The 106,585-nt window shown below is 51.7% G+C and carries 113 protein-coding genes, 7 tRNA genes and 1 pseudogene; 51 read left to right on the top strand and 70 right to left on the bottom strand.

The genetic code is table 11. The features are described from left to right. The 11 genes from KQI26_RS08240 to KQI26_RS08190 all read right to left on the bottom strand — a co-directional run. The coding region (locus KQI26_RS08240; RefSeq protein WP_216504039.1) for a relaxase/mobilization nuclease domain-containing protein at positions 1-632 on the bottom strand (632 nt) is incomplete at its 3' end. Between the two features lie 27 nt (positions 633-659). Continuing rightward, complete coding sequence (mobC, locus tag KQI26_RS08235) at positions 660-965, bottom strand: plasmid mobilization relaxosome protein MobC (RefSeq protein ID WP_216504038.1); 306 nt, start codon at positions 963-965, stop codon at positions 660-662. Between the two features lie 159 nt (positions 966-1,124). Next, positions 1,125-1,922 carry a hypothetical protein gene (locus KQI26_RS08230; RefSeq protein ID WP_216504037.1) on the bottom strand — a complete coding sequence of 266 codons (798 nt, stop codon included), beginning with the start codon at positions 1,920-1,922 and terminating at the stop codon, positions 1,125-1,127. 2 nt (positions 1,923-1,924) lie between these two features. Further along, positions 1,925-2,275, bottom strand: a complete 351-nt coding sequence (locus tag KQI26_RS08225) for a single-stranded DNA-binding protein (RefSeq protein WP_216504036.1) — start codon at positions 2,273-2,275, stop codon at positions 1,925-1,927. Beyond that, positions 2,265-3,107, bottom strand: coding sequence for a 3'-5' exonuclease (locus KQI26_RS08220; protein WP_216504035.1), 843 nt, complete (start codon positions 3,105-3,107; stop codon positions 2,265-2,267). Before KQI26_RS08220 ends, KQI26_RS08225 begins: the two co-directional genes overlap by 11 nt. Then, positions 3,104-4,087, bottom strand: a complete 984-nt coding sequence (locus tag KQI26_RS08215) for a DUF3991 and toprim domain-containing protein (protein ID WP_216504034.1) — start codon at positions 4,085-4,087, stop codon at positions 3,104-3,106. Before KQI26_RS08215 ends, KQI26_RS08220 begins: the two co-directional genes overlap by 4 nt. A 163-nt stretch (positions 4,088-4,250) precedes the next feature. Continuing rightward, positions 4,251-5,258, bottom strand: a complete 1,008-nt coding sequence (locus KQI26_RS08210) for a ParB/RepB/Spo0J family partition protein (protein ID WP_216504033.1) — start codon at positions 5,256-5,258, stop codon at positions 4,251-4,253. Beyond that, complete coding sequence (locus KQI26_RS08205; RefSeq protein ID WP_216504032.1) at positions 5,251-6,021, bottom strand: ParA family protein; 771 nt, start codon at positions 6,019-6,021, stop codon at positions 5,251-5,253. Before KQI26_RS08205 ends, KQI26_RS08210 begins: the two co-directional genes overlap by 8 nt. 224 nt (positions 6,022-6,245) lie before the next feature. Then, positions 6,246-6,626 carry a replication initiator protein A gene (locus tag KQI26_RS08200; RefSeq protein ID WP_253292743.1) on the bottom strand — a complete coding sequence of 127 codons (381 nt, stop codon included), beginning with the start codon at positions 6,624-6,626 and terminating at the stop codon, positions 6,246-6,248. A 464-nt stretch (positions 6,627-7,090) separates the two neighbouring features. Further along, positions 7,091-7,312, bottom strand: a complete 222-nt coding sequence (locus KQI26_RS08195; protein ID WP_216504031.1) for a hypothetical protein — start codon at positions 7,310-7,312, stop codon at positions 7,091-7,093. 95 nt (positions 7,313-7,407) lie between these two features. Beyond that, the gene (locus KQI26_RS08190) at positions 7,408-7,620 is read right to left on the bottom strand and encodes a helix-turn-helix transcriptional regulator (protein ID WP_253292742.1); all 213 of its coding nucleotides are present in this window, start codon (positions 7,618-7,620) and stop codon (positions 7,408-7,410) included. A 155-nt stretch (positions 7,621-7,775) separates the two neighbouring features. Between KQI26_RS08190 and KQI26_RS08185 the strand changes: the two genes are divergently transcribed. The 4 genes and pseudogenes from KQI26_RS08185 (at position 7,776) to KQI26_RS08175 (ending at position 9,837) form a co-directional block, all read left to right on the top strand. After that, on the top strand, positions 7,776-8,132 hold the full coding sequence (locus tag KQI26_RS08185; RefSeq protein WP_216504029.1) for a helix-turn-helix domain-containing protein: 357 nt from the start codon (positions 7,776-7,778) through the stop codon (positions 8,130-8,132). Next, positions 8,129-8,548 (top strand): ImmA/IrrE family metallo-endopeptidase, encoded by a 420-nt coding sequence (locus KQI26_RS08180; RefSeq protein ID WP_216504028.1) that lies wholly within the window; start codon positions 8,129-8,131, stop codon positions 8,546-8,548. The genes KQI26_RS08185 and KQI26_RS08180 overlap by 4 nt, the downstream gene beginning before the upstream one ends. Before the next feature lie 158 nt (positions 8,549-8,706). Next, positions 8,707-8,766: pseudogene (locus tag KQI26_RS15755) on the top strand (zinc-ribbon domain-containing protein); the annotation flags it as partial. 93 nt (positions 8,767-8,859) lie between these two features. Continuing rightward, on the top strand, positions 8,860-9,837 hold the full coding sequence (locus tag KQI26_RS08175) for a tyrosine-type recombinase/integrase (protein ID WP_216504027.1): 978 nt from the start codon (positions 8,860-8,862) through the stop codon (positions 9,835-9,837). Between the two features lie 116 nt (positions 9,838-9,953). Here the strand turns inward: KQI26_RS08175 and KQI26_RS08170 are convergent. Continuing rightward, positions 9,954-10,030: transfer RNA gene (locus KQI26_RS08170), tRNA-Pro, on the bottom strand. A 74-nt stretch (positions 10,031-10,104) separates the two neighbouring features. After that, the gene (locus tag KQI26_RS08165) at positions 10,105-10,404 is read right to left on the bottom strand and encodes a helix-turn-helix domain-containing protein (RefSeq protein WP_216504026.1); all 300 of its coding nucleotides are present in this window, start codon (positions 10,402-10,404) and stop codon (positions 10,105-10,107) included. A 187-nt stretch (positions 10,405-10,591) separates the two neighbouring features. Here KQI26_RS08165 and KQI26_RS08160 point away from each other — a divergent pair, with 187 nt between their 5' ends. Together KQI26_RS08160 and KQI26_RS08155 are read left to right on the top strand one after the other, a co-directional pair. Continuing rightward, positions 10,592-11,269 carry a DUF421 domain-containing protein gene (locus tag KQI26_RS08160; protein WP_216504025.1) on the top strand — a complete coding sequence of 226 codons (678 nt, stop codon included), beginning with the start codon at positions 10,592-10,594 and terminating at the stop codon, positions 11,267-11,269. Positions 11,270-11,271: 2 nt separating this feature from the next. Further along, positions 11,272-11,631, top strand: a complete 360-nt coding sequence (locus KQI26_RS08155) for a DUF4363 family protein (RefSeq protein WP_216504024.1) — start codon at positions 11,272-11,274, stop codon at positions 11,629-11,631. 57 nt (positions 11,632-11,688) lie between these two features. On the opposite strand, the gene nrdR is transcribed toward KQI26_RS08155, so the two are convergent. The 7 genes from nrdR to KQI26_RS08120 all read right to left on the bottom strand — a co-directional run bounded on the left by nrdR (position 11,689) and on the right by KQI26_RS08120 (position 18,746). Then, positions 11,689-12,150 (bottom strand): transcriptional regulator NrdR, encoded by a 462-nt coding sequence (nrdR, locus tag KQI26_RS08150; RefSeq protein WP_216504023.1) that lies wholly within the window; start codon positions 12,148-12,150, stop codon positions 11,689-11,691. A 264-nt stretch (positions 12,151-12,414) separates the two neighbouring features. Beyond that, a complete protein-coding gene (gene secF / locus KQI26_RS08145; protein ID WP_216504022.1) occupies positions 12,415-13,314 on the bottom strand; it encodes a protein translocase subunit SecF in 900 nt (299 codons plus the stop codon). Beyond that, on the bottom strand, positions 13,314-14,624 hold the full coding sequence (gene secD / locus KQI26_RS08140; protein WP_216504021.1) for a protein translocase subunit SecD: 1,311 nt from the start codon (positions 14,622-14,624) through the stop codon (positions 13,314-13,316). The genes secF and secD overlap by 1 nt, the downstream gene beginning before the upstream one ends. Positions 14,625-14,901: 277 nt before the next feature. After that, the gene (locus KQI26_RS08135) at positions 14,902-16,179 is read right to left on the bottom strand and encodes an aminotransferase class I/II-fold pyridoxal phosphate-dependent enzyme (RefSeq protein WP_216504020.1); all 1,278 of its coding nucleotides are present in this window, start codon (positions 16,177-16,179) and stop codon (positions 14,902-14,904) included. A 45-nt stretch (positions 16,180-16,224) separates the two neighbouring features. Then, the gene (gene coaW / locus KQI26_RS08130) at positions 16,225-17,040 is read right to left on the bottom strand and encodes a type II pantothenate kinase (protein WP_118748337.1); all 816 of its coding nucleotides are present in this window, start codon (positions 17,038-17,040) and stop codon (positions 16,225-16,227) included. Between the two features lie 11 nt (positions 17,041-17,051). Beyond that, positions 17,052-18,443, bottom strand: a complete 1,392-nt coding sequence (asnS, locus tag KQI26_RS08125) for an asparagine--tRNA ligase (RefSeq protein ID WP_118748338.1) — start codon at positions 18,441-18,443, stop codon at positions 17,052-17,054. Positions 18,444-18,485: 42 nt separating this feature from the next. Beyond that, positions 18,486-18,746, bottom strand: coding sequence for a TIGR03905 family TSCPD domain-containing protein (locus KQI26_RS08120; RefSeq protein ID WP_118428165.1), 261 nt, complete (start codon positions 18,744-18,746; stop codon positions 18,486-18,488). A gap of 268 nt (positions 18,747-19,014) precedes the next feature. Here KQI26_RS08120 and KQI26_RS08115 point away from each other — a divergent pair, with 268 nt between their 5' ends. Continuing rightward, entirely contained in the window at positions 19,015-19,629 is a 615-nt protein-coding gene (locus KQI26_RS08115) for an AAA family ATPase (protein ID WP_216504019.1), read from the top strand. A 414-nt stretch (positions 19,630-20,043) separates the two neighbouring features. Here the strand turns inward: KQI26_RS08115 and KQI26_RS08110 are convergent, their stop codons facing one another. After that, a complete protein-coding gene (locus tag KQI26_RS08110) occupies positions 20,044-20,913 on the bottom strand; it encodes a chorismate mutase (protein ID WP_216504018.1) in 870 nt (289 codons plus the stop codon). A 217-nt stretch (positions 20,914-21,130) separates the two neighbouring features. Here KQI26_RS08110 and ltaE point away from each other — a divergent pair, with 217 nt between their 5' ends. Further along, on the top strand, positions 21,131-22,159 hold the full coding sequence (ltaE, locus tag KQI26_RS08105) for a low-specificity L-threonine aldolase (protein WP_371744110.1): 1,029 nt from the start codon (positions 21,131-21,133) through the stop codon (positions 22,157-22,159). A gap of 272 nt (positions 22,160-22,431) precedes the next feature. Here the strand turns inward: ltaE and KQI26_RS08100 are convergent, their stop codons facing one another. From KQI26_RS08100 to KQI26_RS08080, 5 genes are all read right to left on the bottom strand, one after another. After that, positions 22,432-22,764, bottom strand: a complete 333-nt coding sequence (locus KQI26_RS08100) for a CGGC domain-containing protein (protein WP_216504017.1) — start codon at positions 22,762-22,764, stop codon at positions 22,432-22,434. Between the two features lie 77 nt (positions 22,765-22,841). Beyond that, on the bottom strand, positions 22,842-23,138 hold the full coding sequence (locus KQI26_RS08095) for a hypothetical protein (protein WP_118748342.1): 297 nt from the start codon (positions 23,136-23,138) through the stop codon (positions 22,842-22,844). Between the two features lie 122 nt (positions 23,139-23,260). Beyond that, positions 23,261-24,133, bottom strand: coding sequence for an L-serine ammonia-lyase, iron-sulfur-dependent, subunit alpha (sdaAA, locus tag KQI26_RS08090; RefSeq protein WP_118426121.1), 873 nt, complete (start codon positions 24,131-24,133; stop codon positions 23,261-23,263). A gap of 55 nt (positions 24,134-24,188) precedes the next feature. Beyond that, the gene (sdaAB, locus tag KQI26_RS08085) at positions 24,189-24,851 is read right to left on the bottom strand and encodes an L-serine ammonia-lyase, iron-sulfur-dependent subunit beta (protein WP_216504016.1); all 663 of its coding nucleotides are present in this window, start codon (positions 24,849-24,851) and stop codon (positions 24,189-24,191) included. Positions 24,852-24,880: 29 nt separating this feature from the next. Next, positions 24,881-26,137: a Glu/Leu/Phe/Val dehydrogenase gene (locus tag KQI26_RS08080; protein WP_216504015.1), complete on the bottom strand. Its 1,257-nt coding sequence runs from the start codon at positions 26,135-26,137 to the stop codon at positions 24,881-24,883. 290 nt (positions 26,138-26,427) lie between these two features. Here KQI26_RS08080 and KQI26_RS08075 point away from each other — a divergent pair, with 290 nt between their 5' ends. The 3 genes from KQI26_RS08075 (at position 26,428) to KQI26_RS08065 (ending at position 28,492) form a co-directional block, all read left to right on the top strand. Then, positions 26,428-27,138, top strand: coding sequence for an MBL fold metallo-hydrolase (locus tag KQI26_RS08075; RefSeq protein ID WP_216504014.1), 711 nt, complete (start codon positions 26,428-26,430; stop codon positions 27,136-27,138). Between the two features lie 118 nt (positions 27,139-27,256). Beyond that, a tRNA-Ser gene (locus KQI26_RS08070) sits at positions 27,257-27,348 on the top strand. 199 nt (positions 27,349-27,547) lie between these two features. After that, entirely contained in the window at positions 27,548-28,492 is a 945-nt protein-coding gene (locus KQI26_RS08065) for a hypothetical protein (RefSeq protein WP_216504013.1), read from the top strand. 78 nt (positions 28,493-28,570) lie between these two features. On the opposite strand, the gene KQI26_RS08060 is transcribed toward KQI26_RS08065, so the two are convergent. Continuing rightward, positions 28,571-29,245 (bottom strand): hypothetical protein, encoded by a 675-nt coding sequence (locus KQI26_RS08060; RefSeq protein WP_216504012.1) that lies wholly within the window; start codon positions 29,243-29,245, stop codon positions 28,571-28,573. Positions 29,246-29,364: 119 nt separating this feature from the next. Between KQI26_RS08060 and KQI26_RS08055 the strand changes: the two genes are divergently transcribed. Further along, entirely contained in the window at positions 29,365-29,547 is a 183-nt protein-coding gene (locus KQI26_RS08055) for a hypothetical protein (protein ID WP_216504011.1), read from the top strand. Positions 29,548-29,891: 344 nt separating this feature from the next. Here KQI26_RS08055 and KQI26_RS08050 read toward each other — a convergent pair whose 3' ends face one another. Both KQI26_RS08050 and KQI26_RS08045 read right to left on the bottom strand, forming a co-directional pair. Next, positions 29,892-32,018: a DNA topoisomerase (ATP-hydrolyzing) subunit A gene (locus tag KQI26_RS08050; protein WP_216504043.1), complete on the bottom strand. Its 2,127-nt coding sequence runs from the start codon at positions 32,016-32,018 to the stop codon at positions 29,892-29,894. Positions 32,019-32,090: 72 nt separating this feature from the next. Continuing rightward, positions 32,091-34,109, bottom strand: coding sequence for a type IIA DNA topoisomerase subunit B (locus KQI26_RS08045; RefSeq protein WP_216504010.1), 2,019 nt, complete (start codon positions 34,107-34,109; stop codon positions 32,091-32,093). Positions 34,110-34,360: 251 nt separating this feature from the next. Between KQI26_RS08045 and KQI26_RS08040 the strand changes: the two genes are divergently transcribed. Further along, the gene (locus tag KQI26_RS08040) at positions 34,361-34,618 is read left to right on the top strand and encodes a YaaL family protein (protein ID WP_118426127.1); all 258 of its coding nucleotides are present in this window, start codon (positions 34,361-34,363) and stop codon (positions 34,616-34,618) included. Positions 34,619-34,649: 31 nt separating this feature from the next. Here KQI26_RS08040 and KQI26_RS08035 read toward each other — a convergent pair whose 3' ends face one another. Beyond that, the gene (locus KQI26_RS08035; RefSeq protein ID WP_216504009.1) at positions 34,650-35,381 is read right to left on the bottom strand and encodes an ATP-binding protein; all 732 of its coding nucleotides are present in this window, start codon (positions 35,379-35,381) and stop codon (positions 34,650-34,652) included. 241 nt (positions 35,382-35,622) lie between these two features. Here KQI26_RS08035 and rplM point away from each other — a divergent pair, with 241 nt between their 5' ends. Together rplM and rpsI are read left to right on the top strand one after the other, a co-directional pair. Beyond that, a complete protein-coding gene (rplM, locus tag KQI26_RS08030) occupies positions 35,623-36,054 on the top strand; it encodes a 50S ribosomal protein L13 (protein ID WP_118426129.1) in 432 nt (143 codons plus the stop codon). Between the two features lie 17 nt (positions 36,055-36,071). Then, on the top strand, positions 36,072-36,476 hold the full coding sequence (gene rpsI / locus KQI26_RS08025) for a 30S ribosomal protein S9 (protein WP_118426130.1): 405 nt from the start codon (positions 36,072-36,074) through the stop codon (positions 36,474-36,476). Positions 36,477-36,691: 215 nt separating this feature from the next. Here rpsI and KQI26_RS08020 read toward each other — a convergent pair whose 3' ends face one another. The 3 genes from KQI26_RS08020 to KQI26_RS08010 all read right to left on the bottom strand — a co-directional run bounded on the left by KQI26_RS08020 (position 36,692) and on the right by KQI26_RS08010 (position 38,713). Beyond that, positions 36,692-37,030 carry a hypothetical protein gene (locus tag KQI26_RS08020; RefSeq protein ID WP_216504008.1) on the bottom strand — a complete coding sequence of 113 codons (339 nt, stop codon included), beginning with the start codon at positions 37,028-37,030 and terminating at the stop codon, positions 36,692-36,694. A gap of 11 nt (positions 37,031-37,041) precedes the next feature. Then, on the bottom strand, positions 37,042-38,112 hold the full coding sequence (locus KQI26_RS08015; RefSeq protein ID WP_371744109.1) for a tyrosine-type recombinase/integrase: 1,071 nt from the start codon (positions 38,110-38,112) through the stop codon (positions 37,042-37,044). Between the two features lie 151 nt (positions 38,113-38,263). Further along, on the bottom strand, positions 38,264-38,713 hold the full coding sequence (locus KQI26_RS08010) for a helix-turn-helix domain-containing protein (protein ID WP_216504007.1): 450 nt from the start codon (positions 38,711-38,713) through the stop codon (positions 38,264-38,266). A 160-nt stretch (positions 38,714-38,873) separates the two neighbouring features. Here KQI26_RS08010 and KQI26_RS08005 point away from each other — a divergent pair, with 160 nt between their 5' ends. From KQI26_RS08005 to KQI26_RS07915, 19 genes are all read left to right on the top strand, one after another. Then, positions 38,874-39,107, top strand: coding sequence for a hypothetical protein (locus KQI26_RS08005; protein ID WP_216504006.1), 234 nt, complete (start codon positions 38,874-38,876; stop codon positions 39,105-39,107). 94 nt (positions 39,108-39,201) lie between these two features. After that, the gene (locus KQI26_RS08000; protein ID WP_216504005.1) at positions 39,202-39,402 is read left to right on the top strand and encodes a helix-turn-helix transcriptional regulator; all 201 of its coding nucleotides are present in this window, start codon (positions 39,202-39,204) and stop codon (positions 39,400-39,402) included. 208 nt (positions 39,403-39,610) lie between these two features. Next, entirely contained in the window at positions 39,611-41,623 is a 2,013-nt protein-coding gene (locus KQI26_RS15750; protein WP_216504004.1) for a DNA primase family protein, read from the top strand. 210 nt (positions 41,624-41,833) lie between these two features. Further along, positions 41,834-42,148 (top strand): hypothetical protein, encoded by a 315-nt coding sequence (locus tag KQI26_RS07990; protein ID WP_216504003.1) that lies wholly within the window; start codon positions 41,834-41,836, stop codon positions 42,146-42,148. Next, complete coding sequence (locus KQI26_RS07985; RefSeq protein ID WP_216504002.1) at positions 42,141-42,326, top strand: hypothetical protein; 186 nt, start codon at positions 42,141-42,143, stop codon at positions 42,324-42,326. Before KQI26_RS07990 ends, KQI26_RS07985 begins: the two co-directional genes overlap by 8 nt. A 291-nt stretch (positions 42,327-42,617) precedes the next feature. Next, the gene (locus KQI26_RS07980) at positions 42,618-42,866 is read left to right on the top strand and encodes a Mor transcription activator family protein (RefSeq protein ID WP_216504001.1); all 249 of its coding nucleotides are present in this window, start codon (positions 42,618-42,620) and stop codon (positions 42,864-42,866) included. Positions 42,867-42,969: 103 nt separating this feature from the next. Further along, entirely contained in the window at positions 42,970-43,395 is a 426-nt protein-coding gene (locus KQI26_RS07975) for a terminase small subunit (RefSeq protein ID WP_253292741.1), read from the top strand. Between the two features lie 20 nt (positions 43,396-43,415). Continuing rightward, entirely contained in the window at positions 43,416-43,610 is a 195-nt protein-coding gene (locus KQI26_RS07970; RefSeq protein WP_216504000.1) for a hypothetical protein, read from the top strand. Positions 43,611-43,628: 18 nt separating this feature from the next. After that, the gene (locus tag KQI26_RS07965) at positions 43,629-44,390 is read left to right on the top strand and encodes a hypothetical protein (protein ID WP_216503999.1); all 762 of its coding nucleotides are present in this window, start codon (positions 43,629-43,631) and stop codon (positions 44,388-44,390) included. A gap of 70 nt (positions 44,391-44,460) precedes the next feature. Beyond that, complete coding sequence (locus KQI26_RS07960; protein WP_216503998.1) at positions 44,461-44,649, top strand: hypothetical protein; 189 nt, start codon at positions 44,461-44,463, stop codon at positions 44,647-44,649. Then, the gene (locus tag KQI26_RS07955; RefSeq protein WP_216503997.1) at positions 44,639-45,607 is read left to right on the top strand and encodes a sigma-70 family RNA polymerase sigma factor; all 969 of its coding nucleotides are present in this window, start codon (positions 44,639-44,641) and stop codon (positions 45,605-45,607) included. The genes KQI26_RS07960 and KQI26_RS07955 overlap by 11 nt, the downstream gene beginning before the upstream one ends. Before the next feature lie 15 nt (positions 45,608-45,622). Further along, entirely contained in the window at positions 45,623-45,904 is a 282-nt protein-coding gene (locus KQI26_RS07950; protein WP_216503996.1) for a hypothetical protein, read from the top strand. Then, on the top strand, positions 45,901-46,335 hold the full coding sequence (locus KQI26_RS07945; protein WP_216503995.1) for a hypothetical protein: 435 nt from the start codon (positions 45,901-45,903) through the stop codon (positions 46,333-46,335). The genes KQI26_RS07950 and KQI26_RS07945 overlap by 4 nt, the downstream gene beginning before the upstream one ends. Continuing rightward, positions 46,310-48,910, top strand: a complete 2,601-nt coding sequence (locus KQI26_RS07940; RefSeq protein WP_253292740.1) for a tape measure protein — start codon at positions 46,310-46,312, stop codon at positions 48,908-48,910. The genes KQI26_RS07945 and KQI26_RS07940 overlap by 26 nt, the downstream gene beginning before the upstream one ends. 113 nt (positions 48,911-49,023) lie before the next feature. Beyond that, positions 49,024-49,587, top strand: coding sequence for an AbrB/MazE/SpoVT family DNA-binding domain-containing protein (locus tag KQI26_RS07935; protein ID WP_216503994.1), 564 nt, complete (start codon positions 49,024-49,026; stop codon positions 49,585-49,587). Between the two features lie 175 nt (positions 49,588-49,762). After that, positions 49,763-51,358 (top strand): right-handed parallel beta-helix repeat-containing protein, encoded by a 1,596-nt coding sequence (locus tag KQI26_RS07930; RefSeq protein ID WP_216503993.1) that lies wholly within the window; start codon positions 49,763-49,765, stop codon positions 51,356-51,358. 372 nt (positions 51,359-51,730) lie between these two features. After that, positions 51,731-52,582 (top strand): hypothetical protein, encoded by an 852-nt coding sequence (locus KQI26_RS07925; RefSeq protein WP_216503992.1) that lies wholly within the window; start codon positions 51,731-51,733, stop codon positions 52,580-52,582. A gap of 71 nt (positions 52,583-52,653) precedes the next feature. Then, positions 52,654-53,394: a metallophosphoesterase gene (locus tag KQI26_RS07920; protein ID WP_216503991.1), complete on the top strand. Its 741-nt coding sequence runs from the start codon at positions 52,654-52,656 to the stop codon at positions 53,392-53,394. A gap of 1,031 nt (positions 53,395-54,425) precedes the next feature. Continuing rightward, positions 54,426-54,977, top strand: a complete 552-nt coding sequence (locus KQI26_RS07915) for an ABC transporter permease (protein ID WP_371744108.1) — start codon at positions 54,426-54,428, stop codon at positions 54,975-54,977. Here KQI26_RS07915 and KQI26_RS07910 read toward each other — a convergent pair. Beyond that, positions 54,896-56,278: an MATE family efflux transporter gene (locus KQI26_RS07910; protein WP_216503989.1), complete on the bottom strand. Its 1,383-nt coding sequence runs from the start codon at positions 56,276-56,278 to the stop codon at positions 54,896-54,898. The two genes, KQI26_RS07915 and KQI26_RS07910, sit on opposite strands and share 82 nt — an antisense overlap. Before the next feature lie 253 nt (positions 56,279-56,531). Here KQI26_RS07910 and KQI26_RS07905 point away from each other — a divergent pair, with 253 nt between their 5' ends. From KQI26_RS07905 to KQI26_RS07885, 5 genes are all read left to right on the top strand, one after another. After that, positions 56,532-56,945, top strand: coding sequence for a hypothetical protein (locus tag KQI26_RS07905; RefSeq protein ID WP_216503988.1), 414 nt, complete (start codon positions 56,532-56,534; stop codon positions 56,943-56,945). Between the two features lie 58 nt (positions 56,946-57,003). Next, positions 57,004-57,492 carry a DUF1638 domain-containing protein gene (locus KQI26_RS07900; RefSeq protein WP_216503987.1) on the top strand — a complete coding sequence of 163 codons (489 nt, stop codon included), beginning with the start codon at positions 57,004-57,006 and terminating at the stop codon, positions 57,490-57,492. A 138-nt stretch (positions 57,493-57,630) separates the two neighbouring features. Beyond that, the gene (locus KQI26_RS07895; protein ID WP_118746940.1) at positions 57,631-57,999 is read left to right on the top strand and encodes a GntR family transcriptional regulator; all 369 of its coding nucleotides are present in this window, start codon (positions 57,631-57,633) and stop codon (positions 57,997-57,999) included. Continuing rightward, on the top strand, positions 57,999-58,697 hold the full coding sequence (locus KQI26_RS07890) for an ABC transporter ATP-binding protein (RefSeq protein WP_216503986.1): 699 nt from the start codon (positions 57,999-58,001) through the stop codon (positions 58,695-58,697). Before KQI26_RS07895 ends, KQI26_RS07890 begins: the two co-directional genes overlap by 1 nt. After that, positions 58,691-59,470: a hypothetical protein gene (locus KQI26_RS07885; protein ID WP_216503985.1), complete on the top strand. Its 780-nt coding sequence runs from the start codon at positions 58,691-58,693 to the stop codon at positions 59,468-59,470. The genes KQI26_RS07890 and KQI26_RS07885 overlap by 7 nt, the downstream gene beginning before the upstream one ends. On the opposite strand, the gene KQI26_RS07880 is transcribed toward KQI26_RS07885, so the two are convergent. Next, positions 59,457-59,762, bottom strand: a complete 306-nt coding sequence (locus KQI26_RS07880; protein WP_216503984.1) for a hypothetical protein — start codon at positions 59,760-59,762, stop codon at positions 59,457-59,459. The genes KQI26_RS07885 and KQI26_RS07880 overlap by 14 nt on opposite strands. A 19-nt stretch (positions 59,763-59,781) precedes the next feature. Here KQI26_RS07880 and KQI26_RS07875 point away from each other — a divergent pair, with 19 nt between their 5' ends. Next, a complete protein-coding gene (locus KQI26_RS07875) occupies positions 59,782-60,012 on the top strand; it encodes a hypothetical protein (protein ID WP_118746937.1) in 231 nt (76 codons plus the stop codon). A gap of 40 nt (positions 60,013-60,052) precedes the next feature. Here KQI26_RS07875 and gluQRS read toward each other — a convergent pair whose 3' ends face one another. Further along, the gene (gene gluQRS / locus KQI26_RS07870) at positions 60,053-61,006 is read right to left on the bottom strand and encodes a tRNA glutamyl-Q(34) synthetase GluQRS (protein WP_216503983.1); all 954 of its coding nucleotides are present in this window, start codon (positions 61,004-61,006) and stop codon (positions 60,053-60,055) included. A 147-nt stretch (positions 61,007-61,153) separates the two neighbouring features. Here gluQRS and KQI26_RS07865 point away from each other — a divergent pair, with 147 nt between their 5' ends. After that, positions 61,154-62,536 (top strand): MATE family efflux transporter, encoded by a 1,383-nt coding sequence (locus KQI26_RS07865; RefSeq protein ID WP_216503982.1) that lies wholly within the window; start codon positions 61,154-61,156, stop codon positions 62,534-62,536. Between the two features lie 31 nt (positions 62,537-62,567). Here KQI26_RS07865 and KQI26_RS07860 read toward each other — a convergent pair whose 3' ends face one another. The 3 genes from KQI26_RS07860 to KQI26_RS07850 all read right to left on the bottom strand — a co-directional run bounded on the left by KQI26_RS07860 (position 62,568) and on the right by KQI26_RS07850 (position 64,779). Beyond that, positions 62,568-63,047 (bottom strand): DUF6530 family protein, encoded by a 480-nt coding sequence (locus KQI26_RS07860; protein ID WP_118746934.1) that lies wholly within the window; start codon positions 63,045-63,047, stop codon positions 62,568-62,570. A gap of 111 nt (positions 63,048-63,158) precedes the next feature. Further along, positions 63,159-64,478 (bottom strand): replication-associated recombination protein A, encoded by a 1,320-nt coding sequence (locus KQI26_RS07855; protein WP_118746933.1) that lies wholly within the window; start codon positions 64,476-64,478, stop codon positions 63,159-63,161. A gap of 22 nt (positions 64,479-64,500) precedes the next feature. Then, positions 64,501-64,779 (bottom strand): helix-turn-helix domain-containing protein, encoded by a 279-nt coding sequence (locus tag KQI26_RS07850; protein WP_118746932.1) that lies wholly within the window; start codon positions 64,777-64,779, stop codon positions 64,501-64,503. 111 nt (positions 64,780-64,890) lie between these two features. Here KQI26_RS07850 and KQI26_RS07845 point away from each other — a divergent pair, with 111 nt between their 5' ends. Further along, positions 64,891-65,271, top strand: coding sequence for a hypothetical protein (locus tag KQI26_RS07845; protein ID WP_216503981.1), 381 nt, complete (start codon positions 64,891-64,893; stop codon positions 65,269-65,271). A gap of 45 nt (positions 65,272-65,316) precedes the next feature. Here the strand turns inward: KQI26_RS07845 and KQI26_RS07840 are convergent, their stop codons facing one another. The 21 genes from KQI26_RS07840 to ybeY all read right to left on the bottom strand — a co-directional run bounded on the left by KQI26_RS07840 (position 65,317) and on the right by ybeY (position 81,439). Continuing rightward, positions 65,317-66,975, bottom strand: coding sequence for a bacteriohemerythrin (locus KQI26_RS07840; protein ID WP_216503980.1), 1,659 nt, complete (start codon positions 66,973-66,975; stop codon positions 65,317-65,319). Continuing rightward, positions 66,968-67,522, bottom strand: coding sequence for a V4R domain-containing protein (locus KQI26_RS07835; RefSeq protein WP_118426308.1), 555 nt, complete (start codon positions 67,520-67,522; stop codon positions 66,968-66,970). Before KQI26_RS07835 ends, KQI26_RS07840 begins: the two co-directional genes overlap by 8 nt. A gap of 126 nt (positions 67,523-67,648) precedes the next feature. Further along, positions 67,649-67,939 (bottom strand): helix-turn-helix transcriptional regulator, encoded by a 291-nt coding sequence (locus KQI26_RS07830; RefSeq protein ID WP_216503979.1) that lies wholly within the window; start codon positions 67,937-67,939, stop codon positions 67,649-67,651. A gap of 475 nt (positions 67,940-68,414) precedes the next feature. After that, a tRNA-Cys gene (locus KQI26_RS07825) sits at positions 68,415-68,489 on the bottom strand. Positions 68,490-68,546: 57 nt separating this feature from the next. After that, a tRNA-Gly gene (locus KQI26_RS07820) sits at positions 68,547-68,622 on the bottom strand. 3 nt (positions 68,623-68,625) lie between these two features. Continuing rightward, positions 68,626-68,701: transfer RNA gene (locus KQI26_RS07815), tRNA-Phe, on the bottom strand. Positions 68,702-68,705: 4 nt separating this feature from the next. Then, positions 68,706-68,782: transfer RNA gene (locus KQI26_RS07810), tRNA-Asp, on the bottom strand. 6 nt (positions 68,783-68,788) lie between these two features. Then, a tRNA-Val gene (locus tag KQI26_RS07805) sits at positions 68,789-68,864 on the bottom strand. A 195-nt stretch (positions 68,865-69,059) separates the two neighbouring features. Further along, a complete protein-coding gene (gene hslO / locus KQI26_RS07800) occupies positions 69,060-69,947 on the bottom strand; it encodes an Hsp33 family molecular chaperone HslO (protein ID WP_216503978.1) in 888 nt (295 codons plus the stop codon). A gap of 36 nt (positions 69,948-69,983) precedes the next feature. Further along, positions 69,984-70,727, bottom strand: coding sequence for a class I SAM-dependent methyltransferase (locus tag KQI26_RS07795; RefSeq protein WP_216503977.1), 744 nt, complete (start codon positions 70,725-70,727; stop codon positions 69,984-69,986). Beyond that, complete coding sequence (locus tag KQI26_RS07790; protein ID WP_118426198.1) at positions 70,724-71,011, bottom strand: YerC/YecD family TrpR-related protein; 288 nt, start codon at positions 71,009-71,011, stop codon at positions 70,724-70,726. The genes KQI26_RS07795 and KQI26_RS07790 overlap by 4 nt, the downstream gene beginning before the upstream one ends. Positions 71,012-71,283: 272 nt before the next feature. Beyond that, a complete protein-coding gene (locus KQI26_RS07785; protein ID WP_118746927.1) occupies positions 71,284-71,781 on the bottom strand; it encodes a hypothetical protein in 498 nt (165 codons plus the stop codon). 18 nt (positions 71,782-71,799) lie between these two features. Beyond that, positions 71,800-72,300, bottom strand: coding sequence for a pantetheine-phosphate adenylyltransferase (gene coaD, locus KQI26_RS07780; RefSeq protein WP_216503976.1), 501 nt, complete (start codon positions 72,298-72,300; stop codon positions 71,800-71,802). Further along, positions 72,297-72,851: a 16S rRNA (guanine(966)-N(2))-methyltransferase RsmD gene (gene rsmD / locus KQI26_RS07775; protein WP_216503975.1), complete on the bottom strand. Its 555-nt coding sequence runs from the start codon at positions 72,849-72,851 to the stop codon at positions 72,297-72,299. The genes coaD and rsmD overlap by 4 nt, the downstream gene beginning before the upstream one ends. After that, positions 72,848-74,683 (bottom strand): excinuclease ABC subunit UvrC, encoded by a 1,836-nt coding sequence (gene uvrC, locus KQI26_RS07770; protein WP_216503974.1) that lies wholly within the window; start codon positions 74,681-74,683, stop codon positions 72,848-72,850. The genes rsmD and uvrC overlap by 4 nt, the downstream gene beginning before the upstream one ends. Before the next feature lie 114 nt (positions 74,684-74,797). Beyond that, positions 74,798-75,061, bottom strand: coding sequence for an HPr family phosphocarrier protein (locus KQI26_RS07765; RefSeq protein WP_118426203.1), 264 nt, complete (start codon positions 75,059-75,061; stop codon positions 74,798-74,800). A gap of 83 nt (positions 75,062-75,144) precedes the next feature. Next, entirely contained in the window at positions 75,145-75,885 is a 741-nt protein-coding gene (locus tag KQI26_RS07760; RefSeq protein WP_177613857.1) for a DUF554 domain-containing protein, read from the bottom strand. 39 nt (positions 75,886-75,924) lie between these two features. Further along, positions 75,925-78,309 carry an endonuclease MutS2 gene (locus KQI26_RS07755; protein ID WP_216503973.1) on the bottom strand — a complete coding sequence of 795 codons (2,385 nt, stop codon included), beginning with the start codon at positions 78,307-78,309 and terminating at the stop codon, positions 75,925-75,927. After that, positions 78,306-79,061, bottom strand: a complete 756-nt coding sequence (gene recO / locus KQI26_RS07750; RefSeq protein WP_216503972.1) for a DNA repair protein RecO — start codon at positions 79,059-79,061, stop codon at positions 78,306-78,308. The genes KQI26_RS07755 and recO overlap by 4 nt, the downstream gene beginning before the upstream one ends. Positions 79,062-80,039: 978 nt before the next feature. Then, positions 80,040-80,930: a GTPase Era gene (era, locus tag KQI26_RS07745; RefSeq protein WP_216503971.1), complete on the bottom strand. Its 891-nt coding sequence runs from the start codon at positions 80,928-80,930 to the stop codon at positions 80,040-80,042. Further along, the gene (gene ybeY, locus KQI26_RS07740) at positions 80,927-81,439 is read right to left on the bottom strand and encodes an rRNA maturation RNase YbeY (RefSeq protein WP_371744107.1); all 513 of its coding nucleotides are present in this window, start codon (positions 81,437-81,439) and stop codon (positions 80,927-80,929) included. The genes era and ybeY overlap by 4 nt, the downstream gene beginning before the upstream one ends. Before the next feature lie 150 nt (positions 81,440-81,589). Between ybeY and KQI26_RS07735 the strand changes: the two genes are divergently transcribed. Both KQI26_RS07735 and KQI26_RS07730 read left to right on the top strand, forming a co-directional pair. Further along, entirely contained in the window at positions 81,590-81,910 is a 321-nt protein-coding gene (locus KQI26_RS07735; protein WP_216503970.1) for a PadR family transcriptional regulator, read from the top strand. Further along, positions 81,907-83,115: a DUF2812 domain-containing protein gene (locus KQI26_RS07730; protein ID WP_216503969.1), complete on the top strand. Its 1,209-nt coding sequence runs from the start codon at positions 81,907-81,909 to the stop codon at positions 83,113-83,115. The genes KQI26_RS07735 and KQI26_RS07730 overlap by 4 nt, the downstream gene beginning before the upstream one ends. 43 nt (positions 83,116-83,158) lie before the next feature. Here the strand turns inward: KQI26_RS07730 and KQI26_RS07725 are convergent, their stop codons facing one another. From KQI26_RS07725 to KQI26_RS07715, 3 genes are read right to left on the bottom strand one after another with little or no spacing between them, the layout of a single operon-like run. Beyond that, on the bottom strand, positions 83,159-84,163 hold the full coding sequence (locus KQI26_RS07725) for a PhoH family protein (protein ID WP_118746917.1): 1,005 nt from the start codon (positions 84,161-84,163) through the stop codon (positions 83,159-83,161). Next, positions 84,156-85,370 carry a sporulation protein YqfD gene (yqfD, locus tag KQI26_RS07720; RefSeq protein ID WP_216503968.1) on the bottom strand — a complete coding sequence of 405 codons (1,215 nt, stop codon included), beginning with the start codon at positions 85,368-85,370 and terminating at the stop codon, positions 84,156-84,158. Before yqfD ends, KQI26_RS07725 begins: the two co-directional genes overlap by 8 nt. Positions 85,371-85,380: 10 nt before the next feature. Further along, positions 85,381-85,692, bottom strand: coding sequence for a YabP/YqfC family sporulation protein (locus KQI26_RS07715; protein WP_118426213.1), 312 nt, complete (start codon positions 85,690-85,692; stop codon positions 85,381-85,383). 99 nt (positions 85,693-85,791) lie between these two features. On the opposite strand from KQI26_RS07715, the gene KQI26_RS07710 reads away from it, so the two are divergent. Then, entirely contained in the window at positions 85,792-86,952 is a 1,161-nt protein-coding gene (locus KQI26_RS07710; RefSeq protein ID WP_216503967.1) for a nucleoside recognition domain-containing protein, read from the top strand. Positions 86,953-87,001: 49 nt separating this feature from the next. Next, the gene (locus tag KQI26_RS07705) at positions 87,002-87,211 is read left to right on the top strand and encodes a hypothetical protein (protein ID WP_118426215.1); all 210 of its coding nucleotides are present in this window, start codon (positions 87,002-87,004) and stop codon (positions 87,209-87,211) included. 42 nt (positions 87,212-87,253) lie between these two features. Here KQI26_RS07705 and KQI26_RS07700 read toward each other — a convergent pair whose 3' ends face one another. After that, a complete protein-coding gene (locus KQI26_RS07700) occupies positions 87,254-89,950 on the bottom strand; it encodes a translation factor GTPase family protein (RefSeq protein ID WP_216503966.1) in 2,697 nt (898 codons plus the stop codon). A gap of 260 nt (positions 89,951-90,210) precedes the next feature. Between KQI26_RS07700 and KQI26_RS07695 the strand changes: the two genes are divergently transcribed. Then, positions 90,211-93,072 (top strand): EAL domain-containing protein, encoded by a 2,862-nt coding sequence (locus KQI26_RS07695; RefSeq protein WP_216503965.1) that lies wholly within the window; start codon positions 90,211-90,213, stop codon positions 93,070-93,072. Between the two features lie 104 nt (positions 93,073-93,176). Here the strand turns inward: KQI26_RS07695 and KQI26_RS07690 are convergent, their stop codons facing one another. The 3 genes from KQI26_RS07690 to KQI26_RS07680 form a co-directional block, all read right to left on the bottom strand. Next, positions 93,177-95,468 carry an EAL domain-containing protein gene (locus KQI26_RS07690; protein WP_216503964.1) on the bottom strand — a complete coding sequence of 764 codons (2,292 nt, stop codon included), beginning with the start codon at positions 95,466-95,468 and terminating at the stop codon, positions 93,177-93,179. Between the two features lie 265 nt (positions 95,469-95,733). Continuing rightward, positions 95,734-97,086, bottom strand: coding sequence for a S41 family peptidase (locus tag KQI26_RS07685; protein ID WP_216503963.1), 1,353 nt, complete (start codon positions 97,084-97,086; stop codon positions 95,734-95,736). 238 nt (positions 97,087-97,324) lie between these two features. Further along, on the bottom strand, positions 97,325-97,720 hold the full coding sequence (locus KQI26_RS07680; RefSeq protein ID WP_118426220.1) for a BlaI/MecI/CopY family transcriptional regulator: 396 nt from the start codon (positions 97,718-97,720) through the stop codon (positions 97,325-97,327). 287 nt (positions 97,721-98,007) lie between these two features. Here KQI26_RS07680 and typA point away from each other — a divergent pair, with 287 nt between their 5' ends. Further along, positions 98,008-99,825: a translational GTPase TypA gene (typA, locus tag KQI26_RS07675; RefSeq protein WP_216503962.1), complete on the top strand. Its 1,818-nt coding sequence runs from the start codon at positions 98,008-98,010 to the stop codon at positions 99,823-99,825. A 54-nt stretch (positions 99,826-99,879) separates the two neighbouring features. Here the strand turns inward: typA and KQI26_RS07670 are convergent, their stop codons facing one another. After that, positions 99,880-100,410, bottom strand: a complete 531-nt coding sequence (locus tag KQI26_RS07670) for a GNAT family N-acetyltransferase (protein ID WP_216503961.1) — start codon at positions 100,408-100,410, stop codon at positions 99,880-99,882. A gap of 144 nt (positions 100,411-100,554) precedes the next feature. Beyond that, positions 100,555-102,837, bottom strand: a complete 2,283-nt coding sequence (locus KQI26_RS07665; protein WP_216503960.1) for a vitamin B12-dependent ribonucleotide reductase — start codon at positions 102,835-102,837, stop codon at positions 100,555-100,557. A gap of 622 nt (positions 102,838-103,459) precedes the next feature. Between KQI26_RS07665 and KQI26_RS07660 the strand changes: the two genes are divergently transcribed. From KQI26_RS07660 to KQI26_RS07650, 3 genes are all read left to right on the top strand, one after another. Beyond that, positions 103,460-104,380 (top strand): hypothetical protein, encoded by a 921-nt coding sequence (locus KQI26_RS07660; RefSeq protein WP_216503959.1) that lies wholly within the window; start codon positions 103,460-103,462, stop codon positions 104,378-104,380. Between the two features lie 311 nt (positions 104,381-104,691). Further along, positions 104,692-105,048, top strand: coding sequence for a BlaI/MecI/CopY family transcriptional regulator (locus KQI26_RS07655; protein WP_216503958.1), 357 nt, complete (start codon positions 104,692-104,694; stop codon positions 105,046-105,048). An 8-nt stretch (positions 105,049-105,056) separates the two neighbouring features. Further along, positions 105,057-106,307 carry a M56 family metallopeptidase gene (locus tag KQI26_RS07650; RefSeq protein ID WP_253292744.1) on the top strand — a complete coding sequence of 417 codons (1,251 nt, stop codon included), beginning with the start codon at positions 105,057-105,059 and terminating at the stop codon, positions 106,305-106,307. A gap of 74 nt (positions 106,308-106,381) precedes the next feature. Here the strand turns inward: KQI26_RS07650 and KQI26_RS07645 are convergent. Next, a partial coding sequence (locus KQI26_RS07645) for an IS3 family transposase (protein WP_216503868.1) occupies positions 106,382-106,585 on the bottom strand: 204 nt, incomplete at its 5' end.

Raw genomic sequence — 106,585 nt, 5'->3', positions numbered from 1 at the left:
CAGAAATCTTCCATGGTATAGGAATATCGGATCGCAGCGTCGATATCCTCCCGGATGGCACTGCGTAATGTGCCGGTTCCCTTTTGCTCGGCTTCCCACTCAGGATACTGTTTGCCTTTTGCCTTGGGCTTGATGACCGCTAAGCCATGTTCCTGGCACAACCGATCGGATTCTGCCCGCAGCATTTGAAAATAGCTTTTCTGGTTGGAGTGATACTTTTTCCCATCCACAAAAGACACAGAATTGATAACGATGTGATTATGATAATGATGCTTGTTCAGGTGGGTGGCCACCACTGCCTCATACCGATCCCCAAAGAGCTTTTGAGCAAATTCCATTCCGATGGTATGAGCCTGTTCTGGCGTTACCTCTCCCGGTTTGAAGGATTGGATGATGTGGTATCCCTGCACGCCATCTTCCTTTCCCCATTTCCTTTTTGTGGATACCATTACTTCATAAGCATTATCCACATTTTTGCAGTTGATACAACTTTCATACAACCGCATCTCGGTCTTTTCTGGATCGGCTGCATAATCCACCAGCTTGTCCAAACAGGTCTTTTCTTCGTTGGCCGCATAAGCCACTGTCTTATCCAGCCGTTGCCGGATGGCAAAGATCTTTGTATATCCCACAGCATCCCTCCTTCCAGTTGATTTTTCCTAAAGTTCTTTGATAGCCTGCCACAATTCATCCTGCATTTTTTGGATCGCTTCGATATCTTCCGATCGAATGAATTTGGAACTGTTGGCCACCTTGGCGATCTGGTTGATGTTGTTGCCCACGGCGGATATTTGCCGTAATAATTCGGCAAGATTTTCTGGTGGGCGAGGGCGAATCTCCTGTCCCCGAATCGCCGCTCGAAGCAATCCGGAAATCGTCATTCCAGACAATGACGCCTGTTTTTTTAAGTGCTCATATTCCTTCGGCGTCATCCAAAAAAGCACGGCCTTCTCCCGTTTCCGCATGGTTCGTTACTCTCCTTTCCGCCCTGCGGCGATTGGGGGTATTAGGGGGTATCCCCTTAACAAGCCGCATTTGTGTATATACAAATGCTATGCTTGCAAAGACACCGCAACACGCTGCGGTGTCTTTCGCCCTCCGGGCGTTTCCCCAATCTTTCTTCCTTATTCCTCCGTGATTTCTTCCTTTCTCCGGGGTTCTGAAAGGTTGCTTCGCTGATTGGAATCAACTCCGTCCGAAAAGAAAAATCCTTCATCTGCTTCCCACCTGGGCTCATCGTCAAAGGCAATGATCTTCTTCCCATAGTCGGCCAGACTATCCATATCCAGCCCGTTGTAAAACCACCCATGCCGGAAGATTCTCCACTCTCCTTTCCGAGCTTTCCCGTCCGGATCAAGCCAGGCCATAAAGACCAAAGAGGGCTTTCTTAAAAAGGTCATTTCTTCCAGTTTCTCTCTGCTGATAGGGCGTTGGGAAAATGATCTTTTTCCGCTTTCCAAATATCCATTTCCACCCATTTCCCCCAGAAGTTGATCTTGCGATTTTTGCCATTGGTAGACTCGCTCAATTTCTCGATCCAGGTCTAATTTTTGGCCACCGCATTCCAGAAAATCAGAAATGTAATACCGCCACTCCTCTTCCAGTTCTTCCCTCCATTCTTCATCTTCGATCTCCGTTTGAAGTTCTCTCCAAACAGCCAAAAACCGATCAGCAGATATTCCATTTTCTGTTAGATACTTCAACAGCGAATCTGACCAATACAAAGTACTCCGCTCTATCCAATCTTCTGCCTTCATCCGCTCATCGCTTCCGTTGCTATACGGCCCATGGGTCAGATCATTGATGAAGGATTCGATCAGCTCACCAGCCGTCATGCTTTTTTGTCCGGCCAGCTCTCCCAGCCGTTGAATGGATTCCTGATCCAAGCGAAGGGTTAGTTGCCCTGCTATTCTCCGATCCATCTCTATTCACCTTCTTCTATCGGGAGAGAATCTTCCAACCCCTTTTTCCGATCGGCAAAGTATACCTCATTGGCGACTACTTCCACCGATTTACGCTTGTTGCCCTGCTTATCCTCCCAGGTACGGGTCTGGATTCTGCCGCAAACGGCCATTTGCATTCCTTTACAAAACCACTTGCACACGAGCTCTGCGGTGTTCCTCCAGGCCACAATGTCAATAAAATCAGCTTGCTGATCCTGTCCAAATGTGCGATTTACGGCCAAGGTGAAGGATGTAACCGGAGTGTTTTCCGGCGTATGTTTCAACTCGGGATCGGCAGTAAGCCGCCCCATCAGAATCGCTTTATTCAGCATTTTCTTCCCCTCTTTCCATGATTTTTTCATAGCAATACAGCGTGGCCATAACATCACCCAGGCTGTTGTGGTACTCCACCGTGGGGATATAGCCAAAGTAGTCGGCACAGGTAGACAGCTTTTGAAACTTGTAAGTCTCATTTTTGCTGTCCCACTGCCCAAAGATAGGGGCAAACACCAGCATCACATCATAGATTCTTGAGACCGGCGGCTCTCTTTTCAGAGCTGGCCACAGAAAATCCAGATCAAAGCTGGTATTGTAGCCAATCACCAGCTCAGCCGCCCGGAAGATGCCCCTAAGCCGAGGGGCCACCTCATGCAGATAAGGAGCATCCTGCACCATCTCCGGAGTAATGTGGTTGATCCTTTGGGCATCGGGCCATTGAGTTTTCAAATAGGGCCGAATATAGCTATTGAACAGAAGATTGCCATCCAGATCCACAATGGACACTTGCAAAATTTCATCGTTCTCACAATCCAGTCCTGTTGTTTCCGTATCGATCACGATCCCTTTCAACGGAGGACAAACGCTCCATTGCCCTCGGACAGATTCCCAGCCCTTTTCCATTTGCTTTTCCATCTGTTTCTTCTGACGCCAGCGCTGCTGCTGTTCCCTTCTACGCCTTTTCTCCGGCGCAAAAAATTCCTGAAGAGCTTCTTCCGATGCCTTTTCCACATCATCCGGCCCATAATACCTACTCTTTCCCTGATGAAAATTGTTTGTCCAGAGAAGAATACCTTCGGCATCCTGGATAGGCAAATAGCCCAATTTTGCCCATTGCCGCACCGTTTTCAGCTTTTCATAGGCTATCAAATCCGTTCTACTTCTCATCGTTCCATACCCTTTCCTGGCTGTCCGCGGGTCTTCACCTTACCACGCAGCCCCTTTATTTTTTGCAGCAGCTCATTGTAATCCTTCCCATCTCTGGGCGGATTGTCTACTACTTCATACCGTCTCTCATACCGCTCTTCCAGCTGATGGCGGATCTCCTGAGCAGCAGCCCGGCCTGGTCCGTCGTTATCAAGGCACAGTATGATTTTTCTGATTTGGTCGTTGGTTTTCAGATAGTGCTCCAAAGCCACGGGGAATTTTGTCATCTTTTCCTTTTCTCCCACATGGATTCCACCCAGTGATAAAGTGCTGGCCTGACGCCAATCTTTTTCCTCGCCTTTGATAAGGGTGAGATACGAGAGCGCGTCGATGGCACTTTCAAAGACGCACACTGTACTGCGTTCTTGCCCCTGTCGGGGCACTATGAATCCAAACCGCTTATCACTTCCTGGAGCTTCCCCTACAAAGGCGCTGCTGGTGAGTGTGCCACGGAGCATGGCATATTTGGGCGTTTTACCATCAAACCCTACAAATACGCAGTTATGGTGTTTGGCATCCTCATACAACTGCCCGGCCTTGATGCAGTGGTTGATAATTTCTGGGTCAATTCCCCGGCTGCCGCTGAGATAAGCAAAGACACGCCGGTTATTGGCGTGTCTTGGGGGAAGCTGTATCAACTTGATAGCTTCTTCTTTTTGCTTTGCAATCTTTTCATGGACAGAGGGCCTGGGCGCTCCGGCCAGGATCTCCACCGCCTGGCGAAGCTCCACCCCCTTAACCTTTGTCAGATAATCCAGAGCGCTGCGCCCTCCGATCCCTTGGCTCCACCAGTACCATTTGCCATTGGAGATCTTCAAACTGTCATGGGTGCGGGTGCAGTATGTATTGCCACTGAAATGCACCAGCTCATCTGGCTCATACCGGCGCAAATAAGTCAGCAGATCCATCTCCCGTGCTTTTGCAACTTCGTCCTTCGTCATTGCGCTCCCCCTTTCTTTTCTGGCATAGAAAAAGCCTGTCTCCAAAAGGGAAACAGGCTTATTTTTTATCGCTCTTGTTCTTTTTTCGGCTTCAGCTGGATATGAAACAGGCGGCGATAATCACGCTGGGCTTCCACGAAAACAGCCAGGTTTCATTCTTTTCTTATTCCTGCCTCGCTTTCCAATCTTTCAGCAGATGCAGAATCACATCCTCCATCTGCTTAGGGGTATAATCTTGCGGAAAATACTCTCCCAGGCTGGTTTCTTTGAGAACCACTTTCTTCTCCTTGGCCTTTTTGGCCATGATCTGCCGGAGCACAGCTTCTGTAAGCTCCCCGGCTTCACTCAGCCGTTTCAGCTGCTGCGCCTGATCCACACTGGGGGACACCTGCTCTTGTGCCATCACCATCTCCAGCATCACTTGTTCCTTCTCGGTAAGTTTGTGCAAATAATCCGCCGCTGGAATAAATCCCAGCTTCTTTTCATCCACACGATCCAGCAGCGCCGGGATCAGATGTGTCAGGCGAATATAGCGTTGGACGGTGCTCACATTTTCCTGCACCTGCTCCGCCAAAAGTTCCACGGACAGCTTACCCATCAAATTCTCTTCAATTTGAAGAGAATTTTCTGACGAGCCGTTTCTGAAATTCTCTTCAATTTGAAGAGAATTTTCTGACGAGCCGTTTCTGAAATTCTCTTCATTTTGAAGAGAATTTTTAGAAGGTCTTCCAGCAGTACGCCGCATGCCATCCATCCAAAGGGCGTAGGCTCTGGCCCGCTCGCTGGGAAGAAGATCTTCTCGGGTGATGTTGTAATCGCTGATAAGCACATCTGCCGTGGCATCGTCATACTCTCGCACAATTACCGGGCGATCCGGAAGTCCCAGCTTCCTCGCACAGTAATCCCGCCGGTGTCCGGCTATGATCTCGTATCCTCCCTCTGTGCGAGGACGAACGATCATCGGCTCTGCAATACCCACCCTCTGGATGCTGTCCATCAGCTGCACCAGATCAGCGGTCGCCCGATCCACCTGATAAGGCTCCCGGGGATAGGGGTGTACCTGATCCGCCGGAACGATCTGCACCTTCTCCAGCTTGTCTGTCTGGCGCTCCTCATCCGTCTTGAAAAGGTCTTCCACGCTGGTCAGCCGAATATTCGGCATTTTACTCATGGAGCAGCACCTCCCTGGCCAACTGCTGATAGGCTGCCGCCGCCTTGCTTTGCGGATCATATCGATAGATGCTCTGGCTGGATGCGCTCATTTCTGCCAGCCGGGTAGCAAACGGGATCTCCGTGGTCAACACCAGATTTTTGTATGTATCCCGCAGCACTCCGCTCATGTCCTTGCACAACCGGGTGCGCCGATCCACCATGGTCACCAGGATTCCCAGCACATCCAGGCCAGGATTGAGCTGGCGCTTTACCCGGAACACACTGCGCAGCAGCTGTTCCAACCCTTTGGCCGGAAGGTACTGTGCCTGTACCGGGATAATCACACGATCTGCTGCGGCCAATGCGTTGATTGTCATCATCCCCAAGGAGGGCATACAGTCGATCAAGATGTAATCATAGGCATCAGCCAATGTCTCCAAATAACGCCGCAGCAAGGTCTCCCGGCTCAGCTGATTCATCATCGACACTTCCGCCGCCGACAGGTCAATGTTGGCAGGCATCAGTTCCACTCCTTCTTCGTGGAGCAGCACTCCCTCCTTGAAGGCGATGGGTGTGTCGGTCATCACCTTTTCCAGCATGGTGGACAAGGTGGTCTCCAGCTCGTCCGGCTGCCAGCCCAGCATCTGGGTCAAATTTCCCTGGGCGTCGGCATCCACCAGCAGCACCTTCTTGCCCTCTCTTACCAGCCCGATTCCCAGGTTGGCCGCCGTGGTGCTTTTGCCAACTCCACCTTTCTGATTTGCCAATGCGATGATCTTCATCTCTCTTTTCCTCCTTGCCGAAAAGAAGAAGGGGGCCCGCCTTTGGGGGCGGCCCCACTCTCCTTTACTTAGTCTCTTTTAATTTACCTGTTAGTATATTTCTTTTTCGGGTAGTATATATATTATATTTTAATAATATACTCAGTCTTATTCTATCAGTCTTATTAGGGTTCGATTTTCGGACTTCTAGAGGTCTGAAATTCCGACCTCTGGGTTATCTAATTTTAAGAACTAGATTGCTTTTCGTAGAACCGCTTCACATAAATTCGAATAGGTTTCCCTTGCCCTTGCCGTTTTCGTTCAATCAGGCCAACTCCGGTCTTCTCATCCAGTTTGGCAAAAAGTTTTAGTGCTTTTTCTTTTCGGCATCCCAGCATTTTCATAGCATCTTCTACGGTAAAGTACACATACACTCTGTTTTCTTCATCGACCCATCCATTTTCTAATGAGAGCTGCATACGATCAAGCAGCAAGCCATACAGCACTTTGCTCTCAGCATCTAAGTCTTGAAAACGGCTGCTGGAAAAAAGAAGCTTTGGAATACGATAAAAGGTGTACTGTATCGCTTCCTGCCCGTAGTAATACGGAAAATCCATAGGATTCATAAGTTTTCCCTCCTTTCAATGTGTTTTTTTACAGCGGGATGGATGGCCGGTGGCACGGCTCCACGGGTCTCTCCCCCTCCGGCATCCGCCGGAGCCTTGCCCATGGCCTGTGACGGCTGTTAGCGCGCTCGGACTATGGCTGCAAGGGAGTATCATTGTCCTGGCTGGAGGTCATGGCCGATCAGGTGCCGCCCTGATCCTGCGGCCTGGTGGTGCTCGCTCCTCCTTCTTTTTTCGGAAGGTCTCCTGGCGCACCAGCCGCCGGGCTTGTCCCAGACAGAATGTATCCATCCCGCTTTATTCAATTCTCAAGGTGCTTGGCATATCAGCCAGCAAAACCTCCTACATGAGGGGGCTTTGCTCGGTGATATCGGGTGGCCAAGTGCCCCAATTTCCTGTATTTTGGGCGCACTTGACCAAGCGACCCGTCCCCGGCCCGCTTTTGAACTAAAATAGGTGTCTATTTACCTGGATCTATTTGGCTCCGCTTTTCCTTCCATCCAGCGGATAAATGCTCTGCGAGGGATTCTCGTGCGAGTACCTTGCACATTTACCGGGAAGCCCAAAGCGGCAGGATTCTGTCTGGCTTGCAGGCGTATGTAATGAGGATCGCAGCCAATCACCTGAGCCACAATTGCAGGAGAGAGACACTCTTTCTCCATAACTTTAATATCATTGAGCGTCATGCTTCACACTCCTTCCTTTCTGTCCTGTTTATTGGGCTATCGTTGATGTAGAGTTATATTTAGGCTAATCCGATATAGTCCTATAGCCGATTTTCTTAGTTTTTCCACTGTTCTTCATATGTCACAATGCTCAAAACAGAAATTTCGAAAATAGTTGCCAATCCAGATGCAATCATCATATCCATTTTCTTTTGCCGATCTCCATTTTCGATAGCACAATAATAACTTTCCGAAATGCCAAGTTTCTCCCCCATATCCTTCATGGTGAGCCCTTTCTCATTTCTCAACTTTCGAAGCCACTCTCGCATTATCTCACCTCCCAAACTTGTCATTTTGTGAAGTACAAGAGGATAATATCACCATTTTCACGATTTGTCAAGTTATTCTTCACGATTTGAAAAGTTCTATTTACTTTTCAAATCGTAAAGTTTAAAATGATCACAAACAAAATGGAGGGAAAGTCATGGGAAATCGTCTACGCGAATTAAGGAAGTCTCGCCATTTGACAATGAAACAACTTGGTGCCGAATTTGGAATAGCTGAAAGCACCATTTCTCAATACGAAACTGGGAAACGGCAACCCGACAATGAAACGCTTCTTCGCTTTGGAGAATTTTTTGATGTAAGCGTGGATTATATTCTGGGAAGAGACGACAAAACGCCCGCCCCAATGGGCGAGCGTTCTGTCAACGATGATGATATTAAATTTGCCCTTTTCGGTGGTGATGGGGAAATCACTGATGCTATGTTTGATGAGGTAAAACGCTTTGCTAAAATGGTAAAACTGCGAGAGGAGGCGGAAAAGGAGAAAAAGCAATGAATACCACCGAGCTTTTTGATGTTGCGCAAAATTCCAATATCCCGGTCATTCTTCTTGACATTCCGGAAAATGGATCTATGTGTATTCAGAGCGATAGAAAATATTATATCGGAATGGACTATGGTGTTCTTGAAAGCGAAGCTGATAAACGGGTGCATCTAGCCCATGAACTAGGCCATTGTGCCACTGGAAGTTTTTATAATCGCTGGGTCGCTCAGGATATTCGACAACGCCATGAAAATCGAGCAGATAAATGGGCCATCAGTAGACTTATTCCCAGAAATGAATTTGATCGAGCACTTTCCATTGGTCTTACCTCACCGTGGGAACTAGCAGAACATTTTGGAGTAACGGAAACATTTGCAATGAAGGCAATGTGTTTGTATTTACATGGAAATTTAAATATATCGCTATAAATGAAAACAAATAGATTGTGTAAAACATCTAGGCTAAATTATAAAAAAGCAAATAAAAATCCCCGCCCAGTGTCGGAAGCACTGAACGGGGAGCAGGGGCAGAATCCTTGAGCGAGGTCTCTGCCCCTTTATTCTAAACGAATAGGGGGAAAGTGTCAATGAAATGTCGAAAATGCCACGCAGAAATACCGGACGAATCGAATTTTTGTCTGGTGTGTGGAGTAAAGCAAAAAGTGACACAAAACACCAAAAGCCGAGGAAACGGCACTGGGTCAGTTTACAAACGGGGCCGCACCTGGACAGCGGTGCGTGTGCTGGGATACATGACTGATGAAAACGGAAAAATACACAAAACCACCCGTAGTAAAAGTGGCTTTAAAACCAAAAAAGAAGCCTTGGAATACCTGCCCCAGCTAACCAGCAAAGCCCGAAAAAAGATGCTTAACTGGGCAGCCATGTACGATGCCTGGAAGCCTACTCACCGGGCCGGAAAGAGCACCATGGACTGCTATGCTGCGGCAGAAAAGTATTTCCGCCCAATCTGGCCCATGGCGTTCGACCAGATCGACATTGATGATCTGCAGGAATGTATCGATGACTGTCCCAAAGGCAAGCGTACCCGAGAGAATATGAAGGCCCTGGCCGGGCTGCTCTACAAATATGCTATCCCCCGCCACATGGCATCTCTGAATCTTGGGCAATATCTGATTGTCGGCGGCGGTGAAACAGCAGACAGAGCCGCTCTGCCGGATGATGCCGTCGAAGCGATCCGTACAGCTGTAGGCTCCGTTCCTTTTGCAGATTATGTTCTTTGCCAGTGCTACCTGGGCTTCCGTCCCTCCGAGCTGCTGGCCCTGGATGCGAAAAATTACAATCGACAAGAGCGAGCTTTTGTAGGTGGTTCCAAGACGGACGCTGGCCGGGATCGGGTGGTGACGGTATCTCCACGGATACAGCCTATCGTCGATCGACTGGTTCAAGATAAAACCAGCGGCCCTGTGTTTTGCGGGCCCGATAGCAGCCCTATGTCGCTAGTACAATACCGGGATGAATTTTATCGCGTGTTGGACGCTTGCGGCGTAGAAAACCCCATGGAGGGGCCGGAAGGGGCACAACGGCACAGATATACGCCGCATTCCTGCCGCCACACTTTTGCTACCCTGATGAAAAGAGCACCGGGGGCTGACAAAGACAAGCTGGAGCTAATCGGACATACCAGCAATGAAATGCTGCGGCATTATCAAGATGTTTCCTTCGAAGATCTTCGCAAAATCACGGATGCGCTATAAAAAACGATTGCAGTCTATTGCTTACAAATTGCTTTATCGGGCATCACGAAAAAAATCTTACAACGAGAAAAAGGGCTTGAAATTTTTAGTTTCAAGCCCTTTTTCTTTCATTCACTTGGTCCGAGTGAGAGGAGTCGAACCTCCGGCCTCTTGAACCCCATTCAAGCGCGCTACCAAACTGCGCCACACCCGGGTGCAAGAAAGATACTACCACAGTGTCCCCCATTTGGCAAGTGTTTTTTTCAAATTTTTTAAAAAAATTTGATTTTAACCATTTTCTTCCTCTCCCGATTGTGTACCTGTACCCTCCAGCAGCTTTTCCACCGAAGTATGCAGGCCGCCGGCAATCTTGGCCAGAGTGGAGATGGTGGGGTTGTTTTTATCGCTTCCCCTTTCGATGTTTCCCAAATGGGCGGCGCCCATGCCCGACAGAAAGGCCAGCTTTTCCTGACTGTATCCCAACGCCTCCCGACGAGCTTTGATATTCTGCCCCAGACGCTGCTTTGTCCGTTCCAGCTCTTCTTCCTGCCGTTTCAGCACTTCGGCCAGTTCCTTGGTCTGTCCCATTCTATCCTTTCCTCTCTGTCTCTACGAAAATTGCCAGCTGTGTATCCACCATTATTATAAAATGTCCCCCGTTCCTGCGCCAGAATATCTATGACCGGTTAAAAACAACAGGCCTTTTTTCGCCTGTCACAAAGTCCGGGGAATATTTTCCCATTCCATCGGCACACTAACACAGGGTGATATCACGATGTTGGTTCCTTTTTTCCGCACCATTCTTCTTTACATCTTCATCATTGCAGCCTTTCGGCTGATGGGCAAACGGCAGGTGGCCGAAATGCAGGCCACCGAGTTTGTCATAACCATTCTGATCTCTGCCGTGGCCTCGGTGCCCATGCAGGATCTGAACATTCCTCTGCTCCATGGCCTGGTGCCCATTCTGACCCTGATCGCCGCCGAGATCTTCCTGTCGGTGCTGTCCATGCGCAGTCAGAAACTGCGGCGGCTGCTCAGCGGACGGCCGGTGCAGATCATCCGTAACGGCGTTCCGGACCAGCAGGCCCTGCGCAAAGTGCGCATGACCCTAGACGATGTGTTCGAGACCCTGCGGCTCAAAGATGTATTCGATCTGCGTTCCATCCAATTTGCTCAGGTGGAGACAAACGGCCAGGTGAGCCTGCTGCTCTTTCCAGGCGCACAGGCGGTGACTCTGGACACTTTGGGAAAATCCCCCAAACCTTCCCCACCCATGGAACTGATCGTCTCGGACGGCGTTCTCTACCGGGAAAACCTGCAGGCCATCGGCCGGGATGAGGCCTGGCTGGATTCCATCCTAAAAGCCAATCTGCTCTCCAGCCTGAAGCAGGTGTTTCTCCTGTGCGCCGATCGCAGCGGCAACATCCTTCTTTTCCGAAAGGAGGGAAAATAGCCATGACCCGCACCTATATTGCCGCATTCCTGCTGCTGATCACTCTCACCGGTGCTTTTTTCGCCCACAGATACACCAGGAGCCTCTCTTCCTCCTTGGCGGAAGAAGTACCCCTGTGGGCCGAAGAGGCCCGCAGCGGCGCTCTGGACGCCCTGGAAAGCCGATATCAGCGCCTGTCCCCTCTCCTGTCCACCTTTTATGTTCATTCCTCCATCGAGGAAATCGGCCAGGTGCTGGAGGAATGTCAGGGCTGCCTGGAAGTGGAGAAGGATCGAGAGTACCATCAAAAGGCCCGGCTGCTTCGGTATCTGCTGCTGCGCCTGCCCTCCAGTGACGACCCCACCTGGGAAAACATCCTGTGACCCATGTCAGCAAAAAGCCGCCCAAACACCATGTTGTGTCAGGCGGCTTTTTTGTTGTCATTGAGGCTTGGTATGGATCAGCTTGCTCAGCTCCTCCATAAAGGTGCCGATGTCCTTGAACTGCCGGTATACCGAAGCAAAGCGCACATAGGCCACTTCGTCCACCTGCTTCAGCTGTTCCATCACCAGTTCACCGATCTGTTCGGATTTGATCTCCCTCTCCAGGGAATTGGAGAGCTTCTGCTCGATCTCATCGCAGATTTCTTCCAAAGCGGACATGGTCACCGGCCGTTTCTCACAGGCCTTCACCAAACCGCTAAGCATTTTGCTGCGGCTGAAAGCCTGACGGGAACCGTCTTTCTTGATGACCACCAGCGGTACGCTCTCCACCGTTTCATAGGTGGTGAACCGCCGGCCGCAGGACAAACACTCCCGCCTGCGGCGGATGCAGCTGCCCTCATCGGTGGGCCGGGAATCCACCACTTTACTCTCCAAATATCCGCAATACAGGCACTTCATGCCATTTCCTCCCCCGCAGTTTTCCTTCCGGTCATTTTGGTTTGGGGCTATTGTACCACAAAGAAACCAGGGGGAGCAAGAGTTTCCCGGCGGCCGCCTGGCGCCGGGGTATCTTTTCTCCTTTTTCATTGTCCCACAGTTTTTCGACAAATTAAACCCCTTTTTCGTCGCAACTTTCGACATCATTCGACAAAATATGAAATTTCTGGAATATGCAACCATAAAGATCCCCGTCTTGTGAAAAGACGGGGATCTGAAACAGGCTTATTTCGCTTTTTTCTGATGCTTCTTCAGCAGGGCCCACAGAGGAGCGGCCACGAAGATGGAAGAATAAGCGCCGCTGACAATGCCAACGGTGATGGGAATGGCGAAATTCACCAGAGAGGAAACACCGGTAAAGATGATGAGCACGATGGTAAACAGCGTGGTCAGTGTGGTGTTGATATTCCGGGTAAAGCTCTGGCGCACACTCTTGTCCACAATGGCGTCATAGCTTTCCCGACGGGACAGCTTCTGATTTTCGCGAATGCGGTCAAAGGTGATGATACTGGCGTTGATGGAATAGCCGAAGATGGTAAGGGCTGCGGCGATGAAGTTCATATTCACCGGCAGCTGGAAGATCACATAGGCGCTGATCATCACCAGCACATCGTGAATCAGGCAGATCACAGCGGCAAAACCGGACTTGAAGTCAAAACGGATGGTGATATACAGCAGCATCAGCAGAGCAGCCACCAGAGAGGACTTGACGGCCGCGGCCTGCATATCCTTGCCCACGGCCGGGCTGACATTCTGCACATCCTGCCGGGCATCGTCCTCCAGAGAGAAGGTGGTCTTCATGGCCTCATGGAGCTTTTCCCGATCCTCGGAAGAAAGGTTCTTGGTTTTGATGAGCACCTGGGTGCCGTCGCCAGTGGGCACGGCGGAAACCGTCTTGCCCGCCACATCGGCCACAGAGTCCTCCACCTTGTCGATCACATCGGGAGTAACCGCTTCGTTCAGCTGATAGGTGAAGGATGTACCGCCGGCAAAATCGATATCCAGATTAAACAGATTGACGCCAAAGGGAGCCGCCAGCAAAGCCACAAGACCTGCGGCAACGAGCAGCACCGAAAGGATGGCGCAATATTTGAAGTTTTTTGTAGCACTGAATGTCTTCAGCATTACGCATCCCTCCCTTCACGAGCACCGTACAGCCGGATGTTGGTCACTTTCATACCTACCAGGCTGTTGAGCAGCATCCGTGTCACAGTCAGAGCAGTGAACATGGACAGGATAATGCCCAGGCCCAGGGTGATGGCAAAGCCCACGATGGTGCCCTTGCCGAAGAAATAGAGCACGGCCGCAGCGATAAAGGTGGTGATATTACTGTCCAAAATGGCGGAGAACGCCCGATGGAAACCGGAATCGATGGCCGAACGGATGGTCTTGCCCGCCCGCAGTTCTTCCTTGATTCTTTCAAAGATAACCACATTGGCGTCCACGGCCATGCCGATGGACAGGATGATACCGGCGATGCCGGGCAGAGACAGGTTGACCTTGAAGATCACCAGCGCCAGTCCCTCCAGCACGCAGTAGAACAGCAGAGCCACACAGGAGACGACGCCGGGCAGACGATACACCGCGATCATGAAGATCATCACAAGCAGCACGCCGATGACGCCGGCCTTGATGCTGCTGGTCAGAGCAGTCATACCCAGCTGAGCGCCCACGCTGCGCATCTCCACCTGCTCCAGGCCAAAGGGCAGCTGGCCCAGGGCGATGTTATTGGCCAGGAGGCCTGCTTCCTCTGCGGTGAAGCCGCCGGTGATCATCACTTCCTTGCTGGTGATGCCGGTTTCTGCATACTGGCTGCTCACAGCAGGGCTGCTGATGGTCTGGCCGTCCATGACGATATTGATGTGGTTCTTGCCTTCCGACTCAGCCGCGGCCGCTTTCTTTGTGGCCTCGGTAAAGATCTCCAGACCTTCGTCGGTGAGCTCCAGAGAGACATAATTCTGCTTGACACCGGTGCTGTCGATGGCGCCGTATTCGGCGGTGGCATCGGCCACCTGGTTGCCTTCCAGGATCACATTGCCGTCGTCATCCAGGAACTGCAGCTGAGCGGTAGAGCCCAGAGTCTGCACAGCTTCTTCGGGATCGCTGATGGAGGGGATCTCCACTGTGACCCGCCGGTCACCGGCCTGGTATACCTGAGCTTCGGTGAGGCCCTGGAAGTCCAGACGCTGACGAAGCATATCCACAACGATTTCCATGTTGCGGCTAAGCTCCTCGGCAGGCATATCCTCGTCGGCCGTGCCCTCAAAGGTGATGATGGAACCGCCCACCAGATCCAGGCCCAGCCGCACGCCGTTTTCGGTGTCGGTGATGCTGGGAATCTGTGTGAAGCCCAGATCCACCCCGTGCCATACTGTAAAGCCAAGCAGTGCTATGACTAACAGTGAGCAAACGAAAGTGAGAATGCTCTTTTTCATTGTCCTGTTGTTTCCTCCTTTATGAAAAGCGTGACGCTTTTTGAAAAGCAACGATTATTATACTCCACCCCTGGGATTCCGTCAACAAAAAGAGGATTTTTCGTAAATTTTCCCCTCTTTTCTGTACAGATTGTTCAAAGATCCCCTTTTTACACCGGTTTTCCCGATGCAAAAAGAGAACATTTGCCTCCCAGACGCGGCTGTGGGCAGAGGACATATCCTCTGCCCACAGCGAAACCTCCCTTTGCGGGAGCTTTATTCTTTTTTGATTTTCTGCTTACTGAGCCAGCAGTTTTTCCACGGCGGCCTTCTTGGCGCAGACGCAGAACACTTCCATGGCCAGCTGCAGCTCCTCAATGGGAGGATAGGAAGGAGCAATACGCAGATTGCTGTCCTTCGGGTCCTTACCATAGGGATAGGTGGCGCCGGCCCCGGTCATGACGATGCCCGCTTCCTTACACAGCTGCTGGGTGTGCTTGGCGCAGCCTTCCATGGCGTCAAAGCTGACAAAATAGCCGCCCTTGGGCACAGTCCAGCTGCCAGCTCCGGTACCGGCCAGGTTCTTTTCCAAGGTGTTGATCACGGCGTCGAACTTGGGCCGCAGCATCTTCTTGTGGATCTCCATATGGTTCTTCAGACCGGCGGCATCCTTGAAGAAGAGCACATGGCGCAGCTGATTGATCTTGTCCGGTCCGATCTGCTGGGCCTTCATGTACTTTTTCTGCCAGGCGATGTTGGCCGGGCTTGCGGCGAAGGCACAGACGCCAGCGCCGGGGAAGGAGACCTTGGAGGTGGAGCAGAACTCAAACACCATGTCGGGCTTGCCCGCCTTGGCGCATTCCTCGATGATGTTGGGGATCTGGATATCCTCGTCGGTGATGCCGTGGATGATGTAAGCATTGTCCCAGAAAATACGGAAATCCCGTGCCTTGGGCTGGAGGGCGGCAAAACGGCGCACCACTTCATCGCTGTACACAACGCCCGAGGGGTTGGCAAACTTGGGAACGCACCAGATGCCCTTGATGCTCTCGTCCTCAGCCACCAGCTTTTCCACCATGTCCATATCGGGGCCGTTGTCATCCATGGGGATGTTGATCATCTCAATGCCGAACTGCTCGCAGATGGCAAAATGACGGTCATAGCCAGGCACCGGGCAAAGGAACTTCACATTGTCCTTTTTCAGCCAGGGCTCATCCACACCAGCGGCGCCGAAGACCATCAAACGGTCCACGGTGTCATACATAAAGGTCAGGCTGGAGTTGCCTCCGGCCAGCACCTGCTCCACCGGCACTTCCAGCAGATCAGCAAACATCTGGCGGCAGGCGGGAATGCCTTCCAGGGTGCCGTAGTTGCGGGTGTCCAGGCCCTGATAGACGGTGTCCTCACTGGTCTTGACCACCGTCAGCATCCCTTCGCAGGCATTCAACTGGTCAGCGCCGGGCTTGCCCCGGGACATATCCAGCTTCAGGCCCCGGGCCTTATAGCCTTCGTACTCTTCATTGAGCTTTTTCAGTTCCTCTTCCAGCTCAGCGCGTGTGGCTTTTGTCAGATCCATACGATTACCTCCAATTTTATATACTTCCATTATCCTTTCAAACCCTTACCGTCCGGCCAAAGCCGCCCCCAGGGCGGTAGCAAAGTCGGCGTTGTCGGGTATGATGAACCGTGCGTCGTAGAGCTTTTCAAAATCGGAAAACACTTTTCTGGCCATAGGCACCATGGCCAGGTTGCCGGTGAGCACTACATCCCGTATACCGGCGCCCCGGGCGGAGAAGGCCGCCAGGGTTCCCACTGTCTGGAACACCAGATTGCAGACACCCAGAGCCAGGTCCTCCGGCGCAGCCATATCGCTGACCTTGCCGAAGTTGGAGGCGGTGGTCTCCTTGTCCATGTTGGAGATGGCCGCCTTAGAAATATCCCCAATGGTCAGGTCCACATTGGACAGACTGCCTTTTTCCGCCAGATGGAGAATGTGTTCCACTCCCCGCACACCCAGCATCTTGTCGCACAGCCCCACCAGGGTGCCGCCGCCTACGCCGGTGCCGCCGATGTGGCAGATTGTTTCCCCTTCCACTTTGACAAAGGCCGTGCCGGTGCCCATGCTCACGATGATAGCGTCACCGCAGCCGGAGAGGAACCGTCCTCCCAGGCCGATGGCCCGGAACTCGTCCACCTTCCGGGTGGGGATGCCGTAAATATCCCCCTGAATGAAGGAGGAGCCCACACCGGTGCACAGCACCTCGGCGATCTCTCCCAGCTCCAGCCCATTGTCCGCCAGGAATTTACCGAAGGCTCCATAAGCCGAAGTCACCGGGTCGTCCGCCCGCACCCGGATGGAGCAGATCATCTGCCCATCCCGCATGCCCACGATTTTGGTGGTGCTGCCGCCGATGTCAATACCGATGGTCAAACCCATAGGCTCGCCTCTTAAAAGTCGGCGCTGCCCACCGTACGGGGGAAGGGCAGTACATCCCGGATGTTGCTGATGCCGGTGAGGTACATGATCAGCCGCTCAAAGCCCAGGCCGTAGCCAGCGTGCTTGGTGCCGCCGTACTTCCGCAGATCCATATACCACCAGTAAGGAGCCTCTTCCATTCCCAGCTCATCCATGCGCTTTTTCAGCACATCAAAGCGCTCTTCACGCTGGCTGCCGCCAATCAGCTCGCCAATGCCGGGAACCAGCATATCCATGGCGGCCACTGTCTTGCCGTCATCGTTGAGGCGCATATAGAAAGACTTGATATCCTTGGGATAATCGGTCATAAAGGTGGGCTTTTTGAACACTTTTTCGGTGATGAACCGCTCATGCTCACTTTGCAGGTCGCAGCCCCAGTACACAGGGAACTGGAACTCATCCTTGTGGGGCAGCAGAATATCAATGGCATCGGTGTAGGTCACATGGGCAAACTCGTCCACATCCACCAGTGCCTGCAGCCGCTCCAGCAGGCCCTTGTCCACAAACTTGTTGAAGAATTCCATCTCGTCAGGGCATCTCTCCAGCACCCGGCGGATGATAAACTGCATCATATCCTTGGCCAGCGTCATGTTGTCCTTCAGATCGGCAAAGGCAATTTCCGGCTCGATCATCCAGAATTCCGCCGCATGACGGCTGGTGTTGGAGTTTTCCGAACGGAAGGTGGGACCAAAGGTGTAGGTGTTCTTAAAGGCCAGTGCAAAGACCTCGGCTTCCAGCTGGCCGGACACCGTCAGATTGGTACCCGAACCGAAGAAGTCCTGGGAATAGTCCACTTTCCCCTCTTTGTCCCGGGGCAGGTTCTCCAGATCCAAAGTGGTCACCCGGAACATGTCCCCGGCCCCTTCTGCATCGCTGGCAGTGATGATGGGGGTATGGGCATAGACAAAGCCCCGCTGATGGAAAAATTCATGGATGGCAAAGGCCGCTTCGCTGCGCACACGGAAAGCGGCGTTGAACAGGTTGGTGCGAGGGCGCAGATGGGCGATGGTGCGGAGATATTCCACCGAATGACGCTTTTTCTGCAAGGGATAATCGGAGGGGCACTCCCCTTCCACCCGCAGGCTTTCCACCTGGATTTCAATGGGCTGATTGCCCTGGGACTCGGCGACAGTGCCCTGAGCTTCCACCGCAGTACCCACCGTCAGAGCCCGGCCCATGTCATAAACCGGCTGGCCGCCGGGGCAGACCAACTGAATGTTCTTTACCACAGAGCCGTCGTTGAGTTCCACAAAGGCGCAGGCCTTCACATCCCGCACCGTGCGCACCCAGCCTTGGAGATGCACCTGTTTCCCCAGATGCTCCTGGGGATGATGCAATAGTTCTTTTACCGTCAGCTCACACATTTTGTTTCATCTCATTTCTTTTGTCATTTGATAAAGCGGCTTTTAGCTTTTCTGCTTATAAGCCTTGAGCGCCCGGGCGATCTGGTCGGGGCAGGAGGTGGTCTTCAGGCCGCAGGGAACGCCGTCAAAGCGCTCGATGACCTCATCCACCTTCATTCCTTTCAGCAGATGGGTGATGCCCAGCAGATTTCCCGGGCAGCCTCCTGCGATCTCGATATTACGGATGGTATCATTATCATTATCCACCGTGATGGTATACCGTTTGGCGCACACACCTTGGGGTTCATAAACGAAAGTTTCCATTGTATCCTCCATTGCATATAGAATGACCGGTATTCCCCAGTCTTATCTATCAATCTATCACATTTGCAAACTTCTGTCCATATATCTGCCGGTAAAATCCCATTTTTTGCCCTCTTTTGCTTCTTTTTTCTCTAGCTCCCCATTCTCTTTGGTTGTTTTCACCAATTTTGCGCTTGCGCAAGCGGTGTTTTTGTTTTAAACTATATGATATAGAAGCAGTTCAAATCAATCCGGTTTGTGAAAGGCCGGATCCACAAGGAGTATGCATATGAAAAAAGTCATCATCACTCTCAGCCGTGAATATGGCAGCGGCGGTCTGGCCATCGGCCAACAGCTGGCCGAAGCGCTGGACATTCCTTTCTATGACAAAAAGCTCCTCAGCCGTGCAGCCGAGGAAAGCGGTTTTTCCGAGGAAATGCTTCGTCAGGCAGAATCCAAAGCCACCAACAGCCTCCTGTATTCCCTGGCCACCAGCCTGGGCGTAGGTGCTTATGGCCCTGACACACTCTCTCTGTATGACAAACTCTATCTGGCTCAGTTTGATATGATCCGCAAAGTGGCCGACGAAGGCTCCTGCCTGATCGTGGGCCGGTGTGCCGACTATGTGCTGCGGGCCGAGGAGAACTGCTATCACTTCTTCCTCCACGCTCCCCTGGAAAAGAGAATGGAACGGGCGGTGAAGGAATACGGCCAGGAGCAGGACAGCATCAAGAGCACCGTCCTCAAGCACGACAAGGCCCGGGCCAATTATTATTACCACTACACCAACCAAAAATGGGGCGACGCCAAGCTCTATGACATGACCCTGGACACCACCCGCACCGGTATGGAAGGCTCTGTCAAAATGCTTCTCCACTATCTGGAGACCGTCCACGCCATCTAAACAGACAAACCAAAAAGCCCTTTCCGAAAAGCGGAAAGGGCTTGAGCGTGTCGAAAAAGTGGCTTAGGCCACTTTTTCGAGTTTTTGCAAGGGGCTGGCGGAGTGCCTCCGCTCCCATACTGCGCTCCCGCGCTGGCGGCGAGCCGCCGCTCCCATACTGCGCTCCCGCGCCGGGCCGGTTGTACGCAGAAAAGCAAAGAAAGTATGGCCGTCCGGACACCGGACCAAAGAAAGTATGGCCGTCCGGCCACCGGACCAGCGGGGCGCCCCGCCCTTGAGAAGTGCAAAAAGCCACGCACAGGTCGCGGCTTTTTGCGGATTGATAGGGGTAGGGCGGACGACCCTTTTCGTTATATAGGTTTTTCGACAGTCTGAAGCCCTTTCCGAAAAGCGGAAAGGGCTTTTTTCATTGCATTATTTTTTGTTTTTCAGCGCTTTGCGGGAACCTACCACGCGGAAATAGGGAAGCTCGGTCTCCAGCTGGTAGATGGCGGCCCGGGTATCCAGGCTGTCCAGGCAGCCGTCGAAATCCACATACAGATGGAACTGGTGCAGCTCGTCGGCCCAGTCGCTTTTCTCCAGGTGGATGAACTCCATGTTCTGCTTGTTGTCGGCCAGCACCGACAGCACTCCGGCCAGAGAGCCGCTTTCCGAGGGCATATAAAATACGGCGCTGATCAATCCCTCCTGGCCTTTCTGATGATACAGCTTGGGAGAGATCACTGCGGCCAGGCGGCCATCCTCGGTTTCTTCGGTGTGATTCAGATAAAGCTTGCGTTTGTCCAGCTGATCGAACAGCTCGTCGGTTTTATAAACGCCCCGCAGAGAAACCACACAGAAGGGATACTCTCCCCGCTCCACGGCGCTGAGAGCATCTTCCTCATTTTCCATGGGATGGAGTGTGAGCCCCAGTGCCTTCTGGGCCGCGGGTAGGAAAGTTCCATCACAGCAGCCCTCCCCTTCCGGCCGGCCGGACACGATATCCTTCTCATGGCTGAGGCACAAAGCTTCATCCAGCTCCAGAAATACCCGGTACTGCCGGTTACGGCTCATGCGAAGCAGGGACTTCCAGAGCATCCGGGCTTTCATCTGCAGTTCGGGAGAAAGGCCCATGGAAATGCTGCTGAGCAGCTGTTCCTCCCGGCGGGCCGAATAGACCGGCACCCCTTCCTGGAATTTGGATTGGGCAATACAGACAGAAGCCTCCATCCGGCGCAGGAAAACATCCTTCAAAGCCTCGTCACAGCTGGCGACGATCTGCCGAAACAATTCGATCTGATCCATAAAAGAGAGACCTCCGGTCTTTTAAACTGAAGAGCCAACGCCCTTTTCAAATTGCGGAATCTGATGGATTTATTTTATAATTTCCATGGAAGGATGTCAATGGAAGGAAGGGCACAAATGCTTCCCCGCCGTTTACAAAATCCCGGGCCTCTGGTATACTTTGTTTGTCTAAATTGATCAGGAAGGCCGGGAGCCATCCTGAGGAAAGAAGGGTTTTATGATGCGTTACATCGATCTGCGAAGCGACACGGTAACCCAGCCCACGGAGGAGATGCGCCAGGCCATGCTGGAAGCTCCGGTGGGAGACGATGTGTACATGGACGATCCCACGGTGAACCGTCTGGAAGAAGAAGGCGCCCGTATCCTGGGGAAAGAAGCCGCCCTCTATCTGTCCAGCGGCACCCAGAGCAATCAGGTGGCGGTGATGACCTGGTGCAAACGAGGGGACGAGATCATCGTCTCCGACGGCTGCCACATTTATGAGCACGAAGTGGGAGCTGTGGCGGTGCTGGCCGGCGCCAATATGCGCACCCTCCATTTTGAAGGCGGCATCCCCGATGCATCCATGATCGAAAAAGCCATCCGCGGCGTGGATATCCACTTCCCGGAAACCACTCTAATCTGCATGGAAAACGCCCTGTCCAATGGCCGGGTGGTGCCCCTGTCCGTGATGAAAGAGGTCTATCAGGTGGCACAGCGCCACCATATCCCCGTCCATCTGGACGGCGCCCGGGTGTTCAACGCCGCCGCTTCCCTGGGTGTGGATGTGAAAGAGATCACACAGTACGCCGATTCGGTGTCCTGCTGCCTGTCCAAAGGCCTGTGTGCTCCCATCGGCACCCTGCTGGCCGGCAGCCGGGAATTCATCCAGCGGGCCCGGAAAAACCGTAAAATGCTGGGCGGCGGTATGCGCCAGGCCGGCGTCATCGCGGCTCCTGCTCTCATCGCCCTGACCAAAATGCCAGCCCGTCTGAAAGAAGACCACGAAAACGCCCGGTATATGGCTCAGAAACTCAGCGCCATGGAGGGCATCTGCTGCGATCCCCAGTCGGTGGAGATCAACATGGTTTTCTTCACCATCGACCGGCCTCAGTCCCTGCGGGACAATCTCCCCCAGGCCATGCTTCAGAAGGGCGTCAAGATCTGCCCCGAGGATCAGGGACACTTCCGTTTTGTCACAAACAACGACATTTCCCGGGAGGATATCGATCAGGCCCTGGCCGCACTCCAGGAATGCCTGAACTAAAACTTCTCTTCCTTATATAAAGAGCAAAAGAGCGCGCCGCATTTGCGGCGCGCTCCAGACTGTCGAAAAACCTATATAACGAAAAGGGTCGTCCGCCCTACCCCTATAAATCCGCAAAAAGCCGCGACCTGTGCGTGGCTTTTTGCACTTCTCAAGGGGCAAGTGTGCGCCAAAGGCGTGCATACAGCCCCTTGCAAAAACTCGAAAAAGTGGCCTAAGCCACTTTTTCGACACGCTCGAGCGCGCCGCAAATGCGGCGCGCTCTTTTGTTTTCAGTGGGTGCATTCCAGGATGCGTATATCCTCGCCCACTTCTTTTTCCACCAGCTCCTGCATCTTCTGGTGAAAAGGGCAGGGATAGCCGATGGGGGTCCCCTTCTGGATGCAGCTGGCAAAGGCGATGGCATCCGCCCCTCGTTTCACCAGCTCTCTGGCCCGCAGCACTGCTTTTTTACCCGGGCAGCCTCCGCAGCTGGTGAAGCCCACGATTTCGATCTCCTCTTCCACCTGGGCAAAAGCCCCCATATGAAGCCGGGCCGCTTTAAAATCCGCCGTACCCGGACAATAATCTTCGGTCTGCATGCATCGAATGATCCCCAATTTCATGGTGTTTCCTCCTTTGATCTCCTGTGTTTTCCCGTCTTTTTATCATATCACAGGCCGATTTCAAAAGGAAAGAACTTTTATCCCTTTTCTGCTTTCTCTGTTTTTTCCACCGACACAATGGACAAAGGCTTATTTTCCTCCAGTTTTCCCCGATAAGTGATGCGTACCATGTCCCCCAAGCCGAGAAAATCCAATTTGGTCTCCCTGGCCCAAAAGGTGTAGGCCTTCCCCTCTTCCGGCTCCCGGGCCACCAGACTCCAGTCGCTGATCTGCTCCACCCGTCCGGTAAAGGTGCCCTGGTTTCCGGCGCAGCCACCCAAAATCAAAAGAAGCCCCAGCACCAGTGCCAGCAGAGCTTTTTTCCCATGTATCATGTAAGGTCCTCCTTGTTTCCGTTCTTCCTGTTCTTTTGACGGCGGAGAAGAGAAAAAGGTTGACCGAACGGAAAGAAAGCCTCATTCCCTTTCAAGAATGAGGCTTCCTGCATAAATGGATTTTAATATTGCAGCCGCCGCTTGGCACTGAGCCCCGCGGGTGTGATGGCCAGACCGCCTTCGGCGGTCTCCCGCACGGCAGATGGCATATTGATGCCGATCTGATACATGGCATCGATGACCTGATCGGGTGGAATAAAACTTTCGATCCCGGCCAGAGCCATATCCGCTGCGGCGATGGCAAAAGTGGCATAGATGCCGTTGCGCTTGACGCAAGGCACTTCCACCAGCCCGGCCACCGGATCGCAGGCCAGGCCAAGGCAGTTTTTCAGAGCGATGGCCGCCGCATGAGTGCACTGCTTGGCTGTGCCGCCCATCACTTCGGTGAGAGCGGCAGCCGCCATGGCTGCGGCCGAACCTACTTCGGCCTGGCAGCCGCCCGCCGCGCCGGAAATGGTGGCCCGGGTGGCAATGACAGCGCCGATGCCGCCGGCGGTGATCAAACCGTTGACGGCCTCCCGATCGGTAAAGCCAAACTCCTCCTGGGCCGCGATCATCACCCCAGGCAGAATGCCCGAAGAGCCGCAAGTAGGAGCCGCCACAATCACGCCCATGGAGGCGTTATACTCCGATGTGCCCAGAGAATAGCTCATGGCCTTGGCTTCCAGAGAACCCATCAGGTTTTTCCGGTTGCGGTAGTGACGGTAGTATTTGGCCGCATCGCCGCCGGTGAGGCCGCTGATGCTCTTGACCTCAGAGGAAATGCCGCCCATGGCAGCGTTTTTCATCACCTGATAGGATTCTTCCAGGCGGGCGCGGATGTCCTCTTCGCTCATGCCGCTTTCGGCCTGCTCCTCCTTGAGCACCACCTGCCAGATGGCCATGTTGTTTTTGGCCGCTTCATCCAGAATATAATCAATGCTTGGGATGTCCATAGACCTTCCTCCTGACGGGGAATACCCCCGCTTTCTTCGTGAGATTTTCCGCCGCCTAGAATTTCGGCATGGAGATCACCCGGAGCACATCCTGTACCCCCATCAGATTTTTGATGGTGGCCTCGTCCACTCGGGCGTCGCTTTCGATGACGGTGATCACATCCCCCTCCCGCTTGGTACGGGCCAGGCGGAGATTGGCGATATTATATCCCGCCACATTGAGGGTGATGGCGATGTTGGCCAGCACGCCGGGGGAGTCTTTGTTGACCACCAAAAGGGTATCCATCAGGCAGGCTGCCTCCATGGGAAAGCCGTTGAGCTCCTGAATGCGGATCTGTCCGCCGCCAATGGAAGCTCCCCGCAGGGAGATGGTGGTGTTTTTGCCGCTGGCCTCGATGGCCAGGGTGTTGGGATGGTACCGACCTTCTTCTCCGGTGAAAAATCCATATTGCATTCCCCGGAACTGGGCCAGCTGCAGGCTTTCCCGAATCTTCACATTGTCGGTGTTGAAGCCCAGCAGGCCGCCGATCACCGCTTTGTCGGTACCATGGCCCCGGTAGGTGTCGGCAAAGGAGCCATAAAAGGTGATTTTCGCCTTTTTCACTTCTTCACCCAAAATGGTGCGGCAGGCCAAGCCCAGCCGTACCGCTCCCGCGGTGTGGGAGCTGGAGGGCCCTACGGTGATGGGCCCTAAAATATCGAACATACTGATGCTCATTGCCCTTTTCCTCCTGAGTGCTTACGGGATTATGGGAAAATGCCCCGGATCTTCTTGGCCCGGCACACCCGCTCCAGGGCCAGAGCATAGGCGCTTTGACGCAGGGTGATGTGATCTTCCTGGGCCTTGGTCCACACATCGTCAAAGGCCTTGAGGATGATCTGCCGCAGCATACGGCTGACCTCGTCCCCATCCCATACCAGGGTCTGAATGTTCTGCACCCATTCGAAATAGGAGACGATCATGCCGCCGGCGTTGGCCAGAATATCGGGCACCACCAGCACGCCCTTTTCCCGCAGCACAGCATCGGCCTTCCAGGTGACCGGGCAGTTGGCCCCTTCAATAATAATACGGGCCCCAATCTCCTGCACATTTTTCTCGTGGATCTGGCATTCCACGGCGGCGGGAACCAAAATATCGCATTCCAGACGGAGCAGCTCCTCAATGGAAATGTGCTGCACACCGTCTTCCTGGTAATTATCCAGCGTGCCGCCCTGGGCCAGGTGTTCCAGCACCCCAGGGATATGCAGGCCACTGCGGCAATAGAGGGCGCCGGTAATGTCTCCCACGGCCATAATGCGGATACCGGCAATATACATCAGCCGGGCCACGCTGGAGCCCACTTTGCCCAGGCCCAGCACGGCGGCGGTGGTGAGGTCCACCGGTTTTTTCAGCCGCTTGAGCACTTCTCTGGCCACAAAGGTCAGGCCCTGGGCCGGAGCCTCTTCCATGCCCTGGGAACCGCCCAGATCCAGGGGTTTGCCGGTGACGATGCCCTGAACGGCATGGCCCTTCATCATGCTGTATGTGTCCATGATCCAGCCCATGATCTCTTCATCGGTGTTCATATCCGGGGCGGGAATGTCCTCATTGGGGCCGATGAAGGGGAGGATCATAGCGGTATACCGCCGGGTGAGACGGCAGCGCTCTCTGTGGGAAATCTCGTTCACATCCACATTGACGCCGCCATAAGCGCCCCCATAGGGGATGTTCACCAGAGCGCATTGCAGAGTGGTCAGTCCGGCCAGAGCCTGGACTTCATCCTCGCAGACACTGGTGTGAAAGCGTACGCCGCCTTTGCAGGGGCCCCGCAGGGTGGAGTGCTGCACCCGATAGCCCTCAAACAGGCGCACGGTGCCGTCGTCCATCTCCACCGGGATGGAAACTTTCAGCTGCCGCTCCGGGTATTTCACAAATTCATATGCCACCCGGTCCAGACCCATCTGCTGGGCGGCCTCGTCCACATTGTGGGTAAAATTCTCATAGGGATTGCGGTCGGTGCCCATAGGTTATCCCACCTTTTTGCATAAATTTTGTATTCCACTTTTGTGCAACATGCTTCTTTTGTCTTCCTGCAAGCAGATGCACTGGAAACTGTCTTTATTATAAACAATCCCAGACCGATGCGCAAGACAGGGCAATTTGCTTTTTTGCACCAAAGAACGAGCTCTTTTTTGTATATTTTGCTTTTCTCTCTTTCTGTGTTTATTTTGACCTTATCACCGGAGGATGAACCGTCCTCGACAAAAACTGTCTTTTTATGATAAACTGATAAAAAAAGAAAGAAGGCGCGCTGATGGAACACACGGTATATCAAGCCCAACTTTTGGAGCCCAAGTTTTGGAGCATTGAAGAAAACGGCGTCCGTTGCTTTTTGGTGGAGGGAGAAAGGGAGGCCATGCTGGTGGACACCGGTTTTGGCACCGGCGATCTGAAAGCCTTTGTCCAGACCCTCACTTCCCTTCCCGTCTTTGTGGTCAATACCCATGCCGACCGGGATCACATCGGCTGCAATGGCCAGTTCTCTCCGGCCTGGATGCATCCCGCCGATTTCGACCGGTGCGCCCGTTCCCCCCAAGGCAAAGATCTGCCGCTGCGGCCTTTGTGGGAAGGCCAGGTGCTGGAGCTGGGGCAGCGGCGGTTTGAAGTGATCCTCATTCCCGGTCACACCCCCGGCAGCATCGTGCTGTGGGACGAAGCACACAAAACCCTCATCAGCGGCGACAGTGTCCAGGCAGGCAACATCTATCTCTTTGGCCCGGGCCGCAATCTTCCCGCCCTGATTACCAGCCTGGAAAAGCTGATAGCGCGCTGCACAGACATCCAGACCATTTTCCCCTCCCACGGACCTCTCCCCCTGCCCGGTTCCACCCTGCCCACACTATTGCAGGATGCCCGGGATCTGCAAAGCGGCAAACTCACCGGCACTGCTCCCGATCGGGATGTACCCGGCCATCTGTTCCGTGGAAAGGCCGCTGGATTTTATTACGACGGCCCCATCCTCTGATCTCCCCTTTTCCGGCGGAAAACACCGCCGGAAATTTTTAAAAAAACACTTGCATATCTGCTCCTCGTCTGTTATACTGATAAAGCTGACACCGTTCAGAGAATCTGCCAGTTGACTTGGAGAAGTCGCGTAGCTGGTCGAGCGCGCACGATTGGAAATCGTGTAACCGTCAAAAGCGGTTCGAGGGTTCGAATCCCTCCTTCTCCGCCAGAAAAACAGACGAGCCTTTTGGTTCGTCTGTTTTTTATTTTCTCATTGGCCACCAGCAATATAAACATTTTCCTTTCCACTTCATTATTCATTTTGTCCATTTAGAACTGCAGGACTTGCTTATTTTTTATCAATGTAGTACAATAAATCAAGCAGAATACCTTTACCATCTGGATGCCCTTTGGAAAGGAGGGGTCTTATGTTCATCGACAAGAAAATGAGCAACCGTTCCTTTGTCCCCACAAACATCATTTCCCTGTTGCTTTTGGGGATCGTCTCTCTGGTTCTGTGGGAATTCACCCGTTCTTCCAGCCTGATCCGTCCGGCCCACGGCCCTTTCCTGGCGCTGATGGTGGTTCTGTCCCTCTTCTGCACCATTTACTGCCTGGTGAGCTTTGGATTCTATTTTTACGATCATGACTTTTCCTCTCCCCGGAAGAAATGGGGGCTGTTTGTTTTCCTCTGCCTCCTGGCCCTGCTCTACCTTGTCATTTCTTTGTCCGTCATTTTCCCGGCCTTTTCGGAGGCCCGCTGGGACGAAGGCGCCAGCCAGGCGATCAGCCGATATTTTGATTTTTCCTTCGGAAAAGAAAAGAAACCCTCCGCCCGCCTCACTCCCCATGACCCGGAGGATGTGAAGTGGCATTGGGATATGCTCCTTTGGGCCGGTGGTATCCTCCTCTTCTGCCTGATCTGCAATATGATCTATCTGCCCATCCGTCTGCGGGTGGCCAAGGAAAAAGGCTACGACACCGACAGCATCGGTAACCTGCTGGCCAGTGTAGCCATTCTGCTGCTGGTGATCCTAGGCCTGGCCAAACCTTCTCTTTACTGGTGGCTGGGCGGCTTGCTCCTGGTGCTGCTGGCGGTGCGCATCCCCAAGCTGGGGCTGCTTCACGCCTTGCTCTTCACCTTGTTCCAACCCTTTGCCCTGCTGGACAGCGGCCTGAGCAAGGTCAAGCTTCTCTCCACTTCGGTTTCCACCACCAGCGCCATTTCCGGCGAAATGAAAGCCCGCTCTGCCGGTCTGCACCAAACCATCCGCGATGAGGTCCATGAGGAATTCCAGCAGGACATCGACCAAAACACCACTGTACAAACCCACAAAGAACCAAAAACAGAAAAAACAGACCGCAACTTCTGATTTGCTGTATCTGCCCATGAAAAAAAGGAAGCCGAAACGGCTTCCTTTTTTTCATGTATTTTCAATATTCCGTGGATTTCAGCGGTAATCCTTGGGGGAAGAAACGATGTTTTTCACAAATGATTCCATCTCATCCTCTCTGTACCAGCTGTACGAATAGACCGTATACTTTTCATGTCCATCACGCTGGAAGGCCGCATCGCTTCGCAGGAAGAAGGCATTCTGGTTCCCATTGGTGTCCGCCCATGTGAGATCCACATTGTACCAGACTCCATCCAGCTGCACCTTGTTCCACTGGTGTCCTTCGCCATAGTCTTCCGGGTAAGCACACACATGGACACAGGGAATCCCGGCCATATTCATCAGAAGCTGAAAAGCCTCGCTGTAACCGTCACACACCACATCCACGCCGTTGGCAAACCCCATCCAGCTATGGCACAGCCAGTATTCCGGATCTGCTTCCAGGATCTCCCGTTCTTCTGTGCTGGGATTGTTGACACCGATCCCCTGGCTTTGGTAGCGGTTGATCAGTGAATAATTGTATTTTGTATTGTCCATCACTGCATGATACAGGGTTTTCACGATCTCATAATCGCTCATGCCTTCAGTCACATATTTCTCGTAGAAATCGATCATCCAGTTGATGGAATCCAGCAGATACTGCCTGCCGTTGTCCGGCGCTACCTTATACAGTTCCAGGAACCCATCCCACTGGTCGCCGGAAAGATATCCCTTCTCTCGATAGAGGGGCATATTGATATATTCCGGATTGAACACATCCCGATACCGGCAAACAACTGGCCGCTGACGCCGCCGATCTGCTTCGGAACACCTCCGCCGCTTCCAGCCAATCGGTTCAGGCCACCGCCAAGGTGCTGGACACCCTCACCAATCAATTTTCCACCCCGGAGCAGCTTCATGCCGCTTTGGAACAGATCAACGCCGCCATCCAAACCAATTCCGCCTCTGCTGAGGAAAGCGCAGCGGCCAGCCAGCAGCTGCACGCCCAGTCCTCCGCTCTGGAGCAGCATGTGAGTGTTTTCACCTTGCATTAACCCCCCTTTTCGCAATCAAAAAACAGGAGCCCAAAAGCTCCTGTTTCAGACTGTCGAAAAACCTATATAACGAAAAGGATCGTCCGCCCTACCCCTATAAATCCGCAAAAAGCCGCGACCTGTGCGTGGCTTTTTGCACTTCTCAAGGGCGGGGCGCCCCGCTGGTCCGGTGGCCGGACGGCCATACTTTCTTTGCCTTTCTGCATCGGACCTGCCCAGCGCGGGAGCGCAGTATGGGAGCGGAGGCACTCCGCCAGCCCCTTGCAAAAACTCGAAAAAGTGGCCTAGGCCACTTTTTCGACACGCTCAAACAGGAGCCCAAAAGCTCCTGTTTTTGACTTCACTTACATTTCCAGCGCCAGCTGCTTGTCGGGAGAATCCTCCTCTTTCAGCAAAGCGCCTGCCGCAGGAAGGGTTCGTGTGCGGTAACGGGCCACATTGACAATGCCCGATTCCGCCAACAAAACGGCTTTTTTCACCTTTTTGTTCTTTTTCAGGCTCATCACCACCACCCCCTGAGAAGAACGGGTGGCTTTGGCTGCCACGGCGGCCGTGGACACCACCAGTGCCCGACTGTCAGTGGAATAGAGCACCGCTTCCCCTTCTTCCGGCAAATGCAGTACCGAAACCAGAGGGGATTTATCGCAATAGGCCCCGGTCAGCCTTCTCCGGTTGGATTTGGTATCAAAGCTCTTCACCGGGATCTTGGCCACCTTGCCGTTTTCATACACATACAGCAAGTGACCGCTGTAATCTCCAGGAAGGAAGCAGAAGATCACCCGCTCTCCATCGCTCATCTGGAGCTTTTGAGGCAGATAATCCCCCAGCAGACTGGCCTTGCCATCGTCAAACTCGTGGAGCCGACATTTATAGGCCTGCACCTTATCGGTGAGGAAAATGATCTCACTCTTGTTGGTGCACTCCGTCGTCATAGCAACGGTGTCTCCTTCCTTCACCTTCTGCTCTCCGCTCATTCGCAGAGACTGGGGCGTGATCTTTTTGAAATACCCCTCCCGGGTGAGGAAAATATGCACCGGGTAATCTTCGATCTGATCTTCCTCGTCGTACTGCTCCACCTGATCTTCATAGATGATGGCAGTGCGCCGGGGTGTTTTGTACTTTTTGTTGATCTCCCGCAGCTCGCCGATGATGATATTCTTGATCTTCCGGGAGTCGGCCAGGATGCTCTCCAGCTCCTGGATCTCCTGGGCCAGCTCGTCGGTCTCCCGGGTACGCTTCAGAATATGCTCTTTGTTGATGTTCCGCAGCTTGATCTCGGCCACATATTCTGCCTGGAGCTCGTCGATGCCGAAACCGATCATCAGATTGGGCACCACTTCGCTGTCCTCTTCGGTATCCCGGATGATGGCAATGGCCCGGTCGATATCCAGCAGAATCTTCCGCAATCCCAGCAGCAGATGGAGCTTTTCCTTCTTTTTGCCCAGGTCAAAGTAAACCCTGCGGCGGATGCACTCCATCCGCCAGGCGCTCCACTCTTCCAGCAGCTGGCCTACGCCCAGCACCCGGGGCGTGCCGCCGATGAGCACATTGAAATTGCAGCCAAAGGTGTCCATGAGGGGGGTCATCTTCATCAGCTTGGCCATTAGCTTTTGCGGATCAACGCCCCGCTTCAGATCAATGGCGATCTTGAGACCTTCCAGACCGCTTTCGTCCCGCATATCGGAGATCTCCCGCACCTTCCCCTGACGGATCAGGTCGGTGACCTTGTCCATAATGGCTTCAATGGTGGTAGTGTAGGGGATCTCTGTGATCTCGATGATGTTTTCCTTTTTCAGATAGTTCCACTTGGCCCGCACCCGGAAAGAACCCCGGCCCGTGCGGTAAATCTCCTCCATCTGTCCCTCATCCAGGATCAGCTCGCCTCCGGTGGGAAAATCGGGCCCTTTCAAAGTGTCCATCAGCCGGCAGCCGGGATTTTTCAGATAGGCGATAGTGGTATCACAGACTTCATTCAGATTGAAGCCGCAGATGGAAGAGGCCATGCCCACGGCAATGCCCAGATTGGCGCTGACCAGAATGTTGGGAAAACGGGTGGGCAGCAAGGTGGGTTCTTTCACGGTGCCATCGTAGTTGTCCGCAAAATCCACGGCATCACAGTCGATATCGGCGAAGATCTCCCCGCAGAAGGGGTCCAGCTTCACCTCGGTATACCGGGAAGCGGCATAAGCCATATCTCGGGAATAGACCTTGCCGAAGTTTCCTTTGCTGTCCACAAAGGGAGTGAGCAGGGATTCGTTGCCCCGGGCCAGGCGCACCATGGTCTCATAAATGGCAGCATCCCCATGGGGATTGAGCCGCATGGTTTGTCCCACCACATTGGCCGACTTGGTACGAGCTCCCTGCAAAAGCCCCATCTTATACATGGTGTACAGCAGTTTGCGGTGGGAGGGCTTGAAACCGTCGATCTCCGGGATGGCCCGGGAAAGAATGACGCTCATGGCATAGGGCATATAGTTTTCTTCCAGAGTTTTTGTGATGGGCTGGGGAATAAAACGGTCTTTGGGCAAAACTCTTTTCCTCCTTTAACTCACATCGGTGAGATCCAGATATTCGCTGCCGTGCTGGGCGATATAGTCCTTTCGGCCCTGGAGGTTGTCTCCCAACAGCAGATCGAATACTTGGCTGGTTTTTTCGGCGTCCTCAGGCATCACCCGGATGAGTCTCCGGGTCTCCGGGTTCATGGTGGTCTGCCACATCATTTCCGGCTCGTTTTCACCCAATCCCTTGGAGCGCTGGATGGAGCATTTCCCCTCCAGCTTTTTGACGATGTCATCCCGCTCCTTATCGGTATAGGCAAAATAGGTCTTGGGGGCCTTTTTGCTCCCCTTGCCCCCTTTGGTGTTGATCTCATACAAAGGGGTCTCAGCGATATAGACATATCCCTTCTCAATGAGCTGAGGAGTGAGACGATAGAGCATGGTGAGCACCAGAGTACGGATCTGGAATCCGTCCACATCGCCATCGGTGCAGATGACCACCTTATTCCACCGGAGCATATTCAGGTCAAAAGACGAAAACTCCTTGTTGCGGGTCTGGATCTCCACCCCGCAGCCCAGCACTTTAATCAGATCGGTGATGATGTCGCTTTTGAGAATCTTATTGTAATCGGCCTTGAGGCAGTTGAGGATCTTGCCACGAATGGGCATGATGGCCTGAAATTCCGGGTCACGCCCCTGCTTGCAGGAACCCAGGGCGGAGTCGCCTTCCACGATATAGACCTCCCGCTTGTCCAGGTCCTTGCTGCGGCAATCCACGAACTTCTGTACCCGGTTGGTCACATCCATGGTGCCGGCCAGCTTCTTTTTGATGTTCAGCCGGGTCTTTTCCGCCTGCTCCCGGCTGCGCTTGTTCACCAGCACCTGATCGGCGATCTTGTCGGCCTCCTGGCGGTTTTCGATGAAATAGATCTCCAGAGTGGACCGAAGGAACTCGGTCATCATCTCCTGGATGAATTTGTTGGTAATGGCCTTTTTGGTCTGGTTTTCATAGGAGGTGTAGGTGGAAAAGCCATTGGTCACCAGAATCAGGCTGTCGGAAATGTCGGCAAAAGAGACCTTACTTTCATTCTTCTGGTATTTTCCCGTCTGCTTCAGATAGGCATCCAAGGCAGAGACAAAAGCCGAGCGGGCCGCCTTGTCCGGCGCGCCGCCATGCTCCAGCCAGGAGGAGTTGTGGTAATACTCCAACAGAGCTCCCACATTGGAAAAACAAAAGGCGGCCTGGACCTTTACCTTGTATTCCGGCTTGTCCGACCGGTCTCTTCCCCGGCGCTCGGTTTGATTGAACTGCACCGAAGTCAGGGCATTGTCCCCGGCCAACTCCTTTACATAGTCCACAATGCCGTTTTCGTAGTAAAAATCCTCTTCCTCAAACTTGCCCTTCTCCACTTCCTGGCGGAAATGGAAACGCAGTCCCTGATTGACCACGGCCTGCTTTTTCAGCACCTGCTGAAAATACTCTTTGGGGATGCGGGTATCGGTGAACACATCCAGGTCCAGTTTGAAACGGTGGGTGGTACCCGTTTGTTTGGGGGAACAGGGCTCTTTCAGCAGTTTGTCCGGCCCTTCGGTCACATTCTCTCCCCGGCGGAAATGGAGGGTATACTGCCAGCCATCCCGGCGGGAGATCACATCCATATATTCCGAAGAATACTGGGTGGCGCAGGCGCCCAAACCGTTGAGGCCCAGGGAATATTCATAATTCTCCCCTTCGGCGTTGCCGTATTTTCCGCCGGCATAGAGCTCGCAGTAGATCAGCTCCCAGTTATAACGGCCTTCCCTCTCGTTGTGATCCACCGGCACGCCCCGGCCGAAGTCCTGCACCTCGATGGACCCGTCCAGAAAATGGGTCACATTGATCACATGGCCAAACCCTTCCCGGGCTTCGTCAATGGAATTGGAGAGGATCTCAAAAAAGGCGTGCTCGCAGCCCTCGATCCCATCGGAGCCGAAAATGACCCCGGGCCGCTTGCGTACCCGATCGGCTCCTTTCAGAGCCGAAATGCTCTCGTTGCCATATTCCTGCTTCTTCTTTCTTGTCATATACCCTCCGAAAAAAGCCCCTCTCTCCAAGGCATCCCTTGAAAAGCCAGGGCATACATTGATACCATATCGGGCCATCCTGCCAAAAATGCTTTTCCCAAGGCGCAAAAGAACAAAGCCCCGCAGGACGCGGCTTAATTCATATCATAATCAAAAAAAGCCGCTCTGTCAAATGGCCCTCCGTTCCCTCTGTGTATATTTGCCGGAAAAGGGAAAAAAATATTCCCATCCTGCTTTCGGAGGTATTTACCATGCGTGTATTTTCTTTCCCCTTTGGCAAAAAGAAGGTTCCCTCTCCTCTGGAGCTTCGTCAGGCTCAGCTGCTGGAAGACCTGACCGAAACCAGGCGGCAGCTGGCCGCCGCCCGCTGCCTCTTCCAGCAGGCCAGCGACCAGGACCTGGTGGCTGCCTCGGTCTATGAGATCAACGCCTTGCAGGCCCGTTACTCCTATCTGCTCCACCAGGCCAAACTCCACGAAGTGCGGCGCTCGGCCTGGGCAGCATCCTAAAAATAAAAAAGGACGGCACAGCCGTCCTTTTTTATTTGTCCGGGAACAGAGGTGTTTTTTCCCACCCCTCCAAAGGCTGACGCTGCACAGCGCCGAAAATCCGCCCCCGCAGGCCGGGGTTTTGCTTTTCCAGTGTATTCAGCAGCTGCTTCACTTCTTCCCGCTTGGTGTTTTTGTCGGCCGGACAAGTGCTCTCCACCACCGGCAGATGCTCCCGGCGGACAAAATTGCGGATCTCCCGCTCCGGGATATAAAGCATGGGACGAATACAATGGATATCTTTCCGGCTGAGGTAGGTCACCGGAGAAAAGCTGTGAAAACGCCCTTCATAAAATAAGGAGAGCAAAACGGTCTCCACCACATCGTCAAAATGATGGCCCAGGGCCACCACCCGGCACCCTTCGGCCAAAGCAGCATCGTTGAGGGCGCCCCGGCGCATCTTGGCACAGAGGGCACAAGGGTTGCTTTCCTTGCGGATGTCGAAGATCACCTGCTTCATCTGGGTCTGGCGGATCACATAAGGCACCTCAATGGCCCGGCAGAAATCAGCAATGGGAGAAAAATCCATTCCTTCAAATCCCATATCCAATGTGATGGCCGTCAGCTCAAAACCGCCGGGATAAAACCGGCGCAGCTGAGAGAGCAGATACAGCAGGGCCAGGGAGTCCTTGCCTCCCGAGACCCCTACCGCCACCCGGCTGCCGGGAGGCACCATATTATAATCCTGCATGCAGCGCCTAGTCAGCGCCAAAAGTTCTTTCATTTCTGATCACCGCTCTTCATTTTAAAGGAAAAGGGGGCTGTTTGGCAATAGAAAAAGGCAAAAAATTTTGAAATGGAATGTGAGCAAATCGAAGATATCCAGCGTAAAACGGCAAAAATAAAAGGATACCCTCTTGCAAATCACAATTTTGAAAAATAACTGTTGACACCGGTTTTCCCCTATGATATAACTAGTAAGGTCAAAAAATCAAACATTTATCACGATAAACGGAGGATTCAAGATGTCCACATTCATGGCAAATGCTCAGACTATTGAGCGCAAATGGTACATCATCGATGCTGCCGGCAAATCCATGGGCAGAACCGCCGCCAAGGCCGCCGCTATTCTGCGGGGCAAGCACAAGGTGGATTTTACCCCCCATGCCGACAACGGTGATTTCGTCATCATCATCAACGCCAAAGACGCCGTTCTCACCGGCAAAAAGCTGACTCAGAAATACTATCGCACCCACTCCGGTTATGTGGGCGGCCTGAAGGAGACCCAGTACAAGACCCTGATGGCCACAAAGCCCGAGCTGGCCATGCGCCTTGCTGTCAAGGGCATGATGCCCAAGAACTCCGTGGGCCGCTGGTCTCTGGACCGTCTGAAGGTCTATGCCGGCCCCGAGCACAAACACCAGGCCCAGAAGCCCGTGGCCCTGGACGCTGAATAATCAGGAGGATTGCGAAGATGTATACACCGAAAAAAGCTTATTTCTATGGCACCGGCAGAAGAAAGAGCTCTGTCGCCCGCGTCCGTCTGATTCCCGGCGGCAGCGGCCAGATCACCATCAACAACCGGGAGTTTGACAACTACTTTGGTCTGGACACTCTGAAGACCATCGTCAAGCAGCCCCTGGAGCTGGTGGGTGTCACCGGCCAGTTCGACCTGGATGTGAAGGTTCAGGGCGGCGGCTTCACCGGCCAGGCCGGCGCTATCCGCTTTGGCGTGGCCCGCGCTCTGCTGCAGGCCAACGAGGAGTACCGTCCTCTGCTGAAGAAGGCTGGCTTCCTCACCCGCGACCCCAGAATGAAGGAACGCAAGAAGTACGGCCTGAAGGCTGCTCGTCGCGCTCCCCAGTTCTCCAAGCGATAATTCAAGCACAGAAAAACGAAATTCAGAAACCCCGAAAACCTTGTGTTTTCGGGGTTTTTTCAATATTGTTCAATATATAATGCTATGTGCGGCGGTCAAAATTTTTGCGAGGTATGACACACGCAAAACACAAATATGACACAAGGGAAATTGTATCTTCCGTAAGACTTTCGCAATCTTCCGTAAGACACGAAACGGCATAAGAAAAGGGCGTATCAAACGCCCTTTTCCTTGCAGTATTCTATGATTGTGGATCGTACTTCCTTTTTCGTTTTACAGTGAATTGTATGCCCGTTCTTAAAGATAATATTATACCCATCGTGCATATTACCCTGAATGCCTGATAGTTGTTCCCGGTTCTTATCTGCTATCTGCATGGTGTCAAACAATCCTTCTTGATCCCGCCGAACCAAATCTTGAATATAGGCGTTTACAGATAAATGCTTGTCCGCAGCAAGGTTTTTGATTATTTCTTTCATGCCCTTTGGAACTGCGAGTTCAATTCTATCATAGTGTGCCGCCTTGTGGTGGTTTTTATATGCTGTCCTACTCATAGCGCATACCCTTATATTTTGTTGATTGCTGTAATCAATTCTTGCATTTCAAAGTGGGTATATACAATTTCTGTTACAGATTGCCCCTTATGTCCGACAATTTTCTTGATGATCTTATCCTGAACCCCGGCAACGGTAAGTAAAGAAACGCAAGTATGCCGGGTATCGTGCGGGCGGTGATTCATTCCCATCTGCTCAATAAAAGGTGTCCAATAGGAATCATAGTAATTGCGATATTCAAAATGCTTTTCTTCCGGGGTGGAAAGCAAATATTCACAGTCGTTTTTGTTCATCCAATATTCAAAGTATGGGAACACCTTTTCGGCAATCGGAACTTTACGGATGCCGGATTCTGTTTTGGATGCAGTTATATCAAACCATCGTTCTTCAAGGTTGACACATTCTTTTTTCAAATTGAGCAATTCACCAATGCGAACGCCGGAATAGATCAGCATGAGGATAACAGAAATATATTCGTTGCTGTCTTTCCATTGCCAAACCTTTTCAATTTCACTTTTGCTGAATGGCTGGCGGTTGTATGCGTTCGGATTTCGATCCCGATATTGGTTTATATCGACATACTTAGAATAATCTTTTCCGCAAAGATCATTCTGCATAGCGTATTTGTAAAGCTGATTGAATAGCTGCTTGATTTTCTTCATTGTAGGATAATTTTTCCCGCAATCATCAATCACGCCTTGCAGATGGGCTAACCGAATATCTACGAACCGCAGCTTTTCAATAACAGCACAAGAACGATAAGCGGCATTATAGCCTTTTGCATTGGAAGCGGACACTTTGGGGTAGTGTTCAGCAGACCACCGATCAAAGACTTCCGCAAAAGTAATTTTTGTGCTGTCTATATCATATGGGGTTTGATGATAGGTCGAAAGAGCAATCAATCCTTCTTGTTTTGTTTCATAATAGCCTATGGTTTTGAAGCGTTGCCGGATTGTTCCGGCTTTTTCGTCTGTTTCCCATCCAACTGTAACCCTTGCCCGGTACGGTTTTCTTCTGTTTCCGGGCAGTTTTGAAACATTACCAAATCCATTTGGTAAGCGCATATACACCATTCCTTTCATTGATTTTTGAATCATGGAATGGTATAATGACACTAACCATTTCACGATTCTTTGCAGGTTTCTTGATTTGGTTGCTTTCGGAATCCCTGTCTATTGCAGTAGACGGGGATTCTTCTTTTTTTAGCCGTTTTTCGTTGCAGCGGGAAGCGGCTTATTTTTTGTGTTGTTTCTTCCAAAGAAAAGAAAAAATCAAATCCCCCGCAGAGGATTGTAGCTGATTATATTCTTCGTTGGAGAGTACAACAGAAACGCCATTGCCTGACACAACATAAGAGCAAGATATAAGTCCTTCTGCATCATATCTTTCCGGCTTTTCCTTAATGATATATCCCAATGAAGAAAGGTAGCTTTGAAAACTGCTGTATTCTGCATACTGCTTTCCGGCGTTAGGGTATTTGAGGTCAAAATATTCTATTCCCATCAGATCAAAAGCAGTTACCCCTAAAGCAGTAGCTATTTTTTCAATGGTTTCCAACTTGGGGTTTTTTCCGTTTTCAAACTGTCCAATCATTTGCTGAGATACATTTAATGCGTTGGCAAGTGCAGCTTGTGTAAGCCCCTTTTCCTTCCTTATGCGCCTAATGTTATCACCAACTGACATTATTTCACCACCTTCCACTTGTAGAAGTATAGCATAAGGAAAGAACAAATAAAAGTGTAAACTTGTAAAAATGTTTATATATGGACTTGACAACAAGTATTAGCTTGTATTAGAATATTATCACAAGATAGAACTTGTGTCAAGGAAGGAGAAAAGAAAAATGTGTAAGGTGATTGATTTTACAGAAGCTGCTATTCGTGAAGCAGATATTTATTGGGATATATCAGTTGATTCAAAAAGCAGTGAACGAATTGGAATCCTGAAAAATCCGGCAAATGAAAGAATTATGATTTATCTAACAGTTCAAAACTTTGAACATATTTCAGATATGAGAGATCAAGCCTTGAAAGAGTTAAAGCAGAAGGTTTTCAAAGGACAAATTGAGTATGTCTAAATATTTCCGTCAGTGCTGCAACACCAACGGGGGAAGTGACCGAAAATCAGGATGAAGTGATTTTTCAGGCGAAAAAAGAAAGAAGGTGAACAAATTGAAGATTAACTTTCAAAAGTTACAAATTGCAATGGCTAACGCTTGCATGAACAAAAGCGATTTAGCCGATTCAGCAGGGATTTCAAGGGTTTCAATTAGCAAGTATTTTTCCGGCAAACGCTGCCCATCCCCTAAAACTATCGGGAAAATTGCAAAGGCTTTGAATGTAGCCGTAACCGATTTGATCGACATTGAATAAGGGATTCCGAAAGCAACTTAAAATTTTAGAAGAAAGGAAAGTAAATCGTGAAATATTATGCGAAACGCTTTAATAAGCAATGCTGCAACATTGTTTATATCAAAAGCGGTGTTTCTGATTTCAATGTGTAAATCAATGAACCGCTTTTGTGAGAAAAACACATATCAGGATGAAGTAACAAACTTATTCAAGGAAGGGGTGAATATCGGTGATTACATTAGAACAAGCTGCAAACATCATCTGTTCGGGCTTCGTTGAAGGGGGAAACGGCGGTAAGGATGGAAAGCCAAATTTCAAAGCCCCCTTTCTAAACCATAAGCCGCAGCCGTGGGATAAAGCCCAAAAATATAGATGGATTTGCGGAATTTTACCCGAACATATCATCATGGTTGATTATGACGATGCAGCGGCGTTTGATTGCAGATTAAGAATGGCAAAAGCCCTGAATCAGTATTGCATAGCTGTAAAATCCCCTAACAAGGGCGGTCATTTTTATTGGTTCAATTCCGCAAGACAGCCAGTAAAGAACAACAGTGGTAATAAAACCGTTTTGACCTTACACCCGGTAGACTATAAAAGTGGAATTAAACAAATTGCAAGCACAGGGGAAATCAAAGCTGCAAAATGTGCAACAAGTCTTTCAAAGGAAGATGGCACATTGCGGGAAGTCGTATATGCCAACATCAAAGAGGATAAAACACTTGATGAAATCCCGTTCTATGATCTTCCGTTAAAATCGGGTAGTAAGCACAACTTTCTGAATATTGGTGAAGGTGACGGGCGGCAAGATGGACTTTTCACCTATATGAATCCTATGAAAGCAGCTGGGTATTCTTATGAGCAGTTCAAAGAAGCGGCTAAACTGATTGAACAGTTCTTATTTTCTGTTCCTTTGGGGGATGAATTTGAAAATGCCGTTCGCCGTGAAGCATGGGATTCCGTGAATGCAATCGACAGTTCCAAATTTTACAGCAGCAAGGGGCAATTCCTTCATAACAAGTTCGGTGATTACTTGATTGAAAAATACCATATCAAGCGAATTAACGGAAGCATTCATGTATATCAGGATGGTATCTATTTGCCGGGGTATGAACCGATTGAGAAAATCATGTTGAAGGAGTTAGATAATCTGACAAGGACAAAGCGAAATGAAGTTTTGGACTATATCAGAATTAAAGCCGCCGATGCACAGCCAGCCGCCCCAGTGTTAATTGCGTTCAAAAATGGTTTGTTTAATGTTGAACTGAATGAACTTTTGGAATTCACACCAAATCAAGCTATTACGAACTTGATTCCATGGGAATATAACCCCGGTGCAACTTCCCCGTTGGTTGATGATGTATTAAACCGCCTTTCGTGCAATGATTCGCAAATCCGGGCTTTACTGGAAGAAGTAGGCGGTATGTGCCTATACCGTGATAACACCATCGGCAGCGGTAAAGCAGCCATCCTTGTGGGCGAAAAAAGCAACGGTAAGAGTACCTTTATCTTCATGCTGCAATCAATGCTTGGGGATGCGAATGTGTCAAACCTTGACTTTAAGGAATTGGACGGAAAATTTTCAACATATATGCTATTTGGAAAGCTGGCAAATCTTGGGGATGATATATCGGATTCCTACAAAGAGGATGTTGCAACCTTCAAAAAGATAGTTACCGGGGATATTGTCAAGGCAGAAGAAAAGGGCAAGCCGCCGTTCAATTTCAGACCGTATGTGAAGCTGATCTTTTCAGCGAATAGTATTCCCCGCATGAATGATTCCACTGGTGCAGCATTACGGCGGCTTTTAATAATCCCCCTGAATGCACATTTTAGCGAAACGGACAGCGGCTATGATCCGCAAATTCGCTATAAACTTACAGAGCCGGAAGCAGTCCAGTATTTTATAAATCTTTCACTTGAGGGATTGCGGCGGGTGCTGAAACAAAAGAAATTCACAATGCCGACAAGGGTTCAGGAAGAAAAAGATAACTATGAGCGTGAAAACAACCCGGTGTTATCTTTCATTGAAGAATGCCGGAATGATGCGGGTGAAATTGAAGGTATTTACAACGAACCCACAAAGGAAGTCTTCAAACGCTATGAGGTGTTTTGCTCTGAAAATGGTTTTCGACCTATGAGCAATTTAACTTTTTCAAAGCGATTGAATCAGGCGTTGGGAACAATCGTGAAACCGTTGCGGTTTAATGGCAAGCAACAGAAAGCCTTTGTTAAACCGTAACAGTAACACAACGGTAACGCAAACGGTAACACTTTGAGAAGCATTGATATTACAGCAGATTTTGAACAGGTGTTACCGTTGTTACTGTTCTATGAAAGTTCTATATAGAAATAAAAAAATGGTTGTTCGACAGCTTTTTTTTTTGAAAGTAAAAGATAAATAAAAAAGGCTCTTAACAGTAACAACCGTAACAAGAGAGGATGGCATAAAATGACAGGTGAAGAATTTTTGAATAAAGTAAGAAGTATAAAGCGCATTACAGGCATACGCTGGGAAACCGTTGGTGATGTATTGGATGCAGATGAAGTGAAGGTAATTATCACCGCAGATGGGGAAGAATTTTCAATCCTTGTTGGACACCCAAAAGACACAAGTAAAATTGAATGGTGTCGGGAAGTTTCTATTCGGCTGGTAATTCAAAAGATTTTGCAGCAGGAAGATATTGAAGCGGTTCTTCCCACTGATTTGGTTGAAGAAATCAATTTTGCAAGAAAAGTTATGAAAGGCGGTACTTACCATGAATGAACAGCAGATTACACGGGTTGATGAAAACAACATGAAAGCAAGGGCTATTCTGCAAAGCCTGATTTTCGCTTTGGAAAAGGATGCTGATCCGGGGGAAGAAATTGATGTTCTTCCCCTTGTGGAAGCTGCTTGCGACTATCTGAACGATACAAACAGAATGTTTCAAGAATGGGTGTAAGGTTAGCAAAAGTTAGTAATTGACCGATTTTGAAAAGAATTTGAAAATTAAAGGATTTTGAAAATTGAAAACCTTACAAAACCTGACATTTCGGACACCCCCCAAAAAAAGTATTCGGACATTTCGGACACCCTAAAAAGGGGAAAGGAAGTTGTTGACATTCAGGTTGAAAATGCTGTTGTTATGCCGCTGATAACTGTAAAACACAGTATTTACAAGGCTTTCCGGGCTGTATGTGTCATGTGGGTGTATTCTCACTTTGAAAATTAACTTTCAAAAGGTGGTGATTGATTGAGTAAGAACGAAATTAACTTGAAATTGTTAGAAGGAATCACAGGTAGCGAAATATTCAAGCAAATTCTTGAAGCCTTTCCCGGTGAACGGCTTTACATACCGGGACGGGGTGAATTCTCATCAAAGCATGAACGAAATGAAGCAATTTGGCGTGATTTCTGCAATGATATGAGCATTTCAGAACTTGCGAATAAATACGGGTTGTCTGTTGATTCCATATATCGCATTATTGATTGCCGGGGCTAATGCCCCGGTTTTCTTATTTTGTGCAAAAATAACTAAATATAGTATATAAGGTTGATATTAAATACTATATCTTGTATTATTGAAAATGGAAGAAGGTGAACAAATGGACAAACTGACACGGAAACAGCGGAAATTTGCAGAGGAATATTTGGTTGATTGCAACGGCACAAAAGCCGCCATTCGTGCCGGATATTCGCCGAAAACCGCTAATGAACAAGCTGCAAAACTTATGTCAAACCCTAAAATTAAATCCTATATTGAGGAAAAGCTGGACGAAATGAGTTCTGAAAAGTTAGCTGATGCACAGGAAGTTCTTGAATATCTTACTTCCGTAATGCGTGGCGAACACACAGAACAAGTTTTTAGATTGAACGGAAACGGGGTTCAGGTTGTGGATTATATACAGGTGTCAGCACAAGAACGGCTGAAAGCCGCTGAACTTATCGGCAAGCGTTACGGGCTGTTTAAGGGGGCATTTGAACTTGAATCCATTGCCCCAATTATACTTATAAATGATTTGAAAGACTAATTGAAAGGTTGGTAAGAATTATGACAGAAATTAAAAGAGATGAAGCATTCAAGACAAAGCTGCTTGAACTGGTAACAGTTGTGAAAGAACTTCATAATCTTGCAAAGCTATCCTTCCCGAATGGCAATCCCTATATCAGTTCGAGATTCGGAACTTACGGCGATATTTACGCCGAAATCAAAGAAGTATGTAAATATTTCGGCATTGATTTTTGATAAAGGAGAAAACAAGAAATGGAAAGATCTTATGAAACCTATGCAAAGAAAATCCTGATCTTTATGAATACTCATAAGCAGGAAGTAAAGAAAATTTCTGATACTGCAAATAAAATTGCAGTTAATCAGCGTTTTTCTGATTTTGGACGAAAAGAAGCAATCGACACGCTGAAATCTGAACTTGCAAATCTGAACGAACAGTTTTCCGAATCCATTCGTGGGGCAGTAAAACAGTTTTGTAAGGAATACAGCGTTTCTTTTGCAGAGGACAACGCAGACCATTCAACGGAAATTGCGAATGCTCTGAAAGTCATTGAAATGTGCGGAACAGGACTGACAAGCGAACTGTTCAGAACAACTCTTGAACCGCTGAAAGGCTCATATAAGGCTTTGAAGATCATCCACGATGTCATTACTATCAAGCATAGCAAAATTCTTAATGTGGACGGTATCAGCGGATATGACCCGGAAATCACTAAAATTATCTATGAGTACATGGGCGTAAATTCGGAAATCAGTGCATACATGGATCGCCTGAAAGAAATTGAAGAAGTCGCTGATTACCCGGTACTTGTCAATTATGAGATCGTCAACACGGGATATAACGGCGCATATTGCTTTGAACTGCGCGAAAAAACAAGTTATTCCGTGTATGCAACCCCGGATTGGATGATGGAAGTTGGAAAGCAGTATGAAGAACTTGCCTTGAAATACCCGCTGATGTTCAGCAACTATATTCCGACAAATGAGGAAATTGCACTGGATAAGATTGACACTTGATCCTTTCTTTTGGGGGTTGTGGGGCTTCCCGCAGCCCTCTTTTGATTATGTAGGGAAAGGAGTGCAGCACATGACAGCAAGGCAACAAGCACTATTAAAACAGAATGAACAGCGAATCCGGCAGCGGCTGGAAGTTATCATTCATGCAAAAGAAGCGGGCGTTAAACAGCGCACGCTTGATAAGATGATTGTTCAGGTGTCTTATGAGAAAAAAGAACTTGATTTGTTGAAAGCGAGGTTTGAAGCAGATGGAAAATGAAGAACTGGTTCAACAAATTCAAGCCGGGGTTGATGTGAATTCCAATTTGGAACAGCTTTATTTGCAGAACCGTTCTTTTATTTTCCAGCTTGCAAGCAAGTATTCCGGCTATGTTGAAATAGATGATCTAATGCAAGAGGGGTATTTAGGTTTATATAAAGCAGCTAATGAGTATATAACGGGCAAAGGTGCAAAGTTTATAACTTATGCTGCATATTGGATTGAACAGTATATGCGGCGATATTGTGAAAATCATAGCAGTTCAAAACGCATTTCCGCTTATATGCTTGCGAGAATATCAAAGTATAAACAATTTCTGTCTACCTGCAAAGTGCAGAACAAAGAACCTACGGAAATGGAAATCTGCACAGAACTGAACATTTCAAAGGCGCAGTTGAACGCTTTGAAAAAAGCAATGCAGGAAGCAAACTCTGTAAGTCTGCAAACTCCGATTGATGGCAAGAACAACATTTCGATGGAAGATACAATTCCTGATCCGTCCAACATGGAAGAAGATGTTACAGAACGCCTTACACAAGAATATTTTGATGCGCTGCTTTGGAATATTGTGGATGAACTGAATGAGAACGAAAGCAAGGTCATTTCCGGCTATTACCGATATTCTAAAACCCTTGAAGAATTAGGAAAAGAACTTCACCTTTCCGGCTCACGAATTGCACAGATAAAAAATAAAGCACTGAACATACTTCGGTGCAATAGAGAAGTTGAAAAAATAGCTTCCTTCTATGGTTGTGCCGTATCCAGCAATTACAAGTGTGGCTTACGATCCTTTAGGGCGCACGGATCAAGCACGGAAAATATTGCTTTGGCACGGATAGAACGGGATGAAAAGATTTTATCTTTGGAACAGGAAATTCAGAAAAAGAAAGCAGAGATTCAGCAGACTTTGAATATTGATGAACTTTTTTCAAGTGTGGTGAATTTTGCTTCACAGTAAAGGGGGTAAACCGTTATGCAGAAACATCAAGCAGAGTTTATGAAAGTTGTAAAAGAATACAATCAGCAAATCAATATGCTGTTGGGTATGGCACAGACCGCAAACCGCCGACAGCTTAGCCGACTGACCGAAATTTTGAACAGGTTAAAAGGCTCACTTCAAAAACTGACGATGCAGCAGAATGAATTTAAGCGGTATATTGCAAATCCCGTAAAATACAACGCACTGTTGCAGCCTTATATTTCGTTGTTGGAACAGACAAAGCAGGAAATTCAAAAGGCGGGTGAAAAAGCATGAACCCTAATGTTGAGATTATCACCCCGGAATTGTGGGCAGTCAATCGGGAGTACATAAAAGCCGGGTGGATTCAGGAGCTGCACCCTACTTCTGATTTTGACAGCAGCACAAATGAAAATGCTTCCCTGACAGATAGCGGGATAATGATTTTGAATAAAGGTTCGGAATTTTACCCGATTCTAAAACAATTTGTTCCTAAAATCATGCAGCACAGCAATGCAGAATTGCAGCAATGCTATCAGTCCATGACCAACAAGATATTTTTGGATAATCACGAAAAGTTGTATCTGAATGTTTTGGAATGGGAAATGAAAAGGCGTCGTGTGCGTTCGGAATATCTGAGTAGTTTGCAGCACCCTATAATCAGGGCTTTCAAAAATTTTCTAAAGAAAGTAGGTGAAAAATTTGGCTACTATCAGCACAGCGATTGAATTATATGATTCCTTCACCGCACCACTGATGAATGTTATTAACGCTGTTAGTGCGGGTGTATCAGCAATGGAGAGTTTACAGGCAACCATGAGCGAACCCGTTACAATGTCTGTTGCAGATACGGTAACGGATCAGATCAATCAGGCAATGACGGCGATTAACGCCGCAAGGGAAGCAATGTCAGAACCGCTTACTCCTGAAACCACAACGGCAACATGGAATAATCCAACAATGCCTGTCTTTACAGATTCAGGGGTAGAGCGTTTTAATCAGGAAGTTCAGAACGCAAACACGCTATTGGAGCAGTTGGGAAATACACAAGCGGAAATTGTAAGCAGGACAAGCCGTATGAATTTCTTACCGTCCAATATGATAAACGATATGAACACCATACAAAGTCGGATTCAGGGAATTCAGGAAAGGATTCAGCAGATAGAAAATAATCCGCTGAATCTGGGAACGGATCAGGCAAACGCTGAATTAGAAGGCTTGCGTTCACAGCTTAATCAGGCGGTTCAGGCGCAGGAAGAAATGAACCGGGCAATTCAGCAGATGGATATTGAAACGGCGAATGATGCGTATATCAGACTTTCCAACACCGTTTCTAATACAGAACGCTATATTCGTGACAATGTGGACGAACAGGGGCGTTTCAATCAGGAAATCAATGAAGGTGTTGCGAATGCCGATAACCTGATGAATGCAATTAAGGGTGCTGTTGCCGCTTACGCTACGGTTCAAACCGTGGGGAAAGTCCTTGACCTGTCCGACACAATGGTACAGACGAATGCGCGATTGAATTTGATTGTGGATGATGGCGGCAGTGTGGAAGAATTGCAAAATAAAATATATGCTTCTGCACAAAATGCAAGGGGTTCTTACTTAGCAACTGCTGATGCCGTTGCGAAATTGGGAATGCAAGCCGCCAATGCATTCAATTCTAACGATGAATTGATTGCGTTTACCGAACTTTTGAACAAACAGTTTGTAAACGCCGGAACCGCTGCACAGGGTGTAGATTCTGTTATGCTGCAGCTTACCCAATCAATGGCGGCTGGCAAGATGCAGGGTGAAGAATTCAATGCAGTCATGCAAAATGCTTCCCTTATTGTTCAGGATATTCAGCGGTATTTTGAAGAAGTACAGGGCATTGATGCAAGTAATATTAAGGAACTTGCTTCGGAAGGCAAAATTACAGCAGATGTTATAAAGAACGCAATGTTCTATGCCGCTGATGAAACAAATGCTAAATTTGAATCTATGCCTATGACATTCGGGCAAGTGTGGCAATCGTTTCAGAATACGGCATTGATGGCATTTCAACCCGTATTACAGAAAATGAATGAACTTGCCAACAGTGAAGCCTTTAATGCTATGGTTGAAAATGGTATTAGTGCGGTTGCTACACTGGCGGGGTTAGTGTTGAATGTATTTGATATGATGGCGCAAGCAGGATCTTTTGTTTCCGAAAATTGGTCTATTATCAGTCCTATTATTTACGGTGTAGCCGCAGCCCTTGCCGTATATTACAGCTATCTGCTGGTTACTAAAGCGATTGAAGTAATCAGCGCAGGTGTAAAGATTGCCCTTGCAGTTGCTTCCTACGCACACGCAGCGGCAACAGGCGCAGAAGCAAGCGCAACGGCAGCAGCTACGGCGGCGCAGTATGGTTTGAATACGGCGTTGCTTGCTTGCCCTATCACATGGATCATCGTTCTTATAATCGCCCTGATTGCCCTATTCTATGCGGCAGTTGCGGCGGTGAATAAGTTTGCGGGAACTTCTGCTTCTGCAACGGGTATCATTTGCGGAGTATTTGCGATGGCGGGTGCATTCATCGGAAACCTGTTCGTTACCCTGATTAACTTTGTGATTGATATTTTCGTTGTGCTTTGGAACTTCATTGCGGCATTTGCGAACTTCTTTGCAAATGTATTCAATGACCCCGTGGCGGCAATCGCCCGGTTGTTCTTTGATTTGGTTGATACAATCCTTTCCCTGTTGCAGTCTTTGGCAAGTGCGATTGATACAATTTTCGGTTCAAATCTTGCGGGTGCTGTTTCCGGGTGGCGGGATTCCCTTGGTGGTTGGGTGGATTCTACCTTTGGCAAGGGAACGGAAGTCATGGCGAAAGTCAACGCTTCTGATTATCACCTTGAACGCTTTGAATATTCCGGGGCGTGGGATGCGGGGTATAGTTTCGGTGAAGGTATTGAAGATACCATTTCCAACTTTGACCCGTCCAGCCTGTTCAACACAAATATTCCTTCCGCAAGTGATTATGCCGATTTGAGCAACTACACAGGTTCTATCGGTGACGGTGTGGGCGATATTGCCGACAACACGGGTTCTATCAAGGATTCGTTGGACATTACGGAAGAAGAATTGAAATATATGCGTGATATTGCTGAACAGGAAGCAATCAACAGATTTACAACAGCTGAAATCACCATAGATCAATCGGGTATGCAGAATACCATTAAAAGTGGGATGGATTTAGACGGTGTATTTTCTGCCCTTGAGGATGGCTTAAATGAAGCAATCGAAACTATGACAGAGGGCGTTCATATTTGATGTTAAAATTCCCCCGGTTTTAGCCGGGGGAATTTCCTATGTCTTGACTATTGGTAACGAATAGCATATAATAAATTCAAAACGATTGAATTTACTTCAAAGGGGCGGTGAATATGGAGCGCAGAAACGCAAATATGATATTTGGAAAGGCTGGCGGTAACGCAAGCAGAAATTCATACACTTGTAAGCTGTCTATTCCCAAAGCATGGGTTGATCGAATGGGGTTAAATCCTGAACAGCGGGAAGTTGAACTTGCTTTCGATGGGGATAGAATTACAGTTGAAAGACCAAATGGAAGCCCTATCAAGCGTGCAGCATTGGCAAGTAATCATAAAATTCACCGTTTTGCGTTGGTGTGGCAGCAGATGTATAAGAACCATGCCAATATACCGTTTGACTTCTTTGAAGAAATGGCTTTCATTGGTGAAGAACTTGCTGATTTAGGTTTTGTAATGGATTGTGGGGAATCTTTCAAGGCAGCTTTTCCAAACCAAAATTTAGGCGGTTACGAAAGCTGGAAACGAATTGTAAATCAAATTGACAGCGTGGAACTTTTGGGAAATGTAATCTTTTCACAATGGCGATATTGGAATCATTGGAGTATGACACCAATGGAAGAAGCTGATTTTGAATGGTTTGTTCTTGCGTTTGGGCGGTTGGCTGAATTAACAATGTAACGATAATAAGCACTTTTGAAAGTTAATTTTCAAGGGTGCTTTTTTCATGCCATTTTTCAGGTAACAGCTATATCAAAGACCTTGAAAACAACGGTATATGAGCCTTATATAAAGTCCTGTTATAATGATTATGCCGTATCAAACGGTAGAAAATCATATTCAGGAGGTTCAGAGGATGAGCAAAGGAAAAAAGTTTATAGCAGCATTGTTTTGTGTTATGCTGCTTGTAGGGTTGTGCGCTGGAATGACTGCCAATGCCGCAGTTGAAAGCGTAACAGATGTGAATGATCTAAAATACGCAATCGAACGGGCAAATGATGGGGATACCATTCTTTTCTTTGGAACAATAACCGCTGTTTCTGATCTTGGCAGCCCCCAAAAGCACATAATTCTAAAGCGTGGAAATGCTGAAAGCTGCTTAGTGACTACAAAAGGCGTGTCCGGCAGTATTCAGAATATTACATTTGACGGAACGGGTATGGTTTCTTCACAACCAATACTAAAAATTCAGGGGGATTATGCAATTCAAAATTGCACTTTTGAGCAATGCGGCGATGTGAATAATGCTTCAAGCTCCAATACCATAGGCGGGGCGGTATGCGTTAATTTTGGAAATCCTTGTTTTTCTGATTGTACTTTTAATAGTAATAATGCGATTGTGGGCGGTCATGTGGCTATCATCGGTAATGCTGATGTATCATTTCGGAATTGTACTATGAAGAACGGTCATAGCGGTTCAGGTGGTGCAATATCTATTGCCGGAAGTGCAAAATGCGATATTGAAGGATGTACGATCACTGAAAACGAAACCCGTGACTATGGCGGCGGTATTGCTAATGCTGGCAACATTCATATCAGGAAAACAAAGCTATTCAATAATACAACTGTCAATGGTGGTGCAGATATTGCAACGAAAATCGGCGGCACAACAGTTTTAGAAGATTCCCTTGACGAGTTGCAAACGCTGTTTGAGGAAGATAATATTTCCGTTCGTGGCTGGGTATGTGATTATGATTTTGAAGAAAGTGTTTTTATCCCGGATGTTGAACCCACAGAGGCAAATCTGTTGAAACTGGATTTTGAGGTAATACAGCCGGAAGAACCCGATCAGCCCACCGAACCGGGTACGGGTGAGCCAACAGACCCCAAACAGCCGGATCAACCTTCACAGCCTAAACCAACCGAACCGGGGGAATCTAACCCTTCAACGGATCAGCCGACAGATGATAAACCGTCAACAGATGATTCTGGGAAGGAGCCTGACACCCCCAATAATGATGCACCGGGGCAAAGCACACCTTCTAATTCAACGATTGATAACAGCACAACCACGGGCGATACCATTACTAATAATAGTTCAAGCAGTTCAATAGACAATTCAACCAGTTCAAACCACGAAAGCACTACAACCGATAATTCCAGACATTCAAATACAACGGATTCAAATAACACTTCTACGGTCAACAATTACTATACACAGGCAGAAACACCGACTTCAAGCGATAAGCAGAATGAGATTCAGACAATCGTTATTCCTGTTGGAAATACTGGAAGCAGCGAACCCATAGAACAAACAATAACAATTCAAAACCCGGACGGAAGTACAAGTGGGAATTGGGATGGTGCGACACTAAATATCAATGTGAACCTTGACAATGCAGAACAACAGAACACCACAGCTAACACTTCAACAGACGGAATTCCATGGTATCAAGCGGCGGTGTTGTGTTTGCTGACAGCTATTGTTGTTTGCTTGTTAAAACGGCACTGATATATGCTTTATATGGGGTTTTTAATGCTTGCTTGATAAACTAACAGGTTAAAAGGTTCATGGTGCTATATGGCTTTATATGGCTTGTGTAAAGTAGAATAATTTGATATACTATTAAACAAGTAGAAAACTTCAAAATAGTTTATTAAAAATGACAACTTGGGGTAACTTTGAACATTACACATGAATGACACAAAAAGGGCGAAAAGCATTGAAAACACTGGGTTTGAAGTTCTCCAAGCGCTAATTTGTTTCAAGCAGTGTTCAAAACCCCGAAGCCATATGGCTTCGGGGTTTTCCTATGGTACGGATTTCGGACAAAATAATCCCTTTCCTCGCTACAGATTTTCTGTATAAAAAGGAGATATCATTATGAAAAATATTTTAAAGAAAAAAATTCCTCATATTATTATCCCAATACTGCTTGCTCTATTATCTATATTCGTTTTGTCCAAGCATGCTTCATCTGTATCTTTCCATCAAGACTCCTTGAAAGTCTTGCAAGAAAAGCAAACTACTGTTTTGGAGCTTTCCGCAGCCTCTGCGTCTGCCTCTGCGGCGATCACCTTAATTCCTGGTGACACAGCTGAACCTATTGCCGATAAACTAGCCGATCTAAGCTCCCATTTTCTCTTGGTCCTGAGCGCCATCTTCCTAGAAAAATATTTGTTGACCATCACAGGCACTGTGACTTTTTCCATTTTGATCCCCGCCGCTTGTCTGCTTTACATTTTATACACTTTATTTCACTGGAAAGCCATAGCTTTGCTGGCACTTAAAATAACGGTGTTTGGACTTCTGATTTTCGCCCTTATTCCAGCCAGTATTCACCTATCTAATTTAATAGAAGACACCTATCAAAACTCTATTGATACTACATTAAAGTCTGCAAAAGAAACAACTGACGAAATCAAAAACAATGTCAATGGAGAAAAAGATGATGATGGACTATTTTCCGGAATTCTTGCCTCTGTCACAAACGGTGTATCGAATTTTTTCTCCAGTATAACAAATAAAATTGAAACCTTAATCAATAACTTTATCGAAGCTCTAGCTGTAATGCTTGTAACCTGCTGTGCCATTCCAGTATTGGTTTTATTGTCCTTTGTTTGGCTGGCAAAAGTTATCTTATCAGTAGATATTCCTTTTGATTATAATAAAACCCATCGACGCCTGAAAGATAATCTCCGCATCAAAAAGCATAAAGATCCGCATCAGTCGTAGTTCTCCCGTTGGTAGCCTGATGTCTTTCTGTAGAATTGATTTCTTTTCCTTATCCAAAAGAGGTAATCCGTATGACCTACTGTATGTCCGATCTCCATGGAGAAAAAGATCTTTTTGATAAAATACTGGAACAGATCCATTTTTCTTCCCAGGATCACTTATATATTTTGGGGGATGTGATCGACCGAGGCTCCCATGGTGTGGAGCTTCTGGAGCAGATCATGGCATCTGACAATATCACCATGTTGCTGGGCAACCATGAGCAGATGTGTCTGAGCACTCTGGGCCTGCATCAGGAAATAGGGGCCCGGGAACTGTGGCGTCAGAATGGCGGGATGAGCACCTATCGCACTTTGCTCTACCGCCGCACTTCCAGGGATCGGCATCAGATCCTGCGTTTTCTCGCCGGGTTGCCGGATCATCTGGACATCACGGTGAATGAACAGAAATTCCACCTGGTCCATGGCTGCCCCGGATCGGATCGGGAAACCCGCATCTGGGGCCGGGTGGATGAAAACACGATAAGCCCCTATCCAGACACCCTTTGCATCGTGGACCATACCCCTACGGTTTTCCTTTCCGGCTCTGTGGATGTTCCCTTCTCCATCTGGCACGGAAAGGGTGTTTTGAACATCGACTGTGGCTGCGGCCACCGGAACGAACCTCTGCGGCGATTGGCTTGCCTGCGCCTGGAGGACATGATGGAATTTTATGTGGGAAGTGCAGAAAACGAGCCATCCCAGTATGATGATGGGAAGCAGCTCCTCCTCTCAAGCCAAGAACTTTTCCCAGCTGATAGCCGGCACCGATGATCAAGCCATCAGTCAGGCAGTCACCGACAGCTATGATCTTCTCTATGGCGCCTGGCCGGAAGAATACAACCAGGTGGTCCTGGTTCTGGACGAAAATAACTCCCTTTCCACCGCTTCCCTGTACCAGCTGGGGCTAATCTCGGCCCAGCAATATCTGGAGATCCAGGAACAGATCGCCGATGGCGCTGAAGTCACTCCGCTCTCCTGGGACTATGAGACCATCTGCGGACACACCTTCTCTTTGGTTCCTGCATCCGATCGTTATTCCGAAAAAGAAGATGGCACCTTTGCCTACACAGCGGACAGCACACCTCAGCAGGAACAGTTGGTGAAAAACGGAATCACTCTCACCATTTCCGGTGTAATCCGCCCCAAAACAGATGCGGCCAATGCCACCATTTCCACCCCGGTGGCCTATACCTCCCAACTGACCGATTATGTGATCGAGCATGCCAATGCCAGTGCCGTAGTGACGGCTCAAGAAGAGACGCCTGAGATCAATGTGCTCAACGGCATGGAGTTTGAAGCCCCCAGCCAGGAAGAAAAGATAGAGGACGCCAAAACCTATCTTTCGTCCATGGGAGTGTCGGACAAGGCCGCCATGTTCCAGATGATTCAGTACTACCTGGCTCAGGAGCAAACCGGGGTGAAGTTTTCCGGAGACCCCAGCCAGCTTTCCCAGGGGAATGGCTCCATGGTCTCCTCCATGGGAAGCGCCGATGAAGCGGCTTTGGCCCAGGCCCTGGATCTGTGGCTGGCCGATTCTCCAGACCCGGATATTCTGCTGTCCATCTACGATGAAACCATCGCCGGGGCCTCTTATGAAGAGAATATGGAGAACTTCGGAAAGGTCAGCTACGATGCCCCCTCTTCCATCAGCATCTACACCGACAGTTTTGAGGACAAAGAATCGGTGTCCCAATGCATCGCCGACTACAACAAAGAAGCCAGCGAGGAAAACCAGATCACCTACACCGATTATGTGGAATTGATGACCCAATCCCTTACCTCCATTGTGGACATTATTTCCTATGTGCTCATTGCTTTTGTGGCAGTATCCCTGGTGGTGTCCTGCATTATGGATCGGCATCATCACCCACATTTCCGTCATGGAGCGCACCAAGGAGATCGGTATTCTCCGGGCCATGGGTGCTTCCAAAAGGAATATCTCCCAGGTATTCAATGCCGAAACCTTCATCATCGGCTGCCTGGCCGGAGCACTGGGGGTGCTGGTCTCCGCTTTGCTCGCCATTCCCATCAACGCCATCCTGCAGAGTTTGCTGGATGCATCCTCTCTCACCGTGGCCTTGCCCGTGACTTACGGCGGTTTCTTGGTTCTGCTCAGCATTCTGATCACCATGTTGGGCGGCCTGCTCCCCGCCAAAAATGCGGCAAAAAAGATCCCGTGGCCGCTTTGCGTACCGAATAACATCTTTCGCCCTACAAGGAAAGCCCTCTTGCAGCTGTTGCCGCAAGAGGGCTTTTTGCAAAAAATAATCTCTCAACCTTTGGTGCCATGGATCACTTTGATCCATTTTCGGCTCCGCAGCCGGAAGACGCACCAGACGCATTTGATGATCTGATCGATTTTCAGCATGGTATAGATCCAGAAAGGCGACCAATGGAATACCATCCCCGCCAGATACCCCAAGGGGATAGAAGCCACCCACAGGAAGAGGATGTCGCCCACCATCAAAAATTTGGTATCTCCCCCGGCCCGCAGCACGCCTTTGGTGAGAATGGAGTTCATGGCCTGGAAAATAATGATAAAGCTGATGGCGTCCATCAGGCTCCAGGCGATCTCCTTGGCCTGGGGCGTCACCTGATAATAGTTGATGATGGGGCCCCGCAGCAGCAAAATCGCCAGAGCCGCCAGGCATCCTACCAGAAATCCCAATCCCAGGAAGGTATAGCCCTGCCGCTGCGCCTTGTCATATTCTCCCCGGCCCATGGTATGACCGGTAATGATGCCGCTGGCATTGGAAATGCCCTGGGTCAGCACTGAGCTGAGCTGCTGCACCACAGTGGTCACCGAATTGGCCGCCACAAAAGCAGTGCCCAGCCGTCCGGTGATCATGGCCACAGCGTTATTTCCCAAGGCCAGCAAGCCGTCGCTGACCAGAACAGGGATGCTGATACGCAAATATTCGCTCAGAAGATCCCGACACTTCATAAACAAATGCCCGATACGATAGCCGATCTTCTGATCCCGGAAAAAGAAATAACCGCAAATAAACACCAGCTCAAAAACCCGGGAAATCAGCGTTCCCAGTGCGGCGCCGGCAATCTCCATCCGGGGTGCCCCCAGATGACCAAAAATAAACACCCAGTTAAAGAAAATGTTGATAAAGAAAGCCAGAATGGAGCAGAACAGCGGCAGCTTTACTTGGCTGACACTACGCAGAACGATAGTACAAGTCAAAGACAGGCCCATACAGAAATAAGTGGGCAGCAACCAGCGGAGATAGAGCACACCGTAATCCACCGTTACCTTTTCAGAAGTATAGATCCGCATGACCATCTGGGGGCTGATCAAAGTGGCCAGGGTAAACACCGCGGCAAAGGCCAGACAGATGCGAAGCATGATGGTGATGGCTTTGCGCAGCCCTTCTTTGTCCTGCATCCCCCAGAAGCGGGAGGTGAGCACCGAAGCTCCCATACCGATGCCCATGCAAAAGATCTGAAACAGGTTGATAAACTGCCCGGCCAGGGCCGAGGCCGAAAGCTGGGCATCCCCCATGCTGCTGAGCATGATGGTGTCCATCAGATTGATCCCCACGGTAATCAACTGCTGCAAGGAGACCGGCACGGCAATGCGCACCACATTTTTATAAAACTCCTTGTCCCCCAGATATCCCCTGAGATCCCATTTTCCCTCACTCATGGCGCCCCTCCTTCCCGAGACGCTCTTTGCTTTGCTCTTTCCTTGTCACAAAGCACCTCTCCTTTCGTTTTTTCATCCAATTCTATTATAAAAACATTGTGAGTTTTTCGTCAAGTTTCCCCGGTCCATGCCCATCGTTGTTTTTTCGTTGATTTTTTCGTTCTACCATCGACATCTACATTTTCTCATGCTATAATTCATAATATCTTTCGAAGAACGAAAATAATTACGAAATCTGAAAGGAGAATATCACATGACAAATCAAGAAATTCTGCATCAGTTGAAAGAGATCCAGGGCCAGGTAAATGGATTGATCCAGGCCTTGGAGCGGGAAGAGCAAAGCCAGTCGGTCACTGCTACGGTGGGAGAAGTGCGCCGGGCCGCCATTCTGGAGGAAGTCTACCGCCAGGGCGGCAGCGTGACAGCGGCGGACATTTCGGTTTTTGCCCAGCGCTATGGCCGCTCGCCCCGTTCCTGTGGCGGCTATTATTCCGGCGCCGCTCCCTCTCTGGCCGCCAGCGAAGATAAAACCCGTCGTGAACTCACCGCTGTGGGAACCGAACTGGTGCTGGAGACCCGGGAAAAATGGGGAGAAGATTGGCTGGACCGTCTGCCCATGGATGTGCTTTCCAACCCCCACACCCCGGATACCACCATCGCTTTTTGATCTCCTCTCTTCCTTGACATACCCTTCTTCCAGTGCTACACTTCCCCTGGACCCCGCAGTGGATACCGTTTTGGCAGCCATGGGCTTTTGTGGCGGCTCCTGGAAAAATCTGGCCGCCCGACAGCGCATTGTGATTCCCTGCGTAGACGACTGCATCACCCTGCTGCTTCACACCGATGACCGAAAGGCCTCCAATCTGAAGCAAACCGGCCATTTTTATTTCCGTGAACCGGATGTCGGAGAGATTTCCTTGGAAAGTATGGAACAGCGCCTTTGCCAGAGCCGCGGAAAAGCCCAGGGCCGCGCCCTTTTCCACCAATGGTTTGATCCTTTCACCCATATTGATATCATCGATACCGGGACCTACGACAGTTATGCTCCGGCCCATCTGCGCCAGGTGCAGCGGGATGCCGATCTGACCCAATGTGCCGTACGCCATGTCCCGGGCAGCATCCGTATATTGGAGAAGCTGGTATCCGGCCAGTGGGATAAACAGTTTTTGATCGTGGAGCCAGGAAATTCCCTGGCCTGGAAGGATTTTCTCTGATTTTCTGCCAGAAACCCATTTTTCAGCCGCCGTCAGGCGGCTTTTTCTTTTTTTGAAATTCCCCCTTGACAAAGCAAATGGACAGCTGTATTATTGTACTATGTTCTTAATACAGTGATACAAAAGGAGCGTGAGCCTATGGCCTGGCAATTTGACAGCGACCGCCCCATCTATGCCCAGCTGGTGGAGCAGATCCAGCGGCTGATCCTCTCCGGCGCCTATCCCCCAGGCAGCAAACTGCCTTCGGTGCGGGAACTGGCGGCCCAGGCGGCGGTCAATCCCAATACCATGCAGAAAGCCCTGGCCGAGCTGGAGACCGATGGGCTGCTTTTCACCCAGCGCACAGCGGGCCGCTTTGTCACAGAGGATGGTGAGGCCATCCAGCAGCTTCGGCGGCAGCTGTGCCAAGGCATCTTGGAAAACTTCATCCAAAGCATGACCGGTTTGGGATTCACTCCCCAGCAGGCTTTGGAACAATTACAATTTCATGTGGAGGGAAGAAACTGATGAACGCTTTACTGGAATGCCGTAATCTGACCAAATCCTATGGCAGAAAACCGGCGCTGTCCAATGTGGACCTGACCATCTCCCCCGGCCGGATCGTGGGGCTTCTGGGACCCAACGGCAGCGGGAAGAGCACTTTGATCAAGCTGGCCAACGGTCTTTTGAACCCCACCGCCGGCGAAATACTGGTGTGCGGCAAGAAGCCGGGAGTGGAAAGCCATCTGTCGGTGTCCTATCTGCCGGACAAAAACTATCTCAATGACTGGATGCGGGTATCGGACATCATTGGCTATTTTTCCGATTTTTATCAGAATTTTGACGCCAACCGCGCCCGGGATATGCTCCGCCGCCTGGACATCGACGAAAGCCAGCGGCTGAAGTCTTTGTCCAAGGGCACCAAAGAAAAGGTGCAGCTGATTCTGGTGATGAGCCGCAGAGCCCAGCTTTATCTGCTGGATGAGCCCATCGGCGGCGTGGACCCGGCGGCCCGGGACTATATCCTCAATACCATCATCACAAATTACGATGAACGAGCCAGCATCGTTCTTTCCACCCATCTGATCGCCGACATTGAAAAAGTGTTGGACGATGTGATCTTCCTGGCCGAAGGCCGGGTGGCTCTGGTGTCCTCGGTGGACGAAATCCGGGAGAAAAATGGAAAATCGGTGGATGCTTTGTTCCGGGAGGTATACAAATGCTAAGAAAATTACTGAAATATGAATTCAAGTCCACAGGGCGTATCTTTCTTCCCATCTATGGAGCCCTGTTGATCACCGCTTTCCTTACCCGCCTCTTTGTCTTTAACAAGGATTTCTCCAATTCCTTCTTTTTGGGAATTTTCCAGGTGGCGATCTCCTCCCTGTTCGGCTTTTTGCTCATGGCGGTGTTTATCCTCACTTTGGTGGTCTCTCTCCAGCGTTTTTACAAAAATCTGCTGGGCGAAGAAGGGTATCTGTCCATGACCTTGCCGGTGAAGCCCTGGCAGCACATCTGCTGCAAATCCCTGACCTCTCTGGTATGGTACATTTTAAGCAGCATTGCCGCCTTCCTGGCCTTTGTGATTCTGGCCTATGAAAAAGGGATGGTGGCAATGTCCTTTGGGGTCATCGGTACTTCCATCCGTCTGGGTTATCTGAATGGTCAGATTATCACAGCCTGCATAGAGTTTTTCCTGTTCGGTATTATAGGTGTACTGGCTTTCACCATGATGCTCTATGCCAGCATGGCCTTGGGGCAGCTGAGCGCCAACAAGCGGCTGCTCACCTCCTTCGGCGCCTTCCTGGCCCTGAACTTCCTGGTCCAGATCCTTCTGGGGGTACTGGGGAACCTGGCTGCTCAATGGATTTTCCCCGTATCCGATGACTGGGCCATTCATGTGGCCCTGCTGCTGAGCATCGCTTTGGAAATCTTTTTCCTGGCCGGATTCTTTTTCATCACAAATCACATTCTGTCCCGCAAGCTCAACCTGGAATAAAAAAACGCCCTGCTGCGACGGTTTCCGCCCCTTGATCTGTGATACCATATCCTTTGCGGGGGACGCTGCCAACGGGCTGGCGCAAGCGGCTGTGCCGCGCCCCGCAGCCAAAAAAGCACAAAAGAAGCGTATGTTTTCTCAAAACAGCGCTTCTTTTTTCTTTTTCTCCCCTCTTCCTCCCTCTTCGGCAACAAAAATAGAAAATCTTTTTTTCTCCCGAAAATTCGACACCTTCCTCCACACATCCCATGTATAATAGAAGCATCGGGATCGTATCACTTACGGAAACCACAAGAAAGAGGACTCCTGCAATGAAACACACTCTCCAACTGTTCGCTTATCGACTGCTGACCCTGTGGCACCATGGGCTCATCCGGCTCTATCAGCTATGGGGAAAACTGTGGCTTCTGCCTGGCCTTCCTGCGCCGGACAGCTTCCGAAGCCGCCTCCTGCTTTCTCTGTGCCGCAAACTCAACCGCCATCTGTGCCTGGCCATGCGCTGCTCCCACCACCAGAAACGGCTGATCCTGGCTTTGCAATAACCCTATAAAAAAAGCCGCCTGAAAAGGCGGCTTTTTTATGTTAAAAATCCAGCATGGGGGTATCCAGCAAAATATCCTGTTTTTTCACCTTTTCCCAATCGAATAAAGAAACCAGTTCCCGGGGTGTAACCGCTTCTTCTTTGGGCAAAATCCCTGCCCAGAAAGCCAATTTTCCCACCAGCTCTTCCGGCCCGATCCGGCTACGCAAAGCTCCCAGATCCAGATCTCCATCCCGCTTGGACAAACGGCGGCCATCGGGAGCCAGGAGCAAGGGCGCATGATAATACTGTGGCTGGGGAAAGCCCCACAACCGCTGAAGCCAGATCTGCCGTGGCGTGGAGGAAAGAAGATCGCTGCCCCGCACCACCTGACTCACTCCCATGACCCCATCGTCCCAGGTCACCGCCAGCTGATAGGCAAAGACCCCATCGGAGCGCCGCAAGATAAAGTCCCCGCAGTCCCAGGCCAGATTTTCTTCATACACGCCCCGGCATCCGTCGGTGAAAGAGATCATTTCATCCGGCACACGAATGCGAATGGCCGGGCGGCGGTGTTTTTCTTTCTCCTGCCGCTCCTCCATCGTCAACTCCCGACAGCGGCCACTGTAAATCACCTGTCCATCGGAGGCGTGAGGGGCCTCAGCGGCGTGCAGTTCTGCCCGGGTGCAGAAGCAGGGATACAGAAGCTCTTGCCACTTCAACAGATCCAAGGCCTTTGCATATTCCTCCTCCCGGCGGCTCTGCCAATACTGTTTCTCCTCTTCCCCAGGAATACCGGCGCCTTCGTCCCAATCCAGCCCCATCCACAAAAGATCTTCCATCAGCATCCGGGCATATCTCTCCCGACTGCGCTGCGGGTCCAGGTCCTCCATGCGCAGCAGAAGCCTTCCACCCTGGCTGCGAGCCGAGAGCCAGGCCAAAAGGGCACAAAAGGCATTGCCCAAATGCATTCGTCCCGTGGGACTGGGGGCAAACCGCCCTTTGATGGATTCCATCGTCCATTCTCCTTCCTTTTTGGGGATATTCCTTGGAAAATCCGAAAAATTTTTCTTTTCCCTTGCAATTCATCGCTTTACAGAGTAGTCTATATAAAGCTGCCCTCTGGACAGGCCGCAACCACTATGGAAAGCAGGACGCAAATCATGTCAAAGACCAACGATCTGGGCAGAGATCCCATTGGAAAACTGGTGCTCAAACTGGCCATTCCCTCTATGCTGGCCCAATTCGTCAATGTATTCTACGGCATTGTGGACCGGATGTACATCGGCCACATTCCCCATGTAGGTGATCTGGCGCTGGCCGGTGTGGGCGTGTGCGGTCCCATCGTCACCCTGATCTCTTCTTTTGCCTTCTTGGTAGGCTTGGGCGGAGCGCCGCTGATGGCCATCCGATTAGGTGAAAAAAACAAAGAAGGCGCCCAAAAGATCCTAGTCAATGCCTTTCTCATGCTCTGTGTTCTGGCTCTTTTGCTCACCGGCGCCGCTCTTTTGCTGAAAAAGCCCATGCTCATGGCTTTCGGCGCCAGCGGCGCTACCTATGGCTATGCCAATGAATACATGACCATTTATGTACTGGGCACCCTGTTCGCCATCCTGTCTGTGGGACTGAACCAGTATATCATCTGTCAGGGCTATTCCACCATGGGCATGGCCACGGTAATCATCGGTGCGATTCTGAATGTGCTGCTGGACCCGGTGTTCATCTTCCTGCTGGGATTGGGCGTGCGGGGGGCTGCTTTGGCCACCGTGATCTCCCAGGCCGTCAGCTGCTTTTTTGTGATTTGGTTCCTCCGCAGCCGTAAACCCCAGATCTCCCTCACATTGGGAGGCTACTCCCCTTCCATCATGCGGCGGATTTTGCTGTTCGGTCTGTCTCCCTTTACCATCATCGCCACCGACAGTGTGCTGCTCATCGCTCTCAACAGCGTACTCCAGCGCTACGGCGGTGCCGAGATGGGAGACACCTATATCACCGTGGCCACCATTGTGCTCAGCTATATGCAGCTGATCACCATGCCCCTGGGCGGCATCACCGGCGGCACCCAGCCCATTCACAGCTTTAACTATGGTGCAAAGAAAGTGGACCGCATCCGCCTGGCCATCCGCAAAGTGCTGACGCTGTGTCTGGTTTTCACCGGCGTGATGTTCCTGATCAGCCAGCTGGCCGGTTATTATTTCGCCATGATCTTCACCCGCAACGAAGAACTGCTTCGTCTGTCCTCCTGGGCCATCCGGGTGTTCACCTTCTCGGTGATCCCTCTGGCCTTCCAGTATGAGTTTGTGGACACCTTTACCGCCCTGGGCATCGCCCGGGGAGCTCTCAGCCTGTCCCTCATCCGCAAAGCGGTCTTTTTGGTTTTCACCCTGGCTCTCCCCTATTTCCTTGGAGCCCAGGCCACCTTTTTCGCCGAGCCTGTCACCGACCTGCTCTGCGCCATCCTCACCAGCGCCGTATTTTTAAGCAACATCAACCGGCTTCTGGACGAACGGCTGGCCATGCCCGACGATGTACAGCTTTATCAATGATCCATGCCGCCCCTGCAATGGGGCGGCATTTTTAATAGCCCATTTCCCGCAGAATACGGGCCAGCACCCGAAAACGCTCGCCCAGCATTTCATCATCCTGAGCCAGAGCCTGATAGAACAAGGCAATATCCTCATCAATATGGGGATTCTCCCGGCAGATATCCACTGTCATGGCATCTCCCTGCAACCCTACCCGAGCCACTGGCCCTCCCTCTTCCTCATAGAGCTTGGGAAAGCGATAGGCCTCCCGGAAATACAGCCGGGCCTGGCTGATGAGAATCGCCAGATCCAGCGCCCGGTGAAGGGGCAATTCCTCCGATTGCCGGGACCACTTCTCTCCGGTGTACCTCCAGACCTTGGCTGAAATATCCACCTTTCCCCGATCATTCCATTGGGCCAGACCCAGAGAAAGACCTTTTGCATCGCTATGATAGGCCATGCGGCCATCCACTTCTTCGTAGTTTTCCACCACGACCACCGGTTTGTGCTTTAATGTGGTTGGGATTTTCATATATTCCTCCTGTATGCAGTAAATTAGTAAATTACTTATTCAGTACTTTTGGAGTATATCACAGTCCCTGTGCTCTGTCAATCAAAACAAAAAGGCCCCAAAGGGCCTTTTTTATGTTTTCCGGTGTTTTTTCCACTCCCGGATCTGTTCCAAGCGCTCTTTGAAGCGCTTTTCCAGTCCTTGTTCCGTGGGATTATAGTATCGCTTTCCCCGAAGAGACTCGGGCAGACATTCCATATCGGTGAGTTTTTCCTGGGTATCGTGGGCATATTGATAGCCCTCCCCATAGTGGAGCTCCCGCATGAGCTGGGTGGGACTGTTGCGCAGATGCAGAGGCACCGGCTGGGCCAGCTGTTCCAGAGCATCCCGTTTGGCCCGCTCATACCCCACATACAGGGCATTGGAGCGGGGCGCCAACGAAAGATAGACCACGGCCTGGGCCAGAATCACATTGCATTCCGGAACGCCGATAAAATGGCAGGCCTGGTAGGCCTCCACCGCCAAAGACAGCGCCCGGCTATCCGCCAGACCAATGTCCTCGCTGGCAAAACGAATCAGCCTGCGGGCCACATACAAAGGATCTTCTCCCGCTTCCAGCATCCGGGCCAGCCAATACATCGCAGCATCCGGATCGCTGTTGCGCATGGATTTGTGCAAGGCGGAAATCAGGTTATAATGTTCCTCTCCATTCTTGTCATAAAGCAGGGAACGCTGGCCAATGCACTGATTCAGGATGTCCTCTGTGACAAACACGCCCTCCTGCGTTTTCTCCCCGTTGAGGGCTACCATCTCCAAGGTGTTGAGGGCCACCCGGGCATCCCCATTGGCAAACAAGGCAATCTTCTCCAAAAGTGCAGTGTCGATATGCACATTTTGCTCCCCCAGTCCCTTGGGTGAGGCCACCGCCCGCTGGAGCATTTTCACCAGGTCCTCTCCACTGAGAGCTTGCAGCACAAACACCTTACACCGGGACAACAGCGCCGAATTGATCTCAAAGGAGGGGTTTTCTGTAGTGGCCCCGATGAGAATGATGCTCCCTTTTTCCACATAGGGAAGAAAGGCATCTTGCTGGGCCTTGTTGAACCGGTGAATCTCATCGATGAATAAAATGGTTTTCTGTCCCAAAAGCCGGGTGGTTTCCGCCTGAGCCATCACCTGGCGCAGTTCTTTGATGCCGCTGGTTACAGCGCTGAAATTGACAAACTCCGCCTTGGTATGTCGGGCAATGATCCGGGCCAGGGTGGTCTTGCCCACTCCCGGCGGGCCCCAGAAGATCATGGAGGGCACCTCATCCTGCTCTATCATCTGCCGCAGCACCTTCCCTGGCCCCAGAAGATGCTCCTGCCCCACATAATCCTCCAATGTCTGGGGGCGCAGCCGGTCGGCCAACGGTTGGCTCAGGCCTTTTTGATCAAAAAGGGATTGTTGCATTCCCCCATCTCCTTCCCGCTTTTTATTTTATTGTATCACCGGCGCCCTTTTCTGAAAAGCCCGGAAGCCCCAGCAATTCCTCCAGCGGCACCCGCAAGGCCCGGGAAAAGGCCACCAGCTCAAAATCCGACACGAACCGCTCCCCCTTTTCCACCCGGCTCACCGCCTTCTGATCCAGCTGTACCTCCTGGAGCTGAAGACGGGCGGCCAGCTCTCCCTGGGACAGCTTCCGTTCCCGACGAAAGCGGCGGATCTGCTCTCCGCAAATATTGCTCCTGCCTTGGTAATCATAAATTTTCACGGCAACCCTCTACCATAAAGATGACTATTTTTCTTGACTTTATCACAGTCATTTGGTAGTCTTACCGTAAAGATGACTAAAATACATTTTCTTCTGGGGGGTGCATACCATATGGGGGCCTTGGCACAGGAACCGGTCAAACTGCTATTCTGCCGTCCATGGCAGGAAAAACGGGGGGCCTTTTTGCTGTGGATCGCCCTGGAATACACCCATCCCGGGCCGGATGGAGAAAATTTCGCTTCTTCTGTCCTGTGCCATGCTTTCCAGGATGAAAAGCCCTTGCTCCCCGGATTGGTATCAGGCCAGCCGCTTTTTTGTGCCAAGACCGCTTTCCGTCCCTTGGAAAAGGGGGAAAAGGTACATATCCACCTATCCTACCAGCTGCTGGAACCGGAACACCCCGTAGAACTGAAAATCTGTGCGTTTACCCCGCTCTCTCCTCCCTGCTGGCAATGCCGCTTTGTTTTATCTCCGCCTTGGACGACACTATGATTTTTCCACAAAAAATACGCCGCAGAACTTTTCTGCGGCGTATTTTCAATTTGATGAGGATTTGCTGCTTTCAGAGACTTTCTGAATATAGCGGGCCACCTTGGCATCTTCCATTTTGATGTGATTGATCAGCCAACTGACCAACTGCTTATTGAGCCGGGAGGCCAGCTGGGCCGTGCCCCCCTCTTCTTTCAGCCGCCGGGCCAAATCCTCTGCGGCCTTTCCAAAAGCCTGATGATACTGGTGGTGGCTTTGGTAATCCGGATAGCCATAGCGCTGCTGCAGCTGCTCTTCATGGGCAAAATGAGTCTGGGTATACTGAACCAAAAAGTCCACGATACGGTTCAGTTCCTCCTGCCCTCGGCCTGCGGCACAGGCCTCCCGCAGCCGGTTGACTGCACTCAACAGCTGGCGATGCTCCCGGTCGATCTCCTCATTGCCTGTTTCCAGATCCTTGGACCAAACCCAAGTCATCACCACACCACCCAAACTATTCCGGGCGGCTTTCTTCATATTCTTCAGCATATACATCCGCTCATCGGCCAGTTTCATTACCTCAGCGGCCGAAAGCCTTTCTCCCCCATCCACATATACCACACCATAGCTGAGGGACATGGGAAAGCGCAGGGATTCTTCCTCCAGAACGCGATCCAGCCGTTCCATTTTTTCCACGATCACCGGCGCTTTACAGCGGGGGAACAACGCGGCAAATTCATCGCCGCCGATCCGGCAAATCAGGTCGGTGGAGCGGCTGTCCTGGAGCAAATGCCGGGCCACTGTTTTCAAATATTCATCGCCGGCATCATGACCGAAATTGTCATTGGCGTATTTCAGCCCATCCAGATCGATCATGCAGAAGGTAAATTCCTTTCCTTCCTCCAGCATCTTCTCCAAATTTTCCAAACAAAACCGGCGGTTATACAGATCCGTCAGCGCATCGGTATAGGCCAACCCTTCGATCTGCTCCTGATACTCCCGCTCACTGGTCACATCGGTGATGATGTGAGCACAAGCCATCTTTCCGCTCCATTGGATGTCATAGGCGCGAATCCGAAATGTGCGGCGGCTCTCGCAGCAATGGTATTCGAAATCCCGGTTTTCGCTGTGTTCCCGGCCGCAATGGCGGATAAACTCCAAAAACCGGTGGTAATTGTCACGTTGATTTTGATCGGGCGTGGGATGCTCAAAAAATTGCTTGGCGCTTTGATTGGAATACACCACTTCTCCGCTTTCCTGGGATATAACCATGATCCAATCCTTCAAGCCATCCATCACGGCCTTCATCAGCTCCACCGATTCTCCCTGTATCTGGGACTGGATCTTCAGCTGGGATTCCCGTTCGGCCAGCTGGGCGATCATCCGGTTGAAAGAAGCTGAAAAATCCCCCAAAAAGTCCACGCTCTGGCTGTAATCCCCATTGGCCACCTGATTGGCCTGCCAGGTCAAATGCTTCAAGGCCGAATGAAGCTCCTTCAAACTGCCGGCCAGGAAATTATGGCGTCCTGGAGAAGGGGTGTCCAGGTTGCCTTTCCGCAGCTGATCCAAAAAGCCATTGACTTCGGCCAGGCAATCGGCCAGATAAAAAATCCCATCCTGGAGGGTTTCCAACTCCTCTGACTGCACCCGAGGCTCTTTGGAAAGGGGTTTGTTGAGCAAAATGGTGCGAAGCTGCTGAACCAGAAGGTCGATATCCTGATTATCCATTTTGCTCGCTCTCTTGCGATTTCACGGATGCTTCAAAACGGCACACTCGGGAGCCGGTGGCCCAGCAATCCACCTCGGTGACCACATACTCCTTTTGGGTATAGACCTTCAGCACTCCGGCCAGGAACCCTTCATCATAATTGCACACGGTCTCCCCGGTGATGGGCAAACCGGAGCAGTCCAGATCTTCTCCCACCGTCAGCACGGCTTCCCCTGTATCCGGATCAAATTTTTCCACCCGCAAAATACCGATTTTGCTCTCTTCCAGCACGCTTTGCAAATGGGCAACAAACTCATTGAAAGGCAGGCTCAGATCCAACAGATGATTGGCAAACTCTTTCCCCGCCAGTTCACCTGCTTTACGGAAAATATCCACCGTTGCTTCGTTGCCATAGCGCTTGGCCAGCTCATCTTTAATGGTAAACTGAAACAGCCGGTAAACAAACACCGGCATATTTTCTCCCAGGTTCCTTCTTCCGTCGATCACATCGCCGATGGATTCCCAGGTAAACTTGTTTTCATCTTGCTCCGAAAACAGATTGAACATAATCTTTTCCTCCCGATCCGATGCCGCGCTCCGGCGGCGCTCCAAACTCTCTTTGCATCCCATTATCTCTCAAAAGAGGAAAAAAGTAAAGCCCCTCCTCTGTTTTTCCTTCCAGGCTTATAAAGACTACGCCTTTCCCTTGGCCTGACGAAAATAATCCAACAATTCATATATAATGCGTATTTCCTGCTCCGTCAATTCCGACAAGTCAATCTGCTGGGTTTGCTCCAGTTCCAAAATAAAATCGGCAGAAACATGAAAGAGCTTGTCCAGCTCGATGATATTGATGGCCGTCGGTGCAGAAAGCCCGCTTTTCCAGGCATTCACAGAGGATCGGGTCACTGAAAGCCTCTTCGCAAGCTCTGCCTGGGAATAGCCAGCCCTCTCCCGCAGAGTGCGAATGGTATCACTGATCATTGCAATCACCTCTTGTCAATTTTACAGGACATAGGATGATTAGAAATTGTCATTCTGTGCACAGTTTTATTGGCATTCAATAATCATTATGACATAATATACATGCTATAAATGCCAAAGAAAGGATGACCAATTTATGAAACGACGCCTTGCATCCCTGCTGATTCTGTTGGGCCTGGCCTTCACACTGACCGCCTGCACAAACGAATCTCCTTCTGCCGATTCCCTGGATGGTCTGTGCAACAGCGCAGAAAAATGCTGGATGGAGAAATGGCAGCAGAAGAATATAACAATACCATTACGGAATATACATGCGGCCTCACCCAGGCCTCTACCTTGCTTACCGAAGGATTCGAAATGTTGGAGGAGTAATTGGCTCCTTTCACATAAGAAAAAGCACCTGCTAGACAGGTGCTTTTTCCGCATCACTTTTCAGAAAACAAAAAAGACATTCAAAAGGATGTCTTTTTGTTATTGGAGGCGCCACCCAGAATCGAACTGGGGAATAAAGGTTTTGCAGACCTCTGCCTTACCGCTTGGCTATGGCGCCATACCATATACAGTTTAGATATATGGCAGGAATGCAAAACACATTCCTGCCATATTTTGGAGCGGATGACGAGGCTCGAACTCGCTACCTCCACCTTGGCAAGGTGGCGCTCTACCAGATGAGCTACATCCGCAAGTGGTGCCTCCGGCCGGAATCGAACCAGCGACACGGGGATTTTCAGTCCCCTGCTCTACCAACTGAGCTACAGAGGCAAATTGGCGACCGTGAACGGGCTCGAACCGTCGACCTCTAGCGTGACAGGCTAGCGTTCTAACCAACTGAACTACACGGCCATAAATTGGTGGGAACAACAGGGCTCGAACCTGTGACCCTCTGCTTGTAAGGCAGATGCTCTCCCAGCTGAGCTATGCTCCCCCATTCGCAGCGAGCTTCTCTATTCTAACAGAGAGAACGGTGTTTGTCAAGAAAAAAGTTTTTTCATTCTTTTTCTGTCACACACCTTGCGGCGACGATAATTATTATACCGGCTCAAACCACATCTGTCAACCTTTTTTTGATTTTTCTTCAAGATTTTTGAAAAGGGGGCGATGCCCCCTTTCCATTGATCCCTTAGGGCCGTTTGGCCTGCTTTAAAAGGTCTGTCAGATCCTCTGTGGAAAACACATATTCTGCATCGCAGAACTGGCAGGTAATATGCGCATCCTCGCCGCTGTCCCGCAGCTCCCGCAGTTCCTTTTCTCCCATGCTGATCAGGGCCTGCTCCACTTTCTGCCGGGAGCAATGGCACTCATAGGCCACCGGGTGCTTCTCCAGCACATGGAATCCCAGCCCCTCCAGAGCCTGGTCCATGATCTGCTCCATAGTCTTTCCCTGACTGAGCAGGCTGGTGACACTGGGCATGGATGTAAAGCTCTTTTCCAGCTGATCCACCAAACTGTCCGGCGCACCGGGCATCAGCTGCACCAGGTAGCCGCCAGCAGCCGTCACCTGCTGATCCCGTCCCACCAGCACACCCAGAGCACACACCGTGGGCGTCTGCTCGCTTTCGGCATAATAACCGGCGATATCTTCGGCGATCTCTCCGGAACGAAGAGCCACTTTCCCAGAAAAAGGCTCTCTTGCGCCGATGTCCTTGATGACCGTGAGCAATCCCTGGCGTCCCACGCCAAAGCCCACATCCAGCTTGCCATCGGCGCGAAGAGGCAGGTCCACCGCCGGGTTCTGGAGATAACCCCGCACATTGCCCTTGTGATCGGCCACCGCTGTGATGGCTCCCAGCGGGCCGCCGCCCCGGATCTGCACGGTCACCGAGCCGTTATCGCTCTTCAGGCCATCGCCCATCATGGACGCTGCAGCCAATGTACGCCCCAGAGCCGCCGTAGCCAGAGGCAGGGTGTGGTGAATCTGACGGGCCCGCTCCACCAGGCCGGTGCATTCCACTGCGCTCACCGACACAAAGCCGTCTTTCGTCATACCGCGAATCAAATAATCTGTCATATTTCCTCCATGGAATGGTGATTTTCTGCAAAAAAATCAGGGCTTTTCCGCCACAAAAAAGAGGCGCCGGGTCTGTTCTCCCACCCGCTGCCCTCCAGATGAGCCATAGACATGGCGCACCCGCAATCCGGCCTGCTGGATGGCCTGCTCCAACTGCTCACGGGTATAGGCCCGCTGCTCGTGCCACTCGGTATTCCGGCTCCAGGTTCCGTCTTCTTCCTGAAGGAACACATCCACCTGATGCTGGGCCCGATGGCTTTTCCGGTCATAGCCATACTGCCAGGCGCAAAAAGCCCCCTCCAGCTCTTCCACACTGGAAAGGCCGCCCATCTCCTCAAAAGCCAGCGGTGTTTTCACATCAAACAAAAACAGGCCCCCCGGTTCCAAAAACAAGGAAACCCGGGCGAAAGCCTGTTTCAGCTGTCGCAGCTCGGTGAGATAATTGACGCTGTCCAAGCAGCAAACGGCGGCGTCGATGGTGCCGTACAGATCCAGCTGGCACATATCCTGGCAAAGGAATACCGGAGGGCAGGAAAGCTCCCCGCACTTCTCCCGGGCTACGGCCAGCATATCAGCGGACAGATCGCAAGCGATCATCTCATAGCCAGCCTGCCCCAAAAGCCGGGTCAGACTGCCGGTGCCGCAGGCCAGCTCCAGCACCAACTTCACCGGCTTTTCCCTCTTGGAAAAAGCCTTTTGAGCAAAGGTGGCCCACTGCTCATAGGGCACATCCCCGGTCAACGCGTCATACACCGCCGCCAAAGCGGAATAGGCGATCATTTCTCCAGCTGCTCCAGAATGATATTGTAGCCGCCCTTGCCGTAGCTAAGAGCCCGGTTGACACGGCTGATGGTAGCGGTGCTGGCCCCGGTCTTTTCCACGATATCGCTGTAAATGCAGCCTTTTTTCAAAAGCTTTGCCACAATAAGACGCTGCTGCATGGCCATCAGCTCGGTGACGGTGCACAGATCGTCAAAAAAAGCCCGGCACTCATCCAGATCTTTCAGCATCAAAATAGCCCGGAACAGTTCGTCCATGCTTTCTTCTTTGGGTCTCACATGCATCTTCCCAGTCCCCTTTGTCTTTTATTTTCTCCAAATTTCAAGCGGGAAAAACCTTCAAAAAGGTACTTATAGTGTATCACATCGCTTCAATGATGTAAAGCCTGTATTTTGTTTTCTTTCCGTCATTTTCCAAAAATAATGTCTCATTTCCGCTGTTTTGGCAAAAATATTTCAAAACCTTTAAAAACCAAAAAAACACCCCCGGCACCGGTGACAAATCCGGTGCCGGGGGCTCAGATGAAACCCATTCAAACTAGCGATGTGTTTCTTTATTATTCCTGAGGGGCTTCTTCCGCTGTCCGGCTTTCTGCCCGGGCCGCCTGACGGAACTTCACCCGAGAAGAGCGCACTTCCTCCAAAGCCTGGGCAATGGCCTCCTCGGTGCGCTTCATGGCGTCATCGCAGTAGCCATTGGCCGCGCCCATCAGCTCTTTGGCCCGCTTTTCCGCCGTATTGATGATCTCGGCGCTGCGGCGGCGTGCTTCATTGGTGATATCGTTGTCGTTGACCTTCTGCCGGGCCAGCTCTTCCGCCTGCTTGCGGATGACTTCGGCCTCCCGTTTGCCCGCAGTGATCATCTCGTTGCGCTTTTCCACGATCTCCCGGGCCATTTTCAGATCAGAAGGAATATTGGCCCGGATCTCATCCAGGATATCCAAAGCCTTTTCCCGCTCAATGACGCACCGGTCTCCCATCAGCGGGATCCCGCCTGCATCCTGGATCATTTCGTACAGCGTGGTTACCATTTCATCGATTGTGTTTGCCGGCATTATTCCATTCCCCTATCTTCATTGTCGGTGGGTGTGACGCTGTGCGCCCAGCTTTTTTTCCAGCGCCTTCCTTACAGGCGGCGCCACCCAGGCACTCACATCCTCCCCCGCGAGAAAGGCCTCTTTCACACGGCTGGAACTCACATGATCCCAGCGGGGTTCGGCATACAGAAACAGGGTATCGGCCTGAGGGGCATGAAGCTGGTTAAACCGGGCGATCTCACATTCATAAGTAAAGTCTTGTGCATTGCGCAGTCCCTTGACGATGGCATCGACCCCGTGATCCCTGATATAATCGTAGGTCATGCCGCCGAAAAAATCGGCTTCCGCCCCGGGAATTCCCGCCACGCTCTCCTTCACCAAAGAAAACCGCTCTTCCAAAGAAAAGAGAGCCTGCTTCTGGTCGTTGACCATCACCAGAGCGATAACCCGATCAAACAGACGGGCCGCCCGGCGGATCAGCTCCACATGACCCAATGTGGGCGGGTCATAGCTTCCGGGGATGATGGCCAAGCTCATTTTGTTTCCTCCCGGGTGAAGGTGGTGATGGCAATGGCGCCATAGAGGTACTGCTTTTTCACCCGGTAAGGCTCCTCCAAGGGCTGGATCAAATCCTCCCGGGCACTTTCGCATACTATTATACCACCAGTTTGCAGGATGTCAATTTCCGCTATCTGCCGCAGTGCCTGATTGAGCAGCTCACCGCCATAGGGCGGGTCCAGCAGGATCAGACCGAATTTCTGTCCCCGCAGACCGGACAGGACCCCGAAGGCATCCCCCCGGATCAAACGGCTGCATTTTTCAAAACCGGTAGCGGCAATGTTACGCTCCACCACCTTCTGGGCGCTGGGGTCGCTTTCCACAAACACACAGCTTTCTGCGCCCCGGGAAAGACATTCGATGCCCATTTGTCCCGAACCTGCAAACAGGTCCAGCACCCGGCGGCCTTCGATGTCAAACTGAATGATATTGAAAATGGATTCTTTCACCCGATCGGTGGTGGGCCGGGTGCTGCGTCCTTTGGGGGCCTCCAGCTTCCGTCCCCGGGCCGTGCCGGTGATCACTCTCATGGTTTTTCCTCCTTCGCCCCTTGGGCGTCAAAATATTCCCGCACGTGTTTTGCCACATTCCGGGGCAAAACCTGGGCCAGTTCTTCCTCACTGCACTGGCGGATGGCGGCCAAAGTGCCGAATTTCTTCCGCAGTGCCCGAATGCGCTGCTCTCCCAGGCCAGGAATGCGGGACAGGGTACTCTCCTTCATGCTGCGTCCCCGCAGATTTTTCTGATACTCGATGGCAAACCGGTGGGTCTCCTCCTGCAAATTGCCCACCAGGGAGAACACCGCAGGCTTTGTGCGGATGCCAAACTCGTTTCCGTCGCCGTCCACCAGCGCCCGGGTGCGGTGATGGTCATCTTTCACCATGCCGAACACCGGGATGTTCTGTCCATGCTCCCTAAGCACCTGGTGCACTGCGTTCACCTGGCCCTGCCCGCCGTCGATGAGCAGCAGGTCGGGCAGAGGCAAAAAGCCTTTGTCCCCTTCTTCGGCCCGTTTGAGACGCCGGTCCATGGTTTCGGCCAGGGAGCCATAGTCGTCTCCCCCCAGCGCTTCTTTGATCTGGAAGCGACGGTAGGCACTTTTGTGAAACCGGCCTTTTTCCATCACCGTCATGGCCGCCACCGTGCCGGTTCCCGCCAGATTGGAAATGTCGTATCCTTCGATCCGCTGAGGAGGAGCCGGAAGGCCCAGAATCTCCGCCAGCTGTTCCAAACTGCGGGAGGTCTTTTGCTCCCGCTTGTCCAGAAGTTCCAGCTCCTGGCGGGCATTTTCCATGGCCAGCTCCATCTGCTTCCGCTTTTCTCCCCGCTGGGGCACTTGCACATAGACCTTTCCCTTCCGCAATGTGCCCAGCCATTGAGAAAGCATCTCCTGATCTTCCAGCTCCTGATTCACCAGCACCACCCGGGGAGAACGCTGGGTCATGGTGTAATACTGCTTGATAAACCCTTCCAGCAGGTCTCCCATATCCTCTGGGGTGACGCCGTCGAAAAATTCCTTCTTTTTGTCCAGAAGGTTGCCGCTGATGTAGTTGAGCATCACCACGCAGCCCCGGCTGCCCAGCACCTGACAGGCGATCACATCCAGATCGGAAAGGGCACCGGAGATAATCAGCTGATCCCGTCCCAGCCGTTCCACGGCCCGCATCCGGTCCCGCAAAGCGGCGGCCCGCTCAAATTGCATTTCTTCGGCGGCCTGCTCCATTTCCTGGCGCAATTCCTCCGCCAATCCCTGGTATTTGCCCTCCAGCAGACGGCACACCTGACCGATGAGCCGGTTGTACTCTCCTTTGGACACCTTCCCCGAACACACAGCACAGCACCGGCCGATGTGAGCATTGAGGCAGGGGCGGCTTTTGCCGATATCCCGGGGGAATTTCAAAGAGCAGGTGGGCAGTTTGAAGGTGAGCAACGCGGTATCAAGAGCCTTTTTCGCCCCGCTGCGGCCGCCGTAGGGGCCAAAGTACCGGGCCCCATCCTCCGCTGGTTTGGAAACGATGGAAAACCGGGGATATTCCTCCTTGGACAGGCGCAGGAAGGGATAACCCTTGTCGTCTTTCAGCAGAATATTGTATTTGGGCTTGTGTTTTTTAATCAGGGCGCACTCCAACAGCAAAGCTTCAAACTCGCTGCCGGTGATGATGGTTTCAAAATCATGGACCTGGGAGACCATTTTCAAGGTTTTGGGCGTATGAGAGGCCAGATTGGAAAAATACTGGCTTACCCGGTTTTTCAGCGCCTTGGCCTTGCCGATATAAATGATCTCTCCCCCTGCGTCCCGCATGATATACACTCCAGGCAGAAGAGGGAGCAGAAGGGCTTTTTCCTTCAGTTCTTCATACATAAATCCTGTCCTCCGGCGAAAAAACGCCCACAAAGAGCGAGCGCCGCATGGTTTTTCATGCGGCGCCGGCGATGGGTTCGTGTACGGCCCGGGCCCATTGCCCGGTATGTAGGCTTATTCTCCGAAGTTGGAAGCCACCAGAGTGCACAGGGCGTTGACAGCCTCTTCTTCATCGGAGCCCTCGGCGGAAATGTTGATCACCGTGCCCTTGGTAATACCCAAGGACAGCACGCCCAGAAGACTCTTGGCGTTGACCTTGCGGTTCTCCTTTTCCACCATGATGGTGCTGCGGAATTCATTGGCTTTCTGAATAAAGAAAGTGGCCGGTCTGGCATACAGGCCCACCTGATTGTTTACAGTAACTTCTTTGGAAAACATTTAAGCTACCCCGCTTTCTATGCTTCTATTGTAATTATTCTAACAGATTCGTCACGAATGTGCAAGGGGCATTTACACCTAACTCAAAGGCGCCCCAGCACTCCCTGAAAAAGGGAAAAGAGCAGCGGCATAAAGGCGGCCGGGATCAGGTTGGCCACATTGAATTTTTTCACATCCCACAGGTTGAAGGCGATGAGCATCAGAACGGCGCTGCCCACCAGGGACATCTGGGTCACCACCAGATCGGTGAGATAGGGCTTGATAAGCACGGCCAGCAGGGTCACCGCCCCCTGGTAAAGGCCCACAGACAAGGCGCTGAGGGGCACCCCCAGGCCATAGACCGTGGCAAAGAGCACTGACATAATGCCGTCCAGCATTCCTTTTGCAATGAGCATGGTAGGGTCTCCCAAAAGCCCATCCTGCACCGAGCCCACAATGGCCATGGCCCCGGCACAAAACAGGATGGTGCAGTTGGCAAAGCCCGCTCCCACATCCCGCTCACCCGCTTTGCCGCCAAAGCGGGTTTTGATGGCCTCTCCCGCCTTGTCAAACAGCCGATCCAGCCGCAAAAGCTCTCCCACAATGCCGCCCACAGCCAGGGACAGGATCAGAAGGAGAGTATAACTGCTCTCCAAAGTGCCGCTTTCCCCCACCTGAAGCATACCGGTGAACACCCCGGACAGCCCGATGAGGAAAGTGGCCGCTCCCAGAGCCTGAAAAATGATCTTGCTGAACCGCTCGGGCACACCTTTGCCGATGAGCATCCCTACAAGGCTCCCGGCCAGAATCATCCCCATATTGATCAGCGTGCCCAATCCTGGCATCCCCATCACCGTTCCTTTCTCTTCCCACCTCTTTTTCTTTTATATGTTCATCTGCACAATGGTCACGCCATTTTCCCCTTCGCCATAGGCACCCAGCCGGAAGGATTTCACCTGCCGGGCTCCTTTCAGCCGGGAATGGACGGCCTGGCGCAGCACGCCGGTGCCCTTGCCGTGAATGATGGTGGCCGAGGGCAAACGCAGCCGGAAGGCCAGATCCAGAAACCGGTCCAGTTCCATCAGCGCTTCTTCCGCCGTCATGCCCCGCAGATCCAGTTCGCTGCTTCCCCTGGTAGGCTGGGAAGGCGCCTGAGTGCGCACGCTGCCCTTTTCCTTCTTCTGGGCGGGCGCTGCCGAAATCAGCTGCAATTCCTTTTCCTTGGCCGTCAGCTTCATGATTCCCGCCGACAGCTGCACCGGCTGGCCGGGTTTGGGGGTCTCCACCACAGTACAGCGCATCCCATTGGAGACGATCTCCACCACATCCCCCTTCTGCAAGGGGCGGGGCAGCGGAGCGGCCTGCTTTTTGATCTTTTTCTGGATGGCCTTTTTCTCCGCTTCGGAGAGATGGCCCATCATCACCGCCCGGGCCTGGGACAGATTCTCCTCTGCCGGATTGCGGCTTTGCTCCCGCCGCAGACGGCGCAGTTCCTCCACCGTGTTATCGGCAGCCTTCCGGGCCTCGTCGATCAGCTTCTGGGCCTGTTTCCGGGCGTCCTCCAGCAGCTTCTTTCGCTCCTCCTCAATGGAGGCATAGGCCTTTTCCGCTTTCTCCTTGTCTTCCTGTGCTTTCTGCCGCTCTCTTTGGGCCAGCTGCAGCTGGTTTTCCATCTGCTGCCGCTTTTCTTCCAGGGTGCGGATCACATCTTCAAACTGGATGTTCTGGCTGTCCATGCCGCTTTTGGCCTTCTGGATGATCTCCATGCTCAGCCCCAGCCGCTGGGAAATGGCAAAGGCGTTGGATTTGCCCGGAATGCCGAACACCAGCTTATAGGTGGGCTTCAGAGTGGACACATCAAACTCACAGGAGGCGTTTTCCACGCCCCTGGTCTCCAGAGCATAGGTTTTCAGCTCGGCATAGTGGGTGGTGGCCGCCACCAGTACCCCCTGCTGGCGCAGATGCTCGATGATGGCCACGGCCAGAGCCGCGCCCTCCACCGGGTCGGTACCGGCGCCCAGCTCATCCATCAGCACCATGCTGCCTTCTCCCGCTTCTTCCAGAATCTCTACAATATTCTTCATATGAGAGGAGAAGGTGGACAATGACTGCTCGATGCTCTGCTCGTCGCCAATGTCGGCCAAAATATTTTTGCACACCCGCACCGTGCTCTCGTCTCCGCAAGGCAGCTGTAACCCGCACTGGGCCATCAAAGTGAGCAGGCCCAGGGTTTTCAGGCTCACTGTTTTGCCGCCGGTGTTGGGGCCGGTGATGATAACCGCATCGGTCTTTCCGCCGATGGTGAAGGTGATGGGCACTGCCGTCTCCCGGGGCAGCAGAGGATGCCGGGCCCGCTCCAGGCGGGTCTGGCCCTTTTCCAACAGCTTGGGACGGCAGGCCTTCATCTTATAGGCCAATTTGGCTTTGGCAAAGATAAAGTCCAGGGTGCACAAAATATCATAGTCCTGCTGGATGGTGTTTGCAAAGGCTCCCACCTCCGCCGACAGCTCCATCAGGATCCGGTCGATCTCGTTTTTCTCCTTGGAACGCTCTTCTCGGATGGTATTGTTCAGCTCCACCACCTGCATGGGCTCCACAAACACCGTGGCCCCACTGGAGCTCACATCGTGCACCAGGCCGGGGATGCTCCCTTTGAACTCCGCTTTCACCGGCACCACATACCGGTCGCCCCGGGTGGTGACCACGGTGTCCTGGAGCACCTTGGCATAGCTGGGAGAAGAGATGATCCGGTTCAGCGTCTCCCGGATGCGAGAGGCCGCTGTGCGGATACGCCGCCGGATCTCCCGCAGTTCCGAACTGGCTGTGTCGGCGATTTCTTCTTCAGAGAGGATAGATTGCTCAATTTTATCCTCTAAGTATTTATTTCCGCTGAGTCGGCGGAAGTAATCGGCCAAAACGGTTTCCACCTGCGTATCCTTTTCCAGATACCCTTTTCCGGTGCGGGCCGCCCGCAGCAAAGCGCCGATGTCCAGCAGCTCCTTCATATTCAGGCTGCCGCCCACCTTGGCCCGTTCCAATCCAGCGGACACATCCCGTACGCCGGAGAAGGACGGACTGCCCAGCATCCCCGCCAGGCGGACAGCGTCCTCCGTCTGCTGCTGCAAACGCTCGCAGCCCACCAGATTGTCTTCCGGCTCCAACGCCCGGGCCATTTCCTTGGCCCGCGGGGAAACCGCTTCTTTTTCCAGCAGCTCCAGAACCTTATGCAGTTCCAGAGTGCGGCAGGATTTTTTCTGCAATTCCGTCATATTTCTTTTGTTCCCCCTCCCAGGGATCGGTAAAAGTCCAGCGTCTGAAATCCCCGCTCCAGGCGGGTGAGGCAGTATGCTTCGGCAAAGGCCCCTAACAGCTCCAGGTCCCCTTCCTCCAATCGGAAGGAAAAGAGCTTTTTCAGATCGCATCGCAGCACATACCGGGCCGCCTGCAAAGCGGCCCTGCTCAAAGGAGCGCTGACGCTCCGGCCAAAGGCCCCCCGGCAAGCGGCGCAGTGGAGCTGCCCCAGTTCCAGATTGACCATAGGCTCTTCCGGGTCGGCGCCGCAGGCGGCGCACTTCCACAAATCGGGCTCATAGCCGGCGATGGCCAGAAAGCGCAGTTCAAAAGCCGCCTTGATCTGCCGGATGTCGTACAGATGATGGGCCAGGGCATACAGGCTGTTGAGAGCCAGACGAAGCATACCGGGGGCCGGCACATCTTCTTCCCCTTCGGTGGCCAGCAGCTCGCAGAAATAGGAGCCCAGCGCCAGGGCGTCCAGATCCCGGGAAAGGGAAAAAAACTGCTCCAGCATCTGGGCGTCCTGCAAAGTGAGGCGGCCATTTTTTTCGTACAGGGTAAACTGGCAGTAGGCAAACAACTGCCCGGCCCAGCCCATACGGCTGCTTTTCCGCCGGATGTTCGGGGCTTTTACCGTGATTTTTCCATAATCTTCGGTCATCACCGTCAGCAACCGGTCGCTGTCCCGCCAGTCCACCGTGCGGATGACCAGACCTTTTGTGGTCAAATGCATGAATCTTTATGTAGGGAAGAGCCTTTTTACGGCTCTTCCCGCTCCTTTTCTATCACATAAACCAAATAGGCTTCCGGCAGGCCAGTGCGGCAAAAAAGCTGCCAGGCCTGCTGGGAGACAGAGTTTTCTTCTTCCTTCACCAGGCATCCCTCCTGTTTTCAGTGTACCGCCCCGGAAGGGGAAAAACACATGAAAAATGGCGCCAGTCATGGAAAAAGATGGACATGCCGGAAAAAGCGTCCGAAAAGCTTCTCCCCGCTTCTTTATTCGTCCTCGTAGCCGAAATTTCGGATCTGATTGGGATGGTTCCGCCAGTCTTTACTGTGCTTTTTTATTCATCCTCATAACCAAAATTCCGGATCTGATTGGGATGGTTCCGCCAGTCTTTACTGTGCTTTTTTATTCATCCTCATAACCAAAATTCCGGATCTGATTGGGATGGTTCCGCCAGTCTTTTCCCCAAAAAGCAGGCTTTTCAGGGCCCCTTTCATTTCAATAGATTTTCCCGGCACAGCCGGAAAAATCCTTACGGCCTGCGGCCGGGGCGCTCTCGCGCCCAAGAAGACTGGCCCGGCCTTTTCTATACTTTTTTATTCATCCTCATAACCAAAATTCCGGATCTGATTGGGATGGTTCCGCCAGTCTTTTCCCCAAAAAGCAGGCTTTTCGGGGCCCCTTTCATTTCAATAGATTTTCCCGGCACAGCCGGAAAAATCCTTACGGCCTGCGGCCGGGGCGCTCTCGCGCCCAAGAAGACTGGCCCGGCCTTTTCTATACTTTTTTATTCGTCCTCGTAGCCGAAATTTCGGATCTGATTGGAATGGTTCCGCCAGTCTTTTCCCCAAAAAGCAGGCTTTTCGGGGCCCCTTTCATTTCAATAGATTTTCCCGGCACAGCCGGAAAAATCCTTACGGCCTGCGGCCGGGGCGCTCTCGCGCCCAAGAAGACTGGCCCGGCCTTTTCTATACTTTTTTATTCGTCCTCGTAGCCGAAATTTCGGATCTGATTGGGATGGTTCCGCCAGTCTTCTTTGACCTTCACCCACAGCTCCAGATGGACTTTGGCATCCAGCAGCTTCTGGATCTCAAAACGGGCTGTGGAACCGATCTCCTTGAGCATGGCCCCGCTTTTGCCGATGATAATGCCTTTGTGGCTCTTTCGCTCACAATAGATCACCGCGTTGATGGCCACCAGACCATCCTCCCGCTCCTGCCATTTTTCGATTTCCACCGCCACGCCGTGAGGTACTTCCTTGTCCAGCTTCTGGAGCATTTTTTCCCGAATGATCTCGGCTACCAGCTGGCGTTCCGGCTGATCGGAGATCATCTCCTCGGGAAACAGGGCCGGAGAGGGCATACACAGCTTTTCCAGCTCCCGGAGCAGTTCCTGCTTGCCTTCCCCGGTGCGGGCGCTGAGGGGGATGACGGCGGTAAAGTCGTGGGCCTGCCCATAAAGCGCCATCACTTCCAGCAATTCTTCTTTTTCCACGGTGTCGATCTTGTTGATCACCAGGATGCAGGGCATCTTCTCCCCTTTGATCCGGTCGATGAGCATCTGCTCCGGGATCCCGATGCGGGCCACCGGCTCCACCAGCAAAATAGCGGCATCCACATCGGCCACCGTTTTGTTGACCACCTTCACCATAAAGTCGCCCAAAGCATTTTTGGCTTTATGCAAGCCGGGGGTATCCAGAAACACCATCTGATAAGGATCCTGGCTGAGCACGCCGGTGATCCGATTACGGGTGGTTTGGGGCTTGTTGCTCACAATGGCCACTTTGGCCCCGCACAAGGTGTTGGTCAGGGTGGATTTGCCCACATTGGGCCGGCCTACCACCGAAAAGACGCCGGTTTTTTCGATCATATATTCTCTCCTGTCTCCCGCAGAAGCCCCAGCTCCTGCATGATCTCTTCTTCCAGATTCCGCATAAGACGCCGATCCTCTTCCTCCCGCTCATGGTCATACCCCAGCAGATGGAGCATGGAGTGAACGGTGAGATAAGCACACTCCCGGTCAAAGGAATGGCCATATTCCTCCGCCTGGGCCCGGGCCCGCTCCACCGACAGGATCATATCTCCCAAAGGCACCAGGCCGGTATCCGGGTCCACTTCCATTTCCAGATCGCCCTCATATTCCCCATTGACCATATCCAGCAGGGGAAAGGACAAAATGTCGGTGGGCACCGGCTTATCTCGGTACTCCCCGTTGATCTGGCAGATACCCTCATCATTGGTCAATGTGATATCCACTGAACAATGCCAATCGGGGGCCACCTTCTTCAGCGCCGCCCGGGAGCTTTTTTTCATCAGCTCCTCGGCCTCTTTATCCCGGCACTCCTTGTCCCCGGAAAAGCGGATCTTCAAACTGCTCACCGGCCTCACTTCCTTTCTCTGGTGCACATATGATTTCATTATACTCCCTTTCCCCAAAAATTACAATCCAGCCCCCGTATTGACAGAACCAGCCCCACATATTATAATGTCGTTAAACGATATCGTTTGACGATATTAGGAGGTAAGCCCATGCCCAAAAAATCCCTGGAAGTCCTCACCGAGTCCATGTTTTATGTGCTCATGGCCTTTTGGCGGGAGGAAAAGTGCGGGGCGGAAGTGGCGGCCTTTGTGGAAGAAAAGACCGGTGGCCGCTTCCGTTTGGGACCGGCCACCCTGTACACCCTACTGGCCAAGTTTGAAAAGGAAGGGTATCTCTCCCCCAGCCAGGTGGAAGGACGCAAGCGCACCTACCGGATCACCCCCAAAGGCCGGGCGGCCTATCTGGGGGAAGTGGAACGGCTGCGCCGCTGCCTGGCGGATGCCCAAAGCGAAGGAGGTTTTCTGCCATGAAAAAAAGCCGACGCTCTACCGTATACCGTCTGCCCCCTTGCCCGGCCTACGACATCGAAGACACCGAAAGCTGGCTTTCCGATCTGGCGGAAGAAGGGCTGTTTCTGGAAAAAGACGGCTTTCTCTTTGGGTTTGCCTCCTTCCGCCGGGGCGAGGGAAAACAGCGCCGTTACCGTCTGGAGGCCGCCCCTCAACCCACCGGTCTGTTTTCCGATCAGGACCGCCCCGATGAAGAAGCGGAAGAACTGAGCCGCCTGGCCGGATGGGAGTATATCGCCAACCGGGGAGATTTCTATATCTTTGCCACCGACGACCCCCAGGCCGCCGAGCTGAACACCGATCCCCAGGTCCAGGCCCTGGCCTTGGAAAAGGTGCGCCGCCGCCAGCGCCAGATTTTGTTTCCCACCTTTTTCTGGCTGGTCATTTATCCCCTTTTCTCCATAAAGGGCAGTGTGCTCCGCTCGGCCATCTACCTGGGCGCTCCCATTTTCCTTCTGGGCCATCTGCTGATCCTGTGGTCGATTTTCTCTCCCTTGCGGGAATTTTTCCATCTGCGGAAACTGGGCCGCCGCTTGCAAGAGGGCCTGCCCGTCGATCATCACAAGGACTGGAAAAAATCCGCCCGGCGGCATTTTACCGCAAAAGGCGTTTTTCTCACCTTGCTGGCCGTGTGGATCGTATTGGTGATGACGGCCTGGCAGCGGGACACCGACAAAGTGGATACTGTGTCCCTTGTGAATTTTAAAGAGCCCGTGCCCTTTGCTACTATGGCCGACCTACTGCCCCAGGGTCAGTTCACCTTGGATGACATGGGCTTTAGCAATGAAGTCACCCTCCGCTCTTCCTGGCTGGCCCCTTCCTTTATTGAATTTGGCCAGGTAGGAACGGTGAAAAATGATAAAAAAACCGTCCAGGGCGGCATCAATGTGGAGTATTTCCACACCGTTTCCCCGCTTCTGGCCCGGCTCCTGGCCAAAGAACTGCAGCGGTATGACAGACGCCTTTCCCACTACGAAGCCCTTTCCACCCCTTCAGCCGCAGAATTGGGTGTGGACTCGATCACAGGCTACACCGCCATTTTCCCCACTCTGGTGATGGTAAAAGGAGAAACAGTGCTGAAAGTCTCCTTCTACCAGACCTCCCCCAGTTACACCATGCCCTTGGAGGAATGGGCTCCCATCTTCGCCCAAAGCCTGAACAAATAGCAAAATCAAAAAGGGAAAGCGCATTCTGCGCTTTCCCTTTTTCTTATTTTTTGAAGTTCCGCCGGTTTTTCTCTTTGCCCTCCCGACTTTTCTGCTTCTGCTCTTCGTATCTGGCATAGGCCGTGACGATCTTCTGCACCAGTTCATGGCGCACCACATCCCGGGCCGTCAGGGTACACTGGCCGATGCCTTCCACCCCTTTGAGCACCCGCATAGCTTCTTTCAGACCGCTCATTTTGCCATCAGGAAGGTCGATCTGGGTGATGTCACCGGTAATGACCACCTTGGAATTAAATCCCATACGGGTGAGGAACATCTTCATCTGTTCCGGCGTGGTGTTCTGGGCCTCGTCCAGGATGATAAAGGAATCGTCCAGGGTGCGTCCGCGCATATAGGCTAGAGGAGCCACCTCGATGCTGCCCCGCTCCAGATACCGCTGGAAGGTCTCCGGCCCCAGCATATCGAACAAGGCGTCATAAAGAGGACGCAGATAGGGGTCTACCTTGTTTTGCAGATCCCCTGGGAGAAAGCCCAGCTTTTCCCCGGCCTCCACCGCCGGACGGGTGAGGATGATCCGGTTGATGGCCTTTTCCCGGAAGGCCACCACTGCCTTGGCTACCGCCAGATAGGTCTTGCCGGTACCGGCCGGCCCCACACCCAGAGTAATGGTGTTTTCCTCAATGCAGTCCACATAGGCCTGCTGGCCCACCGTCTTGGCCTTGATGGGCCGGCCTTTTGCGGTGACGCAGATGACCCCGCCCCCCATCTGGCTCAGCTTATCCTGCTGGCCATCCTTGATGAGGGACACCACATAATTCACATTCTGGGGGGTGATCTGCTCGCCTTTGGCCGCCAGGCGCAAAAGCTCGGTAATGGCATTCTGGGCCCCCAGTACACCGTCCGGTTCGCCGCAGATCTTCAGATGATCGTCCCGGCAGACGATGCTCACCTGATACTCCTGCTCCAAAAGCCGGATATTTTCATCAAAAGAGCCAAACAAATTGACGATCTCTTCCATGCGCTCAATGCTGATGGTCTGTTCAATCATTGCCTTCCTCCGTTGTTTTTCGGGAAATGCCCGATACTTCCTGCAAAACGCCCGCCTGCTCCCGGCACTCCACCTGCAAAGCGCTCCGGGCAAAGGGGACTTCATATTGGCATTGGAACTGACGACTTTCCACCTGGGCCTCCGGCAAGGTCAGCTCCAACAGCTCTTCCAAGCGCTGCTCCATCACCTTTTCCGCCGTCTCCTGAATGACCACATAGTCCTTGGGCGTATACTCCACATACCGCTCGGTAACCAGTTTCACAGGAAGAGGGGTGTTTTCGGTGAGTTTCAGCTGCTTTTCTTCCATAAGGATATCATAACACGGGAAAGGCTCCTTTTCAACGAAAGAAAGCTGGATACGCCGGGAGCCGATCACCAGAAAACGGCGCACCTTTTCCCGTCCGGTGGGCACCTTTGTCTGCACCTTTGTGGGCATCACCTGCTCCAGGGTATGCCAGGTGCGCAGCGTCACATCGGCCATGGCGTGAACCTGGCGCACTTCGTCCAGGGCACTGACCATGGTGCCGGTGACCAGGATGTCCCCCTGCACCACAGTATCCCCGGCTTTCTTCATTCCCAATCCAGCCTTGATCTGGATGCTCTCAATGATCCCGTCCTTGTCGGCCACCACATCACAGGGTTCATCCACCGGCACCATTTCCGGCGTCTCCTTTCGTCCGTAGGCCAAAATCTGAGCCTGACTTCCGTTGATGTTCACCGCCACAAAAGAAAAATTGTCGCTGTGGGTCATCACATAGCTGCGCACTTCCTCGCTGTCCACCTTGTTTTTCCCCACGCCGGGGCGCAGACCGGCTTCCTCGGCCAGACGCAGGGCCTCCGCCTGGAGCGTGTGATCGCAGCCGGTCACATCCACCACCCATAAAAACCGGGTGGCCGCCAAAAGGGCCCCGGCACACACCAAAGCGCCGCCCCACAAAGCCACCCGGGGCAGCAGACGATGGGTGTGAAAGGGCACGCCCCTTTTTTTGACGATATGCACCGAGCACATCATCCGACGGGTGAAATGCCGCAGCTGCCGAAAGCCCTGGATGCGCACGGTGGCCTGCACCACATCAGGGGCCAGACGGCGCACATCCCAGAAGGCGATATCATTCTGGGCACAGAGATTGAGGAAGCGCTCGATGGCCGCTCCCCGGATCTCCACTCGCACCCAGCCCCGCACATAATTGATCAGCCCAAGAAGCATCAGTCATCCCTCACGATCGGATAAATTCCACCGCGGCCACCTGGCCCCGGATGTGCAGCGCCCCCTGGCTCATGGCCCCCAGACGCAGATCCATGCCCCGGATCTCCACCGTCACATCCCGGGCTGCCACCCGGATGCGCTCATCGGTGTATTCCAGCACCCCATGGTGGCGCTCCAGCAGCACCTCCCGCGGGCTACATTCCAGTTCCGGAATATCCAACACCGTAGAGGCGGACAGCTCCAGCTCTTCCGCCGCCCGGGCCAGGCACTCCCGCAAGCTCTCCTGCCGGGGCCGGGGCTTTTTCCATTTTTTCTTTTTCATCCATTCACCCCGCTTTTGCTCATTTGCCACCTATTCCTATGCGCCAAAGGTGCTATTTTTGCCTGTCCCCCTCATATATCTCAGCGAGGTGAAGCCGCTATGAAAAAAAATCTCCTTTCTCCCTTCCTTGCCATTCTCCCCGATGTGGGGCTGTGTCTCTTTGCCTATGGCCTTTTGCGCTATGGGCGGGAGGCCTCGGAAAGCCTGCGCCAGGGGCTCTCCCTTTGTGCCCAGGTGCTCATCCCCTCCCTGTTTCCCTTCTTTGTATTTTCCGGGATGATGGTGCGCACCGGCGCCGCCGCCAAATGCGGACGGCTGCTGGAAAAACCGGTAAAAGTTCTCTTCCGCCTGCCTGGCGTCTGCGCCCCGGTGTTTGCTCTGGGACTGCTAGGCGGATACCCGGTGGGGGCCAAAACCGCCTGTACTCTCTATGAACAGAAACTGTGCTCCCGAGAGGAAACCCAGCGTCTTCTGGCATTTTGCAACAACTGTGGCCCGGCATTCATCCTGGGCGTGGCAGGCCTGGCTGTCTTTCACAGTCTCCAGGCCGGACTGTTGCTCTGGGGCTGTCATGTGCTGGCCAGCCTTTGCACCGGCCTGCTCTTCCGCTTTTACGGTTCTTCCTCTCCCCGCCGTCTTTCTCCGGTTTCCTCGGAAAAAGCCATGCCCTTCAGCCACGCCTTGGTGGAAAGCGTCACCTCTGCCATGTCCTCTCTGCTCAATGTGTGCGCCTTTGTTCTCTTTTTCGGTTTGTGCATCGGCCTGCTGGAGCAGATGGGCATTACAGGGGTCCTTCTCTCGCTATTGAAAAGACTGGGCGTATCCCGGGATTTTGCCGCACCGATTCTCTCCGGAAGCCTGGAAATGACCACCGGCATCTGGGGGCTTTCGGAAGTGGCGGGCGCTCTGCCTCTTCGCCTTTCTGCCGCAGCTTTTCTCCTGGCCTTCGGCGGACTCAGCGTCCATTTCCAGTCCCTATCTTTTCTCACCAGCAGCGGCCTTTCTGCCGCCCCTTACTTTATGGGAAAAATCACCCATGGCGCATTGTCCGCCCTGTTTACCTACATTGCCGCCCTGCGTCTTCCGCCCCAGACTGCGGCGGCCAGCGGTCTGTTCTTCCAGGCATCCCCCAGCTCCCTGTCCCCCCTTTCCATTTTTCTCTTTTCCAGCCTGCTTTGCCTGATCCTTTGGCTCCTCACCGGCCTGAGACGGGGAAAATGGGGAAAAAACCATTGTCACAGCCCGCGCAAGCCGGTATAATAAGAAAAAGACAGGGCAGGATAACACAAACCGGAAGGAGGAAAAGCCTATGCTCTTTGACCCTGAGATCAAGCGCTGCTGCGCCTTTTGCGAGCACTCCTCCGATCTGGATGACCGGCTGGTGCTTTGCAGCCTGAAAGGTCCGGTGGATTTTGATTTCTGCTGCCGCCATTATCGCTATGATCCCCTGCGCCGCATCCCCCGGCCCCCTGCAAACCCTTCCCAAAAGAAGTTTACCAAGGAAGATTTTGAACTGTAAACGAAAAAGCCGCCGGAAAACCGGCGGCTTTTTCTGTTTCTTCTATTTTTCCCGAGCCTTTTCCAAGGCATGGCCCAGGGCCTGGTTCTTGCCCCTGTGGCTTTCCTCCAGAATCTGGTCGATCTGCTGCTTCACTTGTCCCACCTGGGCGCGCAATTCGGCAGCGGAAATGCGCAGCGCACCATGGCCCAGAATGATCACTTGCTCCAGGTTGTCCGAAGTGGCCACCTGCACCTTGTGATGACGGGCGATGGAATAGGTGGTTTTTTCAATATAGCTGTCTGCCGTCTCCGTTTCCTTGGTGTACACCACATGGATGTTATGATACCGGCTGACGCTTCCCAGATTCCCCGGCACTTTGTAGGCGTCAAAAACCAAGATCACATGGTTTCCCCGGTAGCCCTGGTAATTGCTGAGGATGTCCATCAGGATCTGCCGGGCGGTGTCCATGCTCTTTTGGGCGATGGTTTTCAGCTCATCCCAGGCGAAGATGATATTGTAGCCGTCCACCAGCAGATATTCTTCCCGGCGGGCAAGTCCCGGGCCGGAAAGGGTCTGACGCACTGCCGGCTTTTCCTCCTCCGGTTGCTGCGCTGGCTTCTCCGGTGCCTTTTTGGCCCGGCTTTCAAAATCCCGGCGGCGGATGGGGCCATAGGTCCGCTCATAGATGGCCATCAGCTCTTTGTCCTCTTCCAAAGAGCCGGCATACCGGGAAACCGCCGGAGCGGCTGGAGCGGCTGGAGCGGCTTCCTCCCGCTTCTTTTCCAAAAAAGAGGGCAGGTGCATATATTCCGGCACCTGATCCCACTTGACGGCAAAGCCTGCCCCATGGGCACAGAACACCGAATCCGGGCTGTTTTCCAGATCCCGCTGGGGATCGTAGCCCATTTGCTCCACCACCTGCTGTTGGTCGTGGCAGGGAGCATACCCTCCCAGGGCCAGAGAAAGACGGCCCTGGCCTTTGGTGTAGGCCGTCACCTGGGCGGCATAATCCCCCAAGGCGGATACCGGCGCCCGGCCGGTGAGCACGGCCTCTTCCCCCTGGCTTTCCGGCGGAGACACCACGCCGCCCATCCGCTGGATGTCGGCCATGGCCCGTCCCACTGCCGTAGGCGGCAGTTCCAGCCGCAGATCATACCAGGGTTCCAACAGCACACTTTCGGCCTGCATCAGCCCTTGCCGCACTGCCCGATAGGTGGCCTGACGGAAGTCGCCCCCTTCGGTGTGCTTTTCGTGGGCCCGGCCTCCCACCAAGGTGATCTTCATATCGGTGATGGGAGAACCGGTGAGCACTCCCAGATGGGTCTTTTCCTCCAGATGGCTGAGCACCAGCCGCTGCCAGGATCGCTCCAGCACCTCTTCCGGACACTGAACATCAAAACAAAGGCCGCTGCCCCGCTCTCCCGGCTCCAGAATCAAATGGACTTCGGCATAGTGGCGCAGGGGCTCATAATGCCCCACCCCTTCCACTTTGTTTGCGATGGTCTCTTTGTATACGATATTCCCCTGGCCGAAGGATACTTCCATGGAAAACCGCTGGGCGATGACCTTCTGCAAAATTTCCAGCTGCACCTGCCCCATCAGTTGGATGTGGATCTGCCGCAGCTGTTCATTCCACACCAGATGGAGCTGGGGGTCCTCTTCTTCCAGCTGACGCAGCTGGGAAAGGGCGGTATGGGGATCTTTGTCCGGCGGCAGGATCACCTGATAGGTAAGCACCGGCTCCAGTACCGGCAAAGTGCTTCCCGCTTCGGCCCCCAGGCCCTCTCCGGCCCAGGTTCGGCTCAGCCCGGTGACGGCGCACACCGTCCCCGCCGGGGCCTGGTCCACCGCCTGGTACCGGGCGCCGGAATAGATGCGGATCTGATCCACCTTTTCCTCCCAGGGTTCCTCTCCCGCCCGGCCTTTGCCGGAGAGAAGAGCCTTGACCCGCAAGGTACCCCCTGTCACTTTCAGATAGGTCAACCGGGCCCCTTGCGGGTCCCGTCCGATCTTATAAACCCGGGCGGCGAACTCCCCGCCATAAACCCGGGGAGTCGCGTACCGTTCCAGTCCTTCCAGAAGCTCTGTCACCCCTTGCAGCCGGAGCGCCGAACCAAAATAACAGGGAAACAGCTTCCGCTGGGCAATCAGGCTGGACAAATCCTCTGGTTTCAGCCGTCCTTCTTCCAGATAGGTGGCCATTGTGTCCTCATCGCACAAGGCCGCTTCTTCCCACAATTCTTCCGGCGGGCGATGAGGATCAAAATCCACACAGCCTCCGTCCAGCTGACGGCGCAGCTGCTCCATCAGGCTCTGCCGGTGAGTGCCGGGCAAGTCCATTTTATTGATAAAGAGGAATGTGGGGATGTGATATCGGCTCAAAAGACGCCACAGCGTACGGGTATGGCTCTGCACCCCATCGGTGCCGCTGATCACCAGCACAGCATAATCCAGCACACTGAGTACCCGCTCCATCTCGCTGGAAAAATCCACATGGCCAGGGGTATCCAGCAAGGTTGCCGGCCTGTTTCCCATCTGAAAAACAGCCTGCTTGGAAAAAATAGTAATCCCCCGCTGCCGTTCCTGTTCCTCGGTGTCCAAAAACGCGTCCTTGTGATCCACCCGCCCCAGCTTTTTCAGCTGACCGCTCTGATACAGCATTCCTTCCGACAAAGTGGTTTTCCCCGCGTCCACATGGGCCAACAAGCCAATACAAATAGGCCCGCGGCCTTGCTTTTCTTCCTTCTGTTCGCCCATATCCGCACCTTCTCTCATGAAAACATACATGGATTAGTATATCACAAGAGCGGAACATCGTCGAGATAAAGTATTGGAATTGGTTTCTGCCTCTTCGGCAAAAGCCACGAAACGGAAGCGATTGACGCCGCTTCTCACTTGTAGTAAAATTATAAGAGCCATAGGAATAGAAAATGTTTCACCGTGATTGGGCAAATGGGGGTTTGCGCGACTTCGCAGCCATCCTGGCCCACGGCCTGACAGATAGAGAGATGTGGCCTATGAAGTATATGAAGAATTTTACAGCTGCGCTGGTTCTCTGTGCCATTTTGTTTTGTGATTTAATGTCCATTCATGCACGGGAGGCATCGCAAAAAGTTGTCCGGGTGGGTTTTCCCATTCATCCCGGTATGTCCTATATCGATGAAAACGGGAACTATGCTGGCTATATGGTGGACTATCTCAACCAGTTGACCTTGTTTACCGACTGGAAAATTGAATATGTGCAGGTGGAAGGAGACCTGAACACCCAGCTTTCCACTCTACTCCAGATGCTGCAAAACGGCGAGATTGACATGATGGGCACTATGAACCGTACCGCAGCTTTGGAAGAAATGTATCTGTATCCCAATTACAGCTACGGCTCCACCCACACGGTGCTGGCCGTGCGAGATGATTCCAGCTACATTTCAGAAGATTTTTCCCAATGGGATGGCATGACTGTAGCTTCCTACCCCGGCCTGTCCGCCCGAATGAAGCAATTGGAGCAATACGCTCAAATCAACGGCTTCACCTATCAGGTGGTCAACTATGACACATACGATCAGGTCATCGATGCAGTCTTTAACGGTGAAGCGGATGCCGCACCCCAAGCAGACATTTCTCTTCCCGGAGGCTGGAGAAGCATCGGCCGTTTTTCTCCTTCGCCCTATTATTTCGCCCTTGCTCCGGGGCGCCAGGATCTGCTCCCTGAGCTCAACAATGCTTTGGAGATCATCACCACATCCTACAAAAATTTGCAGGATGAATTGTTTGAGCGCCATTTCCTGGATATGGATTTTTTCCGCCTCTCGAAAGAGGAGGAGGAATACATTCAATCCCTTGGTTCTCTGCGGGTGTTGTTTTTCACCGGAAATGCTCCATTCCAATATATACATGACGATCAGCTGATCGGTTTTGCAGTGGAGTATTTCAGCGGCTTTGCCGAAAGCGTGGGTCTGCAATATCAGGCGGTGGTGGCAGACGATCTGGAAGATGCCGTCGAATTGGTGCAAAATGGCCAGGTGGATCTGATCGCCTGCATTGCAACCGATTCTCCTCTGGCCTACGAAGGCGACATCCGTCTGTCCCTTCCCTATTTCAACAGCTATGATATCCTCACATATTCGGAAGAGCATGATGCAACGGATCAGTGCTCGCTGAACGCTGGCATGAACGCCGAAGAAGCCTTGGAGGACATCCTGTCCGATAATTGTTCCGCCTGGATCGATGGCTATTCTTTGAACTATTACCTGCGCAAAAAAGCGGTCTATGACCACATCGTGACAGACTGGGCCGATACCAAGGATTTCTCTTATGCAGTGGCCGTGACAAACACCATCCCCAATGCCAATATGATGGTGTCCCTTTTGAATCAGTATGCCAGCTTCATTCCCGATGAGGATATTCAGGCCCGTTTGTCCACCTATCTTTTGGATCGGGTGGAATATACGCCCACAGAATGGCTGCTGGCCAACCGGGCCGCCATTGTGGTGACCGTTGTCAGTCTTCTCTTTGTCATTGTAGGTTTCCTGTTTTACAATTACCGTAAAAAAATGGAATACAAAAACCTGGTCAATGAAAACAAACTGCTTCACCTTTCCATTTATGACGAATTGACCGGCGCCTACAACCGTGGCTATTTCTATAAGCTTATGGAACAAAAGGCAAAGCAATCGGAATCTGGTGCCCTTGTGGCTTTGAATGTACGCAACTTCAAGTATGTCAACGACACCTATGGTATGCAGCGGGCCGACCAGCTCCTTTGTAAAATCAAGGAGATTCTGGATGCCGATCTGCGGGAGAAAGAGCTGCTTTGCCGCCCCTCCGCGGACTGCTTCTATCTTTTCATTCTGGAAAGCCAACCGCTGGACATCCAGCGCCGCATCAACAGTCTGCAAGCCCATCTCAAGATCATGGCGGAAGAGTTCCTGGATGGTTACCGGATCTCCTTTTATTGCGGCGCCGTTTCTTCCACCACTTCTCCCGATGTGACCAACATCCAATCCAATCTGAACAGCCTGATGGTGGCCTTGTCCCATGCCCGTCAGACGGGAGATTCCACCGTGTGCATCTATGACAAAGAAATGCACAAAGAGGAACAGCTGCGCCAATATATCGAAGCCAATATGATCCGCGCTCTGGAAGAAAACGAATACCAGGTGTATCTGCAGCCCAAAATGAATCTGCGCACCGGAAAAATCGACAGCGCGGAAGCTCTGGTACGGTGGCAGACAAAAGAACGGGGCCTGCTCTTCCCCAATCAGTTTATCCCCCTGTTTGAGCAAAATGGTTTCTGCAAACAGCTGGATCTGTATATGTTGGAAAAAGTGTGCCAGCTGCTGCGCAGCTGGATGGATCATGGAATTGCTCCCATCACCATTTCCATCAATCAGACCAAATCCCTGTTCGTCAGCGACGATTATGTGGAAAAACTGCTGGAAATCACCTCCCGCTATGAGGTTTCCCCCCAGTATATCGTACTGGAGATTCTGGAAGGCCTGGCCTTTGAAAACCTGGCCCAGCTCAATGATACCATTTCCCTTCTGAATCGGGCCGGGTTCCGTGTATCCATGGATGACTTCGGCTCTGGTTACTCCTCTTTGAACACCTTGGGCAAGCTCCATGTGGATCAGATCAAGCTGGATCGTATGTTCCTGATGGATCTGCGAAGAGAACAGAGAAGTTCTCAATACGAAGTGATGTCTCTGATCTTTGCATTGGCCAAAAAGTTGGGGACGGAGACGGTGACCGAAGGCGTGGAAACAAAAGAAGACGAAGATCTGATTTTGTCCATGGGCTGTGATTATGGCCAAGGCTACTGTTACAGCAAACCCATCCCAGCGGATGATTTCCTCACCGCTTTTCTGAAAAACAACAAATAACATAAAAAAGTGGGCGTTTTGAAAACGCCCACTTTTTATTATTTTGGGGTATCGATATCAGAGAACGGTATGTTCTTTCCCCATCCATCCCGACATAGCGAATTTTACAGCGAAACCGGCCCTGTTTCGGCCTCCAAAAAGGATTTGGTAAACTCTTCTGCGGAAATGGGCTTACTGTAATAATAACCCTGCCCATAATCGCAATGCATCTCCTGCATCATTTGTACATGATCGGCGGTTTCGATCCCTTCGGCCACAGTGGAAATCTTTAGCCGTTTTGCCGCTTCGATCACCACTTCCAGGATCTTACGATTGTTCTCTGTGCTGTGGTCGGCCTGAAGCAGGAAGGAGCGATCCAGCTTCAGTTCATCAATGGGAAGCTGGCTGAGCGTGGTGAGAGAAGCATAGCCGCTTCCAAAGTCGTCCATAGACACCCGGAAGCCATGATCGTGCAGCTGCCGGATCTTCTGGGACACCTGCTCCGGATTTTCCAGCGCAAGGCCTTCCAGAATCTCCAGCACGATGAAACTGCTGGCCACATCATAGCGCTGGGCAATGGCACAGATACGCTCCACATAGTTCTCTTCATAAAAGAGCAGTTTGGTCTGGTTCACTGAAATAGGCACGGGCGAAAGCCCGGCATCCATCCAGGAACGGATCTGTTTGCAGGCCTGTTCCACCATATAATAGTCCAGCTGAATGCAAAATCCATTGCGCTCAAAAACGGGAATGAACTGATCAGGGAAAATGATCTGTTTCCCTCCCAAAATCCAGCGCACCAGCGCCTCGGCCCCGCTGAGCTTTCCGCTCTGCAGATCCATTTTAGGCTGAAGATACATCTGGAATTCTCCGTTCTGAAGAGCTGCTTCCATATGGTTTTCAATATAATTTTGCATTTTTTCTTTTTCGTGGATGCTGGCATCATAAAAAGCAATATTGGCCCGCTGCGTCTGCTTTGCGTTGCTGAGCGCCAGCATGACATGGCTCATCAGCTCTTCATTGGGGCTTTTGCTGACACAGTCCACAGTGGAAGCACAGCCACAATAAAAAACAATGGGATAATTGGAGGGAATGCTTGGGCTGCAATGACAGGCCTCTTCACAGATGCACTCCAATCGCTGACTCACTGCCTCCTGATCCAATGTTTTCAAGGCCAGCACAAAGGTATCCGCCGTATCACGGCAGAAAAATTCTCCCGCCTCCATATGACTTTTCAAAACATTGCAGATATCTTTCAACAGCTGATTGGAACGATCCGGACTAAACAGCTCGTTAATGTACTTGAACTTGCGGATATTGATGGCGGCCGCAGTATATTCCATATTCTTCTTACGACTTCGGTCCAAAAGCTGAAAAAATTTGTGCCGGTTATAGGCTCCGGTCAGCCTGTCATGGTACGCACTTTGACGGAGCCGGATATGATAGCGGCGGTTCATCAAAAGCGCCGCCATCACAAACAGCAGAGAAGTACCTGCAAACAACACTCCAATCATGCGAGCATTGTATACCATGCCTGAAACGGCATCGCTGATCCCCTGGTCGGTATCCACAATAACGATATTATCCGAATACGCATCCATGGCCATGACGCAGGCATAAAAAGTCAGGCCATTCATTTCAAATTTGAAAAATTGGGTGTCATCTGTCAACAAGGCCTGGGCAAATTGGTCCCGTAGGTCGTCATTCAAATCATCTGACTCTTCCAGCTCATAAAACCCCTCTGTTTGATAGGTTCTTGTGGAAGCCAGTATTTTTCCATCTTCGCTGAGCACGGCCGCTGCGCCGACATCACTGACCGAGCCGACGGAGGACAAAATATTCGAATAGGACTCTGTACTCACCGAGCAGGCCAGAACACCGCTGATTTTCCCACCAGTCAATATGGGTGTAGCATAGCCCAGGGTGTTATATCCCAGCACAGGATCATAAAAAGCCTGGGAACAATAGGATTTCCCCTCCATAGCATGCTGGATAATGTACTGCATCTCTTCCGTCTCATCTTCCAGTTGAAGGGGAACCAGCTGTCCTTGGGGATTCAGCTGCACACTCTCTCCATTCAGAGGAAAGTAACACAATCGGACAAAATCCGCCGCCTTGCCCGCATCCCAAAGATTCCACAAAAGATATTTCGTCCCCTGGGGAGTGATATCTTGTATAGTGGCATCGGCCAGCATGCAGGCCATCGCCCGAAGAGTCTGCAAATCGGCATTCATTTTAAAAACAAAGGACTTATTGTATTGCACCGCTCGTTCTGCCAATCGGCCCTGTATGGATTCCTCATACAAATTTGTCACCGACTGAAACAAATAGTGGGAGACGCCTCCAATCAACAAAAAAACCACAATAAAAACGACGGCCAGTTTTTTGAGATTGGATTGAATCTTCTGTTCATCCATCAAAATACCTTCTCCAAGGGATCGATCACCCGGTCTATACTGGAAAGCTCCCTGCTTACCGGCTAATATAGTTAAAATCAATATTTTAGAAAAAATCAATTCCTATTTTATAATTTTTCTCCGGAGTGTCAAGGCTATTTGCTCTTTTTTCCATTTTCTCTTAAAAATATACACATCAGAGTGACCCGGCCAATGGCCGGGCCACTCTTCTCTCATAAATATTCCAAATGTTCACTAAAGCAGGAAAACCTGTTTCTTGTTTATTTTATTTTTGCAGCTTTTTGATCTCTTTCAAGCATCGCTGCATAGCGGTCTCACCGGACTCGATTTCAATATCCGGAGTGGTTCCATTTGTATCATTAGAAGCACCATCTTCATTGATGAAATAAAAGGGATGAAAGCGGAACAACATACCGCAGTGGGGCATGGCGGCATCCACATTAACAGGAGAAGCCATCCATCCGCCACCACCACCGGTGGCTGTACCCACCAAAGTGCAGAAGGGATTTCCTTTTGCAAAAAGCACCAGATCTTCGGCAGAGGAAGCATTGGCCTTGTCTGTCAAAATCCAAATTCGGCCCTCAAACCGACTGCCATCGGGATTTTCCTCTTGGGAATAATCATCAGTCACCGTTTTTATGGCAATACCGGCACACGAGGAACGAATGGCAGGGTCCAACTGAGGAAATTCTTCCGGTGTTATTTCTGAAAACTCTCGCAATTCAACCTCCCGATCATTTTCCGGCCAGCCATCCCACATCTGCTGGTTAACCTCGCCAGATTTGTAGGCGGCTATTACCTCGTGGGTAAAGGTTTTCCCCGCCCATAAAGGGGCAAATCCATCGGCCCACACAGCACCATTACCACCACCATTGCCTGTGATGTCAATGATAAAATTCTGAGCGTCCATATTTTCCAAACAGAAATTTTGAAGGCTCTCGATTACTTGTTCAAGGGACTCTTCGCCATAAAAGAGAAAAGTTTTCACTGTAGCGATAGCAGTGTCTCCTTCTCGTGAGAAAAGAATATTTGATGCATAATCGCTATCTTCTTCCACAGTCTCCGTCTCCTGCACCTGCTCTAGTTCTTCCTCTACGCCTGGAAGGGAATCAGCCCAGTTATAAAACGCCTGTACCAATGGTGCAGAAAACAGCTCTTTTTGTGTGTCGCTCTCCCAAGTACCTCCATCCAGATACCGATGATAAACAATCGAATCTACGATCTGGATATGGGCGAAATTCTGAAACTTCCCACTCAACTCTTCCATAATGCGAAAAAAGGTTTCTCCCTCTCCATCTGGTATTGCTTCCACTCTTGCCCGAAACTTCTCTTTCAGCTGTTGCAAATCCACATGCCTGGCCTGCTGGATATTTTCCAACGGAGCACAGTTTTCCTCTAGAGTAGTCCAGAAAAAGTCGTAATCCTCCAGCATCATGGCGTTGGTGTAAGTCGACGGGTCAAAGGACTCCACCGGCTCCAGGGGAGTTTCCTCTTCCTGTTGCTCCTCCTGCTTTTCCGGCGCTGTGTCCTCCTTGGGGACCGGGTCACTCTTCTGGCAGGCCGAAAGCAGAAGCAGCACGGCCAGCAGCAAACTCCAAACTCTTTTTCTCTGATTCATCCCGATTCCTCCTTCGATGCATTTTTCCATTTTTTAAAACATTTTTGTATAATAAATATTTAAACTAATTTCCAATATTGTATCATACTCTTGAAATATTGAATATGGACAGAATATGAGAAATATTTCCTATAATTCTATGGAAAAAGACAAAACAAAAGCCTCGCCGCAGACATACCTGCAGCGAGGCTTGCTTACAATATGGGAAATGACAACTTACACGCAGCAAACGGAACGGTTACTTATTTTTGGTACGCCGATCCCGCAGCATTTTTTCCAGATCCCGCAGGGTTTCATCATCCACATTGCTGTCATCCAACAATGCGCTGAAAATACACCGCATGGCCTGTCCCTGGGACTTTTTATAGGAGGACATGGACTTGATCTGCTGCGCTGCATACTGGGACTCGCTGAGAGCCGGTGCATAGGTCCGGCCATAATGGCTGCCCATCTTCTCAAATCCGGCCACTTCCACAGCGCCCTTTTCCAGCATGCTGTTGAGCAGAATATGAATAGAACTGTCTTTCCAGCTCTTTTCCTTGGAATTCTCCAGAATTTCTGTCCGGGACAGGGGATGATCCGCTTCCCACAAAACGGTCATAATTTCCATTTCACTTTTGGTCAATCTCATCATTTTTGTCTCATCCTTTTTCTATCCCTATTTTGTACAGCTATCTTACTATTTAATATAACCTCTCAAAGCAAAAGTGTCAATCATTATTGTTCAATAATATTTTCTATTACTGAATTCCTCTTTCCTCGGAAAAGATTTCACAGCTTATTCCGGATATTTCAGAGAATTTTTTTTTGAAAAAAGGGATGCAAATATCCGGGAGCTGTGATATAATTATTTGTCAAAATGGCGCGGATGACATTCTCCGCCCTTTCTGTGATTTTATTCTCTTTTGAGGAGTGACATACTTGCTGAGAAACGATTTGCGCAACATCGCCATTATCGCCCATGTCGACCACGGCAAAACCACCCTGGTGGACGAAATGCTCAAACAGGGAGGCGCTTTCCGTGAAAACCAGGCCGTGCAGGACCGGGTGATGGACAACAATGCCATCGAACGGGAGCGTGGTATCACCATCCTGGCCAAGAACACCTCTGTCCACTATAAGGATGTAAAGATCAACATCATCGACACCCCCGGCCACGCCGACTTCGGCGGCGAAGTGGAACGGGTGCTGAAAATGGTGGACGGCGTCCTTTTGCTGGTAGACGCCTTTGAAGGCCCCATGCCCCAGACCCGTTTTGTCTTGCAGAAAGCGCTGGAACTGGGCCACAAGATCATCGTTGTGGTCAACAAAGTAGACCGCCCCGACGCCCGTCCTCTGGAAGTGGTGGACGAAGTGCTGGAGCTTCTGCTGGATCTGGACGCCACCGAAGAGCAGATCGAATCCCCCGTCATCTTCTGCTCCGGCCGTCAGGGTACTGCTTCCCTGGCCCCCGACGATGCCGGCAGCGATCTGGTGCCCCTGTTTGAAACCATCCTGAGCCACATCGATGCCCCGGAATATGTGGAAGGTCCCACCAAGGTGCTGGTCTCCTCCATCGACTACAACGACTATGTGGGCCGTATTGCCATCGGCCGCATCGAGCGTGGCCAGCTGCGCCAGAACCAGGAAGTGGCTGTAGTGGATTACCACAATCCCGATGTGTCCTACAAAGCCAAAATCGTCTCCATGTACCAGTTTGAAGGCTTGCAGCGGGTACCTGTGGCCCAGGCCACCGGCGGAGACATTGTGGCCTTCTCTGGCATCGCCGGCATCAACATCGGTAACACCGTGTGTGACACCTCTGCCGTGGAGGCCGTCTCTTTTGTAAAGATCTCCGAGCCCACTGTGGAAATGGTCTTCTCGGTGAACGACAGCCCCTTTGCCGGCCGGGAAGGAAAATTCGTCACCTCCCGCCAGATCCGCGACCGCTTGATGCGGGAACTGCTGCGTGATGTGTCCCTGCGGGTGGAAGAAACCGACAGCGCCGATGCTTTCCGCGTGCTGGGCCGGGGCGAAATGCACCTGTCCATCCTGGTGGAAAACATGCGCCGGGAAGGCTATGAGCTCCAGGTAGGCCCCCCGCGGGTGCTCTACAAGACCATCGACGGGGTCAAGTGCGAACCCATCGAAGAGCTGGTCATCGACATTCCCGAGGATGCTCTGGGCTCTGTCATGGAAAAAATGGGCTCCCGTAAAGCGGAAATGACCCATATGACTCCCCAGGGCAGCCGGGTACGGCTGGAGTTCCTGATTCCCTCCCGTGGCCTCTTCGGTTATCGCAGTGAATTCCTCACCGACACCCGGGGCGAAGGCATCATGAACACCATCTTCCACGGCTACGAGCCTTACAAGGGTGATATCGCCCGTCGGAATACCGGCTCCCTTATCGCCTTTGAAACCGGCGAAGCGGTGACCTATGGCCTTTACAATGCCCAGGAACGGGGTACTCTGTTCATCACCCCCGGCACCCCGGTTTATGCCGGCATGGTGGTGGGATACTCTCCCAAATCCCAGGACCTGGATGTGAATGTGTGCAAAAAGAAGCATGTGACCAACATGCGGGCCTCGGGCAGCGACGAAGCCCTGCGCCTGACTCCCCCCACCGTTCTCAGTCTGGACGCCAGCCTGGAATTCCTCAGCGATGACGAGCTTTTGGAGGTCACCCCCAAAAACCTGCGCATCCGCAAGCGAGAACTGGATCGGGCCCAGCGTCTCCGGGCCGCCAGCAAAAACAAATAGCAAACCAAAATCAAAATGCCGCAGGAAATTCCCTGCGGCATTTTTTCTTTTCCTCTATTCTTTCCAGTCTTGCCGGATCATGGCATAAAGGCACACATCCCGGAAATTTTTTCCTTCCCGGTGGTAGTGGCGCAGCACTCCTTCTTTCATCAGCCCGGCCTTTTCCATGGCCCGGCAAGCCCGGGCATTATCCGAAAGGGCGTAGGCTTCGGCCCGCTCCAGTTTGAGCATGGCAAAGGCCAGGTGCAAAAGAGCCTGGGTGATCTCGGCGGCGTAGCCCTCCCCCCAGTACTCCGGCAGCAGATTGCATCCCAACCGACAGCGGCTACAGTCCTTCTCCACTTGCAGAATTCCCGCTTCCCCAATGTAAGTGCCATCCTTCAGGCACAGGGCCCGGTAGCCCACATCGCTGGAGATCTGATGGGAGATCAGGTCTCCCAGGAGCTTGGAGGCCTCTCCCTTTTGGGAAATGGCTTTTTCCTGACTTTGTTCCCACGCCTGCGCCTGGGAATGCAGGCCGAAATAGGCGTCCAGATCTTCCGGACGGTAGTCCCGCAGAAGCAAGCGGGCCGTTTGAATCTTCATGGTGTTCCCTCCATCCGCCGTAGGGCGGTTTTTTCTCATTTTCACTCGCTTGGCAAAAGGACCGGGGAAGATCTTCCCCGGTCCTTTTAGTTTACCACTTTTTCATACAGTGTGAATAGCTAAATTGTAAATAAGGCAAAAGAATCAACCGCACTTGGAATAGCCGCACTGACGGCAGATGACGCAGCCGCCTTCATGCACCACCGGTGTGCCGCATTCAGGGCAGAACCGCATCCCGGCAATGGAATGATCCATTTCCTTTTCCTGGGCTCCCTGGTTCAGTTCCCGCTCCATTTCCTGCACGGCCGAGGGCATCTGGCCCCCATTCTGGCTGCGCATCACCTTTTCAATGGCCCGGGCGATGGCATCGGGGCAAGAAGTCACCTTCATCCCCGGCTGGCGGATGGTGGACGGACAGCGGATGCCCTTCAGCTGTCCGATGATGGTCTGCACATCGATGCCGCTGCGCAGGGCGATGGACACCAGGCGTGCGGTGGCTTCCGACTGGCTGGGGCAGCCGCCATGACGCCCGGTGTTGGTAAAGACCTCACAGATGCCGTTTTCGTCGTAATTTACCGTCACATACAGATTGCCGCAGCCGATCTTCACCTTTTCGGTGATGCCCATGGTCACCGCCGGACGGGGCCGGGGCTCCAGACGGTTCTGCTGCTGAGCCGGGCTGGGCGCGGCCTGGGGTGCTTCATCGCTTTTGGCTTCCTTGCTCACCTTGCCGATGTTGAGCACCTGGGAGCCGCGGCTGCCGTCCCGATAGATGGTGACACCCTTGCAGCCCAGCTCATAGGCCAGCCGGTAAACCTTATCCACATCCTCCCTGGTGGCCGAATGGGGGAAGTTCACCGTCTTGGACACGGCGTTGTCGGTATGCTTCTGGAATGCGGCCTGCATCCGGATGTGCCACTGGGGCGACACATCGTGGGCACAGACAAACACATCCTTGATGTCCTGAGGGATCTCCTCAATGTGCTGCAAAGAGCCCTGGGCAATGACTTTTTTCATCAGCTCGTCACTGTAAAGGCCCCGCTCCTCCAAGCGGCGACGGAGCAGAGGATTGACCTCGATCAGCTCATCTCCGTCCATCACATTACGGATGAAGGCAAAAGCGAACACCGGCTCCACCCCGCCGGAAACACCGGCGATAATGGACAGGGTGCCGGTGGGAGCGATGGTGGTGACAGTGGCGTTGCGGATGGGAGTTTCGTCTTTGTAGATGCTCTCTCCAAAGAGGGGGAAGGCCCCTCTGGTTTCGGCCAGGCGGCGGCTCTGTTCCTTGGCCCGCCGCTGGATAAAGCCCATGATCTGCTGGCCGATCTCCACGCCCTCCTGGGAGTTATAAGGCACGCCCAGCAGCATAAGCAAATCGGCAAAGGCCATGACTCCCAGACCCACTTTCCGGGTGAGCTTTGTCACCCGGTCGATCTCCGGGATGGGGTATTTGTTCACATCGATTACATTGTCCAAAAAGTGGACGGCAGTGTCCACTGTCTGTCCCAGCTTGTCCCAGTCGATCTCCTTTTTCTTTTCGCCCTTGACCATCTGGGCCAGGTTGATGGAACCCAGGTTGCAGGATTCGTAAGGCAGCAGGGGCTGTTCGCCGCAGGGGTTTGTGGACTCGATGCGACCCTGAGAGGGCACCACATTGTCCCGGTTGAGCCGGTCGATAAAGACGATACCCGGCTCGCCGTTGCGCCAGGCAGCATCCACGATCTTGTCATAGACTTCCCGGGCATTCAGACGGCCCACTTCCTGCTTTGTGCGGGGATCGATGAGGGGATAGTCCTCCCCGGCCAGCACGGCCTGCATAAAGCCCTCGGTGATGGCCACGGAAATATTGAAGTTATTGATTTCGTTGTTATCGCTTTTGCAGGAGATAAAATCCAGAATATCGGGATGGTCCACCTGGAGGATGCCCATATTGGCTCCCCGGCGGGTACCGCCCTGCTTCACCGCTTCGGTAGCGGTGTTGAACACCTTCATAAAGCTGATGGGGCCGGAAGCCACACCGCCGGTGGAATTGACCACGCTGCCCCGGGGACGCAGACGGGAGAAGGAAAAGCCTGTGCCGCCGCCGGATTTGTGAATGAGGGCGGCCTGCTTCACCGCTTCAAAAATTTCCTCCATGCTGTCGCCCACCGGCAGAACAAAGCAGGCCGAAAGCTGACCCAGCTCCCGCCCGGCGTTCATCAGGGTGGGAGAATTGGGCAAAAAGCGAAGGTCTGTCATGGTGTCGTAAAATTCCTGAGCCGTTTTCTCCACATCGGCCTGGGGATCATAATTCCGATCGGCCTGAGCGATGGCACTGGCCACCCGCTGGAACAGTTGGGGCACCGTTTCCAGCGCTTTGCCCTGGGCATCCCGGATCAAATAGCGTTTTTCCAACACCGTTCTGGCGTTTTCCGTAATATTCATGCTCTTTTCTCTCCTCCTGCCGCAGCCCCCAAGAGCCCGGCGTTTCCTGTAAATTGTATGTTCTCTCTTTAAAACCCGCTATATATTGTATCTTTCCCATCTTCCCCTGTCAATCGCAATTCTTGGGAAGCGGGGATTTTGTCCACACTGACGAAAAAGAGCATCTCTGTTTTTCTTCTCCTATCTTAACTGCCCATTTCCCGATTTGTCGTACTAATTGTTCCCTCACTGCATAGAATGGTCTATGGAACCGCTGCAGCCTGTGCACATTTACGATTTTTTTACAATTTCGTTGTTGCAAATGCACAAACTTTCTCTATACTGTATTTGTAATAAGGAAGAAAGGAGGAGCATATGAAAAACACCACAAATGCCATCAAGGCCGTTTCCGTGGGCGATCTGGACGATTTCATTTTCGGTGGGGAAACCCCCTATGTGAGTCAGAAATAGCCTGGGCCTTTCCGGCGGTCATCCACTGCTTCGGCAGTTTTATCATAGCGGCAGCTGCGGGCTGCTGCGTTTTTTGTTTTTAGGGCAGGAAGCATCCTGCCCTGTTTTTTTGTTTGCTTTTTGCCGGAAAAAACGGTATTCTGTTACTATCTGATGAAAAGGGGGAAAAACCGTGAGCACTTATCGAGAGCGTATGGAAGCTTATGCCCATCATGCGGCTCTCCTGGCTTCCCAGGACAACACCCCCACTCTGTGCCAGGCCGCCCGCTGGATCAAAGAGGCGGATAAAATCGTAGTGGGCGGGGCCGCCGGTCTTTCGGCTGCCGGTGGGATGGACTATATGAGCCATGAAACCTTGGAGCAGGTCTTTCCCCAGCTTTCAAAAAAAAGGTATGACCATTTTTGGAAAGCCCTGTGGGACCCGGAGCGCACGCAGGAACAGAAATGGGCCATGTTGGCCGCCGAAGCCCTGTGGGCCCGGTTTGACTACCCGGTGATCTCCGCCTATACCCATCTGCTCCGCATCCTCCAAAACAAGGATTATTTTGTCCTCACCAGCAACATCGATGGCCAGTTCATCAAAGCGGGTTTTGATCCCCAGCGGGTCTTTGAACCCCAAGGTTCCATCGCCCTTTTGCAGTGCTCCCGCCCCTGCTGCGATATGTTGTGGGACGGAGAACCTTTTTACCGGCAAATCGCCCGGGACATCGATCCCGTTTCCTTCTCCTGCCCCACAGAGGACATCCCCCACTGCCCCCACTGCGGCGCTCCCCTGGTGCAGAATCTGCGGGGACCGGACTGCTTTATCCCCCGGGAGACCATGAAGAACAGACAGCCCTTTGAGGATTTTATGAAAGAGGCCGAACACTCCTCCACCCTGTTTCTGGAGCTGGGGGTGGGTTTCAACTCCCCTGGCCTGATCCGTCACTATTTCCAGCGCCTCACCTGGCTATGGCCAAACGCCCGGCTGATCCGCTTCAACCGGGACTACCCCTCCACTCCCAAAAAGCTGGGAGAGCGGGCCTTGCCGGTGGGCGGCGATCTGAAAGAAAACCTACTGAAACTGGACCGCTTTTGCCAGGAAGAGCTATAACGAAAAAACACTCCACAACCGGGGTGTTTTTTGTGTCGAAAAAGTGGCAAAGGCCACTTTGCCGAGTTTTTGCAAGGGGCTGCATGCACGCCTTTGGCGTACACTGGCCCCTTGAGACATGTAAAAACCGACGCACAGGCCGCCGGTTTTTACGAATTGATAAACCAAGGGCCAACAGATCCTTTTCGCCATATAGGCTTCCAACCGTTTAAATCACCCCAAAAATCGGGGTGATTTTTCTTGACATTTTGGTTTAATGATGTTAAACTTAAGATGTGGTTTAAAGTTATTAGACCGAAGGAGGTGATCCCATGGAACGGAAACTGGGTGTGATGGAAGAGCGGCTGGCCCAGCTGATCTGGGACCATGCCCCACTGCCCTCCGGCCAGCTGGTAACTCTGTGCAGCGATGCTTTTCAGTGGAAAAAATCCACCACTTACACCATGCTGCGCCGCTTGTGCCAGCAGGGCCTTTTTGAAAACCTGGACGGGCAGGTGCGTCCCCTGATGAGCCGGAAGGACTTTCTGGCTTTGCAAAGCCAGGATTTTGTGAAAGAGACCTTTGGCGGCTCCCTGCCTCATTTTCTCGCCGCCTTTACTTCCCGCACAAAATTGAGTTCTGAGGAAATCGAAAGTCTGGAACAGATGATTCGCCAATGGAAGGAGTAAACACCGTGATGAAAACTCTCTTTTTGATCCTGAGTCAAGGATGGCTGGAGATCGCTGTGGCCGTGGGCCTTGTGCTTCTGCTGCGGCTTTGTCTCCGCCCCTTCCCCAAGTATCTCACCTGCCTTTTGTGGCTGGGTGTGCTGTTTCGCCTTCTCTGCCCCTTTTCTCTGCCAAAGGCCGCCAGTCCCCTTCCGGCCATTCCTGCACCGGTGATACCGCTGTCCTCGGCCCTCACCGGTTCCCCTCAGCCTGCGCCAGCGGCCGGATCTTTCGACTGGCTGGGCCTTCTGTCCTTGCTCTGGTTGGCCGGATTGGCTTTTTTCCTTCTGAAAGGGCTGATTTCTCTTCTTTCTCTGAAAAAGCGGCTAAAAGGAGCCCAAAAGCTATGTGACAACATCTATGTTTCCTCCCGCATTCCCACGCCCTTTGTCTTTGGGATTTTCCGGCCTGCAATCCTTCTCCCGGCCCACACACCGGAAACCATGCGTCCTTTTGTCATCGCTCACGAAAAAAGCCACATCGCCCGGCTGGATCATGTGTTTAAATCTTTATTCTATCTGGCCGCTTGCATTTATTGGTTCCATCCCCTGGTGTGGGTCGCCTTTTTCCTCTTTGCCCAGGATATGGAGATGGCCTGCGATGAAAAAACCATCCGCTCGTTTTCTCCGGAAGAGAAAAAGGACTATTCTTTTTCCCTGCTGGCACTGTCGGCACCGGGCCAGGCCGTATTTTCCCCTGCATTCGGACAGGTCAGCCCCCAAAAGCGCATCCGTCGGGTGCTCTCTTTCCGCAAACCCGCTGCCTGGATTCTGACTCTTCTGACGGCAGGCATCTTGATCCTGTGCTTGTTTTTCCTCTTTAGTCCCCGGTCTTCCCCTTCTGCCCAGGCCGAAGACGGCCGGTATCTGGCCTTCCTGTCCCAACCAGATCCTGCCGCTTCCTCCCTCACTTTGGACAAGGCCCAATGGATCACCGATACCGACACCCAGGAAATGGAGAAAGCCGGGATCACTCCGGAAGATATGCCTGGCGGGTTTTATCTCCACAATCCGGAAACCCAATGGGAAAGCGTTTCGGTGAGTCCCCAGGTGACCTGTACTTACCTGGACCCGGATGGCAATTTTGAAAACCGGGAATGTAAGGATTTTTCCCAATTTTCCCAATTATTTGAAAGCCAGGATTATTTCCAGGCAAGTCCCTACTGGATCACCGTCCAGCAAGGTTCTGTCACGCAGATTCAGCAGCAATATGTACCCTGAGCCAAACAAAAGAACGCTCCAGGCCGCATGAAGTGACCCCAAAAAGTTAGACAATATTCTGAAGTAAAAATTGTTCAAGCAGCCGAAAGGGCTTGCTGTCTGTGAATTGCAGGCGGCAAGCCCTTTAGCTTTGCCTTAATCCTGCGGTTGTTGTAGTAGTCCAGATACTCAATGAGCTCCTGTTTGAAGTGCTCCATGGACTGAAATTCCTGCAGATACAATAGCTCACTTTTGAGCAGCCCAAAGAAGTTTTCTATCACAGCATTGTCCAGACAGTT

The organism is Intestinimonas sp. MSJ-38, from assembly GCF_018917925.1.
Lineage (GTDB): Bacteria > Bacillota > Clostridia > Oscillospirales > Butyricicoccaceae > Pseudobutyricicoccus.
This window is presented reverse-complemented; position numbering and strand designations above follow the sequence as displayed.

What these genes read in the sequence shown, in the direction of transcription:
- mobC (WP_216504038.1), bottom strand. Translation starts at nt 965, where the DNA reads ATGCGGAAACGGGAGAAGGCCGTGCTTTTTTGGATGACGCCGAAGGAA.
- KQI26_RS08230 (WP_216504037.1), bottom strand. Translation starts at nt 1,922, where the DNA reads ATGGATCGGAGAATAGCAGGGCAACTAACCCTTCGCTTGGATCAGGAA.
- KQI26_RS08225 (WP_216504036.1), bottom strand. Translation starts at nt 2,275, where the DNA reads ATGCTGAATAAAGCGATTCTGATGGGGCGGCTTACTGCCGATCCCGAG.
- KQI26_RS08220 (WP_216504035.1), bottom strand. Translation starts at nt 3,107, where the DNA reads ATGAGAAGTAGAACGGATTTGATAGCCTATGAAAAGCTGAAAACGGTG.
- KQI26_RS08215 (WP_216504034.1), bottom strand. Translation starts at nt 4,087, where the DNA reads ATGACGAAGGACGAAGTTGCAAAAGCACGGGAGATGGATCTGCTGACT.
- KQI26_RS08210 (WP_216504033.1), bottom strand. Translation starts at nt 5,258, where the DNA reads ATGAGTAAAATGCCGAATATTCGGCTGACCAGCGTGGAAGACCTTTTC.
- KQI26_RS08205 (WP_216504032.1), bottom strand. Translation starts at nt 6,021, where the DNA reads ATGAAGATCATCGCATTGGCAAATCAGAAAGGTGGAGTTGGCAAAAGC.
- KQI26_RS08200 (WP_253292743.1), bottom strand. Translation starts at nt 6,626, where the DNA reads ATGAATCCTATGGATTTTCCGTATTACTACGGGCAGGAAGCGATACAG.
- KQI26_RS08195 (WP_216504031.1), bottom strand. Translation starts at nt 7,312, where the DNA reads ATGACGCTCAATGATATTAAAGTTATGGAGAAAGAGTGTCTCTCTCCT.
- KQI26_RS08190 (WP_253292742.1), bottom strand. Translation starts at nt 7,620, where the DNA reads ATGCGAGAGTGGCTTCGAAAGTTGAGAAATGAGAAAGGGCTCACCATG.
- KQI26_RS08185 (WP_216504029.1), top strand. Translation starts at nt 7,776, where the DNA reads ATGGGAAATCGTCTACGCGAATTAAGGAAGTCTCGCCATTTGACAATG.
- KQI26_RS08180 (WP_216504028.1), top strand. Translation starts at nt 8,129, where the DNA reads ATGAATACCACCGAGCTTTTTGATGTTGCGCAAAATTCCAATATCCCG.
- KQI26_RS08165 (WP_216504026.1), bottom strand. Translation starts at nt 10,404, where the DNA reads ATGGGACAGACCAAGGAACTGGCCGAAGTGCTGAAACGGCAGGAAGAA.
- KQI26_RS08160 (WP_216504025.1), top strand. Translation starts at nt 10,592, where the DNA reads ATGTTGGTTCCTTTTTTCCGCACCATTCTTCTTTACATCTTCATCATT.
- KQI26_RS08155 (WP_216504024.1), top strand. Translation starts at nt 11,272, where the DNA reads ATGACCCGCACCTATATTGCCGCATTCCTGCTGCTGATCACTCTCACC.
- nrdR (WP_216504023.1), bottom strand. Translation starts at nt 12,150, where the DNA reads ATGAAGTGCCTGTATTGCGGATATTTGGAGAGTAAAGTGGTGGATTCC.
- secF (WP_216504022.1), bottom strand. Translation starts at nt 13,314, where the DNA reads ATGCTGAAGACATTCAGTGCTACAAAAAACTTCAAATATTGCGCCATC.
- secD (WP_216504021.1), bottom strand. Translation starts at nt 14,624, where the DNA reads ATGAAAAAGAGCATTCTCACTTTCGTTTGCTCACTGTTAGTCATAGCA.
- KQI26_RS08135 (WP_216504020.1), bottom strand. Translation starts at nt 16,179, where the DNA reads ATGGATCTGACAAAAGCCACACGCGCTGAGCTGGAAGAGGAACTGAAA.
- coaW (WP_118748337.1), bottom strand. Translation starts at nt 17,040, where the DNA reads ATGGGTTTGACCATCGGTATTGACATCGGCGGCAGCACCACCAAAATC.
- asnS (WP_118748338.1), bottom strand. Translation starts at nt 18,443, where the DNA reads ATGTGTGAGCTGACGGTAAAAGAACTATTGCATCATCCCCAGGAGCAT.
- KQI26_RS08120 (WP_118428165.1), bottom strand. Translation starts at nt 18,746, where the DNA reads ATGGAAACTTTCGTTTATGAACCCCAAGGTGTGTGCGCCAAACGGTAT.
- KQI26_RS08115 (WP_216504019.1), top strand. Translation starts at nt 19,015, where the DNA reads ATGAAAAAAGTCATCATCACTCTCAGCCGTGAATATGGCAGCGGCGGT.
- KQI26_RS08110 (WP_216504018.1), bottom strand. Translation starts at nt 20,913, where the DNA reads ATGGATCAGATCGAATTGTTTCGGCAGATCGTCGCCAGCTGTGACGAG.
- ltaE (WP_371744110.1), top strand. Translation starts at nt 21,131, where the DNA reads ATGATGCGTTACATCGATCTGCGAAGCGACACGGTAACCCAGCCCACG.
- KQI26_RS08100 (WP_216504017.1), bottom strand. Translation starts at nt 22,764, where the DNA reads ATGAAATTGGGGATCATTCGATGCATGCAGACCGAAGATTATTGTCCG.
- KQI26_RS08095 (WP_118748342.1), bottom strand. Translation starts at nt 23,138, where the DNA reads ATGATACATGGGAAAAAAGCTCTGCTGGCACTGGTGCTGGGGCTTCTT.
- sdaAA (WP_118426121.1), bottom strand. Translation starts at nt 24,133, where the DNA reads ATGGACATCCCAAGCATTGATTATATTCTGGATGAAGCGGCCAAAAAC.
- sdaAB (WP_216504016.1), bottom strand. Translation starts at nt 24,851, where the DNA reads ATGAGCATCAGTATGTTCGATATTTTAGGGCCCATCACCGTAGGGCCC.
- KQI26_RS08080 (WP_216504015.1), bottom strand. Translation starts at nt 26,137, where the DNA reads ATGGGCACCGACCGCAATCCCTATGAGAATTTTACCCACAATGTGGAC.
- KQI26_RS08075 (WP_216504014.1), top strand. Translation starts at nt 26,428, where the DNA reads ATGGAACACACGGTATATCAAGCCCAACTTTTGGAGCCCAAGTTTTGG.
- KQI26_RS08065 (WP_216504013.1), top strand. Translation starts at nt 27,548, where the DNA reads ATGTTCATCGACAAGAAAATGAGCAACCGTTCCTTTGTCCCCACAAAC.
- KQI26_RS08060 (WP_216504012.1), bottom strand. Translation starts at nt 29,245, where the DNA reads ATGCCCCTCTATCGAGAGAAGGGATATCTTTCCGGCGACCAGTGGGAT.
- KQI26_RS08050 (WP_216504043.1), bottom strand. Translation starts at nt 32,018, where the DNA reads ATGCCCTATGCCATGAGCGTCATTCTTTCCCGGGCCATCCCGGAGATC.
- KQI26_RS08045 (WP_216504010.1), bottom strand. Translation starts at nt 34,109, where the DNA reads ATGACAAGAAAGAAGAAGCAGGAATATGGCAACGAGAGCATTTCGGCT.
- KQI26_RS08040 (WP_118426127.1), top strand. Translation starts at nt 34,361, where the DNA reads ATGCGTGTATTTTCTTTCCCCTTTGGCAAAAAGAAGGTTCCCTCTCCT.
- KQI26_RS08035 (WP_216504009.1), bottom strand. Translation starts at nt 35,381, where the DNA reads ATGAAAGAACTTTTGGCGCTGACTAGGCGCTGCATGCAGGATTATAAT.
- rplM (WP_118426129.1), top strand. Translation starts at nt 35,623, where the DNA reads ATGTCCACATTCATGGCAAATGCTCAGACTATTGAGCGCAAATGGTAC.
- rpsI (WP_118426130.1), top strand. Translation starts at nt 36,072, where the DNA reads ATGTATACACCGAAAAAAGCTTATTTCTATGGCACCGGCAGAAGAAAG.
- KQI26_RS08020 (WP_216504008.1), bottom strand. Translation starts at nt 37,030, where the DNA reads ATGAGTAGGACAGCATATAAAAACCACCACAAGGCGGCACACTATGAT.
- KQI26_RS08015 (WP_371744109.1), bottom strand. Translation starts at nt 38,112, where the DNA reads ATGAAAGGAATGGTGTATATGCGCTTACCAAATGGATTTGGTAATGTT.
- KQI26_RS08010 (WP_216504007.1), bottom strand. Translation starts at nt 38,713, where the DNA reads ATGTCAGTTGGTGATAACATTAGGCGCATAAGGAAGGAAAAGGGGCTT.
- KQI26_RS08005 (WP_216504006.1), top strand. Translation starts at nt 38,874, where the DNA reads ATGTGTAAGGTGATTGATTTTACAGAAGCTGCTATTCGTGAAGCAGAT.
- KQI26_RS07990 (WP_216504003.1), top strand. Translation starts at nt 41,834, where the DNA reads ATGACAGGTGAAGAATTTTTGAATAAAGTAAGAAGTATAAAGCGCATT.
- KQI26_RS07985 (WP_216504002.1), top strand. Translation starts at nt 42,141, where the DNA reads ATGAATGAACAGCAGATTACACGGGTTGATGAAAACAACATGAAAGCA.
- KQI26_RS07975 (WP_253292741.1), top strand. Translation starts at nt 42,970, where the DNA reads ATGGACAAACTGACACGGAAACAGCGGAAATTTGCAGAGGAATATTTG.
- KQI26_RS07970 (WP_216504000.1), top strand. Translation starts at nt 43,416, where the DNA reads ATGACAGAAATTAAAAGAGATGAAGCATTCAAGACAAAGCTGCTTGAA.
- KQI26_RS07965 (WP_216503999.1), top strand. Translation starts at nt 43,629, where the DNA reads ATGGAAAGATCTTATGAAACCTATGCAAAGAAAATCCTGATCTTTATG.
- KQI26_RS07960 (WP_216503998.1), top strand. Translation starts at nt 44,461, where the DNA reads ATGACAGCAAGGCAACAAGCACTATTAAAACAGAATGAACAGCGAATC.
- KQI26_RS07955 (WP_216503997.1), top strand. Translation starts at nt 44,639, where the DNA reads ATGGAAAATGAAGAACTGGTTCAACAAATTCAAGCCGGGGTTGATGTG.
- KQI26_RS07950 (WP_216503996.1), top strand. Translation starts at nt 45,623, where the DNA reads ATGCAGAAACATCAAGCAGAGTTTATGAAAGTTGTAAAAGAATACAAT.
- KQI26_RS07945 (WP_216503995.1), top strand. Translation starts at nt 45,901, where the DNA reads ATGAACCCTAATGTTGAGATTATCACCCCGGAATTGTGGGCAGTCAAT.
- KQI26_RS07935 (WP_216503994.1), top strand. Translation starts at nt 49,024, where the DNA reads ATGGAGCGCAGAAACGCAAATATGATATTTGGAAAGGCTGGCGGTAAC.
- KQI26_RS07930 (WP_216503993.1), top strand. Translation starts at nt 49,763, where the DNA reads ATGAGCAAAGGAAAAAAGTTTATAGCAGCATTGTTTTGTGTTATGCTG.
- KQI26_RS07925 (WP_216503992.1), top strand. Translation starts at nt 51,731, where the DNA reads ATGAAAAATATTTTAAAGAAAAAAATTCCTCATATTATTATCCCAATA.
- KQI26_RS07920 (WP_216503991.1), top strand. Translation starts at nt 52,654, where the DNA reads ATGACCTACTGTATGTCCGATCTCCATGGAGAAAAAGATCTTTTTGAT.
- KQI26_RS07915 (WP_371744108.1), top strand. Translation starts at nt 54,426, where the DNA reads ATGTGCTCATTGCTTTTGTGGCAGTATCCCTGGTGGTGTCCTGCATTA.
- KQI26_RS07910 (WP_216503989.1), bottom strand. Translation starts at nt 56,278, where the DNA reads ATGAGTGAGGGAAAATGGGATCTCAGGGGATATCTGGGGGACAAGGAG.
- KQI26_RS07905 (WP_216503988.1), top strand. Translation starts at nt 56,532, where the DNA reads ATGACAAATCAAGAAATTCTGCATCAGTTGAAAGAGATCCAGGGCCAG.
- KQI26_RS07895 (WP_118746940.1), top strand. Translation starts at nt 57,631, where the DNA reads ATGGCCTGGCAATTTGACAGCGACCGCCCCATCTATGCCCAGCTGGTG.
- KQI26_RS07890 (WP_216503986.1), top strand. Translation starts at nt 57,999, where the DNA reads ATGAACGCTTTACTGGAATGCCGTAATCTGACCAAATCCTATGGCAGA.
- KQI26_RS07885 (WP_216503985.1), top strand. Translation starts at nt 58,691, where the DNA reads ATGCTAAGAAAATTACTGAAATATGAATTCAAGTCCACAGGGCGTATC.
- KQI26_RS07875 (WP_118746937.1), top strand. Translation starts at nt 59,782, where the DNA reads ATGAAACACACTCTCCAACTGTTCGCTTATCGACTGCTGACCCTGTGG.
- gluQRS (WP_216503983.1), bottom strand. Translation starts at nt 61,006, where the DNA reads ATGGAATCCATCAAAGGGCGGTTTGCCCCCAGTCCCACGGGACGAATG.
- KQI26_RS07865 (WP_216503982.1), top strand. Translation starts at nt 61,154, where the DNA reads ATGTCAAAGACCAACGATCTGGGCAGAGATCCCATTGGAAAACTGGTG.
- KQI26_RS07860 (WP_118746934.1), bottom strand. Translation starts at nt 63,047, where the DNA reads ATGAAAATCCCAACCACATTAAAGCACAAACCGGTGGTCGTGGTGGAA.
- KQI26_RS07855 (WP_118746933.1), bottom strand. Translation starts at nt 64,478, where the DNA reads ATGCAACAATCCCTTTTTGATCAAAAAGGCCTGAGCCAACCGTTGGCC.
- KQI26_RS07845 (WP_216503981.1), top strand. Translation starts at nt 64,891, where the DNA reads ATGGGGGCCTTGGCACAGGAACCGGTCAAACTGCTATTCTGCCGTCCA.
- KQI26_RS07840 (WP_216503980.1), bottom strand. Translation starts at nt 66,975, where the DNA reads ATGGATAATCAGGATATCGACCTTCTGGTTCAGCAGCTTCGCACCATT.
- KQI26_RS07835 (WP_118426308.1), bottom strand. Translation starts at nt 67,522, where the DNA reads ATGTTCAATCTGTTTTCGGAGCAAGATGAAAACAAGTTTACCTGGGAA.
- KQI26_RS07830 (WP_216503979.1), bottom strand. Translation starts at nt 67,939, where the DNA reads ATGATCAGTGATACCATTCGCACTCTGCGGGAGAGGGCTGGCTATTCC.
- hslO (WP_216503978.1), bottom strand. Translation starts at nt 69,947, where the DNA reads ATGACAGATTATTTGATTCGCGGTATGACGAAAGACGGCTTTGTGTCG.
- KQI26_RS07795 (WP_216503977.1), bottom strand. Translation starts at nt 70,727, where the DNA reads ATGATCGCCTATTCCGCTTTGGCGGCGGTGTATGACGCGTTGACCGGG.
- KQI26_RS07790 (WP_118426198.1), bottom strand. Translation starts at nt 71,011, where the DNA reads ATGCATGTGAGACCCAAAGAAGAAAGCATGGACGAACTGTTCCGGGCT.
- KQI26_RS07785 (WP_118746927.1), bottom strand. Translation starts at nt 71,781, where the DNA reads ATGCCGGCAAACACAATCGATGAAATGGTAACCACGCTGTACGAAATG.
- coaD (WP_216503976.1), bottom strand. Translation starts at nt 72,300, where the DNA reads ATGAGCTTGGCCATCATCCCCGGAAGCTATGACCCGCCCACATTGGGT.
- rsmD (WP_216503975.1), bottom strand. Translation starts at nt 72,851, where the DNA reads ATGAGAGTGATCACCGGCACGGCCCGGGGACGGAAGCTGGAGGCCCCC.
- uvrC (WP_216503974.1), bottom strand. Translation starts at nt 74,683, where the DNA reads ATGTATGAAGAACTGAAGGAAAAAGCCCTTCTGCTCCCTCTTCTGCCT.
- KQI26_RS07765 (WP_118426203.1), bottom strand. Translation starts at nt 75,061, where the DNA reads ATGTTTTCCAAAGAAGTTACTGTAAACAATCAGGTGGGCCTGTATGCC.
- KQI26_RS07760 (WP_177613857.1), bottom strand. Translation starts at nt 75,885, where the DNA reads ATGCCAGGATTGGGCACGCTGATCAATATGGGGATGATTCTGGCCGGG.
- KQI26_RS07755 (WP_216503973.1), bottom strand. Translation starts at nt 78,309, where the DNA reads ATGACGGAATTGCAGAAAAAATCCTGCCGCACTCTGGAACTGCATAAG.
- era (WP_216503971.1), bottom strand. Translation starts at nt 80,930, where the DNA reads ATGATCGAAAAAACCGGCGTCTTTTCGGTGGTAGGCCGGCCCAATGTG.
- KQI26_RS07735 (WP_216503970.1), top strand. Translation starts at nt 81,590, where the DNA reads ATGCCCAAAAAATCCCTGGAAGTCCTCACCGAGTCCATGTTTTATGTG.
- KQI26_RS07730 (WP_216503969.1), top strand. Translation starts at nt 81,907, where the DNA reads ATGAAAAAAAGCCGACGCTCTACCGTATACCGTCTGCCCCCTTGCCCG.
- KQI26_RS07725 (WP_118746917.1), bottom strand. Translation starts at nt 84,163, where the DNA reads ATGATTGAACAGACCATCAGCATTGAGCGCATGGAAGAGATCGTCAAT.
- yqfD (WP_216503968.1), bottom strand. Translation starts at nt 85,370, where the DNA reads ATGCTTCTTGGGCTGATCAATTATGTGCGGGGCTGGGTGCGAGTGGAG.
- KQI26_RS07715 (WP_118426213.1), bottom strand. Translation starts at nt 85,692, where the DNA reads ATGAAAAAGAAAAAATGGAAAAAGCCCCGGCCCCGGCAGGAGAGCTTG.
- KQI26_RS07710 (WP_216503967.1), top strand. Translation starts at nt 85,792, where the DNA reads ATGAAAAAAAATCTCCTTTCTCCCTTCCTTGCCATTCTCCCCGATGTG.
- KQI26_RS07705 (WP_118426215.1), top strand. Translation starts at nt 87,002, where the DNA reads ATGCTCTTTGACCCTGAGATCAAGCGCTGCTGCGCCTTTTGCGAGCAC.
- KQI26_RS07700 (WP_216503966.1), bottom strand. Translation starts at nt 89,950, where the DNA reads ATGGGCGAACAGAAGGAAGAAAAGCAAGGCCGCGGGCCTATTTGTATT.
- KQI26_RS07695 (WP_216503965.1), top strand. Translation starts at nt 90,211, where the DNA reads ATGAAGTATATGAAGAATTTTACAGCTGCGCTGGTTCTCTGTGCCATT.
- KQI26_RS07690 (WP_216503964.1), bottom strand. Translation starts at nt 95,468, where the DNA reads ATGGATGAACAGAAGATTCAATCCAATCTCAAAAAACTGGCCGTCGTT.
- KQI26_RS07685 (WP_216503963.1), bottom strand. Translation starts at nt 97,086, where the DNA reads ATGAATCAGAGAAAAAGAGTTTGGAGTTTGCTGCTGGCCGTGCTGCTT.
- KQI26_RS07680 (WP_118426220.1), bottom strand. Translation starts at nt 97,720, where the DNA reads ATGATGAGATTGACCAAAAGTGAAATGGAAATTATGACCGTTTTGTGG.
- KQI26_RS07670 (WP_216503961.1), bottom strand. Translation starts at nt 100,410, where the DNA reads ATGAAGATTCAAACGGCCCGCTTGCTTCTGCGGGACTACCGTCCGGAA.
- KQI26_RS07665 (WP_216503960.1), bottom strand. Translation starts at nt 102,837, where the DNA reads ATGAATATTACGGAAAACGCCAGAACGGTGTTGGAAAAACGCTATTTG.
- KQI26_RS07655 (WP_216503958.1), top strand. Translation starts at nt 104,692, where the DNA reads ATGGAACGGAAACTGGGTGTGATGGAAGAGCGGCTGGCCCAGCTGATC.
- KQI26_RS07650 (WP_253292744.1), top strand. Translation starts at nt 105,057, where the DNA reads ATGAAAACTCTCTTTTTGATCCTGAGTCAAGGATGGCTGGAGATCGCT.